Annotated in this window: 92 protein-coding genes and 2 pseudogenes (2 of these 94 cut by a window edge); 43 read left to right on the forward strand and 51 right to left on the reverse strand. The window is 67.1% G+C overall.

The genetic code is table 11. The annotated features are described in order from the left end of the window. On the forward strand, window positions 1-1,160 hold the 3' portion of the coding sequence (locus HWX03_RS27270; protein ID WP_175873379.1) for an ATP-binding protein. The gene continues 163 nt to the left of window position 1, outside the view; 1,160 of the gene's 1,323 nt are visible here — the last part of the coding sequence; the start codon falls outside the window, past its left edge; it ends in the stop codon at window positions 1,158-1,160. 63 nt (window positions 1,161-1,223) lie between these two features. Here HWX03_RS27270 and HWX03_RS27275 read toward each other — a convergent pair whose 3' ends face one another. The 4 genes from HWX03_RS27275 to HWX03_RS27290 all read right to left on the reverse strand — a co-directional run bounded on the left by HWX03_RS27275 (window position 1,224) and on the right by HWX03_RS27290 (window position 3,906). After that, a complete protein-coding gene (locus tag HWX03_RS27275; RefSeq protein ID WP_175824081.1) occupies window positions 1,224-1,835 on the reverse strand; it encodes an alpha/beta fold hydrolase in 612 nt (203 codons plus the stop codon). A 57-nt stretch (window positions 1,836-1,892) separates the two neighbouring features. Next, on the reverse strand, window positions 1,893-2,627 hold the full coding sequence (locus HWX03_RS27280) for a metallophosphoesterase family protein (protein WP_175873380.1): 735 nt from the start codon (window positions 2,625-2,627) through the stop codon (window positions 1,893-1,895). Between the two features lie 97 nt (window positions 2,628-2,724). Beyond that, window positions 2,725-3,261 (reverse strand): GNAT family protein, encoded by a 537-nt coding sequence (locus HWX03_RS27285; RefSeq protein ID WP_175873381.1) that lies wholly within the window; start codon window positions 3,259-3,261, stop codon window positions 2,725-2,727. Window positions 3,262-3,273: 12 nt separating this feature from the next. Continuing rightward, window positions 3,274-3,906, reverse strand: coding sequence for a LysE family translocator (locus HWX03_RS27290; RefSeq protein ID WP_175873382.1), 633 nt, complete (start codon window positions 3,904-3,906; stop codon window positions 3,274-3,276). Window positions 3,907-4,209: 303 nt separating this feature from the next. Between HWX03_RS27290 and HWX03_RS27295 the strand changes: the two genes are divergently transcribed. The 3 genes from HWX03_RS27295 to HWX03_RS27305 all read left to right on the forward strand — a co-directional run bounded on the left by HWX03_RS27295 (window position 4,210) and on the right by HWX03_RS27305 (window position 8,300). Further along, a complete protein-coding gene (locus HWX03_RS27295; protein WP_175873383.1) occupies window positions 4,210-5,403 on the forward strand; it encodes a porin in 1,194 nt (397 codons plus the stop codon). 97 nt (window positions 5,404-5,500) lie between these two features. Next, entirely contained in the window at window positions 5,501-5,932 is a 432-nt protein-coding gene (locus HWX03_RS27300) for a GFA family protein (protein WP_175873384.1), read from the forward strand. A gap of 442 nt (window positions 5,933-6,374) precedes the next feature. Further along, window positions 6,375-8,300 carry an SMP-30/gluconolaconase/LRE-like region family protein gene (locus HWX03_RS27305; RefSeq protein ID WP_175873385.1) on the forward strand — a complete coding sequence of 642 codons (1,926 nt, stop codon included), beginning with the start codon at window positions 6,375-6,377 and terminating at the stop codon, window positions 8,298-8,300. Window positions 8,301-8,435: 135 nt separating this feature from the next. Here the strand turns inward: HWX03_RS27305 and HWX03_RS27310 are convergent, their stop codons facing one another. Next, the gene (locus tag HWX03_RS27310; RefSeq protein WP_175873386.1) at window positions 8,436-10,604 is read right to left on the reverse strand and encodes a TonB-dependent siderophore receptor; all 2,169 of its coding nucleotides are present in this window, start codon (window positions 10,602-10,604) and stop codon (window positions 8,436-8,438) included. A 404-nt stretch (window positions 10,605-11,008) separates the two neighbouring features. On the opposite strand from HWX03_RS27310, the gene HWX03_RS27315 reads away from it, so the two are divergent. Next, complete coding sequence (locus tag HWX03_RS27315) at window positions 11,009-11,455, forward strand: hypothetical protein (protein WP_175824088.1); 447 nt, start codon at window positions 11,009-11,011, stop codon at window positions 11,453-11,455. Window positions 11,456-11,481: 26 nt separating this feature from the next. On the opposite strand, the gene HWX03_RS27320 is transcribed toward HWX03_RS27315, so the two are convergent. The 5 genes from HWX03_RS27320 to HWX03_RS27340 all read right to left on the reverse strand — a co-directional run bounded on the left by HWX03_RS27320 (window position 11,482) and on the right by HWX03_RS27340 (window position 17,349). Beyond that, window positions 11,482-12,579 carry a porin gene (locus HWX03_RS27320; protein WP_175873387.1) on the reverse strand — a complete coding sequence of 366 codons (1,098 nt, stop codon included), beginning with the start codon at window positions 12,577-12,579 and terminating at the stop codon, window positions 11,482-11,484. Between the two features lie 103 nt (window positions 12,580-12,682). Beyond that, window positions 12,683-14,026 (reverse strand): MFS transporter, encoded by a 1,344-nt coding sequence (locus HWX03_RS27325; RefSeq protein ID WP_175873388.1) that lies wholly within the window; start codon window positions 14,024-14,026, stop codon window positions 12,683-12,685. A gap of 163 nt (window positions 14,027-14,189) precedes the next feature. Continuing rightward, window positions 14,190-15,251, reverse strand: a complete 1,062-nt coding sequence (locus HWX03_RS27330) for an aromatic ring-hydroxylating dioxygenase subunit alpha (RefSeq protein ID WP_175873389.1) — start codon at window positions 15,249-15,251, stop codon at window positions 14,190-14,192. A 56-nt stretch (window positions 15,252-15,307) separates the two neighbouring features. Beyond that, a complete protein-coding gene (locus tag HWX03_RS27335; protein WP_175873390.1) occupies window positions 15,308-16,273 on the reverse strand; it encodes a PDR/VanB family oxidoreductase in 966 nt (321 codons plus the stop codon). Beyond that, entirely contained in the window at window positions 16,270-17,349 is a 1,080-nt protein-coding gene (locus HWX03_RS27340) for an aromatic ring-hydroxylating dioxygenase subunit alpha (RefSeq protein ID WP_175873391.1), read from the reverse strand. Before HWX03_RS27340 ends, HWX03_RS27335 begins: the two co-directional genes overlap by 4 nt. 198 nt (window positions 17,350-17,547) lie before the next feature. Between HWX03_RS27340 and HWX03_RS27345 the strand changes: the two genes are divergently transcribed. Next, window positions 17,548-18,036: a MarR family transcriptional regulator gene (locus HWX03_RS27345; protein WP_174387096.1), complete on the forward strand. Its 489-nt coding sequence runs from the start codon at window positions 17,548-17,550 to the stop codon at window positions 18,034-18,036. 54 nt (window positions 18,037-18,090) lie between these two features. On the opposite strand, the gene HWX03_RS27350 is transcribed toward HWX03_RS27345, so the two are convergent. Further along, window positions 18,091-18,837 carry a TetR/AcrR family transcriptional regulator gene (locus tag HWX03_RS27350; protein ID WP_175873392.1) on the reverse strand — a complete coding sequence of 249 codons (747 nt, stop codon included), beginning with the start codon at window positions 18,835-18,837 and terminating at the stop codon, window positions 18,091-18,093. Between the two features lie 170 nt (window positions 18,838-19,007). Between HWX03_RS27350 and HWX03_RS27355 the strand changes: the two genes are divergently transcribed. The 8 genes from HWX03_RS27355 (at window position 19,008) to HWX03_RS27390 (ending at window position 28,680) form a co-directional block, all read left to right on the forward strand. Beyond that, a complete protein-coding gene (locus tag HWX03_RS27355) occupies window positions 19,008-20,189 on the forward strand; it encodes an isovaleryl-CoA dehydrogenase (RefSeq protein WP_175873393.1) in 1,182 nt (393 codons plus the stop codon). A gap of 31 nt (window positions 20,190-20,220) precedes the next feature. Then, window positions 20,221-21,828: a carboxyl transferase domain-containing protein gene (locus HWX03_RS27360; RefSeq protein WP_175873394.1), complete on the forward strand. Its 1,608-nt coding sequence runs from the start codon at window positions 20,221-20,223 to the stop codon at window positions 21,826-21,828. Window positions 21,829-21,847: 19 nt separating this feature from the next. Next, window positions 21,848-22,633 (forward strand): enoyl-CoA hydratase/isomerase family protein, encoded by a 786-nt coding sequence (locus tag HWX03_RS27365; RefSeq protein ID WP_175873395.1) that lies wholly within the window; start codon window positions 21,848-21,850, stop codon window positions 22,631-22,633. A gap of 36 nt (window positions 22,634-22,669) precedes the next feature. Continuing rightward, on the forward strand, window positions 22,670-24,667 hold the full coding sequence (locus tag HWX03_RS27370) for an acetyl/propionyl/methylcrotonyl-CoA carboxylase subunit alpha (protein WP_175873396.1): 1,998 nt from the start codon (window positions 22,670-22,672) through the stop codon (window positions 24,665-24,667). 543 nt (window positions 24,668-25,210) lie between these two features. Continuing rightward, the gene (locus HWX03_RS27375) at window positions 25,211-25,642 is read left to right on the forward strand and encodes an STM2901 family protein (protein ID WP_175873397.1); all 432 of its coding nucleotides are present in this window, start codon (window positions 25,211-25,213) and stop codon (window positions 25,640-25,642) included. Continuing rightward, entirely contained in the window at window positions 25,642-25,980 is a 339-nt protein-coding gene (locus tag HWX03_RS27380; protein ID WP_175824099.1) for a DUF1493 family protein, read from the forward strand. Before HWX03_RS27375 ends, HWX03_RS27380 begins: the two co-directional genes overlap by 1 nt. A gap of 339 nt (window positions 25,981-26,319) precedes the next feature. Further along, window positions 26,320-26,523 carry a hypothetical protein gene (locus HWX03_RS27385; protein ID WP_175873398.1) on the forward strand — a complete coding sequence of 68 codons (204 nt, stop codon included), beginning with the start codon at window positions 26,320-26,322 and terminating at the stop codon, window positions 26,521-26,523. 42 nt (window positions 26,524-26,565) lie between these two features. Further along, window positions 26,566-28,680 (forward strand): phospholipase C, phosphocholine-specific, encoded by a 2,115-nt coding sequence (locus HWX03_RS27390; protein ID WP_175873399.1) that lies wholly within the window; start codon window positions 26,566-26,568, stop codon window positions 28,678-28,680. An 87-nt stretch (window positions 28,681-28,767) separates the two neighbouring features. On the opposite strand, the gene HWX03_RS27395 is transcribed toward HWX03_RS27390, so the two are convergent. Continuing rightward, window positions 28,768-30,087 carry a galactosyl transferase GMA12/MNN10 domain protein gene (locus HWX03_RS27395; protein ID WP_175873400.1) on the reverse strand — a complete coding sequence of 440 codons (1,320 nt, stop codon included), beginning with the start codon at window positions 30,085-30,087 and terminating at the stop codon, window positions 28,768-28,770. A gap of 405 nt (window positions 30,088-30,492) precedes the next feature. Here HWX03_RS27395 and HWX03_RS27400 point away from each other — a divergent pair, with 405 nt between their 5' ends. The 3 genes from HWX03_RS27400 to HWX03_RS27410 all read left to right on the forward strand — a co-directional run bounded on the left by HWX03_RS27400 (window position 30,493) and on the right by HWX03_RS27410 (window position 33,709). Then, window positions 30,493-31,635, forward strand: coding sequence for a DUF2827 domain-containing protein (locus tag HWX03_RS27400; RefSeq protein WP_175873401.1), 1,143 nt, complete (start codon window positions 30,493-30,495; stop codon window positions 31,633-31,635). Between the two features lie 782 nt (window positions 31,636-32,417). Continuing rightward, window positions 32,418-33,221: an EAL domain-containing protein gene (locus HWX03_RS27405; RefSeq protein WP_174433971.1), complete on the forward strand. Its 804-nt coding sequence runs from the start codon at window positions 32,418-32,420 to the stop codon at window positions 33,219-33,221. Between the two features lie 71 nt (window positions 33,222-33,292). Then, window positions 33,293-33,709 carry a hypothetical protein gene (locus HWX03_RS27410; RefSeq protein ID WP_175873480.1) on the forward strand — a complete coding sequence of 139 codons (417 nt, stop codon included), beginning with the start codon at window positions 33,293-33,295 and terminating at the stop codon, window positions 33,707-33,709. A gap of 23 nt (window positions 33,710-33,732) precedes the next feature. Here HWX03_RS27410 and HWX03_RS27415 read toward each other — a convergent pair whose 3' ends face one another. From HWX03_RS27415 to HWX03_RS27455, 9 genes are all read right to left on the reverse strand, one after another. Next, a complete protein-coding gene (locus HWX03_RS27415; protein WP_175873402.1) occupies window positions 33,733-34,869 on the reverse strand; it encodes a DUF2827 family protein in 1,137 nt (378 codons plus the stop codon). Window positions 34,870-34,897: 28 nt separating this feature from the next. Beyond that, window positions 34,898-36,052, reverse strand: a complete 1,155-nt coding sequence (locus HWX03_RS27420; protein ID WP_175824106.1) for a DUF2827 domain-containing protein — start codon at window positions 36,050-36,052, stop codon at window positions 34,898-34,900. Between the two features lie 14 nt (window positions 36,053-36,066). Beyond that, complete coding sequence (locus HWX03_RS27425; RefSeq protein ID WP_175873403.1) at window positions 36,067-37,212, reverse strand: DUF2827 domain-containing protein; 1,146 nt, start codon at window positions 37,210-37,212, stop codon at window positions 36,067-36,069. 388 nt (window positions 37,213-37,600) lie between these two features. Beyond that, window positions 37,601-38,263, reverse strand: a complete 663-nt coding sequence (locus HWX03_RS27430) for an OmpA family protein (RefSeq protein ID WP_175873404.1) — start codon at window positions 38,261-38,263, stop codon at window positions 37,601-37,603. Window positions 38,264-38,383: 120 nt separating this feature from the next. After that, window positions 38,384-47,170, reverse strand: a complete 8,787-nt coding sequence (locus HWX03_RS27435; RefSeq protein WP_175873481.1) for an ESPR-type extended signal peptide-containing protein — start codon at window positions 47,168-47,170, stop codon at window positions 38,384-38,386. Between the two features lie 962 nt (window positions 47,171-48,132). Further along, window positions 48,133-49,035, reverse strand: a complete 903-nt coding sequence (locus HWX03_RS27440; protein ID WP_175873405.1) for a ferritin-like domain-containing protein — start codon at window positions 49,033-49,035, stop codon at window positions 48,133-48,135. Window positions 49,036-49,130: 95 nt separating this feature from the next. After that, on the reverse strand, window positions 49,131-49,349 hold the full coding sequence (locus HWX03_RS27445; protein WP_006480563.1) for a hypothetical protein: 219 nt from the start codon (window positions 49,347-49,349) through the stop codon (window positions 49,131-49,133). A 238-nt stretch (window positions 49,350-49,587) separates the two neighbouring features. Continuing rightward, window positions 49,588-50,238 carry an NAD(P)H-dependent oxidoreductase gene (locus HWX03_RS27450; RefSeq protein ID WP_059502143.1) on the reverse strand — a complete coding sequence of 217 codons (651 nt, stop codon included), beginning with the start codon at window positions 50,236-50,238 and terminating at the stop codon, window positions 49,588-49,590. A gap of 311 nt (window positions 50,239-50,549) precedes the next feature. Continuing rightward, complete coding sequence (locus HWX03_RS27455; RefSeq protein WP_174391183.1) at window positions 50,550-50,855, reverse strand: NIPSNAP family protein; 306 nt, start codon at window positions 50,853-50,855, stop codon at window positions 50,550-50,552. Window positions 50,856-51,135: 280 nt separating this feature from the next. Between HWX03_RS27455 and HWX03_RS27460 the strand changes: the two genes are divergently transcribed. Beyond that, window positions 51,136-51,924, forward strand: a complete 789-nt coding sequence (locus HWX03_RS27460) for a GNAT family N-acetyltransferase (protein ID WP_175873406.1) — start codon at window positions 51,136-51,138, stop codon at window positions 51,922-51,924. A 165-nt stretch (window positions 51,925-52,089) separates the two neighbouring features. Here HWX03_RS27460 and HWX03_RS27465 read toward each other — a convergent pair whose 3' ends face one another. Both HWX03_RS27465 and HWX03_RS27470 read right to left on the reverse strand, forming a co-directional pair. Then, a complete protein-coding gene (locus tag HWX03_RS27465; protein ID WP_175873407.1) occupies window positions 52,090-53,448 on the reverse strand; it encodes a DUF3999 domain-containing protein in 1,359 nt (452 codons plus the stop codon). After that, window positions 53,445-56,828: a DUF2339 domain-containing protein gene (locus HWX03_RS27470; protein WP_175873408.1), complete on the reverse strand. Its 3,384-nt coding sequence runs from the start codon at window positions 56,826-56,828 to the stop codon at window positions 53,445-53,447. Before HWX03_RS27470 ends, HWX03_RS27465 begins: the two co-directional genes overlap by 4 nt. Before the next feature lie 485 nt (window positions 56,829-57,313). Here HWX03_RS27470 and HWX03_RS27475 point away from each other — a divergent pair. The 6 genes and pseudogenes from HWX03_RS27475 to HWX03_RS27495 all read left to right on the forward strand — a co-directional run. Next, window positions 57,314-58,609: pseudogene (locus HWX03_RS27475) on the forward strand (glycine betaine/L-proline ABC transporter ATP-binding protein); the annotation flags it as partial. Then, window positions 58,602-59,498: a choline ABC transporter permease subunit gene (gene choW / locus HWX03_RS27480; protein ID WP_175824113.1), complete on the forward strand. Its 897-nt coding sequence runs from the start codon at window positions 58,602-58,604 to the stop codon at window positions 59,496-59,498. The pseudogene HWX03_RS27475 and the gene choW, both read left to right, overlap by 8 nt. Before the next feature lie 107 nt (window positions 59,499-59,605). After that, on the forward strand, window positions 59,606-60,604 hold the full coding sequence (locus tag HWX03_RS27485) for a GlxA family transcriptional regulator (RefSeq protein ID WP_175824114.1): 999 nt from the start codon (window positions 59,606-59,608) through the stop codon (window positions 60,602-60,604). A 104-nt stretch (window positions 60,605-60,708) separates the two neighbouring features. Further along, window positions 60,709-61,656 (forward strand): choline ABC transporter substrate-binding protein, encoded by a 948-nt coding sequence (locus tag HWX03_RS27490; RefSeq protein WP_175873409.1) that lies wholly within the window; start codon window positions 60,709-60,711, stop codon window positions 61,654-61,656. Between the two features lie 169 nt (window positions 61,657-61,825). Then, complete coding sequence (locus HWX03_RS37275; RefSeq protein ID WP_279612252.1) at window positions 61,826-61,954, forward strand: hypothetical protein; 129 nt, start codon at window positions 61,826-61,828, stop codon at window positions 61,952-61,954. Then, window positions 61,951-62,577, forward strand: a complete 627-nt coding sequence (locus HWX03_RS27495) for a trimeric intracellular cation channel family protein (RefSeq protein WP_175873410.1) — start codon at window positions 61,951-61,953, stop codon at window positions 62,575-62,577. Before HWX03_RS37275 ends, HWX03_RS27495 begins: the two co-directional genes overlap by 4 nt. Before the next feature lie 9 nt (window positions 62,578-62,586). On the opposite strand, the gene HWX03_RS27500 is transcribed toward HWX03_RS27495, so the two are convergent. After that, window positions 62,587-63,012, reverse strand: a complete 426-nt coding sequence (locus tag HWX03_RS27500; protein WP_175873411.1) for a PACE efflux transporter — start codon at window positions 63,010-63,012, stop codon at window positions 62,587-62,589. 147 nt (window positions 63,013-63,159) lie between these two features. Between HWX03_RS27500 and HWX03_RS27505 the strand changes: the two genes are divergently transcribed. Then, window positions 63,160-64,104 (forward strand): LysR substrate-binding domain-containing protein, encoded by a 945-nt coding sequence (locus HWX03_RS27505; RefSeq protein ID WP_175873412.1) that lies wholly within the window; start codon window positions 63,160-63,162, stop codon window positions 64,102-64,104. Here HWX03_RS27505 and HWX03_RS27510 read toward each other — a convergent pair. The 3 genes from HWX03_RS27510 to HWX03_RS27520 all read right to left on the reverse strand — a co-directional run bounded on the left by HWX03_RS27510 (window position 64,091) and on the right by HWX03_RS27520 (window position 66,389). After that, window positions 64,091-65,239, reverse strand: coding sequence for an exo-alpha-sialidase (locus HWX03_RS27510; RefSeq protein ID WP_175873413.1), 1,149 nt, complete (start codon window positions 65,237-65,239; stop codon window positions 64,091-64,093). The genes HWX03_RS27505 and HWX03_RS27510 overlap by 14 nt on opposite strands. Window positions 65,240-65,314: 75 nt before the next feature. Continuing rightward, window positions 65,315-65,584, reverse strand: coding sequence for a MoaD/ThiS family protein (locus HWX03_RS27515; protein WP_089500577.1), 270 nt, complete (start codon window positions 65,582-65,584; stop codon window positions 65,315-65,317). Between the two features lie 115 nt (window positions 65,585-65,699). Continuing rightward, window positions 65,700-66,389, reverse strand: coding sequence for an aspartyl/asparaginyl beta-hydroxylase domain-containing protein (locus tag HWX03_RS27520; RefSeq protein ID WP_175873414.1), 690 nt, complete (start codon window positions 66,387-66,389; stop codon window positions 65,700-65,702). A gap of 210 nt (window positions 66,390-66,599) precedes the next feature. Here HWX03_RS27520 and HWX03_RS27525 point away from each other — a divergent pair, with 210 nt between their 5' ends. Both HWX03_RS27525 and HWX03_RS27530 read left to right on the forward strand, forming a co-directional pair. Further along, window positions 66,600-66,944, forward strand: coding sequence for a DUF4148 domain-containing protein (locus HWX03_RS27525; protein ID WP_175873415.1), 345 nt, complete (start codon window positions 66,600-66,602; stop codon window positions 66,942-66,944). Between the two features lie 71 nt (window positions 66,945-67,015). Continuing rightward, window positions 67,016-67,291 carry a DUF4148 domain-containing protein gene (locus HWX03_RS27530; RefSeq protein WP_175873416.1) on the forward strand — a complete coding sequence of 92 codons (276 nt, stop codon included), beginning with the start codon at window positions 67,016-67,018 and terminating at the stop codon, window positions 67,289-67,291. A gap of 177 nt (window positions 67,292-67,468) precedes the next feature. Here HWX03_RS27530 and HWX03_RS27535 read toward each other — a convergent pair whose 3' ends face one another. The 3 genes from HWX03_RS27535 to HWX03_RS27545 all read right to left on the reverse strand — a co-directional run bounded on the left by HWX03_RS27535 (window position 67,469) and on the right by HWX03_RS27545 (window position 70,189). Beyond that, window positions 67,469-67,996: a cytochrome b gene (locus tag HWX03_RS27535; RefSeq protein WP_175873417.1), complete on the reverse strand. Its 528-nt coding sequence runs from the start codon at window positions 67,994-67,996 to the stop codon at window positions 67,469-67,471. Window positions 67,997-68,066: 70 nt separating this feature from the next. Then, window positions 68,067-69,533 (reverse strand): ATP-binding protein, encoded by a 1,467-nt coding sequence (locus HWX03_RS27540; RefSeq protein ID WP_175873418.1) that lies wholly within the window; start codon window positions 69,531-69,533, stop codon window positions 68,067-68,069. Continuing rightward, window positions 69,530-70,189 (reverse strand): response regulator, encoded by a 660-nt coding sequence (locus HWX03_RS27545; protein ID WP_175824124.1) that lies wholly within the window; start codon window positions 70,187-70,189, stop codon window positions 69,530-69,532. Before HWX03_RS27545 ends, HWX03_RS27540 begins: the two co-directional genes overlap by 4 nt. 291 nt (window positions 70,190-70,480) lie before the next feature. On the opposite strand from HWX03_RS27545, the gene HWX03_RS27550 reads away from it, so the two are divergent. The 3 genes from HWX03_RS27550 to HWX03_RS27560 all read left to right on the forward strand — a co-directional run bounded on the left by HWX03_RS27550 (window position 70,481) and on the right by HWX03_RS27560 (window position 73,148). After that, window positions 70,481-70,831 (forward strand): hypothetical protein, encoded by a 351-nt coding sequence (locus tag HWX03_RS27550; protein WP_175873419.1) that lies wholly within the window; start codon window positions 70,481-70,483, stop codon window positions 70,829-70,831. A gap of 62 nt (window positions 70,832-70,893) precedes the next feature. Then, the gene (hpnI, locus tag HWX03_RS27555; protein WP_175873420.1) at window positions 70,894-72,063 is read left to right on the forward strand and encodes a bacteriohopanetetrol glucosamine biosynthesis glycosyltransferase HpnI; all 1,170 of its coding nucleotides are present in this window, start codon (window positions 70,894-70,896) and stop codon (window positions 72,061-72,063) included. Next, entirely contained in the window at window positions 72,060-73,148 is a 1,089-nt protein-coding gene (locus HWX03_RS27560) for a lysylphosphatidylglycerol synthase domain-containing protein (protein ID WP_175873421.1), read from the forward strand. The genes hpnI and HWX03_RS27560 overlap by 4 nt, the downstream gene beginning before the upstream one ends. 78 nt (window positions 73,149-73,226) lie before the next feature. Here the strand turns inward: HWX03_RS27560 and denD are convergent, their stop codons facing one another. The 8 genes from denD to HWX03_RS27600 form a co-directional block, all read right to left on the reverse strand. Further along, entirely contained in the window at window positions 73,227-74,198 is a 972-nt protein-coding gene (denD, locus tag HWX03_RS27565) for a D-erythronate dehydrogenase (protein WP_175873422.1), read from the reverse strand. 28 nt (window positions 74,199-74,226) lie between these two features. Then, window positions 74,227-75,003, reverse strand: a complete 777-nt coding sequence (gene otnI / locus HWX03_RS27570; protein WP_175873423.1) for a 2-oxo-tetronate isomerase — start codon at window positions 75,001-75,003, stop codon at window positions 74,227-74,229. A 75-nt stretch (window positions 75,004-75,078) separates the two neighbouring features. Beyond that, complete coding sequence (locus tag HWX03_RS27575) at window positions 75,079-76,404, reverse strand: MFS transporter (protein WP_175873424.1); 1,326 nt, start codon at window positions 76,402-76,404, stop codon at window positions 75,079-75,081. A gap of 130 nt (window positions 76,405-76,534) precedes the next feature. Then, window positions 76,535-77,173, reverse strand: a complete 639-nt coding sequence (locus HWX03_RS27580) for an aldolase (protein ID WP_175873425.1) — start codon at window positions 77,171-77,173, stop codon at window positions 76,535-76,537. Beyond that, a complete protein-coding gene (otnK, locus tag HWX03_RS27585; protein WP_175873426.1) occupies window positions 77,170-78,471 on the reverse strand; it encodes a 3-oxo-tetronate kinase in 1,302 nt (433 codons plus the stop codon). The genes HWX03_RS27580 and otnK overlap by 4 nt, the downstream gene beginning before the upstream one ends. 19 nt (window positions 78,472-78,490) lie before the next feature. Beyond that, window positions 78,491-79,381 carry an L-threonate dehydrogenase gene (gene ltnD, locus HWX03_RS27590; protein WP_069231585.1) on the reverse strand — a complete coding sequence of 297 codons (891 nt, stop codon included), beginning with the start codon at window positions 79,379-79,381 and terminating at the stop codon, window positions 78,491-78,493. 58 nt (window positions 79,382-79,439) lie between these two features. Then, on the reverse strand, window positions 79,440-80,144 hold the full coding sequence (locus HWX03_RS27595) for an FCD domain-containing protein (protein WP_048989515.1): 705 nt from the start codon (window positions 80,142-80,144) through the stop codon (window positions 79,440-79,442). A 181-nt stretch (window positions 80,145-80,325) separates the two neighbouring features. Then, on the reverse strand, window positions 80,326-81,399 hold the full coding sequence (locus tag HWX03_RS27600) for a GlxA family transcriptional regulator (RefSeq protein WP_174430928.1): 1,074 nt from the start codon (window positions 81,397-81,399) through the stop codon (window positions 80,326-80,328). A 286-nt stretch (window positions 81,400-81,685) separates the two neighbouring features. Here HWX03_RS27600 and HWX03_RS27605 point away from each other — a divergent pair, with 286 nt between their 5' ends. The 9 genes and pseudogenes from HWX03_RS27605 to HWX03_RS27645 all read left to right on the forward strand — a co-directional run bounded on the left by HWX03_RS27605 (window position 81,686) and on the right by HWX03_RS27645 (window position 90,741). After that, window positions 81,686-83,071 carry an L-serine ammonia-lyase gene (locus HWX03_RS27605; RefSeq protein ID WP_175873482.1) on the forward strand — a complete coding sequence of 462 codons (1,386 nt, stop codon included), beginning with the start codon at window positions 81,686-81,688 and terminating at the stop codon, window positions 83,069-83,071. Between the two features lie 14 nt (window positions 83,072-83,085). Then, entirely contained in the window at window positions 83,086-84,330 is a 1,245-nt protein-coding gene (locus HWX03_RS27610) for a sarcosine oxidase subunit beta family protein (RefSeq protein WP_006480591.1), read from the forward strand. Window positions 84,331-84,351: 21 nt separating this feature from the next. Next, window positions 84,352-84,666 (forward strand): sarcosine oxidase subunit delta, encoded by a 315-nt coding sequence (locus HWX03_RS27615; protein WP_006757386.1) that lies wholly within the window; start codon window positions 84,352-84,354, stop codon window positions 84,664-84,666. Continuing rightward, a complete protein-coding gene (locus tag HWX03_RS27620) occupies window positions 84,663-87,674 on the forward strand; it encodes a sarcosine oxidase subunit alpha family protein (protein ID WP_175873427.1) in 3,012 nt (1,003 codons plus the stop codon). Before HWX03_RS27615 ends, HWX03_RS27620 begins: the two co-directional genes overlap by 4 nt. Then, window positions 87,664-88,296: a sarcosine oxidase subunit gamma gene (locus HWX03_RS27625; protein WP_175873428.1), complete on the forward strand. Its 633-nt coding sequence runs from the start codon at window positions 87,664-87,666 to the stop codon at window positions 88,294-88,296. Before HWX03_RS27620 ends, HWX03_RS27625 begins: the two co-directional genes overlap by 11 nt. Continuing rightward, on the forward strand, window positions 88,293-88,733 hold the full coding sequence (locus HWX03_RS27630) for a dihydroneopterin aldolase (RefSeq protein ID WP_023476367.1): 441 nt from the start codon (window positions 88,293-88,295) through the stop codon (window positions 88,731-88,733). Before HWX03_RS27625 ends, HWX03_RS27630 begins: the two co-directional genes overlap by 4 nt. Before the next feature lie 376 nt (window positions 88,734-89,109). Then, a complete protein-coding gene (locus HWX03_RS27635; protein ID WP_175873429.1) occupies window positions 89,110-89,853 on the forward strand; it encodes a hypothetical protein in 744 nt (247 codons plus the stop codon). Between the two features lie 225 nt (window positions 89,854-90,078). Beyond that, a pseudogene (locus HWX03_RS27640) lies at window positions 90,079-90,279 on the forward strand (dihydroneopterin aldolase); the annotation flags it as partial. A gap of 114 nt (window positions 90,280-90,393) precedes the next feature. Continuing rightward, window positions 90,394-90,741: a helix-turn-helix transcriptional regulator gene (locus HWX03_RS27645; protein ID WP_174430933.1), complete on the forward strand. Its 348-nt coding sequence runs from the start codon at window positions 90,394-90,396 to the stop codon at window positions 90,739-90,741. A gap of 27 nt (window positions 90,742-90,768) precedes the next feature. On the opposite strand, the gene HWX03_RS27650 is transcribed toward HWX03_RS27645, so the two are convergent. The 6 genes from HWX03_RS27650 to HWX03_RS27675 form a co-directional block, all read right to left on the reverse strand. Then, window positions 90,769-91,461, reverse strand: coding sequence for a lytic transglycosylase domain-containing protein (locus HWX03_RS27650; RefSeq protein ID WP_175873430.1), 693 nt, complete (start codon window positions 91,459-91,461; stop codon window positions 90,769-90,771). A 156-nt stretch (window positions 91,462-91,617) separates the two neighbouring features. Beyond that, window positions 91,618-92,013, reverse strand: a complete 396-nt coding sequence (gene arr / locus HWX03_RS27655) for an NAD(+)--rifampin ADP-ribosyltransferase (protein WP_175873431.1) — start codon at window positions 92,011-92,013, stop codon at window positions 91,618-91,620. A 32-nt stretch (window positions 92,014-92,045) separates the two neighbouring features. Beyond that, window positions 92,046-92,813: an ABC transporter permease gene (locus HWX03_RS27660; RefSeq protein WP_175873432.1), complete on the reverse strand. Its 768-nt coding sequence runs from the start codon at window positions 92,811-92,813 to the stop codon at window positions 92,046-92,048. Next, the gene (locus HWX03_RS27665; protein ID WP_175873433.1) at window positions 92,810-93,763 is read right to left on the reverse strand and encodes an ABC transporter ATP-binding protein; all 954 of its coding nucleotides are present in this window, start codon (window positions 93,761-93,763) and stop codon (window positions 92,810-92,812) included. Before HWX03_RS27665 ends, HWX03_RS27660 begins: the two co-directional genes overlap by 4 nt. Then, complete coding sequence (locus tag HWX03_RS27670; RefSeq protein WP_175873434.1) at window positions 93,760-94,938, reverse strand: ABC transporter permease; 1,179 nt, start codon at window positions 94,936-94,938, stop codon at window positions 93,760-93,762. Before HWX03_RS27670 ends, HWX03_RS27665 begins: the two co-directional genes overlap by 4 nt. Beyond that, complete coding sequence (locus HWX03_RS27675; RefSeq protein ID WP_174385388.1) at window positions 94,935-95,858, reverse strand: ABC transporter substrate-binding protein; 924 nt, start codon at window positions 95,856-95,858, stop codon at window positions 94,935-94,937. Before HWX03_RS27675 ends, HWX03_RS27670 begins: the two co-directional genes overlap by 4 nt. A 166-nt stretch (window positions 95,859-96,024) precedes the next feature. On the opposite strand from HWX03_RS27675, the gene HWX03_RS27680 reads away from it, so the two are divergent. Continuing rightward, window positions 96,025-96,954 carry a 2-hydroxyacid dehydrogenase gene (locus tag HWX03_RS27680; RefSeq protein WP_175873435.1) on the forward strand — a complete coding sequence of 310 codons (930 nt, stop codon included), beginning with the start codon at window positions 96,025-96,027 and terminating at the stop codon, window positions 96,952-96,954. Window positions 96,955-96,975: 21 nt separating this feature from the next. Here HWX03_RS27680 and HWX03_RS27685 read toward each other — a convergent pair whose 3' ends face one another. After that, window positions 96,976-97,344, reverse strand: coding sequence for an NUDIX hydrolase (locus tag HWX03_RS27685; RefSeq protein WP_175873436.1), 369 nt, complete (start codon window positions 97,342-97,344; stop codon window positions 96,976-96,978). Between the two features lie 133 nt (window positions 97,345-97,477). Continuing rightward, complete coding sequence (locus HWX03_RS27690; protein ID WP_175873437.1) at window positions 97,478-99,448, reverse strand: Xaa-Pro dipeptidyl-peptidase; 1,971 nt, start codon at window positions 99,446-99,448, stop codon at window positions 97,478-97,480. A 321-nt stretch (window positions 99,449-99,769) separates the two neighbouring features. On the opposite strand from HWX03_RS27690, the gene HWX03_RS27695 reads away from it, so the two are divergent. After that, window positions 99,770-100,054, forward strand: coding sequence for a hypothetical protein (locus HWX03_RS27695; RefSeq protein ID WP_175873349.1), 285 nt, complete (start codon window positions 99,770-99,772; stop codon window positions 100,052-100,054). Between the two features lie 17 nt (window positions 100,055-100,071). On the opposite strand, the gene HWX03_RS27700 is transcribed toward HWX03_RS27695, so the two are convergent. Beyond that, window positions 100,072-101,340 carry a lipoprotein-releasing ABC transporter permease subunit gene (locus HWX03_RS27700; RefSeq protein ID WP_175873438.1) on the reverse strand — a complete coding sequence of 423 codons (1,269 nt, stop codon included), beginning with the start codon at window positions 101,338-101,340 and terminating at the stop codon, window positions 100,072-100,074. A 295-nt stretch (window positions 101,341-101,635) separates the two neighbouring features. Here HWX03_RS27700 and HWX03_RS27705 point away from each other — a divergent pair, with 295 nt between their 5' ends. Together HWX03_RS27705 and pbpC are read left to right on the forward strand one after the other, a co-directional pair. Next, complete coding sequence (locus HWX03_RS27705; RefSeq protein ID WP_175873439.1) at window positions 101,636-107,632, forward strand: alpha-2-macroglobulin; 5,997 nt, start codon at window positions 101,636-101,638, stop codon at window positions 107,630-107,632. A gap of 54 nt (window positions 107,633-107,686) precedes the next feature. Then, the gene (gene pbpC, locus HWX03_RS27710) at window positions 107,687-110,116 is read left to right on the forward strand and encodes a penicillin-binding protein 1C (RefSeq protein ID WP_175873440.1); all 2,430 of its coding nucleotides are present in this window, start codon (window positions 107,687-107,689) and stop codon (window positions 110,114-110,116) included. A 21-nt stretch (window positions 110,117-110,137) separates the two neighbouring features. Here the strand turns inward: pbpC and HWX03_RS27715 are convergent, their stop codons facing one another. The 4 genes from HWX03_RS27715 to HWX03_RS37060 form a co-directional block, all read right to left on the reverse strand. Further along, window positions 110,138-111,544, reverse strand: coding sequence for a methyl-accepting chemotaxis protein (locus HWX03_RS27715; protein ID WP_175873441.1), 1,407 nt, complete (start codon window positions 111,542-111,544; stop codon window positions 110,138-110,140). A 238-nt stretch (window positions 111,545-111,782) separates the two neighbouring features. Further along, window positions 111,783-112,853 carry a porin gene (locus HWX03_RS27720; RefSeq protein WP_175873442.1) on the reverse strand — a complete coding sequence of 357 codons (1,071 nt, stop codon included), beginning with the start codon at window positions 112,851-112,853 and terminating at the stop codon, window positions 111,783-111,785. 218 nt (window positions 112,854-113,071) lie between these two features. Further along, the gene (gene acs / locus HWX03_RS27725) at window positions 113,072-115,054 is read right to left on the reverse strand and encodes an acetate--CoA ligase (RefSeq protein ID WP_175873443.1); all 1,983 of its coding nucleotides are present in this window, start codon (window positions 115,052-115,054) and stop codon (window positions 113,072-113,074) included. A gap of 250 nt (window positions 115,055-115,304) precedes the next feature. Next, on the reverse strand, window positions 115,305-115,343 hold the final stretch of the coding sequence (locus HWX03_RS37060) for a sigma-70 family RNA polymerase sigma factor (RefSeq protein ID WP_244132797.1). It continues 1,116 nt past the right edge of the window; the window shows 39 of its 1,155 coding nt (coding positions 1,117-1,155); its start codon lies off the right edge, out of view; its stop codon occupies window positions 115,305-115,307.

Here is a 115,343-nt window from a genome sequence, read left to right on the forward strand (position 1 = left end):
AGGTCGCCAGCTCGGTCGCGCTGCTCGACCATCTGCCGCCGGCCGAGCGGGCCGCGTGGCTGCCGCGTCTCGCGCGGCGCAGCTATGCGTTCATCCTCGGGCCCGGCCAAACCGGCACGCCGCCGGAAGCGCGGCTGTCGGCGCGCGTCGAGCGCTCGATCTCGGACGGTATCGGCGGCGACTACCCGCTGACCGCGAATTCGATCCCCGGCGACCGCGAACATCTGCAGGTGCATCTGCGGCTGACCGACGGGTCGCCGCTGACGATCGACATTCATCCGATGTCGACGGTGCCGCTGTCAGGCTGGCTGCCGGCCGTGCTCGTGGTGCAGCTCGCGGTGCTGGCCGCGTGCTGTTGGCTCGCGGTGCGACTCGCGACGCGGCCGCTCAAGCAGCTCGCGCAGGCCGCCGACGCGCTCGGCCCCGACCTGAAGGGCGAGCGGCTGAACGAAGGTGGGCCTTCGGAAGTCGCGCGCGCCGCGCGGGCCTTCAACGCGATGCAGGACCGCATCGCGCAGTACATGGCCGAGCGCATGCAGATCCTCGCGTCGATCTCGCACGATCTGCAGACGCCGATCACGCGGATGCGGCTGCGCGTCGACGTGATGGACGACGACACGCAGGGCGCGAAGCTGCGCCAGGACCTGCTCGAGATGGAGCATCTGGTGAAGGAGGGCGTCGCGTACGCGCGGACGCTGCACGGCACCGAGGAAGCCGCGCGCCGCATCGATGTCGATGCGCTGCTCGACAGCATCGTGTGCGACTACACGGATGCGGGGCAGGACGTGGCGCTGCACAGCCGCGCGCCGCTCGCGCTCGTCACGCGGCCGAAGGCGCTGCGCCGCATCGTCGGCAACCTGGTCGACAACGCGCTGAAGTTCGCGGGCGCGGCCGAGATCGACGTGCAGGCGGCGCCGGACGGCGGCGCGGTGATCGCGGTGCTCGACCGCGGGCCCGGCATTCCGGACGATCAGCTCGACGCGGTGTTCGAGCCGTTCCGGCGCGTGGAGACGTCGCGCAATCGCGAGACGGGCGGCACGGGGCTGGGCCTCGCGATCGCACGGCAACTCGCGCTTGCGATGGGCGGCACGCTCACGCTGAACAACCGGCCCGACGGCGGCGGGCTCGAAGCGAGGCTGACGCTGAGGAACGCGGGATGATGCGACGCGGCGCGCGAGCGTCGCGGTGCCAGGCGCGTGCCGAAGCGTGCGGTGTGTGCGACGTCACACGCGTTGCAGATGCGCGTCGACGAGCGGCGCGAGCGTTTCTGCGTGCACGGCCGCGAGATCGTGCCGCCCGCCCGGCACGATATGCAACTGTGCATCGGGCAGCCGTTCGAGCAGGCGCCGGCCGGCCGCGACCGGGCTGATCGGATCGTCGTCGCCCCACAGCAGCAGCGTCGGCTGCGCGATACGGCCGATGTCCGGCGACAGGTCCGCGCGAAACGTCATGAACCAGTCGGGCAAGTGCGGGTTCGCTTCGGCGAAACCGGCCCGCCAGTCCTGCCCGCCGAGTCCTGCCATGTCGAGGCCGCCGGACGTGACCGTCAGCACGAGATGCGTGACGAGATCCGGCTTGTCGAGCGCCGCGCGCATCGCGATCACGCCGCCCATCGATTGCGCGATCACGGCGGTCGGCCGGTCGACGGTGGCCAGCACATGACGTACGAGGCTGTCGAAATCGTCGACGGCGGGATCGCGCGGCATGTCGCCGAAGCCCGGATAGGCGACGATCCGCCGCTCGGCCGGATGCGTCAGCATGCCGGCCAGCGGTTGCCAGAACGCGGTGCTGCCCGAGGCGCCGGGCAGGAAGAGCAATTGCGACGGAAAGGGCATGGCGTGGTGGTGTTCCTGTAATCGAAGCGAAACGGGTGACGGGGCGGGGCGTGTGCGTCAGCAGCGGCCGGTGCGCAGCGCGACGGCCCAGTCGTCGCGGCCGCGCGAGGCCGCGATGGGGGCGGCCGTGTGCCAGTCGTATTCGACCGCATGGAATTCGACGTTCCAGCCGGCCGCCGTGCGCGACACCATCGCGTAGCGCGCATGCGGCGAGCCCGTCTCGATCCGGTGCGGATGCGGCAGGTCGTCCGCGTACGCCTGCAGCCCGACGCTGCCCGGATTGACGATCAGCCGGCCGTCGTCGAGCTTCGCGGTACGCGGTACGTGCGTGTGGCCGCACAGGATCAGCGAGGCCGCCGTGTCGCCCGCGCGCTGCGCGACTTCGTCGGGCGTGGCCGCGCGGCAGCCGTCGGGCGTGACCGTTTCGAGGAAATAGACGAGATCGCTGGCCGGCGTGCCGTGCACCATCAGCACGTCGCCGTCGAGCGTCAGGCGTTCGGGCAGCGCGGCGATCCAGTCGAGCTGGTCGGCGCGCAGCGTGTCGTGCGCCCAGCGATCGGACAGCCGCATCGCATCGCGATCGTAGGTGAGCAACTGCCGTTCGTGATTGCCCTTGACGGTCGGCAGGCCGAGCGCGATCAGGCGGTCGGCCGTCTCGGCCGGGTGGAGCGGGCCCGACACGATGTCGCCGAGATTGACGATCACGTCGGCGCCGCGGCGGCGGACGTCGTCGAGCACCGCGTCGAGCGCGGCGAGGTTGCCGTGGATGTCGGAGAGCGCGGCGATTTTCATGGCGGAGCGTCGATGAGGGGAACGGCGATTGTCGCCAATTCGGCGCGGGCCGTCCAATCGCGTCACGGCATCGGCGCGCGAGGCCGCGAGCGGCGCGTCAGTCGGTCGCGAGCCGCGCGTACATCGCGAAATCGCCCGGCGTGCCGCGCACCATCTTGTAGGCGCGCAGCAGCCCTTCGTAGCGGTAACCGCACTTCTGCAGCACGCGTGCGGAGCCCGCGTTGCTGGTCAGCACGACGGCCTGCATGCGGACGAAGCCGCCGTGCGTGAACGCCCACGCGGTGACGGCTTCGCATACCGCGCTCGCGATGCCGCGCCCCCAGTGCGACGGCGCGAGGTCATACGCGATCTCCGCCGAGCGGTTCACGGTGGACACCGTATGCAGCCCGATCGTCCCGGCGAGCGCGCCCGATGCGGTGTCGACGATCGCGAGGCGCCGGACCGAATCCGGATCGGCCGATTCGATGTTGTCGAACAGCGGCAGCAGATCGTCGGGCGAGCGCAGGTTCCAGCTCGTATGACGGAAAACGTCTGGGTTCGACAGATACGCGTACCACGCGTCGAGATCCGCGCGTTCGAGTTGCCGGAGCGACAGGCCGGGGAATCCGGCGCGGGGCGGTGTGGCGATTTTCATCGGACCCGGCGCCTACGCGGCATGGCGCCGGTACAGCGCCAGCGAACCGGCGAGCGCGAGCAGCATCGCGCCGCACGTGCGTTCGAGCCACAGCGCGCCCGAGCGCTTCAGCAGCCGCACCGCGCGGGCGCCGAGCAGCGCGTAGCCGAACATCACGACGCCGTCGAGCAGTGCGAACGTGACCGCGAGCGCGACGTATTGCGGCGCGAGCGGCGCCAGCGGATCGAGGAACTGCGGCAGGAACGCGGAGAAGAACAGATAGCCCTTCGGGTTCGTCACCGCGGTCAGGAAGCTTTTCGCGAAGATCGACGCGTTGCGTCCGGAGGCCGTGCCGCCCTGCGCGGCCGCGACGTCGAGCGACCCGTTCGACGTCAGCAGCCGGATGCCGACATAGGCGAGGTAGGCGGCGCCGAGCCACTTCACGACCGAGAACCAGAACGCCGACGCCGTCAGCAGCGCGCCGAGGCCGAGCGCGACCGCGACGATCAGCACGAAGTCGGATAGCATCGCGCCCGCGAAACCGTAGGCCGCGCGGCGCACGCCGTAGCGCGAGCCGTTGGTCAGCGCGAGCAGCACGGTCGGGCCGGGTGTCGCGATGCCGACGAACGCGACGGCGGCGAAGATCAGCAGGGTCGTTTCATGCATGAAGCAGCTCCCGGTGGAAGGCGCGCAGCCGATTATCGTCCGCGTCGCCCCGGGCTGTACAGGCGCGCCAGCCGCGCGCCCGGCCGCGCATCCGACTATCTCAATTTTGACAAGAAACTGTTGTCATTATTCCGCTTTGGAACGGAACCGGTTCCAACTACCATACCGGCCGCAGCGGGCATGCCCGCCGCGTCGTCGCGCGTGGACGTCGCCGGCCTCGCACCGCCGGCGGATGTCGTCGCCCGCGCGCGCTACTCGCAACAGTCAGCCAGAACAACGGGTTCACCGCCCGGAGACATCACCATGAACAAGCAACTGATCGCAGCCCCGCTGCTGCTCTCGCTCGCGGGTATCGCCGCCGCGCAAAGCTCCGTCACGCTGTATGGCATCGTCGACGCGGGCGTGACCTATCGCAGCAACGAACGGGTCGGTTCGGCGGGCGCGTACACCGGGCATTCGAGCGTCGGGCTCACGACCGGCAACCTGTCCGGCAGCCGCTGGGGCATCAAGGGTTCCGAGGATCTCGGCGGCGGGATGCGCGCGCTGTTCGTCCTCGAGAACGGCTTCGACATCACCAACGGCACGTCGGGCCAGGGCGGCCGCCAGTTCGGCCGGCAGGCGTTCGTCGGCGTCGGCAGCGACCGCTACGGCACGATCACGCTCGGCCGCCAGTACACGTCGCTCGATGACTTCGTGAGCCCGGTCGGCCCGTCGTCGTTCATCGGCGGCTTCGGTGCGCACCCGGGCGACATCGACGATCTCGACCAGACCGCGCGCGTCGACAGCGCGATCAAGTACACGAGCGCGAACTACTCGGGCTTCACGTTCGGCGCGCTGTACGGCTTCGGCGGCCAGCCGGGCAGCATGAAGCAGCGCAACACGTGGAGCGTCGGCGCCGCGTACGCGGCCGGCCCGCTGCGCGTGGGCGTCGGCTACGAGCGCTCGGACAACAGCAAGACGGGCGCGGCCGATCCGACGGCGGGCAAGTGGCAGAGCACCGACGACGGCCTGTTCAATTCGTCGATCAACGAAGGCTATGCGAGCGCGCAGTCGCAGCAGGTGATCGCGACGGGCGCGACGTACGACTTCGGGCCGGCCGTCGTCGGCGTGAACTACAGCAACGTGCAGTACCGCAGCGGCGGCCAGTCGCTGTTCTCGGGCCACGCGACCTTCAACGTCGCGGGCGTGTTCACGCGCTGGAACGTGCAGCCGCAAACGCAGCTGTTCGCCGGCTACAGCTACACGCGCGGCAGCGATGTCGATGGCATCGACAACCGCGCGCAGTATCACAACGTCACGCTCGGCGCGGTCTACGACCTGTCGAAGCGCACCAGCGTGTACCTGCTCGGCGCGTACCAGCGTGCGTCCGGCACGACGCTCGACGCGCTCGGCCGGCCGGTGGCCGCGACCGCGTCGGTGTCGGACAAGGCGAACGGCCATTCGTCCGATTCGCGGTCGCAGGCGATCGTGAGCCTCGGGCTGCGCCAGAAGTTCTGACGCAGCGGTCGTTGCGCGTGCAACGGGGCCCGCGGCGGCTGCGGGCCCCGTGGTCGGCATGCTCCTATACTGTCGCCTCCCTTTTCGAGGAGACGACATGACCCGAACGCTTTCCGCGCGCTGCCTGTGCGGTGCCGTGACCGTCACGCTGCGCGGCGAGCCGGCGGCGCGCGCGAACTGCCATTGCACGACCTGCCGCGACTTCTACGGCACGCCGATGCTGTCCGCGACCGCATGGCCGCCGGAGCAGGTGACGATCGACGGCGGCCACGCGACGTTCCCGCATCCGTCGAAGTCGATGTCGCGCACTTGGTGCGCGTCGTGCGGCGAGATCGTGTTCGGGACGAACCGGCTCGGCATGCGCGTCGTGCCGAACAGCCTGACCGCGCGTGCGGATGGCGGGCAGTTGCCCGGCGACCTGCAGCCAACGATGCACCTGTTCTACCGGCAACGCGTGCTCGACGTCGTCGATGCGCTGCCGAAATACGTCGACGGCTGGGACGCCCCGACGTTCGACCCGGCGAGCTGAACGATCGCCGCCGCGTGCCGGCACGGCCGGCGCGCGGTTTTCCCGCCGCATCCTCCTTTTCCTCCCGCTTCCCTTCCATACGCGAAATCGCAAAAAAACGTGCGCGCCGGATAATATTTTTTTCTTTCATTTAAATTTCGATTTGTAATAATCGAAACGGTGTCCGGTGAATGAAAAAGCAATGCGGTCATGCAAGAAAAAATGACGCATTCGCATTCAAGACCCGGAAGAAAATGCCGGGGAATGCGCCGAGATCGCGCGGCTGGCGGGCCGTCGTGGCGCGGGTTCGCAGATTTTTCGATCTTTGACGAAAAAGCGCCGGACGGCAAAAGGCGCGGAGTGAATAATTCGGGATAACGGCGAACGCGTATTGCCGGAATCACCAATATTTCATGCGCCGCGATTTACAGTGTCGACCATTGTTCGTCTGGGAGCATTATTCATGTCAATGAAACAAATTCGCGCGGCGTTGCTGGGAATGTGCATGGTGATACTGGCGCCGGCAAGCCACGCGCAGGCCCAATACTCGACCGACTGGCTCGCGAACACGTACGGCACGCTGGCCTCGCACGTCGGCAACGGCGCGCGCTCGATGTGGGTCGCGCCCGAAGGCGTGATCTACACGGCGTCGCGCTGGGACGAGAACGCGGGTGGCGTCGCGATCTACCAGAACGGCCAGCCGCTCGGCACGATCGGCATCCACGACGAATTCCATGGCGGCGCGATCACCGGCAATTCGACGTCGCTGTTCGTCGCGCTCGGCTACAACCGCACGTTCGGCAGCGGTTCGGTGGGCCGCTACAACCGGAGCACGAACCAGCGCGACCTGCGCATTCCGGTCAGCACGTGGACGGGCATCCAGTATGCGGACGTGATCACGGGCCTCGCGACGGGCGGCAACCTGCTGTACGTGAGCGACTTCTACGGCAACCGCGTGCGCGTCTATACGACCGACGGCGTGTGGCAGCGCGACATCGGCGTCACGAGCCCCGGCGCGCTGGCGCTCGACGCGGCCGGCAACCTGTGGGTCGCGCGCAAGAGCGCGGGTGTCGTCGCGCAGTTCAGCGCGACCGGCGCGGCGATGAACACGCTGCAGATGGCGGCCGGCGCGCGGCCGGCGTCGCTGTACTTCGATGCGCCGATGGGCCGGTTGATGGTGGGCGACGAAGGGCCCGACATGAACATCAAGGTATACAGCGGGCTGCCCGGGCTGCCGGTGCAGGTCGGCACGTTCGGCGTGCAGGGTGGCTATCTCGACACGACGACGGGCATCAAGGGGCAGGTGGGCGACAAGCGCTTCACGCGCGTCGCGGCGCTCGGCAAGGATGCGGGCGGCAACCTGTACGTGCTGAACAACGCATGGGGCGGCGGCTGGGATCTCGGCCGCAACGGCAGCACCGATCTGCATTCGTACAGCCCAATCGGCACGCTGCAATGGAAGCTGCAGGCGCTGAACTTCGAGGGAATCGCCGCGCCCGACCCCGTGACCGACGGCACGTTGTTCTTCAGCGGCAACAACGTCTATACGGGCACCGCGGGCGGCACGTTCGTCGCGAATACGGTCGACCCGTTCACCTATCCGAAGGACCCGCGCCTCGACATGAACGACTACCAGCGCGGCCAGCACTTCGGCCAGCTCGTGAACGTCGGCGGCAACCGGATCCTCGTCGCGTCGGGCCAGAACCCGGGCAACTTCAACTTCTATTACTTCAACACCGCGAGCGGCTATATCGCGATTCCGGCCGGCTCGCTGCCCGGCAAGCCGTTCAACACGACGCTGCAGGTGACGGCCGGCTTCGACATCGACGGTAACGGCGACGTGTGGGCCGGACTGAACGGCTCCAACGTGATCACGCGCTACCCGATGACGGGCTTCGACGCGACCGGCAAGCCGTCATGGGGCAAGCCGGTGACGACGCCCGTGCCGAGCAGCGTGGCGCCCGTGACGCGCATCATCTACCAGGCCGACAGCGACACGATGATTCTCGCGCAGGGCCTCGCGGGCAACTGGGACTGGACCGCGATGAACGGGCACATCGAGGTCTATCGCGGCTGGAAGAACGGCAACACGAGCACGCCGAACCCGGTGATCAACCTGACGAGCGCGAACCCGAAATCGATCGCGGCGGCCGGCCACTACCTGTTCGTCGGCTACGTGCACACGGTGCCGAACATCGACATATTCGACCTGAACACCGGCGCGCTCGTCACGACGCTGACGAACTCGAACGCGTCGGCGATGGACGTCGGCAACGATGTCGACTCGATGTACGGCGTGCGCGCGTACCTGCGCTCGACCGGCGAGTACGTGATCACGAAGGACAACTACAACGGGTCGAGCATCGTCGTGTATCGCTGGCGGCCGTGAGCGCGCCGGGGCCGGCTGGCCGGCGTGCCTCTGCCCGGCCGGCCCTGACCGTGACGCGACGTGTTGTCGTTCAACCGGGTTGCGTCGGCAAACCGGGCAGAGCAGTCGAGCGGCAGGAGGCGCCGCTCCGGGGCGTCAGAACGACACCGTCGTCGTCAGCGTGACGAGCCGCGGCTCGCCGACCGCGACGATCAGGTTGTTGTTGCTCGACGGATAGTAGGTCTTGTCGAGCAGGTTCTTCACGTTGAGCTGGAAGCGGGTCGGGAACTTGCCGATCGTCGTTTCGTACGCCGCGAACGCGTCGACGGTCACGTAGCCGGGCAGCGTGAAGCTGTTCGCGGTGTCGCCGGAGCGGGCGCCGACGAGCCGCGCCCCGCCGCCGAAGCGCCAGCGCCCGGGCAGGTTCGCGATGGCCGTGTCGACCACCGCGAACAGGCTGCCGGTGTGGCGCGCGACGTTGACGAGCGGCGTGTTGCTGTCGCGATCGTTCGCGTTCGTATACGCATAGCTGCCGATCACGCTCAGGTGGCGCGTGATCTGCCCGGCGACGTCGAGCTCGATCCCGCGCGAGCGTGCGGTGCCGATCGTCGACGTGATGTCGCCGACCGTGACCGCGACGTTGCGCTTGTCGATCTGGTACACGGCGAGCGTGCCCGTGATCGCGGGCTTCAGGCTGAACTTCAGCCCGGCCTCGAGCACGCGGCCGTATTCCGGCGCGAGCGGCGCCGCGACGTTCGACGCGACGTTCGGCTTGAACGAGCGGCTCACGTTCGCGTACGCGGTCAGCGCCGGCGTCAACGCATACGCGAGCCCGAACTGCGGCAGCCAGACGCTGCCGCGCGAGCGGTCGGCGAACACGAACGGCCGGCCCATCCCCGATTCCTGCTGCCAGTTTTCCCAGCGCAGCCCGCCCACCGCGGTGAGGCGCCCGGTGATCTTCACCGAGTCCTGCACGATCGTCGAATACGCATGCACGACCGAGCGCGAATCGCTTTGCTTCGGATTGGGTAGGCCGCCCGGCGCGAGCAGCCCGTACACGGGATCGTAGAGATTGAAGCCCGTCGCCGCCTTGCCGCGGATCGTGTCGCCGCGGAAGCTGCGCTGCCGCTCGTATTCGCCGCCGAGGTAGATCGCGTGGTGCATCCCCGCGAGCGTCACGTTGCCGAGCAGGCCGAGCGTCGCGATCTGGTCGGAATCGTTGCGTCCGAGGTTCGCATCGGACGAGCGCGTCAGCGCGCCGGTCCTGCTGTTGAACGCGGTGGCGCGCGTGATGGTCTGGTCGTAGCGGTCGCGGCCCCAGCCGTAGGTCGCGCGCACGCGCCAGGCATCGGAGAAGCGGTGCTCGATACGCGTACGCAGCGTTTCCTGGATGCCGCTGCTTTGCGACCACGCCTCCTCGTAGCGGCGATAGCGCAGCGCGTCGTCGAGCTGGCCGTTGACGAGCACGGTGCCGCGGTCGAACGGCATCGTGTAGTCGACGTACTGGTAGCTGACGTCGATCGACGTGTTCGCGTCGTGCCACGACACCGCGGGCGCGATCAGCGCATTGCGTTCGCGGCCGAAGCTGCGCCAGTAGCGGCTCGTATCGTATTCGCCGGTCAGCCGGAACGCGAGCGTGCCGCCCGCGACCTGGCCCGGCTTGCCGAGCGGCCCCGTGAGATCGAACTGCGCGTTGCTGCCGCCATGGTTCGTGCGCGACGCGGAGATCGAGCCGCCGAACGTGTCCTCCGGCTTGCGCGTGACGAGGTTGATCACGCCGCCCGGGTCCTGCATCCCATACAGCAGCGAGGCCGGGCCCTTCAGCACTTCGACGCGGTCGATCGTCGCGAGATAGCTGTGCAGCACCGGCGTGCGCACACCGTCGACCAGCACCGAGCCGTCGTTGTTCGACCCGAAGCCGCGCTTGATGAGCGCGTCGCGCGTGCCGCCGAGCGTATTCGTCTGCGTGACGCCGCTGATGTTGCCGAGCACGTCGTCGAGCGAGCGCGCTTGCTGGTCCTGCATCACGCTGCTGCTGACCACCGCGACCGATTGCGGGATCTCCTTCAGCGCACGGTCGTCGCCGCCCGCGATGCTCGTCGTGCGCGGCTGATAGCCGATCGTCGGATCGACGGCTGCCGACGCGTTGACGCTGATCGCCGGGAGTTCGTGGTCGGCGGCCGGCGCAGCGGCGTGTGCGGGCGCAACGGGTTCGGCACCGGCCGCCTGCGCGCCGCTCGCGGCGCACAGGGTGAGCAGGACAGGCAGGCGGGTGCGCCACGGACGCAAGGTCCGGGCACGGCGGGGCGTTCGACGGAATGGCATGAATCGATGCAGGAAGAGGAATGCTAAGGATCGTGTTGCGGGCCGCGGCGTTGCGTGGCGATCAGGACGCGCATGATATACGTAATGAGAATCGTTTGCAATTGTAATAGGGTGACCGGTCAACGCTCTGCGCTCGGTTGCCGGCCTGCCGGCCGTCTGCTACCGTAGCGGCCAAAATCAGACGCAGTGAAATTCAACGAGAGAGCCGGGGGCCGCACCATGTCATCTTCCTGTCACGATGTCGCGTTCAGCGCGACGCCGCACACCGCGCACGAGCGTGCGGGCGATGAAGTGATCGCAGCCGTGTACCGCCATTCGAACGATTAAGGCAACGGAAGCGAATTCAACCGGCGTAACGCCGGGCTTCGATCATTTCAACCATCACGCTGGACGGGAGACCACCCATGAAGAAGATTTCCGCGCCGTTCGCGGCGGCCGCGCTTGCGGCCTGTGCGCTGCTGGCGGGCGTTCACCAGGCCGCCAGTGCGGCTTCGGCCGCCGAACCCGCGATCGACGTGCATTACGGTGCCGTGATCGAGGCCTATACGCAGGACATGGCCGCCGCGAAGACGAAGTACGACGGCAAGCGCCTCACGTTCGTCGGTGCCGTGATCCGGATGGGCAGCGACCCGGGCGGCACGTATTTCGGCGCGCTGACGGCCGACGGCGAGCAGTTCGACACGCATTTCGACGTGGCCGACCAAGGCGCGCTGAAGCCGAAATTCCCCGGCGGCGAGATCAAGCCGTTCGTCACGTCGGCGGCGTTCCGGTTCAGCTGCGTGAACGAAGGCTATATCGACGCGCCGGTGCTGCCGGGGTTGAAGCTGTCGCATTGCCGGCTCGCCGATTGACCTGATTGATGTGCGGTGTCCGGCGTTCAGAACTTCTGCTGGATGCCGGCCATCGCGCCGAGCTGGTTCATCCCGGTGCCGACCGTCCCGCCGGCCGCGACCGCGTTCGCGGCCAGTTTGCTGTTGAACATGTAGCCCACCGACGTGTAGACGGTCGTCCGCTTCGACAGGAAGTAGTTCGCGCGGCCGACGAGCAGCGTGCCGTTCGCGCCTTCGCTGCGTTCGCGGCGTTGCAGGTAGCGTACGCCTTGCGCGTCGAGCGCGAGATAGGGCGTCACGTAGTACGTGCCGCCCGCGAACACGATGTCGGCCTGCAGGTGTTCGGCCGCCGCGAGGTTGCGGCGGATCCACCCGGCGCCGAGTTTCGCGGGGCCGATCTTCACGTAGCCGGCGACGATGTCGCGCGTGTCGGTGTATGCCGGATTGTTCAGCGGCGCGAGCGCACCGCCGCCGCCGCGCATCACGTCGTGCGACGCGGCGAGCCCGAAAGTGCTCGCGTCGTACGCGAGCATCGCCGTGTATTGGCGGCACGCGACGATGTCGCCGGCCACTTGCCCGGCACAGCCCGTCGCCGACGGTCCCGCCGGCCCGGCCGCGTCGCGGCCGAAACTGTAGGTGGCGCCGAGCGTCACGCCGTGAAACGTGCCCTTGTAGCCGATCGCATTGTCGCTGCGCGCATTCGGCAGATAGGAGTCGAAATCCGCCATCGAATGAATCGACGGGCCGATCACGTCGGCATTGGTCAGCACGATCATCGACATGTTCATCTGGCGGCCGAGCGTCAGCGCACCGAACGGGCTGTTCACGCCCACGTTCGCCTGTCGTCCGAACAGGCGTCCGCCGTAATTCAGCGCACCGGTGCCGGGCTGGAAGCCGTTTTCGAGCACGAAGAACGCCTGGTAGCCGCCGCCGAGATCTTCCGTGCCGCGCAGGCCCCAGCGTGACGGCACCTCGCCGGTCAGCGTCGGCATCCCGCTGAACGACCCGCCGTGCGCGGCGTTGTTGTAGTAGGACACGCCGGTATCGATGATCCCGTACAGCGTGACACTGCTTTGCGCGCAGGCCGGGCCGGCCAGTGCCACCCCCATCGCCATCGCGAGTGCGACGCCCGGTTTCTTTTTCATGGCTGTCTCCAAACAGTATGTAGATATGCTTATCGATTTTTATAGTGCCCCGGACGTGACCGGGATGACGACGCGTATCGGGTGAGGCTGCGAGCGTGGCGCGTTACGACAGCGCCGGATCGCGCCGCCCGTGCGATGCGGTGGCACGCGCGCCGGCCACGGCGACGGCGATCGCCGCGCCGGCCATCGGCAGAAGGAACGCGAGATAGAGGTGGGACACGGACCAGCCGTCGTCCAGCAGCGCGCCGACCGTCATTGGCGACAGGATCGCGCCGAGGCGGCCGATGCCGACCGCGAGGCCGATGCCGGTCGTGCGGATCTCGGCCGGATACGGCGTCGGCGACAGCGCATACATGCCGGCCACGCACGCATTGATCACGGCGCCGAGGAACACGGCGACCGTCATCCCGATGCCGAGCGAGCCGGTGTTCGCGCCGAACACGACCATCAGCACGCCACCGAGCAGCAGCGTCGCGCCCAGCAGGTTGCGCAGGCCGAACCGGGTCGACAGCAGGCTGAAGAGCGACGCGCCCACGATGCCGCCGAGATTGAGCAGCACGCCGCCGGTCACGCCCTGCGACGCCGACAGCCCGGCCTGGACCAGCAGCTTCGGCGTCCAGCTCACGACGAAATAGAAGCTGCCCATCACGAGAAAGAACGCGATCCACAGCGCGATCGTGCGGCGCGTGAGCGGTGCGCGCAGCACGGCCGTCCAGTTCGACGCGGGGCCCGTCGTATCGGCGGATCCTATGGCGACCGGCAGCATGTCGATCGGCGCGCGCTTCATTCGCGCGAGGATGCGGTTGATTTTCTGCAGCGCATGCTCCGGACGCCGCGCCAGCAGGAAATCGAGCGACTCCGGCAACAATGCGAGCACCATCGGGATCGCCAGCAACGTCAGGATGCCGCCGAACGCGAACACGCTGCGCCATCCCCACGTCGACAGCAGGTAACCGGCAACGACACCGCCGGCCGTCGCGCCGATCGCGTAACCGGCCGACTGCATGCCGATCGCGGCGCTGCGCCATTTGTTCGACGCGTATTCGCCGCTGATCACGGTGAGGCTGGCGAGCATGCCGCCGATGCCGAGCCCGGTGTAAGCACGCGCGATCGCGAGCTGCAACGTGCTGTGCGTAGCCGCGCAGGCGAGCATCCCGGTCGAGATGACGGCGAGGCAGAGCAGGATGATGCGGCGGCGGCCGACCCGGTCGGCCAGCGGTGCGATTAGCACCGAGCCGATGCCCATGCCGGCCAGCCCGGCGCTCAGCAGCAGGCCGATTTCCTTGCCGCTCAGTTTCCATTCGGCCGCCAGGTGCGGCGCGGCAAACGCGATGGCCAGCACGTCGAAGCCGTCGAGCATGTTCAGCACGACGCAGGCCGTGACGGCCATCGTCTGGAACGCGCTCATCGGGGACGCGTCGATCGTATTGCGGATATTTGCGCTCACGTCAAAGATCCTTCATAAGAATAGTATGACTAATTGATTGGGACGAAATCGAAGCCTGGTGAAGCGGATGAGACAAAACCCAATGCGATGGCGGGGGCCGACAGGCAACTGCGGCGCGCCCGCCGCGAATGGCCGGCGCCGTTCGCGCGCCGGCATGCGATGGTCAAGCGGGCTCCGGTTGCAGCAGCAGGCGCTCGATCACGCGCCGCGCGCGATTGGGACCTGCATCGACGTGAATGTCGATCTGGCGACCGTCCGGAAACCGCCGCTGATTCCGGTACTGCGCTTCGATCACGGTCTTGTCCTCGTCGAAGGTCGCCGCGGATTGCTCGATGACCGTTTGCGCGACGCGTTCGATGTCGTGTCGCGGATTGGTCGCGACGGTCCAGAAGTAGTGCGTCGTCGCTTCCGTCTCGGGCGTGATGCCGTGGAAGCCGCGCATATGGAAGCCGCCGCGCGCCGGGTCGAGCAGGTCGCCGGTGCCCGCGTCCATCGCGCCGGTCCAGATGCGGATATGCGACACGTGGAACTCGATTTCCTGCCAGCGATCGACGCGGCCCGCGAACGGCCAGGCGGCGGTGTACGTCGGCGGCGGGACGGAATCCGGCATCCGGCGGACCAGCGTCACCGTGTCGCCGTCGCTGCTGACGTGCGTGTCCGCGCCCATGTGCAGCGTCGCGTTGCCGCCGATCGTCTTCAGGTGCACGTAGCCGAGATGGCTCAGGTCCATCAGGTTGTCGTGAATCAGCTGATACGGCGCGTCGTAATGGTAGTGGCCACCGCCGAACCGGTAGTGCGGATCCGAGTGAAACGGGTAGCGCGGCGGCGCGCAGGTGGGTTCGGCGTGCGCGTCCGCGCCGATCCAGATCCAGACGATCGCGTCCTGTTCCTGCACCCGATACGACGCCACGCAGGCCTTCGCCGGAATCCGGTCCTGGCCGGGGATTTCCACGCACGTGCCGCCGCGGTCGAACAGCAGGCCGTGATAGCCGCAGCGCAGGCCGCGCGCTTCCAGCGAGCCGCACGACAGCGGCAGCGACTTGTGGCAGCAGCGATCCTCCAGCGCGCCGACTTCCCCGGACGGCAGCCGGAACAGCACGACCGGCCGGCCGAGCAGCGTGCGGGCGACCGGTTGGTCCGTCAGTTCGGATGACAGCGCCGCGACCCACCATCGGTTGAGCGGGAACTTAGGAGTATTGATTGGCGGTCGGGCATGTTGCTCCATGGGGTGTCTCCAGTATCGTGATTGGCCGCCGCGTGTCGGGCGGTCCGTCTCTCGATCTACAGATCGATTACCAGCAGGTCGGTGCGGGACCTCGAACAGCACGGCATGAACTGGTCGCCGGCCGCCTTTTCGTCGTCGGTCAGATACGCATCGCGATGATCGGGCTCGCCTTCGAGCACGCGGGTCACGCAGGTGCCGCACACGCCTTGCTCGCACGACGTCAGCACGTCGACGCCGTTCGCCGCCAGCGCCGCGATGACCGTGCAATCGGCCGGCACGTCGATCACCTTGCCGCTGCTCGCGATCCGCACCTGGAACGCGCGGTCCGCGCCGGACGTTGCCACCGCGCCGCCGAAGAACTCATAGTGCAGCCGTGCGTCGGTCCAGTTGCGCTCGCGTGCCGCGTTCAGCACTGCATCCATGAAGCCACGCGGGCCGCATACGTACAGGTGCGTGCCTTCAGGCGCGGCGGCGAGCACGGCAGCCAGGTCGAAGCGTTGCGCGGGATCGCCGTCGTCGACGTGGAAGCGGGCGCGATCATGGAAACCGGCTGCATTGATCCGCTCGACGAAGGCCATGCGATCGGCCGAACGCGCGCAATAGTGCATGTCGAACGGCATGCCGGCCGAGAACAGCCGTTCCGCCATGCTGAGAATCGGCGTGACACCGATCCCGCCGGCGAGCAACAGATGATGCGGCGCGTCGGACGCGAGCGGGAACTGATTGCGCGGCATGCCGATCCGCACGGTATCGCCTTGCCGGACTTCGTCGTGAATCGCGCGCGATCCGCCTCGACCTTCGGCATCGCGCAGCACCGCGATCTGATAGCGATCGCGTTGCTCCGGGTGGTTGCACAGCGAGTACTGGCGCACGAGCCCGCCCGGCAGATGCACGTCGATATGGGCGCCGGCGTCGAAGTGCGGCAATGACGAGCCGTCGTCGCTGACCAGTTCGAAGCCGCAGATGTCGCGCGCTTCCTGCCACTTGCGGGCCACCCGCACCGTCAATGTCGCGCCGCTCATGACGCCTCCTTGACCCGCGCGACCGGAATCACGGGCCGCTGCGGGCTCGCCGCGTTTTCGGCGGCGCGCAGCCGGTCGATCACCTTGCGCGACAGCACGCCGCCGGCGTCGATGTTGAGCTTGAGGAGCGTGCGCTCGGGCCACTGCTCGAGATTGCGCTGCTGGCGCTCGAGCATCTCGAGATCCTCCGCGAAGATCTTGCCCTGGCCTTCGCGGATCTCGGCGGTCAGCGCGTCGTCGTCGGGCCGGAAGTTGCGCGCCATCCCCCAGAAGTACCAGATCGACGTGTCGGTCTCGGGCGTGATGAAGTCGACCACGATCGACGACGCTTTCTTGTCCGCCGGCGCGTCGTAGCCGCCGTGGCCCGCATGCGCGACGCCCACTTCGATCATCACGTGGCTCGGCGGTGTGAAGCGGCAGATCTGCCAGCGGTCGACCGGCACGTCGTCGGCGAGCCCGTTGCCGCGCAGCGCCATCCGCCAGAACGACGGCGGCATCACGTTCTCCATGAAGCGGCTCGTGACGACTTCGTCGCCGTGGCTGGTCGTCTTCGGCGGCGCTTCGTCGATTTCCTTCTGGCCGATGCTCGTCGCATGCACGTAGGTCTCGTGCGTGAGGTCCATCAGGTTGTCGATCATCAGCCGGTAGTCGCAGCGGATGTGATACAGGCCGCCGCCGTGCGCCCAGGCCGGATCCTCGGCCCATGCCAGCGCGGGCAGTTTGGCGGGATCGGCTTCGGACGCGTCGCCCGGCCAGACCCACACGAAGCCGTACCGCTCGACCGCCGGGAAGCTGCGAATCGGCGGGAAACCGCCGACCCGCTGGCCCGGCATGCCGGTCGCCTTGCCGTTGCAACCCATTTCGAGCCCGTGATAGCCGCACACGAGCACGCCGTCGCGCACGAACCCCAGCGACAGCGGCGCGCCGCGGTGCGGGCAGAAATCCTCGAGCGCGGCGACCTGGTCGTCCGCCGCGCGGTACAACACCATCGATTCGTTGCAGATCTTGCGGCCCAGCGGCTTGCCGTCGATTTCGTCGGGCGTGCAGGCCACGTACCAAGCGTTCTTGAGAAACATGTTCCTTGTCTCCTTCGGGGCGGTGCCGCCGATACGCGGCATCCCGTCATTCCGTGTACTGAATGAGATTCAGTGTACTCATTGAGATTGGCGGGAGCAAGGCGAGCGGTATACTGGTTTTCCCGGGAAATGGCGCGAGGCAGCGCCATGCCGTCGGCGTGCGCAACGGCGCGCGCCGCCTATGTCATCGACTCATTCATGGAAAAAACGAATCCCGCCGACCTGCCGGCTTTCCCGCTCGACCTGTACGACGAACCCGGGCACCTGATCCGGCGCGCGCACCAGATCGCGGTTGCGATGTTCTACGAGAAGCTGGGCCGGGACGTGACACCCGTGCAGTACGCGGTGCTGCGGATGCTCTACGAGAATCCGGGGCTCGACCAGGTGACGCTCGCGCAGCGGGTGGCGCTCGACACGTCGACCACCGCCGATCTCGCGGTCCGGCTCGAAGCGAAAGGATTGATCGTCCGCGAAGTGCTGCCGCGGCGGCAGCGGCGTCTGTTGTTGACGCCGGCGGGCGTCGAACTGCTCACGCACCTGATTCCGTCGGTGAAGGAACTGCGTGCCGGGCTGTTCGACGGGATGGGCGAGGACGATTCGCAGGAACTGATGCGCCTGCTGCGCAAGTTCGTCCATTTGAACAACGAGCAGAGTCGCGCGCCGCTGCGGGTGAGCGAGGATTCGTAGCGGCTCCGTGCTCTGCTAGACGGCGCAGGCGCGGCGGCGTGCCGCCCGCCCGCGTCACGCGCGTGACGCTTGCCCTTCCAGCCGCCGCACGGCTTCGGCCACTTCGTTCCTGAAGCGCACCAGCGCCGCCTGTTCGGGCGCCGGCGGCTGCACGGCGGCCCACAGCATGTCGATCAACTGCGTGGCCGTCGTTTCCGTATCGAGCTTGCGGTGCCCGAGGATCGCGTCCCACAGCACGTGCTCCATCGGCCCGAACACCATCGAGCGCAGCAGGCTCAGCGGCAGATCCGCGCGCACCTGCCCGGCCGCCTGGCCGCGCGCGAGCACGTCCATCAACGGCGCCGTGTAGCGGCGCTGCAGCGCGGTGAGCTCGTCGCTCAGCGCATGCTGCTTCGCGCGGCCTTCCGACAGCACCAGCGCGCACAGCCCCGTGCCGTTCACGAGCATCAGCCGCAGGTGGGTGCGCACGATGAACGCAAACTGCTGCTGCACCGACGCGTCCCGCGGCATCCCGTGCTCGAACGCGGCGATGATTTCGTCGTACCAGTCGGCGATCACACGCGCGCACAGCTCGCGCTTGCCGCGGAAATAGCTGAACACCGTCGCCTCCGACACGCCCACGCGCTGCGCGATCTCCGCGGCCGTCGCATGCTCGTAACCTTTTTCCGCGAACACTTCACGGCCGGCGCGCAGAATGTCCTGCACGCGCTGCTGGGATTTGCGCCCGGCGGGTGCGCGCGGCGTGTCGGCGCGGTCGGCTTTGGCGGTGGCGGTCATGGTGTCGGCGGGAGCGGCTGTCATGCTCGCATCATATCTGAGTATCACTCAGAAAACTATTGACGCCAAACCCGGCGAGGCGCGAAACTGTGCAAAATTTCCGCTGTATTGGTCAATGAATCGACGTATTCATTCGATTTGAGCGAAACTCAGAAATCGGTGAGTGCGACACACTTTCTGGAGACGGAGGAGACATGATCAACCTGCCCGGCGTGCAATTCATGCTCGGTGAAGACATCGAGATGCTGCGCGACGCCGTCGCGACGTTTGCGGCGAAGGAAATCACGCCGCGCGCGGCGGAGGTCGACCGCACCGACCAGTTCCCGATGGATCTGTGGAAGAAGTTCGGCGATCTCGGCGTGCTCGGCATGACCGTCTCCGAGGAATACGGCGGCGCGAACATGGGCTACACCGCACACATGGTCGCGATGGAAGAGATCTCGCGCGCGTCGGCATCGATCGGCCTGTCGTACGGCGCGCACTCGAACCTGTGCGTGAACCAGATCCACCGCAACGGCACCGAAGCTCAGAAGCAGAAATACCTGCCGAAGCTCGTGTCGGGCGAACACATCGGAGCGCTCGCGATGAGCGAGCCGAACGCCGGCTCCGACGTCGTCAGCATGAAGCTGCGCGCGGACAAGCGCGGCGACCGCTACGTGCTCAACGGCACGAAGATGTGGATCACCAACGGCCCCGACTGCGACACGCTCGTCGTCTACGCGAAGACGGACGTCGAAGCGAATGCGCGCGGCATCACCGCATTCATCGTCGAGAAGGGGATGAAGGGCTTCTCGGTCGCGCAGAAACTCGACAAGCTCGGCATGCGCGGGTCGCACACGGGCGAGCTGGTGTTCCAGGACGTCGAAGTGCCGGAAGAGAACATCCTCGGCCAGTTGAACGGCGGCGTGAAGGTGCTGATGAGCGGCCTCGACTACGAGCGCGCGGTGCTGTCGGGCGGCCCGACGGGCATCATGGCCGCGTGTCTCGACGCGGTGGTGCCGTATATCCACGACCGCAAGCAGTTCGGCCAGTCGATCGGCGAATTCCAGCTGATCCAGGGCAAGGTCGCCGACATGTACACCACGTTCCAGGCATGCCGTGCGTATCTGTACGCGGTCGGCCGCCATCTCGACTCGGCGGGCAGCGACCATATTCGCCAGGTGCGCAAGGACTGCGCGGGCGTGATCCTCTACACGGCCGAGAAGGCGACGTGGATGGCCGGCGAGGCGATCCAGATCCTCGGCGGCAACGGCTACATCAACGAATATCCGGTCGGCCGGCTGTGGCGCGATGCGAAGCTGTACGAGATCGGCGCCGGCACGAGCGAGATCCGCCGGATGCTGATCGGCCGCGAGCTGTTCGCGGAAACGATGTAACGCCCCACGTCACGCGAACGGAGCCCCGTCGATGCCGATCATCGAATCGAAACTGAACCCGCGTTCGGAAGACTTCCGCGCGAACGCCGCGGCGCTGGAGGCGGTCGTCGCCGATCTGCGCGCGAAGATCGAACAGCTCGCGCAGGGCGGCGGCCAGGCCGCGCGCGACAAGCACCTGTCGCGCGGCAAGCTGCTGCCGCGCGATCGCATCGCGCAACTGCTCGATCCGGGCGCGCCGTTCCTCGAGTTCTCGCAGCTCGCGGCGAACGGCATGTACAACGACGACGCGCCGGGCGCGGGCGTCATCACCGGGATCGGCCGCATCGCCGGCCGCGAATGCGTGATCGTGTGCAACGACGCGACGGTCAAGGGCGGCACCTACTACCCGATCACCGTGAAGAAGCATGTGCGCGCACAGGAGATCGCCGCGGAAAACCGGCTGCCGTGCGTGTACCTCGTCGATTCGGGCGGCGCGAACCTGCCGAACCAGGACGACGTGTTTCCCGATCGCGACCACTTCGGCCGCATCTTCTTCAACCAGGCGACGATGTCGGCCGCGGGGATCGCGCAGATCGCCGTCGTGATGGGCTCGTGCACGGCCGGCGGCGCATACGTGCCGGCGATGAGCGACGAGTCGATCATCGTGAAGGAGCAGGGCACGATTTTCCTCGGCGGGCCGCCGCTCGTGAAGGCCGCGACCGGCGAGGAAGTGAGCGCTGAGGATCTCGGCGGCGGCGACGTGCACACGCGCCTGTCGGGCGTGGCCGACCATCTCGCGCAGAACGACGCACATGCGCTGTCGATCGCGCGCAACATCGTCGATCACTTGGCACCGAAAATCGCGCCGCCGGTCGCGCTGCGCGAGCCGAAGCCGCCGCGCTACGACGCGAAGAGCCTGTACGGCGTGATTCCGGTCGATACGCGCAAGCCGTTCGACGTGCGCGAGGTGATCGCGCGCATCGTCGACGATTCGGAGTTCGACGAATTCAAGGCGCGCTTCGGCACGACGCTCGTCACCGGTTTCGCGCACATCTGGGGCCATCCGGTCGGGATCGTCGCGAACAACGGCATCCTGTTCTCCGAATCGGCCGTGAAGGGCGCGCATTTCATCGAGCTGTGCTGCCAGCGCAAGATTCCGCTCGTGTTCCTGCAGAACATCACGGGCTTCATGGTCGGGCGCAAGTACGAGAACGAAGGCATCGCGCGGCATGGCGCGAAGATGGTGACGGCCGTGTCGAATGCGAAGGTGCCGAAGTTCACGGTGATCATCGGCGGCTCGTTCGGCGCCGGCAACTACGGGATGTGCGGCCGCGCGTTCGGCCCGCGTTTCCTGTGGATGTGGCCGAACGCCCGCATCTCCGTGATGGGCGGCGAGCAGGCCGCGTCGGTGCTCGCGACCGTGCGCCGCGACGGCATCGAGGCAAAGGGCGGGTCGTGGTCGGCCGAGGAAGAGGATGCATTCAAGCAGCCGATTCGCGACCAGTACGAGCGCCAGGGTCATCCGTATTACGCGAGCGGGCGGCTGTGGGACGATGGCGTGATCGACCCCGCGCAGACGCGCGACGTGCTCGGGCTCGGCCTTGCCGCGTCGATGAACGCGCCGATCGACGACACGCGCTTCGGCGTGTTCCGCATGTAACGCCCGGGAGGACTGACCGATGCGATACGAAACGATCAAGGTAAGCGAAGCCGGCCGCGTGGCGACCGTCACGCTCGCGCGTCCTGACGTGCGCAATGCGTTCAACGAGACGACGATCGCCGAGCTGACCACCGCGTTCGAATGGCTCGATGCGCACGAAGGTGTGCGCGCGATCGTGCTCGCCGCGGAAGGTGCGGCATTCTGCGCGGGCGCGGACCTGAACTGGATGAAGAAGATGGCCGGTTACTCGGACGACGAGAACCGCGCCGATGCACGCAAGCTCGCGCGGATGCTCGAAGCGATCCATCGCTGCGGCAAGCCGGTGGTCGCCCGCGTGCATGGCGACGCGTATGCGGGCGGCGTGGGCCTCGTCGCGGCGGCCGACATCGCGATCGCCGCCGACGGCGTGAAGTTCTGCCTGTCGGAAGCGCGGCTCGGGCTGATTCCCGCGACGATCGCGCCGTACGTCATCCGTGCGATGGGCGAGCGCGCGGCGCGCCGCTACTTCACGACGGCCGAGGTGTTCGACAGCACGCGCGCCGCGTCGCTCGGCTTCATTCACGATGCGGTGCCGGCCGACGCGCTCGACGAAACGGTCGCGAAGCTGGCGGCGACGCTCGTCGCGAACGGCCCCGACGCGGTGAAGGCGTGCAAGCGGCTCGTCGCCGACGTGGCCGGCCGCGCGCTCGACGCGACGCTGATCGAGCAGACCGCCGACTGGATCGCGAAGACCCGCGCCGGCGCGGAAGCGCGCGAAGGGATCGCGTCCTTCCTCGAAAAGCGCACGCCGTCGTGGCGTGAATGATCGCGTGACCCCAACCTTCCGGACGACATCGAAGCCATGTTCGACAAGATTCTGATCGCCAACCGCGGCGAAATCGCCTGCCGCGTCGCCGCGACGTGCAAACGTCTCGGGATCGCGAGCGTCGCCGTCTATTCCGACGCGGATGCGAACGCGAAACACGTGGCCGCATGCGACGAGGCCGTGCACATCGGCGGCTCGGCCGCGGCGGACAGCTACCTGCGCATCGAGCGCATCATCGAAGCCGCGCGCGCGACCGGCGCGCAGGCGATTCACCCCGGCTACGGCTTTCTGTCGGAGAACGAAGATTTCGCGCACGCATGCGAAACGGCCGGCATCGTGTTCATCGGGCCGCCGGTCGACGCCATCGCGGCGATGGGATCGAAGGCCGCCGCGAAGGCGCTGATGCACGCGGCCGCCGTGCCGCTCGTGCCCGGCTATCACGGCGACGACCAGGACGCGGTCAGCCTGCATCGCGAAGCCGACGAGATCGGCTATCCGGTGCTGCTGAAGGCGAGCGCGGGCGGCGGCGGAAAAGGCATGCGCGTGGTCGAGCGCTCCGACGATTTCCCGGCGGCGCTCGCGTCGTGCCAGCGCGAGGCGGCGAGCAGCTTTGGCAACGATCGCGTGCTGATCGAGAAATACCTGACGCGTCCGCGTCACGTCGAGGTGCAGGTGTTCGGCGACACGCACGGCAATACCGTTTACTTGTTCGACCGCGACTGCTCGGTGCAGCGTCGTCACCAGAAGGTGCTCGAGGAAGCGCCGGCGCCGGGCTTGCATGAGGACGTGCGCCAGGCGATGGGCGAAGCGGCCGTCGCGGCCGCGCGCGCGGTCGGCTATGTCGGCGCGGGCACCGTCGAATTCATCATGACGGGCGAAGCGTTCTACTTCATGGAGATGAACACGCGCCTGCAGGTCGAGCACCCGGTGACCGAGATGGTCACGGGGCTCGATCTCGTCGAATGGCAACTGCGCGTCGCGGCGGGCGAGCCGCTGCCGCTGAAGCAGGAAGAACTGCGCGTACAGGGCCATGCGCTCGAGGCGCGCCTTTACGCGGAGAACCCCGCGCGCGGCTTCCTGCCGTCGACCGGCACGCTGAAGCACCTGCGGCTGCCGGCCGGCGTCGAGTTCGCCATCGGCGCGGCGGTGCGCATCGACAGCGGCGTGCGCGAAGGCGATGCGATCACGCCGTTTTACGACCCGATGATCGCGAAGCTGATCGTCCACGGCGCCGATCGCGCGGAAGCGCTGGGCCTGATGCTGCGTGCGCTGCGCGCGTGCGAAGTGGTCGGCCTGCATACGAACGCCGCGTTCCTGCAGCGGATCGTCGTGTGCGAGCCGTTCGCGACGGCCGATCTCGACACGGGCCTGATCGAGCGCAACCACGATGCGCTGTTCGCGCCGCAACAGCCGCCGCGCGCGATGCTCGCACTCGCCTGCGCGGCGCTGCTTGCACGCGAACGCGGTGCGACCGCGCAGGGCGCATCGCCGTGGGGCGCGCTGCGGGACTGGCGGCTGAACGGCGGCTATCGCCGCACGCTCGAATGGCACGCGGCCGATCGCGAAGCGGACGTGACGGTGACGTACGAGGACGACGGCGCCGGCACGCGCATCGCGATCGGCGACGCGGCCGCGCAACCGTTCGCATGGGCGCGCGGTGCCACGCCGATCGATTTCGACGTGATGCTCGGCGGCGTGCGCAGCAGCGGCCGCGTATATGCGGACGGCGATACGTTCCATGTGTTCACGCAGGGCGCGGCCGAGACGTTCGAATGGCGCAACCTGCTCGCGCATGCGGGCGACGCGGAGCAGGGCGGCGGCCGCTTGACCGCGCCGATGCCCGGCAAGGTGATCGCGGTGCTGGTCGAGCCGGGCCAGAAGGTCGAAGCCGGCACGCCGCTGATCGTGATGGAAGCGATGAAGATGGAACACACGATCGGCGCGCCGAGCGCGGGCGTCGTCGCGGAAGTGCTGTACGGCGTCGGCGACCAGGTTGCGGACGGCGCGCAGTTGCTGATGATGGCGGAAGGCTGAGCGTTGCACGCGCGTGAGGGCCGTTGCCGGCTCTCACGCACGGGTCATCGTGCCCCGTATTATCCGAGCGTCTCCGACACCATCGGGCTGGGAATACCTGATGTGCCTGCATCAGGACGACATCGCATATCAGGACGACATCGCATTCCTGTGTGGTGATCGTCGCTCTTGTCGCGCGTAGACAAAAACGAATAATTTGCGTGTCGCATCTTCAGGGTTTTTGAATAATCCCGGGATACTCGCCGGTGACCGGCCGCTCGACATGCGCTGTCGCGCTGCCTTGCACCGGTTTTCCCGTTGCAACAGTTGTTCAAAGATCGAAACCGGCCCCGTCCGGACTTCTTCGCCAAAACGAACTGACTGCTTCCTCTTGTGGAGAAAGGCCGCGCGCGATCGCGACTGCTTTCCGGGGTGTCCGGAAAATCAGGCCCGATTGGAGAAACAGCTGCACGTTCCTGCCCATGCGCGACATGGTTGCGTTAGCGTAATCGCCGGGATGTGCGGCCCGGTGTCCTGCGCAAGGTAGCCGAGAGAAAGACTGAGATGGCGAACAAATATAAATACGGAATTCACATCGACCTTACTCCGCCAGAACTTTTCTGCCTGATTGTTATCGACGTGGCCTGTGATGAACTGGGTATCGATGATGCTGTCGGAATCGCAATGATTTTGTTGGGTCAAAGGTTCGTGCCGACCAGAGGGAAATTCGGCGGAGCGGTCAAGGGAACCTCGGTCGCATCCAGGGTATCGAGAAAGGTGTTGCCCTATGAACTCAAGTACAAAATTCTGCCAACGGTAACGTCATTCAAGAGTCTCCTGCTGCTCAAGATCAAATTTACCCGCGAACTCGGCGCTTTTGTCGGGCGGGCCGTGCCGGTGGTCGGTTGGATCATTACCGCTATCGATATATCAGTCATCATGTATCGCTCTACAGTCACGTACAATGGCTTGGTCAAGCAGGAGGATCGCTTTTAATGGACGGTCGTCTGATAGAGATGGTGCGGGATGAGGCCGATTCGCCACTATGGGGCGAGCTCGAGATTACCGAGGACACGGATCTCTGCATCGACCTTGAAATTTCCGACAGGGCCATGTTGAGATTGATGCGGAGATTTTCGGAAACGTTTGGTGTCGATATTTCCGATTTCGACGTTGATTATTATTACCCTTCCCGGAAACTGCGATTGGGTCGATTTTTGATGACGATATTCAGGTTGCCATTTAGCGCCGACGCCCGGGACAAAATACTGGAGCGTCCGCTCACCATCAAAATGATGGAGGCGGCGATTGAAACCGGGCGGTGGACGATGTAGCCGCTCGAAAAAGGGCCAGGCATCGCCTGGTTCATTGCTGGCCATCCATGACGGTGCAGCGGTCCGCAGTCCGCTGACATGGCGCGCTTTTTCCCGGTGTGTGCCGCCCCCCGCGCTACATTGGCTCCTTCGAATCTCCCGTCCCGCCGACGATGACCGCTCCTGCCTTTCTGTCGACGGCGCACCTGCCATTTTCGCACCAACGCGGGCATCTGCATGCACGTCGGCCCCTGTCACTCGACACCGTCGTGTAACAAGTCGAACATAGCATCTCGGCGTCGATATGACCGGCGCGGGGTTCGCGTCCGCGTCACGTCATCATCCTCACGGAGAACCGTTATGCGAACGTCGGCCCTACGGCCTTTCGCGGTCGCCGGCCTGATCGCGCTGACCACCCTGCTCGGCGCCTGCAACGACGACCTGACCGCACCCGCCGCGCCCGTCGCGCAGCAGAAGGCCGCGTGCGGCGGCGCCGTGGTCGCCACCGCGCAGATGCGCTGCCCGCCGGGTTTCACCGCGCCTGCTTCGTCGCCCGCTTCCTGATACCGGCCGTTTCCACCAGAAAACCCATCAAGAGCAACCAGCATGGCCATCCATTCGCGACGCGATTTTCTGAAGTTCTCGGCCGGCCTCGCCGGCGCGACCGCCGCCACCGCACTGCTTCCGGAATCGATCCGCAAGGCGCTGGCGATCGAGCCGAACACCGTGACGGGCACGATCCAGGATGTGCAGCACATCGTCGTGTTCATGCAGGAGAACCGCTCGTTCGACCACTACCTCGGTCATCTGAGCGGCGTGCGCGGCTACAACGACCGTTTCCCGGTCACGCTGCCGAACGGCAAGCCGGTGTGGTTCCAGCCGCGCCAGGAGGACAAGTCGAGCGTGATCGCACCGTTCCGCTACGACACGACCAATCCGGGCGTCAACGCGCAATGCGTCGGCGGCCTGCCGCATACGTGGGCGACGACGCACGGCGCGATCGACAACGGCCGCGCGGACCAGTGGGCCGTGCAGAAGTCGAACATGACGATGGGCTATCACGTTCGCGACGACATCCCGTTCCACTACGCGCTCGCGGATGCGTTCACGGTGTGCGACAACTACTTCTGCTCGATCCCGGGCAACACGCACCCGAACCGCATGTACCTGATGACGGGCATGGTCGATCCGCTCGGCACGGGCGGCGGCCCGCTGCTCGACAACACCGACTACATCGACAACCAGTTCGACAAGGTCCAGTTGCCGCCCTTCAGCTGGACGACCTACCCGGAACGGCTCGAGAAAGCCGGCATCTCGTGGCAGATCTATCAGCAGGGCACCGGGTTCGACAACTTCACCGGCAACTACGGCACGAACATGCTGGCGTGCTTCAACAACTTCGTGAATGCGCCGGCCGGTTCGTCGCTGCAGACGCGCGGGATGAGCACGCGTCCGATCACGCAGCTGAAGGCCGACGTGCAAGCGAATGCGCTGCCGCAGGTGTCGTGGCTGCTGCCGCCCGCTGCGTATTCGGAGCATCCGAAGTTCACGCCGCTGTACGGCGCGTACTACCTGTCGACGATCCTCGATGCGCTGACGTCCAATCCGGACGTGTGGAGCAAGACCGTCCTGCTGATCATGTACGACGAGAACGACGGTTTCTTCGACCATGTCGTGCCGCCGTCGGCGCCGACGCTGCCGGGCTCGGGCATGAGCACCGTGGACGTGTCGCTCGAGCGGCACAACGTCGTGACCGCGACGCAAGCCGGCACTTATACGGCTGACAACCTGCCGTACGGCCTCGGCCCGCGCGTGCCGATGTTCGTCGTGTCGCCGTGGTCGAAGGGCGGCTTCGTGTGCTCGCAGGTGTTCGATCACACGTCGGTGCTGCAATTCATCGAGAAGCGCTTCGGCGTGATGGAGACCAACATTTCACCGTGGCGCCGCGCGATCTGCGGCGACCTGACGTCGGCGCTCGACTTCTCGAAATCGGATGCGACGCTGCCGACCCTGCCGAGCACGCAGGCGTATGTCGCGCAGGCCGATCTGCAATGCTCGCGCGCGTCGTCGCAGACCGCGCCGGCCAGCACCGCGCAACAGGTCGTGACCGCGCAGGAACCCGGCACGCGGCCGGCGCGCGCACTGCCGTACGAATTGCATGTCACCGGCCAGTTGCAGGCGCAAGGCTACGCGCTGACGTTCGCGAATACCGGCACGCAGGGCGCGCACTTCTGGGTCTATACGGGAGATCCCACCGCGATGCCGCGCCGCTATGCGGTCGAAGCAGGCAAGCAGCTGACCGATACGTGGGCGCTCGATGCGAACGGCAACTATCTGGTGAGCGTGTGGGGGCCGAACGGCTATTTCCGGCGCTTCGCGGGGGCTGCTGCTGCGGATGCCGCTGCCAAGCCTGAAATCACGCCGTGCTACGACACCGCGAATGGCGATATTTACGTGACGATCGCCAATGCAGGCACCGGCCCGCTCACGGTCACGGCGACCGATGTCGCGTACGGCGGCGCGGCGCGCACGCTGACGGTTCCGGCCGGCCAGCGCATCGAAGCGCACTGGGACCTGTCTTGCAGCAGCCACTGGTACGACCTGCAGTTCGCGGTGGCGGGCAATGCCGGCTGGGCGCGCCGCATCGCGGGGCACGTCGAGACCGGCAAGCCGAGCATCACCGACCCCGCGGCCGTCGCGCCGACGATCGCGGCGATCTGACGACGGCAACCGATGCGACGACGCGCCGGCCGGTTGAATCCGGCCGGCGCGTCCCGTTTGTCAATCGATGACGTTGCGGCGTCGCCGTCAGGGCAGCAGCCCGTCGTCGTGCGCCATCATCAGCGCCCGCATCGTGGACCACATGCCGTAGTAATGCACGATGTAGCTGTCCGTGCGGCGAAACAGCCAGGGCGTGTTGAAGCTGACGAGATCGGCCACGCCTTCGCGTTGCAATTGCCCGTCGCGCTCCATCGCGCGAATGAAATGCAACTGGTCGCCGTCGCTCGCATAGACGCTCGAGCGGTCGTGCAGCGCGGCAATCGTCGTCATCAGGTCGCGCAGCATCGCGTCGTTGCGTTCGGTGCGGCGGAACGCCATCACGCCCGAATTGAACGCCCACTGGCCGAGGTCCTGCGCGAGCAGCCAGTCGCGCCCGTCGAGCAGCGGCTCCAGCGGTTGCTGCTGGTTCGCGATCAGCACGTCGGCATCGAGCCACACGACCCATTCATGGTGCTGCAGGTAGGCGTGCAGCAGCCACGGCTTGAACCAGTTGCCCGTCGCGTTCAGCCCGATCTCGGCGGGAATGTCGCGATGCACGTAGAGCGTGTAGCCGTGCGCGTCGCAGTAGCGCCGGAAATTCCGCTCGGCGACGCGTGCGTAGCTGCCGATGTTCGGCGTGTACAGCATCATCAATGCAATCGGGCGGCCGGGGTTGTACGTGCTGCGCTCGGCGGCTTCGTCAGGCGCCGCGGCGTCGTGATCGAATGCGAACGGCGGCCGGCCGGCGGCGCGGCAGCGATTGACGTACGCGACGAGCGTGTCGCGAAAGCGCGGCGTCGCGCCTTTGCGTTCGGGATCGTGCGGCGTGTCGTCGATGCTGATCGCGAACGTCGGTTCGCGGCTCCACATCGGATCGAGGTCGGGGCCGCACGGCATCACCGCGTACAGCCCGTCGATCGGCGTCATGTAGCGATGCGTAGCGAGATCCGCGAACAGCGCGGCTTCCGACGTCAGCCTCGGCTCGCTGCCGAGCTTGCAGCGCTGCACGAGCCGCATCACGATCGCGCGCACGTCCGGCGTGTTGCGCCAGATCTGCACGTCGACTTGCGGCAGCGGCGACGCGAACGCGTCGACGAACAGCATGTCGCGTCCGGCCATCAGGCGATCGAGCGCGACGGGTTCGACGATCGCCGCGTCTTCGCTGAGCAGCAGCACGAGTTCGTGGGGTTGCGCGCCGCGCAGCACGTGAAGCAGTGATTCGTAGCGATGCAGCGGCCGTAACGGCAGCGCCTGCGGCATCGCGGATGCGTCGACGATTTCGTGACGATAGCCGTGCGCCTGCGCGTACCAGCGGTGGTTATCGAGGCTGGCGGACGCGTGCTGGCTGAAATGACTGAGGACGATCATCGCGCGCTCCGAACGGCGGGAAGCGAGCATACGATCCGCGCAGTGTTCTTCAGTTCGGAATTCCATCCGGATACGCTTTCCTGCGAGCGCCGCCCCGGTTCGTCGTGGACGGTCTGGAGGACTTGCGCGGCATCGTTTTCCATTTTGTGTGCGTTGGTTTCGATCGTGGTGCGGCGAGGTCGCGTGCTGCCTGCTCGAATGCCCCGAGAGAACCGGCCGCCGGGCGGCACGAGTATCGCATAACGGTCGGGCGGATTGGCACGGCCGGGCCGGCCGCTGACTATCCCTGACAGTGTGCGGCCGTCGCTCCGCTAGAATGCCGGGTTGCCGCCGCTTGACGCGGGCGGCGCTTCGCGCGCTACACTGCGCCATGCCATCCCCGTTCAACTTTCCTTCCCGCCGACGATGACGTCTCCTGTCCTGACCGGCCTGCGCATCGGTATCACGATCGGATTGCGTGCCCCCGACGAAAGCCTGTGGATCAACGGCATCAAGCAGAACGCGCTGTTCCTCGCGAAGCTGCTGATGGCGTCGCCGCACGGTTACCGCGTGACGCTGGTCAACACGACCGACGTGCCGCTCACCGACGCGCTGCCGTGGGATCGCAACGTGTACGACACGCGCGCATTCGCCGACATGAAGGATGCGCTCGACGTGGTGATCGAGCTCGGCGGGCAGATCGACGGCGAGCAGACGGCCTACCTGAAAGCGCGCGGCGTGAAGCTGGTCAGCTATTGCTGCGGCGTCGAGTACATCAACGCGATGGAGTCGATGCTGTTCGGCCGCCGGCTGTGGGATTCGCTGTTCATCAACCGCGGCTACGACGAGGTATGGGCGATTCCGCAGATCGCGCCGTCGTCGCTGCCGTTCCTGCAGTCGCTGCGCCGCTGCCCGGGGCGCGTCGTGCCGTTCGTGTGGGATCCGATGTTCCTGACCGAACGCGCGCAGTCGCTGCCCGAGCACGGCGAATATCGGCCGCGCAGCGAGCCCGGCAAGCGGCTCACGGTGATGGAGCCGAACCACGACGTCGTGAAGTTCTGCGTGTATCCGATGCTGATCATCGACGAAGCGTATCGCCGCGATCCCGACGCGATCTGCTTCGCGCACGTGACGAACGCCGATCGCCTCGCGCACGACAGCCCCGAGTTCGTGATGCTGATGAACTACCTGGACATCGTGCGGGCGGGCAAGGCGAGTTTCGTCGGGCGCTTCGATACGCCGCTGTTCCTGGCCGACCTGACCGATATCGTCGTGTCGCACCAATGGTCGAACCCGCTGAACTATTTCTATTTCGACGTGTGCTGGCAGGGTTATCCGCTCGTGCACAACGCGAGTCTCGCGCCCGATCTCGGCTACTACTATCCGGACAACGACGTGCAGCAGGGCGCCGATGCGCTGCTGCGCGCGCTGCATACGCACGATGACGACTGGCAAGCGTATACGCGGCGCCAGCGCGAGATCCTCGGCCGTTACACGTCGGCGAATCCGGCGCTCGTCGCCGAATACGACGCGCTGCTCGCGAACCTGATCGGCGCGACGGCCGCCTGAGGCCGAGTTTGCACGGCGCACGTTCGTTGCGCCACCGTCCGCCGTCGGGTTTGTCCCGCCCTCATGTCTGACGAAATAATGCCGTTAAAAAAAGAAACCGCCGAACCCGATGGGTTCGACGGTTTTCGAAGGCACGAAATTGACGGCTCCGAGGGAAGTCCGTCAAAAACAAGTTTATAGGTTAACAAATCAGAAAGATTGTTAAATATGTTTCAATCGATAATCTTCATATAATTGAAATTGGTATTATTGGTTGAGCGGGGATCGATTCCGTTTCGAATTTTCATAATATCGTTTGAAACGTGAAAATTGAATGCTGCGCTGATCGAATGATGCGCGGCGGCAGGTTTTGCGTGGGAGACAGCACGTGCGGAGGCCGGTGTTTCGACCTGGCATATCGAGCGCGTGCGGCACTTCGCGACACTGTATTTATCTGATCAATTGACGGTGTCCCGATCCGCAGGACGAGCAAATTCGGGAAAAGACGATCCGGATAAAACTGTTTGGATGAAAAAGATAAACGATTCTGATTTTGAGTTCTTGTAATTCGCGTTGTGTAACCTGTCGCACTGTCGGCATCGTGCACGCATGGTGTATTTCAAGTAACTGAATATCGTAAAAATATCGAATTTGACGGCGCCGAAGCGAACAGTACGCTCCCCGGAAAAAATCGACATACAGGATGGGCCGGGTAGGCGGCGGAGCGCGTCGAGGTCGGCTCGTTCCGCCTATGTGTTGAGGTCGAGCCGTGATCGGCGGCTCGCCATTAGCCGGAGCGCCGGATGAATGCGGTCGAAGCTCGCCAGGAGGCGAATCGGAAAGCGAATCGCGATGAAATCGATCTCGTGTTCGGTGCACCCGACGATCATCCCGACCTTGCGTCGGTACGCAGTTTCGTCGAAAGCCGGCTCGGATTCGCGCACGAGCCCGTGTGCCGCGCCGACCTGTCGGGCGGCGTGCTGTACGAGGAACGCCTGGCGCGGCTGCGGTGGGGCGAGCGCGATGCGCTGCCGCCGCTCGCCTTCCTGCCGCGCCTCGAAGCGCTCGGGCTGATGCGCTGGTTCGACCGGCTGGTGGTCGGCCGCACGATCGATGCGCTGCGCGCCGATCCGGGCGCCGTGTACGGTTGCAACGTCGCGGCGGCAAGTGCGGTCGTGGACGACGCGTGGCTGGCGATTTTCAGGCGGCTCGAGCGCGAGCCGTCGGTGGCCGCGCGGCTGGTGGTCGAGATCACGGAGACGGGGCCGCTGAACCCGGTCGCCGGCCGGTCGTTCGTGTACCGCTTCCGGCGGGCCGGGTGCCGGATCGCGATCGACGATTTCGGCGTCGGTTTCAGTGCATTGAACAATCTGGTGGTCGGCAATCCCGACATCGTGAAGCTCGACCGCTCGATCCTGTCGCTGATCAAGCGCAACGCGATCGGGCGCTACCAGTTCCGCCGGCTGATCGCGTTTGCGCATGAAAGTGCGCGGCACGTCGTCGTCGAAGGCGTGGAGAGCGAGACCGACCGGCAGATCATCCTGGATGCCGGCGTCACGTGGGCGCAGGGCATCCGATTTTCATGGCGATCGCCGGCCGCCGCATGACCGCGGGAACGGGCAGGGCCGCGCGCGGGGTGCGCGTCGGGGGCGGGACGAATCGCAAAGGGGACGTGGGCATGGCGGGAACGAAAGCCGGAGGCGGAACGGGCACGCAGGCGGCCGATGCGCGCGAGCTGGTCGCGATCGCCGAACTGGTCGACATGCTGCGGCAACTCGGCACCGAATCGACCGATGCGCCGATCGACGTCGCGTCCTGCCTGGACGGCCTGACGATCGTCGCGCGCCGCATTCAGCGGATGAGCCCGCTCGACGCGGGCGGCCGCGAGCTGGCGGCCCGGCACTATTACGCGGGCGTCATCGCCGGCGCGTGCGGCGACGAGTCGGCGATCGCGCGCGGTGTATCCGACAGCGTCGTCAGGCAATCGGGCGGTGCAGGCCGGTCGGCAGCCCGTTGTTTCGCGGTGCTCGCGCGCATGGGGCGGCGGCATGGCCGCGCGTTCGCCGCGCAAAGCGGCGATCGGGTACTGGCGTAACGTAACCGGCGCTGCGAAGAAAATCAGCCGAGCGGGCGGTCGGCGAACAGGTGCTGGATCTGCGTGGAATAGGCGCGTACGTTGTGCTCGGCGAGCGTGTCGACGTGGTGCAGGCAGCGGCGGGCGGTAGCCGCGTAGTCGTCGAGTCGTGCGTCGTGCGTCTGCGCGGCGGTCGCGATCGCGCGCGCCGCATCGAAGATCTCGAAGTCCGGATAGTAGTAGCCGACGTCGCGCAGGAACGGCGAGTTGTGCACGAGCGGGTAGTTGCCGTACAGCGCGTCGTACAGCAGGTAGTTCAGGCCGTTTTCCCAGTGGTGCGACACGACGATGTCGGTGTGATGCGCGGCCCACGCGACGAACGGCGCGCGCACGTCGGCGGTGGCCTTGCCGTCGCGCACCATCTCGAGCCCGAGCGCGAGATGCTTGAAGGCGACGTTTTCCTTCTTGTCGAACGTGTTGGTCATGTACACGTGCTCGACGAGCTCCGGATGTTCGACGTAGCACGCGTTCGCGGCGAGCATCGGCACGATCGCGCTCTTCACGACGTTCAGGTTCGGCTCGAAGAACGCGATGCGCTTGGCCGGCCCGTGATTGCGATAGCCGAAGCGCGCCTTCAGCTCGGGATCGGCGACGAGGCTGCGTTCGATGAAATACGGCGACCAGATATGCGGCAGCTCGATCACCGGTGCGCGGTACACGGCCTGGAAATACGCGGCGCACGTATGCATGTGCTGCGGATTGGTCCAGATCTCGTCGAACTGCACGCGGTGCGGGTTCGGCCGCCAGTCGTTCTTCTCGAAGTTGATCGTCTCGACCGCGATCACGTAGTCGTTGCCGAAGCGGTACGACACGCACTTGCCGCCGCGCTGGCGCACGACGTCCGTGTGCGACGGGTCGACGAACGCGTTCATCTCGATCAGCAGGTCGGTCTGGTGCACGACGGCCGACAGCGGCCGCAGCGCGTCGCCGAACGCGTCCATCATCAGCGACTGCGGATACTCGGTGATGCCGTCGTCGTGCGCGAGCCAGACCTCGCCGATCAACGGCGATTGCTTCAGCAGCATGTACAGGTACACGCAGTGCTGGTTCGCGCCGTTGTACCAGATCGACTGCGTCGCGTCGCGCTGCACGTTCATCGTTATCGCGACATTGAGTTTCATCGGATCGGCTCCGTGGGGCGGGGATATGTCACGCGTCGCGATAGAGACTGGCGATCGCGTCCGTATAGGCCGCGACGTTCTCGGGGTTGTAGATGCTGACCGAGTCGAGCACGTGCTTCGACTGCTCGCGGTATGCGTCGAGATTCGCGTCGTGTTCGGCGAACGCCTGCAACAGCGCGCGGCCGCCCGCCTGGCAGTCGAAGTCCGGATAGAAATACCCGGCCTTGCCGAGGAACGGCGAGTTGTGGATCAGCGGATAGTCGCCGTACAGCAGCTCGTAGTACAGGTAGTTCTGCGCGTTCTCCCACGTGTGCGACACCACCGCATCGCCGTACGCGGCCATGAACTCGTACACCGCATAGCGGCTTTCGAACGTCGTGATGCCGTGCTCGACGATGTCGAGACTCTTCGCGAAGTGGATGAACGTCGTGTGATCCTTCAGGTGGATCGTGTTGCACACGCGCACGAATTCGAGGAATGCCGGATTCGCGCGGTAGGCTTCCTCCGTGATCAGCATCGGAATGATGCTGGTCTTCACCATGCAGATGTTCGGTTCGAACATCGTCACGCGCCAGCGCGGCTTGCCGGGCTGATAGCCGAACGACAAACCGGCGCCGAGCGTCGCGCGCGCCTTGTCGAACAGCATCGGGTGCCAGATGTGCGGGACGATCGTGACCGGCGCGCGCAGGCCTGTCTGGTAGTAGTGCAGGCACGAGCGCTCGAATTCGGGAATCGTCCACACCGCGTCGTACGGCGCGCCCGAGAACAGGAAACCCGACGGCTTGTCGAACATCGCGCGCTCGATGTCGATCACGTAGTCGTTGCCCACCCGCATCGTGACCACCTTGCCGCCGCGCTCGCGGAACGCGCGCAGGTAGTCCGCGCCGAACTGCGCGCTCATTTCGATCAGCACGTCGCAGCGCTCCAGCGCTTCGTCCATCGACAGCAGCGGCACGTTCCACTCGCCGAGCATCATCTGCGGATCGGCGACCTGTTCGCCGCCGTTCACCATCACGGCATCCGCGACGAGCGGCGACTGGCGCAGCAGCAGGATCAGCAGCAGGCAGTTCTGGAAAATGCCGTTTTCCCACAGCGACTGGCCGGCGCCGCGCACGAACAGCGACACGCCGACGACGAGACGCTTGCCCTCGCCGGGCGCTTGACGGGCATTGGAGTCCGACATGCGTATGCTCCGGTTCAGGCGACCAGACGCGAGACGAACGCGTCGAGGTTCGCGGGGTTGTCGATCGAGACCGACTGCAGCAGCCGGCCCGCCTTCGTGCGGTAGTCGTCGAGGCGTTCGTCGTGATGCAGCCACGCTTCGAGCAGCGCGCGGCCGCCGGCGGCCGAGTCGAAGTCCGGGTAGTAATAGCCGGCGTCGCCGAGCAGCGTCGAGTTGTGGATCAGCGGATAGCCGCCGTACAGCACGTCGTAATACAGATAGTTCTGCCCGTTTTCCCAGTGGTGCGACACGACCGCATCCGCGTGACGCGCCATGAAGCCCGGCAGGTCGATGCGCGGTTCGAACGTCGCCTTGTGCTGGCGCACGAGATCGAGGCTGTTCGCGAAGTGCACGAAGGTCGGATGTTCCTTCATGTGCATCGAGTTGACGACGAACATGTGTTGCACCGCATCAGGCCGCGCGCGGTAGAACTCGTCGCACGCGAGCATCGGGTAATGGCAGGACTTCGCGACCGAGATGTTCGGCTCGAGCATCGCGAGCTTCCACGGCCGCTGGCCGGGCCGGTAGCCGAAGGTCGCGCCTTCGTCGGCGAGCGTGGCCACGCGGCGCTCGAGGAAGTACGGCGACCAGATGTGCGGCATCAGGTGGACGGGCGCGCGCAGGATCGTCTGCAGCATCGGCGCGGCGGTCTTGTCGTATTGCGGCAGCAGCCACACTTCGTCGAACGGTGCGCCGTTGAACACGTGCCCCGACGGCTTCCCGAAGATCGGCGTTTCGCACAGGCCCGCATACACGTGCCCGCAGAAGAACGCGGCGATCTTCTTGCCGAGCGCGTTCATGTGCCTGAGCCATTCGACCGGCAACTGCGCGCCCATTTCGATCACGACGTCGAGTTCGTGCGTGACGTCGGCGGGTTTCACGAGCGGGATGTCGAGGCCGTCGAGTTCGAGGCCGGCCGGCAGCGCGTTGGCGTCGCCGCCGTTCAGGAAATAGACGGGGCCGACGCGATCCGAGCGCTTGAGCATCATCGCGAGGAACGCGATGTTCTGGTGAATGCCGTTTTCCCAGATCGCCTGGCCGTCGCGCGCAAACAGCGAGATGCCGACCGCCGGCCGTTGCTTGCGGGTGCCGCCCGCGGCGGCTTCATTGATGTCCGTCACCGGTTGTTTCCTCTGCGGCGTCGTGCGTCCGGGCATCGCGTCGAGCGTCTGGCCGGCAGCGGTACGCCGTGGATTGTCATGATTGGATTCGCGCCGGTGCGCCGCGGTGCGCGAATCGGGCGACGGGATTCGCGCGGGCGGCAGCCGGATTCCGGCGTGTCGCCGGGCACGCCTGGTGCGGCGCGCGTCGGGCAGGCTGCCCCGGCGACTGTCTGCGGCGATTGTGGCATGGAAATCGCCGGTTTTGGCAGGGCGTGACGAACTTTGACATAGCCGCCGGCCAACGGGAGCGGGCGCCGGCGAAGCGGCGCCCGGTCGTCCGGCGGAATTCCGGCGCGGCGCGGGCGGCCTGCCGGATCGCGCGGCCGCATCGGCGGCCGCAGGCGGCTCAGTGCTGCAGCCGGATTTCGACGCGGCGGTTGCTGGCGCGGCCCTCCGGCGTCGCGTTGGACGCGACCGGATCGGCCTTGCCGCGGCCCGAGACCGTCATCGAGTCGGTCTTCAGCCCATGCGCCTTCAGATAGACCGCGACCGATTCGGCGCGGCGCTTCGACAGCGCGAGGTTGTAGTCGTCGCTGCCCACCGAATCGGTGAAGCCGGTGACCGACACTTGCGAGTACGTGCGGTCCTTGCGCTCGCTCAGCAGCCGGTCCAGCGATTCGCGCGCGGTCGGTGCGAGCGTCGCATGGTCGGTGGCGAACAGCGCGTCGCCCGACAGGTTCACGCGTTCGATCACGGCGGCAGCCGGTTCGGCGGCCGAGGCCGCTTCGGCCGGTGCGGCGCCGCACTGGAAGACCAGCGTGGCCGGATCGGATTTGTCGCGCAGCGCGCGGGCCGAGTCGACGGCGCGCACGGGCTCGTCGCCGCAGATCTTGCGAGCAGCCTTCATGCAGGTCTGCGGGCCCGACAGCAGGCCGTGGCAGTCCACCTGGAACGTGCGCACGCCGTCGCGCGGCTGCAGTTCGGAGGCGCTGAAGGTCGGGCCGGATGCGGTCGAGCACGCGGCGAGGGCCGTTGCGGAAAGCGCGAGCGCAAGAGCGAGTTTGTTCACGGTGACGTCCTTAAAGCTTGGGTTGACCGAGGCCCGCCGCGCGGCGCGCAGCGGGCTCGTCCTGCCGTCGGAGCCGCGGGCCGTCCGGCGGCGAGCCGAACGGCCGGGCGGCGCGACGCGTTACTTCCACTGATACAGCATGCCGGCGCCGATCACCTTCTGACCGCCGCTGAAGCCGCCGTTGACCGACGCCTTCAGGTTCTCCGTGATACGCGCCTGCATGCTGACCGCCATCGCCTTCTGGCCGAGGAAGGTCGACGTGCCCACGCCCATCCCGAAGTTGGCGTCGCGATCGAGCTGCGGGATCGACGCCATCGCGCCGACGGCCGCGATACCCTGCTTCGCCATCTGGTCGGTCTGCTGCAGTTGCGAACCCAGCGAGTTGATCTGCGCCTGCTGGCCCGACAGTGCCGTCGACAGCGTCGTCTGCACCTGCGTCAGCTGGTTCACGTTCACCGCGTCGGTGCCTTGCGTACCCGGCGCGACGTTCGTGATCTGGCGCTGCTGCGTGTCGCTGCCGACCGACACCACGTTCGAGCGACCGCCGTCGTTCGAATTCGCGCCGATCGCCACCGAGTTCGAGCCGGCGGTGACGACCGGGTGATCGTTGCCGGTGCCGTTCATGTCGGCCGCCACGCCGTTGTTGTTCGCCGCACGCGTCGTGTTGTTGTTGAGCGTCGTCGACAGCTGGTTCAACTGGTTGTTGATGTTCGTCACGCCGGTCGACAGCGACGCCACGTTGCTGTTCGTCGTGCTCAGGCCGGTGGACAGCGAACCGATGCCCGTCGAGGTCGACGTCGACAGCGAGTTGACGTTGCTGTTCGTCGTGCTGAGGCCCGTCGACAGCGAGTTGACCGCGGTCGAGGTCGACGTGGACAGCGACGCCACGTTGCTGTTCGTCGTGCTCAGGCCGGTCGACAGCGAGTTGATGCCGGTCGACAGCGACGCGACGTTCGACGCGGTGGACGTCGACAGCGTGTTGATCGCGTTGTTCGTCGCGTTCAGCTGGCTGCCGTTGATCGCGTCCGTGCTGGTGTCCGAGATCCGGCCCGCGGCGACGTTCGTGATCTGGCGTTCCTGGCCCGGTGCGCCGACGCTCACCACGCCGACCGGCGAGCTGCCCGCGAAGGGGTACGTGACGCCGCCGATCGTGGCGCTCGAGGTGCCGACCGCCGCGGCCGTGACCGAGTTCGCGCCGAGTGCGATCGAGTTGGCGACGTTCGCTTGCGCGTTCGTGCCGAAGGCGAGCGCGTCGGCGGCCGTGGCCTTGGCGGCGGAGCCGTAGGCCTGTGCGCCGGTGGCGCTGGCCGTGGCCTGGTTGCCCAGCGCGATCGTGTTGTCCGCGGTGGCCTGGTTCGCGCTGCCGAGGGCGAGCGCGCTGGCGCCGGTTGCCGTGTTCTGGTTACCGAGGGACACCGCGCCGTCGCCGGTCGCCGTGTTGTTCGCACCCATCGCCACTGCGCCGGTACCCGTCGCAACGTTCGGATCGCCGATCGCGACCGCGCCGTCGCCGGACGCGGTGTTGCCGGAGCCGATCGATACCGCCTTGCCGCCCGTTGCCGACGCGTTCTGGCCGATCGCGACCGCGCCTGCCGTCTGCGCGTTCGAACCGTCGCCGACTGCCACGCTGCTGGCGCCCGCCGCGCTGGCGTTCACGCCGGCGGCGAGGGCGTTGGTGCCCGTGGCGCCGTCGTTGGCGTAGTTGGCTTGCTGCACGCCGTTGTCGTTGACGCTGTAGTAGTGCGTCTTCGCGGCGTTGATCGCGGTCGAGGTGGACGTGGACAGCGACGACACCGAGCTGTTCGTGCTGCTCAGGCCAGTGGACAGCGAGCCGATGCCGGTCGACGTCGACGTGGACAGCGACACGATCGTGCTGTTCGTGCTGCTCAGGCCGGTGGACAGCGAGTTGATGCCGGTCGAGGTCGACGTCGACAGGGACGTGATCGAGCTGTTCGCGGACGACAGGCCGGTCGAGGTCGAGGTGGACAGGGAGCTGATCGAGCTGTTCGCGGACGACAGACCCGTCGACGTGGACGTCGACAGCGACGACACCGAGCTGTTGGTCGAGCTCAGGCCGGTGGACAACGAACTGATACCGGTCGAGGTCGACGTCGACAGGGACGTGATCGAGCTGTTAGCCGAGGACAGGCCGGTCGACGTGGACGTCGACAGGGACGTGATCGAACTGTTGGCCGATGACAGACCGGTCGAAGTCGAGGTCGACAGCGACGATACCGAGCTGTTGGTCGAGCTCAGACCGGTGGACAGCGAGCCGATACCCGTCGAAGTCGAGGTCGACAGCGAGGTGATCGAGCTGTTGGCGGATGACAGGCCCGTCGAGGTCGAAGTCGACAGCGAATCGATCGAGCTGTTGGCCGACGACAGACCGGTCGAGGTCGAGGTCGACAACGACGTAATCGAGCTGTTTGCCGAGGACAGGCCGGTCGACGTCGAAGTGGACAGCGAGGTGATCGAGCTGTTGGCCGACGACAGGCCAGTCGAAGTCGAGGTGGACAGCGAGGTGATCGAGCTGTTGGCCGACGACAATCCAGTCGAAGTTGAAGTGGACAGCGAGGTGATCGAGCTGTTAGCCGACGACAATCCAGTCGAAGTCGAGGTGGACAGCGACGTGATGGAGCTGTTGGCCGAGGACAAGCCGGTCGAAGTCGAGGTCGACAGCGAGGTGATCGAGCTGTTCGCCGACGAGAGGCCCGTCGAAGTCGAGGTCGACAGCGAGGTGATCGAGCTGTTCGCCGACGAGAGGCCCGTCGAAGTCGAGGTCGACAGCGAGGTGATCGAGCTATTAGCCGTGGACAGGCCGGTCGAGGTCGAGGTCGACAACGACGTGATGGAGCTGTTGGCCGACGACAAGCCCGTCGAAGTCGAGGTCGACAACGACGTGATCGAACTGTTGGCCGACGACAAGCCCGTCGAAGTCGAAGTCGACAGCGAGGTGATCGAGCTATTAGCCGTGGAGAGGCCGGTCGAGGTCGAGGTCGACAACGACGTGATCGAGCTGTTGGCCGACGACAGGCCAGTCGAAGTCGAGGTCGACAACGACGTGATCGAGCTGTTGGCCGAGGACAAGCCGGTCGAAGTCGAGGTCGACAGCGACGTGATGGAGCTGTTAGCCGACGAGAGGCCGGTCGAAGTCGAGGTCGACAGGGACGTGATCGAGCTGTTTGCCGACGACAGCCCCGTCGACGTGGAGGTCGACAGCGAGGTGATCGAGCTGTTGGCCGAGGACAAGCCGGTCGAAGTCGAGGTCGACAGCGACGTGATGGAGCTGTTAGCCGACGAGAGGCCGGTCGAAGTCGAAGTCGACAGGGACGTGATCGAGCTATTGGCCGACGACAGACCCGTCGAAGTCGAAGTCGACAGCGACGTGATCGAGCTGTTAGCCGACGACAGGCCAGTCGAGGTCGAGGTCGACAGGGACGTGATCGAGCTGTTTGCCGACGACAGACCCGTCGACGTGGAGGTCGACAGCGAGGTGATCGAGCTGTTAGCCGAGGACAGACCCGTCGACGTGGAGGTCGACAGCGAGGTGATCGAGCTGTTGGCCGACGAGAGACCGGTCGAGGTCGAGGTGGACAGCGAGGTGATCGAGCTGTTAGCCGATGAGAGGCCGGTCGAGGTCGAGGTCGACAGCGACGTCACTGAGCTATTGGTCGAGCTGAGGCCCGTCGACAGCGAATTGATACCCGTCGAGGTCGAAGTCGACAGCGACGAGATTGAACTATTAGCCGACGAGAGGCCAGTGGACGTGGAAGTCGACAGTGAGGTCACCGAGCTATCGGTCGAGCTGAGGCCGGTCGACAACGAGTTGATGCCGGTCGAAGTCGAAGTGGACAGCGACGAAATCGAGCTATTCGCGGACGAGAGCCCCGTCGATGCAGACGTGGACAGGCTCGCGAGTCCCGACCCGGTTGCCTCGAGCGCCTGATTGGTCTGGTAAAGCTGCGAGCCGTTGATGGCGTCCGTGCTGCTTGCGCTGATGCGGCCTGCCGCGACGTTGGTGATCGTCCGTTCGGCGCCCGCGTCACCGACGCTGACCGTGCTGGTCGGCGAAGTACCCGCAAAGCTGTAGTTCTTGCCGTTGATGGTCGTCCCGGTCGTGGCTACCACGGTTTGAGTGGCCGAGTTGCTGCCCAGCGCCACGTCACCGCTTTGCGCGCCGGCCTTGGCATTGCTGCCGATGCTGACCGTATCGTTGACCGCGATCTGTGCGCCGGCCTGGTTGCCCATCGCGACGTTGTTGTTGCCGGTGGTGCCTGCACCTGCATAGGAACCGAACGCCGAGTTGCCACTGCCGGTCGTCGAGGTTCCGGCGTAGTAACCCGCTGCGGTGTTGTAGGAACCATTGGTGTAGGTGCCTGCGCCGACGCCCAATCCTGCGTTGTAGTTGCCGGTTACCGAAGTGCCCGCCGTGTTGCCGACGGCCGTGTTGCCGACGCCGGCCGTGTTCTGGCCGGTGGCCGCGCCGATCGCGACGTTGTACGACCCGCTGCTGCCCTGACCGGCTGCCGAACCGATGCTGACGGATGAGTCCGTCGCGGCTTGGGCGCCGTCGCCGATGGCAACGCTCTTGGCGCCCGCTGCGGTCGCATTCGTGCCTGCCGCAAGCGAGTTGAAGCCAGTCGCGCCGTCGTTGTTGTAGTTGCCCTGCGTCGTGCCGTTGTCGTTGACGCTGTAGTAGTGCGTCTTCGCATTGTTGATTGCGGTCGAGGTCGACGTGGACAGCGACGTGACCGAGCTGTTGGTCGAGCTGAGGCCGGTTGACAGCGAACCGATACCCGACGAAGTCGACGTGGACAGCGAGCTGATCGAACTGGTCGCGGACGACAAGCCGGTCGACGTCGAGGTCGACAGCGACGTGATGGAGCTGTTAGCCGAGGAGAGGCCGGTCGAAGTCGAAGTCGAGAGCGAGGTGATCGAGCTGTTAGCCGTGGAGAGGCCGGTCGAGGTCGAGGTCGACAACGACGTGATCGAGCTGTTGGCCGACGAGAGACCCGTCGAAGTCGAAGTCGAGAGCGAGGTGATCGAGCTGTTGGCCGAGGACAAGCCGGTCGAAGTCGAGGTCGACAGCGACGTGATGGAGCTGTTAGCCGACGAGAGGCCGGTCGAAGTCGAAGTCGAGAGCGAGGTGATCGAGCTGTTAGCCGATGACAGGCCGGTCGAGGTCGAGGTCGACAACGAGGTGATCGAGCTGTTGGCCGACGACAGGCCGGTCGAAGTCGAAGTCGAGAGCGAGGTGATCGAGCTGTTGGTCGACGAGAGGCCGGTCGAAGTCGAGGTCGAGAGCGACGTGATCGAGCTGTTGGCCGACGAGAGACCGGTCGAAGTCGAAGTCGAGAGCGAGGTGATCGAGCTGTTGGCCGAGGAGAGGCCGGTCGAAGTCGAGGTCGAGAGCGACGTGATCGAGCTGTTGGCCGACGAGAGACCGGTCGAAGTCGAAGTCGAGAGCGAGGTGATCGAGCTGTTAGCCGACGACAGGCCGGTCGAGGTCGAGGTCGACAACGAGGTGATCGAGCTGTTGGCCGACGACAGACCTGTCGAAGTCGAGGTCGACAGCGAGGTGATCGAGCTGTTAGCCGACGACAGGCCGGTCGAAGTCGAAGTCGACAGCGACGTGATTGAGCTGTTAGCCGACGACAGGCCGGTCGAGGTCGAGGTCGACAACGAGGTGATCGAGCTGTTGGCCGACGACAGACCTGTCGAAGTCGAGGTCGACAGCGAGGTGATCGAGCTGTTAGCCGACGACAGGCCGGTCGAAGTCGAAGTCGACAGCGACGTGATTGAGCTGTTGGCCGACGAAAGACCCGTCGAAGTGGAAGTCGACAGCGACGAAATGGCGCTGGTCGCGGTACCGACTTGTTGGGCGACGGAATAAAGCTGGCTGCCGTTGATTGCGTCGGTACTGGTCTGGGTCACTTGGCCGGCAGCGACGTTGGTGATCTGCCGTTCCTTGTTGAGGTCGCCGACGCTAACGGTGCCGACCGGCGTGGCGCCAGCGAATCCGCCGAACGTCACGCCGTTGACGGTCGCGCTGCTCGTGGGATTGGCCGGGGCGGTCACCGAGTTCGCGCCGAGCGCAACGGAGTTGTTCGTGCCGGCGACAGCGCCGGTACCGATGGCGACGGCGTCGGTGCCCGTCGCGGTGCTGTCGGCGCCGGTCGAGTTCGCGTGGAAGTACTTGATGCCCTGGCTGTTGATGTTGTTGATCGCCGAGCCCACGCTGTTGGCCGTCGATGTCGTGCCGTTCGCGTTGTACGTGGTGTACGCCGGAGCCGAGACCTTGCCCGTCGTCGGGTCGTACGTCGAACCACCGCCAAGTGCCGACGCGGTGCTGCTACCGAGGTTGTCTGTCTTCGTCGAGACCGAGCTGAGGCCGGTGGACAGCGAATTGATGCCGGTCGAAGTCGACGTCGACAGCGAGGTGATCGAGCTATTGGCCGACGAGAGGCCCGTCGACGTGGAAGACGAAAGCGACGTGACCGAGCTGTTTGCCGAGCTGAGGCCGGTGGACAGCGAATTGATGCCGGTCGAAGTCGACGTCGACAGCGAGGTGATCGAGCTGTTAGCCGACGACAGACCCGTCGACGTGGAGGTCGAAAGCGACGTAACCGAGCTGTTAGCCGAGCTGAGGCCGGTCGACAGCGAGTTGATGCCGGTCGACGTCGAGGTCGACAGCGAAGTGATCGAGCTGTTAGCCGACGACAAGCCCGTCGACGTGGAGGACGAAAGCGACGTAACCGAGCTGTTTGCCGAGCTGAGGCCGGTGGACAGCGAATTGATGCCGGTCGAGGTCGAGGTCGACAGCGAGCCGATCGAGCTGTTGGCCGACGACAGACCCGTCGACGTGGAGGACGAAAGCGACGTAACCGAGCTGTTAGCCGAGCTGAGGCCGGTCGACAGCGAGTTGATGCCGGTCGACGTCGAGGTCGACAGCGAAGTGATCGAGCTGTTAGCCGACGAGAGGCCCGTCGACGTGGAGGACGAAAGCGACGTAACCGAGCTGTTTGCCGAGCTGAGGCCGGTGGACAGCGAATTGATGCCGGTCGACGTCGAGGTCGACAGCGAAGTGATCGAGCTGTTAGCCGACGAGAGGCCCGTCGACGTGGAGGACGAAAGCGACGTAACCGAGCTGTTAGCCGAGCTGAGGCCGGTCGACAGCGAGTTGATGCCGGTCGACGTCGAGGTCGACAGCGAAGTGATCGAGCTGTTAGCCGACGAGAGACCCGTCGAAGTCGACGTCGACAGGCTCGCGATGCTCGACGTCGTCGTGCTTGCCACGGCGAAGAGCTGGCTGCCGTTGATCGCGTCGGTGCTGGTCGCGCTGACGAGGCCCGCCGCGACGTTCTGGATGCGGCGTTCCGCGTTCGGCTGACCGACGCTGACGATGCCGCCCGTCGGCGTCCCGGCCTGATAGTTGCCGAACGACTGGCCACCGATCGTGGTGCTATTGACGGCGGTGGTGCCGCCGGACGTCGTCGTCAGTGCACTGTTCGTCACGGAACTGCTGCCGAGTGCGATCGAGTTCGCGACGTTTGCGGTCGACCCGACGCCGATCGCGATGGCGTTCGACACCGAAGCATTGGCATTTTGTGCGAACGCGACCGAACCTGCGCCCGACGCAGTCGCGTTCGAACCGAAGGCCGTTGCATAGGAGTTCGACGCCACGGCTGCCGCACCGACGGCGACCGCGCCGGCGTTGCCGCTGGCCGTCGAGCCGTTACCGAGCGCGAGTGCGTCGGTGCCGGAAGCCAGCGACTTGGCGGAGAAGCTGCCGACGTTGCCGAGTGCGATCGCGCCGGTGCCGTTCGCGGTCGCGGCGTTGCCGATGGCAACCGCGCCGTTGGTGCCCGTCGCCGATGCCGAGCTGCCGATTGCGACGGAGCTGCTGGTCGCCGTGCTGCTGTTGCCGAGCGCCACGGAACCCGTACCGCTCGCCGAGTTGTTGTTGCCGAGCGCGATGGCGCCGGAACCGTTCGACGTGTCGTTCGCGCCGATTGCCAGCGCACCCGTGCCGGTGGCGCTGTTCGGATCGCCGATCGCAACCGCGCCGTCGCCGGTCGCGACCTGGCCTCGGCCGATCGCGACTGCGCCGCCGGCAGCCGTGCCGCCGTTCGCGGTGGTACCCGACGAGCCGATGGCCACGTTCCGGCCCGTTGCGCCCGAGACGACGCCGTCGCCTTGCGCGATGCCGTACGCACCATTGACGGTCGCACCGCGGCCGACTGCGATGCCCGACGTGGCGGTCGATGCGACGGACGACTGGCCGCCGATCGCGATACCGTCCGACGCGGCCGACTGCGCGCCCTTCGTTGCGTTGCTGCCGATTGCGATCGAGCCCGCGCCCGATGCGAGCGTCGAGTTCGCCTGCGACAGCGGCGTCGTGCCGTCGCCGCCCGCGCCGCCGATCGCGACCGAGTTCAGCGCGCTCGCCGTCGAGCCGAAGCCGAGGGCGGTTGCAGCGGCGCCGCTGGCGGTGGTTTCGAGGCCGGCTGCGACACCCCACAGGCCGGCCGACGATTGCATGCCGGTGGCGACGGCGCCGTTGCCGTTCGCCTGCGCGAACGAGCCGTATACCGTGACACCGGTCCAGCCGTTGCCGTTGGAGTTACACCCGGCTACGACCGAATACGTCCCGGAGCCGTCGCCGGCCTGGTTTTGCGTACCGCCCGGGTTGACGCGGCCGACCGCGCCGTTGCTTCCCGTGAAGCAGGTTTGCTGTGTGTTGAGCGTATTGGCTTCGGCCAACCCGGGCAGGCTGATCGCCAGAGCCGCGACTGCTGCCACCACGACGGCCGACTTGTTCGGCTTGCCCCGTGCCGAATCGATTTCCGATGCCGCGACCCAGGCGCCAAGCGCTTCGTTCCAGATCGAGCGGTATGTGCGGTTCATGTCCTGCTACCTCCAAATGTGCACGCCACACACCGGTCTCTTTTGTTAGAGGATTACTCCGTGCGCTCGCGCGAATCTCAAAATTGATGGGCGGAGTTTATTGGAGGTGGATTTTTAAGATTGACAAACAGTGATAAATGAAGTGTTTTTAAAGTTAAAGAATGGTTAATGCAGCGTGTTTTGATGCGCCGTAGAAGAATGAATTTGAAAGATGCAAGAATGTGTCTTGTAGGGTTCGAAATATTCTGGTGATCCCGTGAATTTCATATAAGAATCAATGTATTAGGTGAGATGTGTGCGGTAGGTAACACACCGGATCGGTCAAAAAGTAAGACAAATGAAATAGCAAACGTTTGCGCGACGCCCAATTCTTTCATGTTTGTAATGTTAATGGGTATGCCTGGATATAATGTATTTTGTTTTTTATTAACTTGTTAATTGTTTTGCTTTAATTGAATTTGCATTTGTATCTTGCGATTATCTAATAATTATATTTATCTGATTTTGAACGCATTGGATTGTGCTGATTTGCGCATCTCGCCCAGCGCGGCGGCCCGTGTGACGGGCGTTCCGGGCCGCCCAGCCCGTGGAAGTTGTAAAAAAGTGCTACAGAGCGCCAGATGAAACGATCCGCGTCAATTTATCGGATTTGTCCTATTGACGATGGCGTTGACATCGGCGTTAAGGCGGAATCGGCGCGCATGCCGGAAGTCGAGCGGGGCCGCTCGCGGCGGGTGTTTCGCGTGGTGTCGACAGGACGTCAAAGACCGCGGGCGGCGTCGGGTCGGAGGGGCCCGAAATGTCAGCTCCGGGGTGCGGCAATTTGTCCGCCACGCCGCCAACGGCTCGACGTGTCGAAGAAAAAGAGGGAAGGATTGAATGTGTCGGGCACGCCACATTCGGTCCACGGGCGTGGGCCGAACCCGGGGGCTTGCCGCATGGCCCGCGGCAAGCCCCCGACTTTACTTCTTCAGAAACCGCAGCGCGAACCGCGCCATCCGCGGCACGAACATCGGGCGCAGCAGGCGCTTGTCGTAACCGGCCATCCGCCGGTCGTTCTCCGCGAGACACAGCTCGATCAACTCGCGCGGATTCAGCGCATCGCCGATGTCCGCGGTGCTGGTGGCCGGGAAATTCATGTCACGCGCGGCGCCGTCGGCATCGATGCCGCGCGCGATGCTCATGCGGTCGCGGATCAGTTGCACCCACACGGCCGCGACGCGTGCGAAGAACCACGGCCGGCGCCACCACGGCATCGTGCGCCAGTACCACGCGTACCAGTTCACGAAGAACAGGATGTGGCGGCCTTCTTCCTGGATCACGGGCTCGAAGGTCTCGACGAGTTCGGGCGGGAAATAGCCGGAGCGCTGCGCGGAGCGGAACAGGCCGAACGCGAAAAAGCTGTCGATGCATTCGCTGAAGCCCGTCATCATCCACGACCATTCGGGATCGGTCGGCGCAGGGTAGGCCGGCTCGGGCGCGAGCCGGATGCCGTACGCCTCGACGAGCTTCGACAGCACGACCTTGTGGCGGGCTTCCTCGCCGCCGTCCATCTCGAGCGCGCGGCGCAGCAGCGGATCGTCGACCGTCGCGGCGTAGGTCGCCACGCGAATCGACGCGCGTCCTTCGGTTTGCACCGCGATGTCCCAGATCGGCAGCGACGTGAGCCGCCTGAGTTCGGCCGGCTGGAGCGCCGGCCAGTCGATCACCGCCGGCTTGTACGGATTGTGTGTGTCGAGCAGCATCCGACAGAACATCTGCTTGTGCGCATCGGAACCGATCCGGACCGGACCTTGCCTCTCGAAGGTCCAGTTGCGCATCGCGTGATCTGCGGCTGCATGCTCTTCCTGCAGCGTGTCGGTCATGGCTATTGTTATGCGATTACGGATCGAAAGATTCTTGCACAGCTTCCGTCATCGCGTATTTTCGAGCGGCCATGTGCACGCCGGCCCCGCGGGTGTCACGCGTTCGTGTCGACCCAGAGGCGGCCCCAGCGCGACGCGTAGGCGAGGGCGTGCTCTTCCTCGAAGAAGAAATCGATTGCGTCGAACGACACGGAGCGCGGCGACGGCCCGCCGCTCGCGCGTTCGATCGTCAGGTTGGCGGCGAACAGCCCGTTCGGCAACCGGGCGGCAGCGGGAGCGACTTCGTAGCCCTTGTAGCGGATCGTACGGTTCATGGCGTGCGCGGAAAAAGTTCGGACTTTCAGCGTACGAAAACGCGCCGGCTGCGTGAACCAATCTTTCGGTCAATGCAAATTACGCGGCGGCCTGAATCGTTATCGGAGTGGTGCGCGGGAACGGTGTTTTCGGGAGGCGGAGGACGACGCGCCCGGCACATCGCCACGCGTCGGAAGACGCACCGCGCGCGCCCCGTCGAAGCGTGTCGACCGAGGGCGCGCGGCGGAAATGCGGAGGTTACTGGTTGGCGACCTTCAGCACGGGTGCGAGCGCATCGACCGATGCCGCATGCGAGGCCGCACGATGCGATGCGAACGCGAGCGCGAATTCGGCGGCTTGCGCACCGACCGTCTCGAGTTGCGCGACGACCTTCGGATCCGAGCAGCTGTCGGCGCTTTCGAAGCGCGTTTCCAGCGTGTTGACGGTAGCGCCGAACGGCGTCGGCCAACCGCGCAGCGCATGGACGATCGAGCGCAGCGACGTCAGCACGGTGCCGGCCGCCTGCCAGCCGTACGCGGTGACGATCAGGCCGACCGCGCGGCCGTCGAGATACGGGCGGTCGTCCGCACGCAGTTCCTCGAGCGTGTCGAGTGCGTTCTTCACGAGACCGGATACGCCGCCGTGATAGCCGGGCGTGGCGATGATGATCGCGTCGGCCTGGCGCACGGCGTCGATCAGCTCGCGCTGCGCGTCGGTCAGCGTCTTGTGTTCGGGGGCGTAGTGCGGCAGCGTATGCAGGAACGGGCCGTCGAACAGGCGCGTGCGCGCGCCGGCGGCTTGCGCGCCGCGCAGGGCGAACGACAGCGCGCGTTCGGTGGACGACGCGGCTCGGGTGGTCCCGCCGATGCCGACGACGAACGGGCGGCGGTGTTGATCGAATGCAGTCAAGGGGCGCTCCTCGGGAATGGCTTGCCCGGCTAAGCACAGGCTTAAAACCAGATGGTAACGACCCCATCGCCACTCTGAAAACGACTTTTCGTTCTATCGATATGCCGTGCGGCGCGGGCAATCGTGTGCGCGGCCCCGCAAATCGATAGCAGAAATGCTTGGTTGGGACGGTGCGCCGCGGTCGATAAGATGGGCTCGTCTCCTCCATGATGTCTCTACTGACATGGGTTGGCCCCGCCGCGCGGATGCTGGCGGGGCTTTTTTTCGTCCTCGGCCGGAAAACGGGGCGCGATGTGCGACGACCCTGCCCGTTACTCGAACACCGGCCGGAAGAAGCTGCGTTCGTAGCTGACGATGCACCGCGTTTCCTCCGCGTAGCGGAACGCGGCCTGGCAGGCCGGATCGTCCTTCGAGCGTTCGCGGTAGCGCTCGTATTCGGCGAGGCTCGGGAACGAGAACATCGCGAGCGCGATGTTGTTCGCGCCTTCGGACGGCAGGAAGTAGCCGTGATGCGTGCCGCCGAACTGCTCGACGAGCGGAATCCACATCTTGCCGTAGGTTTCGAATTCGACGAGTTTGTACGGATCGACGACGTAGCGAAGGAAGCAGGTGATCATGGGCGCTCGCGATGCGGTGACGGAGCAGCGAGTCTGGAGCGCGGGGCGGCACGTGTCAACGGCGTGCGCGCCGGGCGTCGATTTCATGGCTTGACGCGTTGCTTGCGCGAGCAACGATCGGTGCGCCGATGCGTTCGCCACGACTGACATGCAGCATTGAACCGCACCGTACTCGCTACCTCCATCCGCCGCGTTACCCCAGGATTTTTACGACATTTTTTCTTGCGACGGTGCGCGGCGCGCTCCTAGACTTCGTGCATCTTCACCACGGAGCATGGCCATGTCGATACCCTGGAACGCGATCGCCGAACGCACCGCTGCCGCGCCGCCTTCCGTGTGCGCCGATCGGGTGATCGTCCGGCGTTTCGATCCGGCAATCGACAGCTATGCACACCTCACGCCGATGCTGCATCGTGCGTTCGCGCGGCTCGGTGCGATGGGGCTCAACTGCACGTGCGTCGATCAGGACGAAGACGTCACGCGCCGCCGCGCGGAAGCAGGCGAGTGTTATGTCGCCGTGTGCGGCGGGCGTGTCGTCGGCACGGCCACGCTGTATGCGACCGATCCGTCGTCCGCCTGCCCGCTGTACCGGTGCGAAGGCGTCGCGAGCGTGCGCCAGGTGGCGGTGGACCCGGCTTGCCAGAGCCGCGGGATCGGCGCGTTGCTGCTGTCGTTCGCCGAGCAGTGGGCCGCGTTGCGCGGCTATGCGCTGCTCGCGCTGGATACGCCGCATCCGGCATCGCACCTGCTGGCGTTTTACGGCGCGCAGGGCTTCGAGGTGGTCGATGTGATGCGCTTCGCCGGCAAGCGCTACGACAGCGCGATCCTCTGCAAGCGGCCCGTTGCACACGCTGCGCGCCGCGTGTCGCCGGCGTCGCGGTTGGTGGCGCGCGTGGCAGCCGTGCGGCGTGTCATGCATGCGTGGGCGCCGCGCATCGTCGCGATGGCCCGGCGCGAGTCGGGCCTGCGTCGCGGCGGACGATTCGCGGCGCGTCGCGCGGCCGGTGCGGCCAGTTACCGGTCGTCGCCGTGGCGGCCGCGTCAGCACGGCCGCTTCGTGGCGCGATAGCGGCGGGCGGGTTTCGGCTCGCGCCGCTGGCGCGTCGTGCGGCCTTCACGCGAAGACGGGACGCGGACCGCTCGATGAATCGGTGCGATCGCGCGTTGCGATGGCACGAAGAACGAACCTGCTCGATGAACGGCGCGTCAAGCGGTACGCGCGTGCGTGTCGACGTCACTCGTCGCGGCTGCGCGTCTCGCCGCCGCCTTTCGCGAGGCGCCATGCGATCGCGCCGAGCACGCCGACCGCAACGATCAGCGCGCCCCACAGCACATAGCGGCGCCCGGCATCCGCATCGGCGGCTGCCGCCGGCGTGACCGCCGATACCGGCAGCGCCGCGCCGACGCGGGCGGGCCGCACTTCGGGCGCCATGCCGACCAGCAGTGCGTCGCGGCTCACGGCCGACGACACGAGCGACGCGTCGCCCACGCCGAGCGTAAACGGCGGCGTGCCGCGCGCGACGAAGGTCAGCGCGGCCGGATGCCAGCCGATCGCGACGGCCGGCTGGCCGCCGCCGAGCCCACCGTTGCGCATGTCGACGACGATTCGCCACGCGCGATCCGTATTCGCGATGAACTCGAGCGGCGGATTGCACTGCTCGCCGCCCTTGCCCTGCAGCCGGAACAGCACGGCGGCCGCGACGTCGCGCCACGGCGCCTGCGCATCGGCGCGGCTTTGCAGCGTCGCGCGCGCGACGGTGTTCGGCTGCGGCAGGTCGATGCGCACGCGGTCGACCGGATACGTGCCGTCGGTGTCGAACAGATACTCGCCCGGTGCAGCGCCGGCGCGTACTCGCGCGGCGTCGCGCCACTGGCGCGGGACGGACGCCGTATCGGTGCCGCGTGCATCGCGCGGATGCGTCTCGACGTCGACCGACGCGATCGCCGGCGCGCCGTCGAGCCAGTCCAGCCGCAGGTAGCGCGGCGCCGCGCCGTCGAGCGCGATGCGTTCCTGCACCAGCATGTCGTTACCGCGGCTGACCTTCAGCAACTGCGTGCTGCCGAGCGGCCGCCAACTGCGCAGGTCGTCGCTGGCTTCGACGGACACGCGCCCCTGGTAGCTGTCGTCATCCACGTGCACGAGCAGCGCATCGATGCCGCCGTCGGTATGCGACAGGTCGACGAGGTCCGCGCCGTGCCGGGTGCGCGAAGGCGTCGCGACGGCCGCGCGCAGCGCCCCGTCCGGGCCGACCGTCACGCCGAGCGGCGCGTTGCCGTTCTCGGCGCGCGCGGGCGGCAGCGGGAACCAGTGCACCGGCGTGCGGGATGGCGGCACGGCGGGCGCGGCCGCGGCCGGCGCGTCGAGCGAATACGGCACCGGCTCGCCCGCGCCGTTGAAGATGCGCACGTCGCCGAGATCGTCGCGCCGGCTCGCCGCATACACCGGTTGCGGCACGGTGAGCTGGTAATACGCGGCGCTGCCGTCGAGGTCGAGCGCGAAGCGCTGCGTGACGCGCCCGGCGTTCGATGCGCCGTCGGCTGCCGCGAACGATGCGAGCAGGCTCAGCCCGAGCAGGGCGGCGAGTCGTTTCATGGCTGGCCGTCCTGTTGCGCGGCGGCCTTCGGCGGCAGCGGCGAGAAATAGCCGATCAACAGCAGCAGCACGCCGATGCCGATGAACGACACGATGCGTTCGATGCCGGTGACGTGCGACAGGTCGAACAGGAACAGCTTGACGACCGTGAGCGCGAGCAGCGCGGCGCCGACGAACCACAGCGGTCGCAGCCCGCGGCGCGTGGCCCAGATCGTGATCGCGAGCGCGCAGACCGTCCAGTACACGGACACCGACGCCTGCACGAGCGTCGATTCGGCCATCGCGCCGAATGCGTATGGCACGCCGGCCCAGTGATGCAGCGTGCGCAGCAGGATCGCGTTCAGCCACAGGAACCCGGTCGCTCCGGCCGCACCCAGCAGCTCGACGCGATACGTGTCGAACGACCAGCCGAGCTTGCGCGCGCGCACGAACCACGACGCGGCGAGCGCATAGACGACCGCGAGCACGAGATCGAGCGGGTTGAACAACGGCACGCGCGCCCAGCTTCCGCCGTCCTGCGTGAAGTTCGCGTAGAAGGTCCACGCCCACATCACGACGATCAGCGGCAACGACGCGAACGCGCAGACGCGGGCGATGCCGTCGCGGCGCGTCAGCCACATCCCGGCGAACGCGAACAGGCTCCAGCCGACCATGAACACCTGCTGGATGCCGAACGACGACAGCACGGTGTCGATGTCGTAGCCCAGGTGGAAGCGGTGATGCAGCGTGCGCAGCATCAGCGCGTTGAACCACAGGAACACGGTCGCGATCGCCACATAGTCGACGATGCGCGGATGCCACGTGACGCCGAGCGTTTTGAGGCGACGCAGCCACGCGGCGAAGGCGACGAAGACGAGACCCTGCGCGATGTCGAGCGGATTGAGCAGCGGCAGCCAGAAGAGCGGCGCTGCGTCGCCGTCGCTCACCGTGCTGGCGATGCTCCACAGCCACAGCAGCGCGGCGAGCGGCGCGGCACCCCACACCTGGTACGCGCGCGGGAACGCCGCGACGGGCCAGCGCAGGCGCGAGCCGGGGCCCGACACGAGCAGGAGCAGCGCGCCGAAGCCATACGCCCATGCGCTCCAGCTCCATGCGCCTTCCGGGACGAACGCGCGCAGGCGCCAGAAACCTTCGAGCGACAGCAGCCCGCACAGGGTCCAGAACGTCAGCGTATGCAGCGGCGCGAGGATGCCTGCTGCAACGGCGGGCGCGGTTCCGTTCGCGGTAGCGGCACCAGTCGTGCCGCGCGACTGGCGCCACAGCAGCGCGAGCCCCGCGCCGACGGCCACGGGCCACGCGAACGCGCCCATGCCCGACAGCGGTGCTTCGTGCGCATCGAACGCGCGCAGCGCGAGTAGCGCCAGCACCGGCGTGAGCGCGAGCGCGGGCCATTCCGCGAGCGGCCACGCGAGCCGGCGGCGCGCGACGTGCGCGAGCCACGCGGTACCGGCCGCGAACAGCGCGGTCGTATCGACGACGAAGCGGTCGGCATGCAGGTCGACGTGACGGCTCGCATAGACGAGGATCTCGTGCAGCCCGCCGCTGACCCACCACAGCAGCCCCCACGCGGCGGCCGCGACACCGATCTCGGGCATCCATGCGTGCCATGCGCGCGCTTCGCCGCGCCCGTGCAGCCACCAGCCGGTGAACAGGCCGGCGAGCGCGATCAGCAGCATCGCGATGTATGGGCTGTTGAGCACCGGCAGCGCGGTCGCGTCGGCCGGCCCGAGCAGGCTCGTGAAGAACGCGCCGGCCGCGGCGACCTGCATCAGCAGCCCGAAGCCGAACGGCAGCAGGCGTCTCTGGCGCACGCCGAGCCACACGACGGCCGCGCCTTCGATGGCCCATGCGGCGCTGGTCGTCGGCCCCGAGAACGCGAGCGGCACCGCGAGCGTCGCGAAGATGACCGCGAGCGCGAGCATCGATTCGAACAGCAGCCCGAGGCGGTCGCGGCGCCGCGCGAGCCATGCGGCCACCGCGACGTAGAACGCCGACAGCGCGACCGCGCTCCATGCGAGCCCGAACGGCATGCCTTTCACGAGCGACGCCTGCAGCGCGGTCGCGACGATCGGCGTGCCGAACACGAGCGTGCCGTCCACATAGTGCCGCAGCGCGAGTTCGCGTTTCACCGCATACAGCAGCGCGATGCCGACATACATCAGGAAGAACAGGACGAGGAACGGCTCGGTGCTCGCGAACAGCGCGGGGCGATAGGCCGTCACGCCCCACGCGGAGCCGATCGTGAACGTGAACACGAAGCCGAGCAGGTTCAGCGGGCGCCAGGCCTTGAACCACGCGATCGCGAAGATCCCCGCGTTCAGCAGTGCGTAGTAGCTGAACAGCGCGACGTGGTTGCCCTGGCCGGTGGACAGCAGGATCGGTGCGAGGAAGCCGCCCGCGCTGCCCATGAACGCGAGCGGCAGCGCGTTCTGCCGCACCGCGAGGAACGCGCTCAGCGCGCAGACCGCGACCATCAGCGGGAACGCGGCGCCGACGGGCAGCAACGCGTAAAGCTTGGTCGCGGCGAAGATCGTCAGGTACAGGATGCCGACGCCGCCGCCTTGCAGCACGAGGCCGTACGTGGCGCGACGCGCCCGCACGCGCCAGCCGATCGCGAGCAGCGCGGCCGCGGCGAGCGCCGTGCCCGCGAGGCGGAATTCGATCGGCAGCATGTCGTTGTCGGCCGCGTACTTGAGCAGGAACGCGACGCCGAAGAACAGCACGATGATCCCGACGCGCACGACCGTGTTGCCGCCGAGCAGCCAGTCGCGCGCGGCGCCGAAGGCGCGTTCGGCGATGCCGGGTTCGCGCGGCGCAGGCGGTTCGGGCGGGGCAGGGCGGATCGGGGTAGTGGGTGCGGCAGTGGTGGTGGTATTGGCGTTCGCGGACGCAGCGGCGGTGCGCGCCGCGGTTGCCGGTGCGGGCGGTGTGGCGGGCGCCGGCGTCGAAGGGGATGCCGGCGTGTCCGCGCGGGCGGCGGCCGGTGGTGGCGCGGGCGGTGTCGGGAAGTGCGCCGGCAGCGGCGCGGAGGCGGCGCTGGCCGAAGCCGTTGGCGCGATGCTGCCGGAGGTCGTCGCACCGGCTTTCGCGCCCGCCAGTTGAGCGCGCAGCGCGTCGAGTTCGCGCGTGAGCGTGTCGACGGTGGCTTCGAGGCGCGCGACGCGATCGGCGAGCGGTAACGGGGTGGGAGGCGGCGGTGCGGAGAGGGCAAATGCGTCGGGCGTGGTGCGCTGGTTCTGCCGCTTGCGTTGCCGCAGCGCGTGCCCGACCCAGAACCCGACGGAGGCCCCGAGCAGCGAGCCGCTCGCGGCCGAGAAATCCCCGATCAAGGCGGCGATGCCGCCCACGACGAAACCGATTACGGCGAATGCCCAGTTCAACGCCTTGCTCCCTCTCACTATCGTTATCGTCCTTCGATCGGGATCGCACCGGATCGAGGCGGTTTCAGCACGGCCGGCAGGCGAACCGGCATGCGCGCGCCGTGCGGCTTGGCCCTCGTGCGAAAGGCCCGCGGCAACGTCGCGATCGGCGTGTTTGCGGGGAATGTATCACAGCGTGCATGCTTCGATTTCCGGGGTTGGCGCGGTATCGCGGCGTGCGCCGTCCGGTGTCGCCGTACGGCGCTTTTTGCACGGTCATGCTTTTTACTGACGAATGCGGCGCGCGCTTTCGTCCGAGTGGATCGGCGCCGGAACGGACGTGAACTTGTCGCAAAACGACGCGTGCCCGATACGGCCTGGCGCAAAACCTCATGTGCCGTTTGCCGCGTTGCTGCGCACAAGGCCGGCGTGCGATGCCCGTCGTTGCTGGCCGTGCGCGTATTGCGCCGCCGCAATCGGCGGCGCGGCCCGCCGGGCGGGGCTGGCGGCCGTGTCGTATTTGCGCAAGCGTTTGTCGTAATTCGTCGGCAGGTCGGGGTTTTTTCTGGCAACTATGTAGGCACGCTATGTATGACAAGCGCGAGTCCCCGCTACACGAGGAGAAGGTTTCGATGGATGCCCCCAAGGTTGTGGTCGAAGGTCTGTGCAAGGTGTTTGGAAGTAATCCGCAGCAGGCGCTCGACATGCTCGCCGCCGGCGCGACGAAGGACGATGTGCTCAAGCGCACCGGCCAGGTCGTCGGCGTGCACAACGTCTCCTTCGATGTGCAGGAAGGCGAAATTTTCGTGCTGATGGGCCTGTCCGGCTCCGGCAAGTCCACGCTGATCCGCCTCGTGAACCGGCTGGTCGATCCGAGCGCCGGCAAGGTGCTGATCGACGGGCTCGACGTCGCGTCGGCGCGCCGCTCGGCGCTGACCGCGCTGCGCCGCAAGGACATGAGCATGGTGTTCCAGTCGTTCGCGCTGATGCCGCATCGCACCGTCGTGTCGAATGCCGCATTCGGGCTCGAAGTCGGGGGCATGGGCAAGAAGGAGCGCGAGCGCCGTGCGATGGAAGTGCTCGAGCAGGTCGGCCTCGCGCCGTTTTCGCACAAGCTGCCGTCCGAGCTGTCGGGCGGCATGCAGCAGCGTGTCGGCCTCGCCCGCGCGCTGGCCGTGAACCCGTCGCTGATGATCATGGACGAGGCGTTCTCCGCGCTCGATCCGCTCAAGCGCCGCGAAATGCAGGACGTGCTGCTGCAACTGCAGAAGGAGCAGCGCCGCACGATCATGTTCGTGTCGCACGATCTCGAGGAAGCGCTGCGCATCGGCAACCGCATCGCGATCATGGAAGGCGGCCGCCTCGTGCAGGTCGGCACGCCGCAGGACATCATCGCGAACCCGGCCGACGATTACGTGCGCGCGTTCTTCGACGGCATCGACACCAGCCGCTACCTCACCGCCGGCGACCTGATGCAGACGGGCGCCGTGCCGCTCGTGTCGAAGTGCGATGCCGCGAACGTCGCGGCCTCGTTGAACGGCAGCGCCGAGTATGCGTTCGTGCTCGATGCCGCACGCAAGATTCGCGGTTTCGTCACGCGCGAGGCGCTCGGTCAGGAGACGCCGTCCGTGCGGCCGATCGAAAGCATCCGGCGCGATGCGTCGCTCGAACACGTCGTCGCGCGCGTGGTCGCGAGCCCGAATGCGCTGCCCGTCGTCGACGATGACGGCTGCTACTGCGGCTCGGTCGATCGTGCGCTCATCCTGAAGGCCATCACGCGTTCGCGAGGCTCCCATGTCTGAAATGATTCCACTCGGTACCTGGGTCGACCAGTCCGTTCACTACCTGCTCGACCACGACGCGAAGACGTTCGACGCGATTGGTCAAGCGATCGAGGGGCTCGCGGCATTCGTCGAGCATGGCCTGCAGGCGATCCCGATGTGGCTGATGATGGCGATCTTCATCGGCGTCGGGCTGTGGCGGGTGGGCTGGCGCTTCGCGCTGTTCACGACGCTGTCGCTGCTGCTGATCTTCGCGACCGGCTTCTGGGACCAGACGGTCATCACGCTCGGCCTCACGCTGTCGTCGACGATCATCAGCCTCGTGCTCGGCATTCCGCTCGGCGTCTGGGCCGCGAAGAGCAAGTGGGTCGCCGCGATCGTGCGCCCGATCCTCGACCTGATGCAGACGATGCCGGCCTTCGTCTACCTGATTCCGGCCGCGATGCTGTTCGGTCTCGGCCGCGTGCCGGGGATCCTGTCGACGGTGATCTTCGCGATGCCGCCCGCGGTGCGTCTCACGAGCCTCGGCATCCGCCACGTGAACCGCGAGATCGTCGAAGCCGGCCAGGCGTTCGGCTGCACGCCGTGGCAACTGCTGTACAAGGTGCAGTTCCCGAACGCGCTGCCGTCGATCATGCAGGGCGTGAACCAGACGATCATGATGGCGCTGTCGATGGTGATCATCGCGTCGATGGTCGGCGCGGGCGGCCTCGGCAACGACGTGCTCGCGAGTATCCAGCGTCTCGACATCGGCCTCGGCTTCGAAAGCGGTCTGTCGGTCGTGCTGCTCGCGATCATTCTGGACCGCATCACCGAGAGCTTCGGCCGCGCGCCGGGCACCGTGAAGGCGCCGCTGTTCTCGGGCCTCAAGCAGCTCTTTCGCGTGAAGGCTTCGCCCGCGCAGGCCTGATCTGTGGCGGCCAGGAACACCCTGGCCGCTCACCCTGAATAGATAACGGCTCCCGCGGCTTCGGCCGCAGGGCTGGCCCCTTGCAACCTCCTCGCCAGGAGACCGATGTGACGTCCGCCGTCGCTGTCGCGCCCGCCGCCTGCGTTTCACCGGTTTCGTCCCTCGCCCATTTCGGCTTCCTGACGCTGCCGAACTTCTCGATGATCGCGTTCTCGAGCGCGGTCGAAGTGCTTCGGATGGCGAACTACGTCGGGCGGGCGGATCACTACAAGTGGTCGATCTACTCGCTCGACGGCGCGCCGGCGCATGCCAGCAACGGCATCGCGGTGCGGCCCACGCAGGCGCTCGACTACGAGAACCTGCCCGACGTGATGATCGTGTGCGGCGGCATCCGCATCCGCGACGTGGTCGACGACGGCGCGCGCGATACGCTCGCGGCGCTCGCCGAACGCGGGCTGCCGCTCGGCGGCATCTGCACGGGCGCCTATGCGCTGATGTCGAGCGGGCTGCTCGACGGCTATCGCTGCACCGTGCACTGGGAGAACCTGTCCGCGCTGCATTCCGAGTTTCCGCAGGTCGGCTTCGCCGACGAGCTGTTCGTCGTCGATCGCGACCGGCTGACCTGCACCGGCGGCACCGCGCCGCTCGACCTGATGCTGAACCTCGTCGGCATGCGGTTCGGCCAGCAACTGGCCGCGCAGGTCTCCGAGCAGTTCATCCTGGAGCGCATCCGCAGTTCGACCGATACGCAGCCGATTCCGGTCGACGCGCGGGTCGGCTTCTCGCGCGCGGAGCTGATCGAGGTCGTGCGGCTGATGGAGGCGAACATCGAGGAGCCGCTGTCGCTCGAGGAGCTCGCGCGGCTCGTGCGACTGTCGCAGCGGCATCTGCAGCGCATGTTCAAGGTGTACCTGAACGTATCGCCGACCCACTATTACCTGACGCTGCGCCTGAAACGCGCACGCGACCTGCTGCGTACGACCGACGCATCGATCGCGCGCGTGACGACGGTCTGCGGCTTTCATTCGCCGTGTCATTTCAGCAAGGCATACCGCGCGCAGTTCGGCCATGCGCCGAGCTACGAGCGTCGGCTGCCGGGGCGCTGAACGGGGCCAATCAATCGGTCCGCGACGTCGCCGGGATCGCGGCGCGCGGCTTCAATAAACGATCCCGCATTCATGCAAACGACATCACTTTGAGGAGAAGAAAGATGAAGCGCCTATTGATCGCAGCGGTGTGCGGGGCCGGGATAACCGCGCCGATGTCGGCCGTCTATGCGGCCGATCCGCCCGTTTGCAAGAACGTGCGCTTCGCGGATGTCGGCTGGTCCGACATCGCGGCGACCACGGGCCTCGCATCGACGATGCTGCAGGGGCTCGGCTACAACCCGACGAAGACGATCGCCTCGGTGCCGATCACGTTCGCGGGGATCAAGAGCAAGCAGATCGACGTGTTCCTCGGCTACTGGTCGCCGACGATGGACCCGATCATCCAGCCGTTCACGAAGGCCGGCACGATCAAGGTGCTCGCGACGCCGAACCTGACCGGCGCGAAATACACGCTCGCGGTGCCCGACTACGTGTACCAGGGCGGCCTGAAGTCGTTCGCGGACATCCAGAAGTTCGCGGACAAGCTGAACGGCAAGATCTACGGGATCGAGCCGGGCAACGACGGCAATGCGCTGATCAAGAAGATGATCGACGGCAACCAGTTCGGCCTCGGCAAGTTCAAGCTGGTCGAATCGAGCGAAGCCGGGATGCTGGTCGAAGTGAACCGCGCGGCCCGCGACAAGCAGTGGATCGTGTTTCTCGGCTGGGAACCGCATCCGATGAACGTGCAGATGAAGATCGACTACCTGACCGGCGGCGACGACGTGTTCGGCCCGAACTACGGCGAAGCGAAGGTGCTGACGGCGACGCCGCCCGACTACGCGCAGCGCTGCCCGAACGTCGCGAAGTTCGTGTCGAACCTGCAGTTCACGACGTCGATCGAGAACCACGTGATGGCGCCGATCATGAACAAGCAGGATCCGAACAAGGCCGCCGCCGACTGGCTGAAGGCGAACCCGCAGGCGCTCGACAAGTGGCTGGCCGGCGTGACGACGCTCGACGGCAAGCCGGGCCTGCCGGCAGTGAAGGCGTACCTCGGCGTGCATTGAGCGTGGCGTGTCGGGCTTTGCGGCTGCGGCCCGAAGGCTGACGTGAATGTTGAGCCGGCGCAAGCGGGGTGACCTGCTTGCGCCGGCTTTTTGCTGCGTGCTTCGCGCGCCGTCCGACGGTCGCTGGACGATGCGCTAGACTGCTCGATCCCCGATCGAGGAGACGGCAATGACCCGCAACCCGCTTGATGCATCCGGACGGCAACACGCAGTCGGCACGCGGCCGAATAACGCGACCGCTTCGGTCGACGCAGGCAGCAACCGGACGATCCGGTACTTCGGCCATTCATTCGCATGAAGCGCATCGAGCAAGTCGTGCTCGCCGCCGATCTCGCGGGCACGGCGGTGTTCGCGATCGAGGGCGCCAATGCGGCGATCGGCGCCGGACTCGACCTGTTTGGAGTGATGGTGCTGTCGCTCGTCGTCGCGCTTGGCGGCGGCGTGATTCGCGACCTGCTGATCGGCGCCCGCCCGCCGAGCGCCGTGAGCGACTGGCGTTACCCGGCGCTCGCGTTCGCCGCTGGGTTGTTCGCATTCGTGTTCCATGCGCGGGTCGCGTCGTTCTCGCCGTCGCTGCTGACGACGCTCGATGCGGCCGGCCTCGCGTTGTTCGCGGTCGCGGGCGCGGTGAAGGCGCTCGAATTCCGCGTCCACCCGTTCATCGCAACGCTGATGGGCGCCGTGACCGGCTGCGGGGGCGGCGTCGTGCGCGATCTGCTGCTCGCGCGGATACCGGTCGTGCTGGTCACGGACATCTATGCGAGTGCGGCGCTGTTCGGCGCGGTCGTCGTCGTGTCGTGCCGGCGACTCGGTTGCCCGCCGGTCGTCGCGGCCGTGCTCGGCGGCGTCGCGTGCTTTGCGCTGCGGATGGCGGCGGTGCGCTTCGGCTGGCAGTTGCCGAAAATTGCCGAGGGGACGTAAGCGCGCGACTCACGACCCCTTCGTCGCCGCCGGCACGTCGAACACGCGATCGAACGCCCACTGGAACACGAACGCGTAGCAGAAGAAGAACGCGAACAGCCCGATATCGACGACGAACGCGTCGAACCACGAGATGTCGAGCCACCACGACACGACCGGCACGAGGATGAAGATCAGCCCGCCCTCGAATCCGGTGGCGTGCAGGATCCGCCGCCCGAGCGTACGCGCCGGTTGCCGGCGCGACGCTTCCCAGCGCTCGAACAGCGCGTTGAAGATCATGTTCCACAGCATCGCGATCGCCGACATCGTCGCCGACAGCGCGCCCGAATAGACGAGGTCCTGCTTGAAGAGCGCCGCGATCACGGGCGAGATGCAGGAAATGGCGATCGCTTCGTAGAGCACCGCCTGCGTGATCCTGCGCGGTAGGCCTTGCACGGGGTTCCTCCGGTTGGACGGCAACCATCGCGGCGCCATGCCGCAACGTTCCGCAAGGCTAGCCGCGTTGCGCACCCGCTTCAATTCACCTAATCTCACCCCGATTGAATCGAATTCAACCCGGCCGCATCCGGCCCGCGAGGCTCCGTGTTCTCGAAAATTCCCCTGACCGCATTGCGTGTATTCGAAGCGTCGGCACGGCTTGGCACGTTCAAGGCCGCCGCGGACGAGCTGTCCGTGACGCCGGCTGCCGTGTCGCACCAGATCAAGTCGCTGGAGAGCCGCGTCGGCGTGCTGCTGTTCGAGCGCGGCGCGGGCGGCGTGCGGCTGACGGAAGACGGCGAGCGGTTGTTTCGCGCGAGTCACGATGCGTTGCTGGCATTGAGCCGCGGGCTCGACGCCGTGCGTCCGGATGCGGCCGGCGAGCGCCCGCTCGTGCTGACCACCACGCCCGCCTTTGCGGCGATGTGGCTGATTCCGCGTCTCGGTGCGTTTCGCCGCGTCGATCCGCATCTGCACATCAAGGTCGAAACGGGAAACGCGCTCGTCGATCTCGAACGCGATGCACGGATCGATCTCGCGATTCGCGCGACGTCGCGCACGTTTCCCGCGCTGCACGAGATTGCGTTGATCGACGAGTATTTCGGCGCGTATGCGGCCGCCGGGTTCGACGCGCATCGCACCGACGAGCCGCTCGACCTGATCGAGACCGTGTGGGATACGCCGCTGCCCGTGTCGATCGACTGGGCGTCGTGGTGTCGTGCGGCGGGCCGGGAAGCGTGGCTCGAACGCGCGGTGTTTCGCCATTACGACGACGAGCATTACGCGTTGCAGGCCGTGCTGCACGGGCAGGGTATCGCGCTGCTCAGTTCCGTGCTGGCCGCCGAGCATGTCGAGCGCGGTGCGTTGACGTCGATCGAACCCGTGGTGCGGCTCGACGGTGCGCGCTTCGTCGCGCTGTGCCGGCCGGGGCGCGAGCGCGAGCCGCAGGTCAGGCGGTTTCTCGACTGGCTCGAAGCGGAAATCGCACGGACGCGCGATGCGGTCGCGCGGATGGCGCCCGATGATGCTCGCGCCGCTACCCGAACCTGACGCAATACACCGGCGGCAAATGCGCCGATACCTGTCGCCAATTGTCGCCGCCATCGGCGGACGTCCATAACCCGCCGGTCGTCGACGCCATCGCGAGGCGCGTGCCGGAATCGTCCACCGCGAGCCCGTGCCGGTACACGAGGTCGTACGCGGGCGCGACCGGCAACCCGTTCGACAAACTCTCGAAACTGCGGCCGCCGTCGCGCGTGCGCGTGACGACGAACCGGCCGTTCACCGGAATCCGGCACGCGTCCTTCACGGCCGGCACGAACCACGCGGTATCCGGTTCGTGCGGATGCACGGCCACCGCGAAACCGAAGCTCGACGGTTGCGCTTCGATCCGCCGCCAGTGTTCGCCGCCGTCGGTCGAGCGGAAGATCGCGCAGTGATGCTGCGTCCACAGCACGTCGGGGTTGGCCGCGCACTGCACGACGCGGTGCGGATCCTGCATGTTCGGCTCGCCGCGTCGCTCGGGCGGCATGTAGTCGGCTTCCATGCCTTCCGCGGTCACGCGCCACGTCGCGCCGCCGTCGACGGTCTGCCAGACGCCGCCGCACGAGATGCCGACGGTGACGTGCCGGCTGTCGCGCGGATCGACCATCACCGAATGGATGCCCGGCGCGTCGTACCCGCCGCCGCCCCATTCGGCGCGTTCGGGGCGATCCCACAGCGGGCGGTTGAGTCCCCACGAATCGCCGTGGTCGTCGGAGCGGAACAGGCCGCCCGGAATCGTGCCGGCCCACAGGACGCCGGGCTCATCCGCGCCGCCGGCTTCGAGCGACCAGATTTGCTGAAGCGTCCACGGCGGCTGCGGCGACCCGGCAGGCTCGTCGTCGGTGTCGCCGCTGCCTGCGTGCGTATCGGCACGGGCGGGCGGCGCGTCGGCGGGCTGCGGCGGATAAACCGGGGCTGCACATTCCTCCCAGTCGGTGGCGCCTGCGGGCAGCCGATGCAACTTCACGCCAAAATGGCCGAGATTGAGCGCCGCATACAGCGTGCCGTCGCGCGGGTCGGCGAGCGCCATGCTGACGGGCTCGCCGATGAAATGCGGTTCGCCGAGCGTCCAGCCGCCATGACCGTCGGGTTGCAGGACGAACAGGCCCTTGCGGGTGGCGACGAGCAGTCGATCGTTCATGTGGATGTCTCCGGATGGTCCGCCTTGGCGCGACGGTGCTTGGTATTGGGGGGATTAGCCTGTGCATCGGCCCCTTTATCCGCCGGTCAGCGCCTGCACGACATACACGCGGCTGGCATCGCCGAGCGCATCGGACAGGCGCTGCCGGTCGCGGATCGGCTGGCCGTCGATGAACACCGACAGGTGTTTTCGCAGCGCGCCCTGGTCGTCGACGATGTAGCCGCGCAGCCGCGGCTGCTCGCTGAAAATGGTGTCGAATGCTTCGCCGACCGTGTGCGCGTCGATGTCGCGCTCGGGCGTTTCGACATGCCGCTGGATCGATGCGGCGAAGAAGAGGTGCGCCATGGCGGTAGCTGGCAGGAGCCGCACGAAGGGATGGCTTGTAGTTTAGGCGATCCGGCGGGTGTCGAAAGGCGGAACGGAGCGGCCGTGCGCGGCGCGTATACGTGACGGGCGGCTGCTAAACCGGAATCGACCGCCCCCTGATCCGGATCCCGAGTCGCACGACGCCGATCACCGCACTCGACAGCCACGTGAGCCAGCGCGGCATTCCGCGCCGGCGGATATCGAGCAGCAGCACGATCCTTACTTCGTCGCTGTCGTTCCACACCTCGTGCGTGAACGTGTCGTCCCACAGCAGGAAGCGGCCTTCGTCGAGCCGGTATTCGTGGCCGTCGACCTTCAGCACGGCGGCCGGCGTGCCGTCCTCGCGTTTCGGCATCGACAACACGAGATAACCGCGCAGGATGCCGCGAAACGGCCCGCGATGCGGCGGGATGTGCTTGCCGGGCGCGAGGAACGACAGCGACGCGGACAGCACGTCCGGCGACGCCGCGACGAGCGACGCGACGCTCGGGCAGCGCGACAGGTTGCGCGCAAACGGCTGGCCGTACGCCTGCATGATGAACATCCGCCAGTCGCGTGCGTCGTTGGCCGAGATGTCGTACTGCTCGCGCATGATTTCGTGAAAGCGCGGGATGCGCGGCATGTCGCGTGCTACCTCCAGCGCCTCCGCGCGGATCGCGGGCCATGCGCGCACGAAACGCTCGGCATCCGGGAATGCGGCCGCGTCGAGCACCGCACCGCTGTCGATATGGCGGTCGTACAGCGTGCGCAGCAGGGCGGCTGCATGGTCGTAGGCGGCGGACATGGTCGATCGATGGGCGGTCCGGATGAAGTGGTGGTCAGTCTGCCCGAAGCACGACGGGCACTGCGTTACGTCAGGTTACGCCGGCTGACGAATGAATGACAGTTCGTTGAAGGTTCGGCAGGCGCGAATGGATAAGCCGGGAATAAACATGGTCCCTCCGTCGTCATACGGGTGTAGCACGTCGTCTCGTTGACTGATGAAGGAGGGAACATGAATATGCACTGGCTGGTGGCCGCCACGGTGGCGGCGATGTCTCTCGCAGGTGTCGCGACGCAAGCGTCGGCACAGGCGCTCACGCGCGAGCAGGTCCGGCAGGAACTGATCGATGCAGAAAACAACGGGCTGCGCTTCGTGACCGATACGTCGTATCCGGACGTGAGCCCGCTGTTCCAGCAGCAGGCCGATCAGATGCCGCAGCGGCAGGCCAGCACGGCGGTCGGCAGCGATCCAGCCATGTCGTCCGAAGCGGGCAAGCCGGCGGCGATGCCGCCGCGTCAACGCGCCGCCGCATGCGTCGGCCCCGCGAGCTTCTGCACGATCTATTTCGGAAGCTGATCCACCCGCCCGCATCCGCAGGTCACGCATGCCCCGTGGTTGATGGTTACGTCACATTGAAGGAGTTCATGATGAAAACATATATCGTAGTACTGACGATGATCGGTGCGATCGCCGGTCAGTCGGCTTTCGCGCAACCGGCCGCGCCGCTGACGCGTGCGCAGGTTCGCGACGAACTGATGCGTCTCGAAGCGGCCGGGTACGACCCGGCGAAGGGCGACGAAGGTGAGTATCCGGCCGACATCCAGGCCGCGGAAGCGAAGCTCGCCGAGCAGGACCAGGCGCGCATGGCGGCGTCGGCTGCGCGGGCGGCCGAACCCGGCATGCCGGCGCAGGTCGGCAACTAGGTGCCGACATGATCGTGTGTGAAGTCTGGCCGTCGTGTTCGCGGGACGGCAAACCGCATGTCCTTCGCGCCATGCGACGTGCCCGAAGGGCGCCGGCCGCGATGCCGCTCGTTGTGCGCCGCCTCGTGCGGCGTCGCAATCAGCTCGTCAACCGGTCACGATGAGCATGCGGGCCGATCACCACGGCATCATGCGCTGCACGACCCGATCGCGCAGCACGAAGCGGTGCATCAGCGCGGCCGCCACGTGCAGGCAGATACCGGCGAAGAGCACCCACGCGAGGATGCCGTGCACGTCGCCCATCGCGTGACCGAATCCGGAGCCGGCCGCCGACAGCGCCGGCAACGGAATGACGCCGACCAGCGTCACGGCCCACGCGCGCGACGACGCGTTGATCCAGCCGAGCAGCGGCACCACGATCAGCAGCGCGTAGAGCGCGCCGTGCGTGATGCCCGACAGCGCGCGCATCGCGGGCGACAGGTCGCTGGCAGGCGGGCGGTGCGTCGCACGCCACAGCACGCGGCACGCCATCGCCGCGAGCAGCGCCGTGCCGACGATCAGGTGTGCGGCGATCAGGCCGATCGGCTGCGTGTCGCGATGCACGTCGGGCATCGTCCAGCCGATCGCGTATTGCGCGACGACCAGCGCCACGATCAACCAGTGGAGGAAGCGGGCAACGGCGTCATAGCGGGCGGGTGTGGGCATGTAGACTCCTGGCGGGCAACGGTGGTGGCGTGGTTCGGGCGGATTGTATGGCCGAATCCTTAACGAAACGTTAAGCAGGCGGCATTGCGTGCGGCGACCGATCGTCGTGCTCGCCGGACGGCTCGGGACGCGGCGTCGATCCGGACGCGTTCGCCGACGGCAGCGCGATGGTCACGCCGAGGCCCTGGCCGCCGATGCCGGATTCGAATTGCACGGTGCCGCCGAAATATTGCGCGATGCGGATCACGATCGACAGCCCGAGCCCGCTGCCGGGCGATTGCGTGCCGCTGCCGCGATAGAAGCGATCGCCGAGCCGTTCGTGCTCGTCGGGTGCGACACCGGGCCCGTCGTCGCGCACGACGATGCGCTGCAGGGTGCCTTCGTCGTGCACGGTGAGCTCGATGCGCCCGTCGCGGCGGCCGTACTTTACGGCGTTGTCGACGAGATTGTCGAGCAGGATGCCGATCAGGATCGGATCGGCGTCGATCGCTCGTGCGGAGAGGCCGCGGGCCACGATATCGATGGCCTTGTCCGCCGCTTTCGCGAGATGGCGCTCGATCGCGGCGTCGACGAGTTCGCGCACGACCACCGCGCGTGCCGGAATGCGTTCGTATTCGTCGAGCCGCGCGAGCAGCAGCAACTGTTCGGCGAGCCGCGCGCTGCGGTCGACGCCTTGCACGACGCGCTGCATCGCCAACGCCTTGCGCGCCGGATCGTCGGTCGCGATCGCCACCTGGGCCTGCACCTTGATCGCGGCGAGCGGCGTCTTGAGTTCGTGCGCGGCGTCGGACGTGAACGCGCGCTCGCGCACGATCGATTGCCGCAGCCTCGCCAGCAGGCGGTCGATCGCGTCGACCAGCGTGCGCACTTCGTCCGGTACGGCCGCGATGCCGAGCGGTTCGAGCGATCGCGCATCGCGCGCGCCGATCAGCGCGGACAGCGTCTTCAACGGCGCGAGACTGCGGCCGATCGTGACCCAGAGCAGCAGCGCGAGCACCGGCAGCGCGACGATCAGCGGCAGGACGATGCCGCGTGCGATGCCGGTCGCCAGATCGCTGCGTGTATTGACGGTCTCCATCACACGCACGCGGCGCCCCGACGTGTTGTCGCGCAGCGTGTACGTGCGCCACTGCGTGTCGCCGATGACGATCGTCTGCGGGGCGCCGCGCGGGTCACGCGCATCGGGCAACCCTGCCGCGGCAGCGGGAAGGCTCGACGCCACGACGTTGCCTTGCGCGTCCCGCACGTCGAACAGCACGTCGCGCGGCAAGCGGTCGCCGTCGTTGTAGGGCCCTGGGTCCGATGCGCCGAACGCGAGTTCGACCCGCGCGTCGGGTGGTACGCGGGCGAGGCGGTCGAGGTCGGCCGGTGCGAGATTGACCAGCAGCGACGCGTATTCGGCGAGACGGGCATCCTCCCATTCGCCGATCTCACGCGTCGCGTAGTGGATGCTGCCGAACACCGCGACGAGCCAGACGGCGGTCACGCAGCCGATCGCCATCAGCGACACGCGGCGTCGTATCGAGCCGGCGATCATCGGAGTTCGATGACGTAGCCGATACCGCGGACGGTACGAATCAGCTCCGCGCCGAGCTTCTTGCGCAGGTTCGAAACATGGACCTCGATCGCATTGCTTTCGATGCCCTCCTGCCAGCCGTACAGGCCGTCCTCGAGACGCGCGCGCGACTGCGGCATGCCCGGGTGGCTGACGAGCTGAACGAGGATCGCCCACTCGCGCGACGTCAGCGCGATGCGCGCCGCATCGCGCGTCACGGTATGCGTGGTCAGGTCGATCGTGATGTCGCGCCATACGATCTCGTCGCCGGCACGGCCCTGCGAGCGCCGCACGAGCGCGCGGCAGCGGGCGAGCACTTCGGACAGCTCGAACGGTTTCGCGAGATAGTCGTCGGCGCCATCGTCGAGGCCGCGGACACGGTCGGCCACGGTGCCGCGTGCGGTCAGCACCAGCACGGGGACCGTATCGCCCGCGTCGCGCAGCGCACGCAGCAGTTCCGTGCCCGATTTGCCGGGCAGGCCGAGATCGAGCACGACGAGCGCGAAGCGCGTCGTCGCGAGCGCTGCGGCGGCCGCATGACCGTCGCGCAACCAGTCGACGTGATAGCCGGCCTGACCAAGGCTGATCTCGAGGCCGCTGCCGATCAGGTCGTCGTCTTCAACAAGGAGGAGTCGCATGGTCGATTCGTGTGCAAGCGTCTGCGATTGTACGAGTGACTGTGCGCGCCGTGAAACGGATTGTAATTGCGCTGCCTCAAATGCCGGCCGATTCTGAAGAACGCTTAAGGTTCGGCGCCGGCAATCCCGCTACCATCGGCCTCAACATGTCTCGGGTGGTTCTCCGCTTCCCCCGATCCCGAACCGGTCGGGCGCGTCCGGCGCGAGCCGCGCGCACCTGTCCGCCAATCCGCGACCCTTTCGATCGACATACGGTCGACGCGTGTCGCCCGTACGAGAGGTTCATTCCTGATGGCACCCTCGACGATCGAGCGATGGCGCGCCTACCTGCTGATCGCCGCACTGGCCGGCATGTTCATCCAGTGTTTCATGCTGGTTTCGCTGCTTGCGTGGCGCGTACCCGAAGCATTTTTCACGACGATGACGTTTCGCATCTGGATCGTCGTGGCGGTTGCCGCCGCGATCCTTTCGGCCCGCAAGCTTGCCGCCGCCGCGTTCAAGGGCGCATTGGACTGCGGCGACGTGCGCGTGACCGGAATCGATCGCCGCACGGTAGTTGTGTCATCTGATTGCGCGTATCGTCAGTTGGTCGTCCTTCATATCCGGCTCAACGGGAACCGATACGGCGGCGTGCACGGGTGAGCTCGCGTGCGCGCCGCCGTTCCCGGGCGTCGCGGTCGTGCGGGTCACCACTGGGGAGAAGCATGGTTTTGCTGCATGTGCTGCGCGCGCTGGCCGAGGCAATGTCGATCGTCTGCGGGCTGGGCGTGGTGCTGGGCATTGCGTACACGATCACGGCCAGCGTGCTGGTCGGTCGGTTCTTTTCGCGGGCGGCGGCGGAGCCGCGCGCGTTTCCGGGTGTCACCATCGCGAAGCCGCTGCACGGCGACGAATGGGATCTCGTACAGCATCTCGAAAGCTTCTTCGCGCAGAATTATCCGGGGCCGGTCCAGCACCTGTTCGGCGTGCACGATGCGGGCGACGCCGCACTGGCGGCCGTCGAGACGTTGCGCGCACGCTACCCGGACGCGAACATCAAGGTCGTGGCCGATGCGCGGCTGTACGGGCCGAACCGCAAGATCGCCAATCTCGTGAACATGCTCGAATACGCGGAGCATTCGGTGCTCTGTCTCGCCGACAGCGACGTGGTGGTCGAGCGCGATTATCTGCGCGCCGTCGTCGGCGCACTACAGCAGCCGGATGTCGGCATCGTGACGAGCGTGTATCGCGGCGTCGCATCGCCGGGCTTCTGGCCCGGGGTTGCCGCAGCGATGACGAACTACCATTTCCTGCCGGGCGTCATTACCGGGCTCTTCATCGGGCGCGCGCGGCCATGCTTCGGGCAGACGATTGCGATCACGCGCGCGACGCTGGAACGCATCGGCGGGCTGGCGCGCTTCGCGCATCACCTGGCGGAAGATCACGCGCTCGGCGAAGCGGTGCGGCGGGCGGGCGCGCAGGTCGTCATTCCGCCGTTCGTCGTCGGGCATGCCAGCGGCGAAGAGACGTTCGCCCGGTTGTACGCCCATGAATTGCGCTGGAGCCGCACGATCCGCGCGGCGGACCGGCTCGGTCATGCGGGGTCGGTGCTGATGCACCCGGTACCGCTCGCGCTGCTGGCGCTGCTGCTCTCCGGTGGCACGGCCGCTGCGTTCGGGTTGACGGTCGCGGCGTTCGCCGCGCGCGCACTGCTGATGCTGACAACGAGCCGCGCGACCGGTGCCGGGCTGCGCGGCGCGCTTTGGCTGCCGTTCGTCGATCTCCTGCAATTCGTGATCTTCGTATCGAGTTTCTTCTCGTCGCATATCGTGTGGCGCGGCACGCGCTTTCGCGTCGACCGGGAAGGCCTGCTGTCGCCGGCGGGGGACTCATGACGACGGAGACGAACACCGGCGCCGCCCGTGCAGACCCGGGCGCTTCGCGAGGCGATGCACGGCTTCGTCACGTGGGGCGCGCGGCCGCGCTCGGCGGGCTGGCGCTCGCGGTGTGGTTGCTCTGGCGCGAGCATCCGCTCGACATCCTGCATCGCCTGCAGATCGCCGGCGCCGGGCTGCTGGTCGCCGCGCTCGCGCACATCCTGCCGATGCTCGCGAATGCGTGGGACTGGCGGATGCTGATTCGCGGCCCGCGCCGGCCGTCGTTCGCGACGATGCTGAAGCTCGTGTGGATCCGCGAATCGATCAACGGCTTGCTGCCGGTCGCGCGCATCGGCGGCGAGATCGTGTCGTTCGGGTTGCTGCGGCAGGCGGGCGTGCGCCCGGCGACGGCCGTGGCCAGCCTCGTCGCCGACATGCAGCTGACGCTGATCAGCCAGTTGATTTTCGCGCTGGCTGCGATCGGCTATGTGCTCGCACACGTGTCGTCCGATGCCGCGCGGGTGGCCGCGAACCTCGCGATCGGCATGGCCGCGCTGGTGCCGGTGCTGCTGCTGTTCGCGCTGGTGCAGCATGCGCGGCCGTTCGAACGCGCGATGCGCGTGCTCAACCGCGTCACGAGCGGCAAGGTGGTGGCACTGGTCGGCGAATCGGCGCGCACCGATCAGTCGCTCCGGATGATCTGGAGAAAGACGGGCGTCGTCGTGCGCTATCTGGGGATCTGGCAGGTGCTGCAGTTCGTGGGCTACGCGCTGGAAATCTGGCTGGCGCTGCACTTTCTCGGCGCGGATCCGACTTTCGCGCAGGCGCTGGCGATCGAGGCGCTGATCCAGCTCGTGAGCAGCATCGCATTCATGATGCCGGGCGGCTTGGGTGTGCAGGAGGGCGGGTTCGTGCTGATCGGCGGGCTGCTCGGGTTCGATCCGCCGACCTGTCTCGCGCTGGCCGGCGCGCGCCGCGTGCGCGACCTGCTGTTCTATCTGCCGGGCTTGCTGGCGTGGCAGCAAGCGGCCGGCGCGGCGCGGCCGCCGTCCGGTGCGAAGCGCGCATCGTCGCCCGTCGGGGAGTCCGTCGGGCCGCGCTGACGCGCCCGACGTCGCCGGCCTGCCGGGCGGGCAGTGGCGCCGCCGATGCGGCTGCTTGCCCGTCGGGCGGCGCGATCATCAGCGCCGTTCGTCCGCGATATGGCTGCGGATCACGTCCGCGAACGACGTGTCGCCCTTCAGCCCGAGCGCTTCCGCACGCGACGTATCCCAGCGGCCCGGCCAGCTGCCGACGATCTTCTCGACGCGTTCGTCGGGCGCATGACGGATCAGCTTCACGACCTCGTCGCCCGCGACTTCGCGCAGCGCCGCGATCATCTCGTCGACCGACACCGACAGCCCCGGCAGGTTGATCACGCGCTTGTTGCCGAGCTTCGCGCTGTCGATCTCGCAACCGGCGACGAGCGCGTCGATCGCGCCGCGCGGCGACAGCAGCCACAGCCGCGTCGAGCCGGGCACCGGGCACACGCTTTCCTCGCCGTTCAGCGGCTCGCGGATGATGCCGCTCGCGAACGACGACGCGGCCGCGTTCGGGCGGCCGGGCCGCACGCTGATGGTCGGCAGCCGCAGCACGCGGCCGTCGACGAAGCCGCGCCGCGCGTAGTCGCACAGCAGCAGTTCGGCGATCGCCTTCTCGGCGCCATACGACGATTGCGGGTTCAGCGCGGTGTCGTCCTGCACGACGTCGGGCAGCGCGCCGCCGTACACCGCGACGGAGCTCGTGAACACGACGCGCGGCTGGTGGCCGCGTGCGCGGCACACTTCGAGCAGCGTGCGCGATGCGTCGAGGTTGATCCGCATGCCGAGATCGAAATCGGCTTCGGCCTGCCCGCTGACGATCGCCGCGAGGTGGAAGATCGCGCCCGTCTGCGTGTCGATCGCGCTGTCGAGCACCGCGCGATCGGCGATGTCGCCGACGATCGACGTCACGCGCGCATCGCCGAAATCGCTACCCTTGACGACGTCGAGCAGCACCAGTTCGTCGATCTTCTCGACACGGCCGTCGGGGCCGGTCAGCTCGCCGCGCTCGAGCAGCTTGCGCGCGAGACGCTGGCCGAGAAAGCCGGCGCCGCCGGTGATCAGTACTTTCATGTTCTTCATCCTCTTGGGAATACGGGAATCACAGGTACGGCTTGATCCAGCCGAGGCCTTCCGACGTGCCGGCCTTCGGTCGATATTCGCAGCCGATCCAGCCGTCGTAGCCAAGCGCGTCGATCAGCGCGAACAGGTACGGGTAGTTGAGTTCGCCGACATCCGGCTCGTGGCGCTCCGGCACGCCCGCGATCTGGATATGGCCGATGCCCGCGAAATCGCGCTTGAGTTTCATCGCGAGATCGCCTTCGACGATCTGGCAGTGGTAGCAGTCGAACTGCACCTTCAGGTTCGGTGCGCCGACTTCCGCGCAGATCGCCTGCGCATCGTCCTGGCGGCTCAGAAAATAGCCGGGCATGTCACGCTGGTTGATCGGCTCGATCAGGATCGTGATGCCGTGCGCGGCGCCCGCCTGCGCCGCATGCCGCAGATTCGACAGATAGGTGTCGCGATGACGCGCGCGATCGGCGCCCGGCGGCACCATGCCGGCCATCACGTGCAGTTTCTGGTTGCCGATCACGCGCACATAGTCGAGCGCCTGGTCGATGCCGCGGCGGAATTCATCCTCGCGGCCCGGCAGCGATGCAATGCCGCGTTCGCCCGCGGCCCAGTCGCCCGGCGGCGCGTTGAACAGCGCCTGTTCGAGGCCGTGCGCGTCGAGGCGCGCGCGGATGTCCTCGGCGGCGAAGTCGTACGGGAACAGGTACTCGACGGCCTTGAAGCCGTCGTGGGCGGCAGCGGCGAAGCGTTCGAGAAACGCATGCTCGGTGTACATCATCGAGAGGTTGGCGGCGAAGCGTGGCATGGCAGCGGGTCCTGTGAATGAATGGGGCGGGGCGCCGTGCGCCCCGCGTCGAATGATGAATCGGCCTGCGGCGGATCAGCGGTTCACGAGTTTCGCGGGCGTGAGCCACACGGCGATCGCGCCGATCACGAGCATCGCGGCCAGCACGTACATGCCGGACGACGTGCTGTGCGTGACGTCCTTCAGGTAGCCGATCACGTACGGGCTCGCAAAACCGGCAAGGTTGCCGACCGAGTTGATGATCGCGATCCCGGCCGCGGCCGCGGAGCCCGCGAGGAACGCGGTCGGCAGCGACCAGAACAGCGGCGCGCAGGTCAGCACGCCACCTGCCGCGAGCGACAGGAACACGATCGACACCGCCGTATTGTGCGAGTACGACGCGGCGACCGCAAACCCGAGCGCGCCCATCAGCGCCGGCACGATCAGGTGCCAGCGGCGTTCGCGGCGCTTGTCCGCACTGTGGCCGAACAGGTTCATCACGACGATCGCGACGACGAACGGAATCGCCGACAGCAGGCCGATCTGCAGCGTATCGGTGATGCCGGTCGATTTCACGAGCGTGGGCATCCAGAACGTGAGCCCGTACTGGCCGGTGACGAACGCGAAGTAGATCAGCGACATCCACCACATGCGCGGGTCCGAGAACACGGCCTTCAGCGAATGGCCGTGCTGCTGCTGTTCCTGCGGCTGCGCGGCGATTTCATCTTCGAGCAGCTGCTTCTCGCGCTCGTCGAGCCACTTCGCGCCGCGGATGCTGTTGTCGAGATACAGGATCGTCGCGATGCCGACGAGCACGGCCGGCACGGCTTCGATCATGAACATCCATTGCCAGCCGTGGAAGCCCGAGCCGCCGTGGAAACGCTCCATGATCCAGCCCGACAGCGGGTTGCCGAAGATGCCGGACACCGGAATCGCGGACATGAACACCGCGATGATCTTCGCGCGGCGGTGCGACGGGAACCAGTACGTGAGGTACAGGATCACGCCCGGATAGAAGCCGGCTTCCGCGAGGCCGAGCAGGAAGCGCAGCACGTAGAACTGCGTCGGCGTCTGCACGAACGCGAACAGCGCCGACAACAAGCCCCACGTGATCATGATCCGCGCGATCCAGATGCGCGCGCCGAGGCGGTGCATCAGCAGGTTGCTCGGCAGTTCGAACAGGAAGTAGCCGAGGAAGAAAATTCCCGCGCCGAGCCCGAACACGGTTTCGCTGAACGCGAGATCCTGCGACATCTGCAGCTTGGCAAAGCCGACGTTCACGCGGTCGAGATATGCGACCACGTAGCAGAGCATCAGGAACGGCACGATGCGCCAGAACACTTTCTTGTAGGTGCGGTCGAGTTCGCCCGATTGGGCGGCCGCGGCGGGCGAGCGGCTTGCGGCCGCATCGAGAGCAGTCATCGTCGTCTCCTGGACTATCGTGTGCCGGCGGCGCGTACGCCGCCGGATCGTGTTGTGTGTGCTGAAAGGCCCGTGCACACGGCGGGCATGGAAATCGGTACGTACTACTGCGTGATCAGGCCGCGACGCGTTACCAGCGCGCGCCGAAGGCATGGCGCAGTTCGTCGAGCGCCGCGTCGGACAGCGGTTCGGGCTTCGGCTGCGTGATCAGCCACAGCCGCGCGGTTTCCTCGAGCTCCTCGAGCGCATACGACGCGTGCGATACCGACGGCCCCCACATCACGGGGCCGAGGCGATCGAGCAGCACGCCGCGCACCTGGTCGGCCAGCGCCGCGACTTCGGCCGCGACGGCCGGGTCGCCGGGGCGGCGGTAACGGATCAGCGGAATGTGGCCGACCTTCATCACGTAGTACGGCGTGATCGGCGGCAGCACGTCGGTGTCGCGCCACACGCCGGCGAGCGTCAATGCGACGAGATGCGTCGAATGCGTGTGGACGACGCCGTTCACCTCCGCGTTGCGCGCATAGATGCCGCGATGCAGCGCGAGCGTCTTCGACGGCTTGCCGCCCGATACGGGCTGGCCGTCGGTGCCGACCTTCGCGATGTCGTTCGGGTCGAGCCGGCCGAGGCACGCGTCGGTCGGCGTGATCAGCCAGCCGTCATTCAGGCGCGCGCTGATGTTGCCGGCGCTGCCGACCGCATGGCCGCGCGCATACAGGCTCGCGCCGACCACGCAGATCTCTTCGCGCAGTTTTGCTTCGTCGCTCATCGTGCGGCTCCGTCCAGCGCGCGCAGCGCCTTGTCGAAAAAGTCCGTGGTGCCGAAGTTGCCGGATTTCAGCGCGAGGCCGAGCGGCTGCGCGTCGATGGTGGCCGTGGCCGGCACGCCCGGATCGATCTGCGCGCCGATCTGCAGCGATTTCACGTCGAGCGCCTGCACGACCGCGCCGGACGTCTCGCCGCCCGCGACGGCGAATTTGCGCACGCCGAGTTCGCGCAGCCCGCGGGCGATCGCCGCGAGCGTGCTTTCGACGAGATGGCCGGCCGCGTCGACGCCGAGCGCCTGCTGCACGGCCTTCACTTCGTCGGGCGTGGCCGTTGCATAGATCAGCACGGGCTGCGGCAGGTGCGTGCGCGCAAAGGTGAGCGCCTGCTCGACGACGGGCTTGCCGCGCGATGCCGCGAGCGGGTCGATGCGGAAGCTCGGCCGCGTCGCGCGCCACGCGGCGACCTGCGCGTTGGTCGCCTTCGATGCACTGCCGGCGAGCACGGCCGACAGGCCTTCGATGCGCGGCAGCGACGCCGCGTTGTCGCGCTCGGGCAACTGCTCCGCGCGGCGGAAATTCGCCGGCAGGCCGAGCGCGATGCCCGAGCCGCCGGTGACGAGCGGCAGGCCCGCGCACGCTTCGCCGAGGACGTAGAGGTCACGGTCCGACAGCGCGTCGGCGATCGCGAAGCGCGTGCCTTCCGCGCGCAGCTGGTCGATCCGCGCACGCACGGCGGCCGCGCCGAGCGCGATCGTGTCGTAGCGGATCAGGCCGACCGGCGACTTCGTCTGCTGCTGCAGCACGCGTATGAGGTTCGCGTCCTTCATCGGCGTGAGCGGATGATTTTCCATCCCGGATTCGTTCAGCAGCACGTCGCCGACGAACAGGTGGCCGCGATAGATCGTGCGGCCGTTCTCGGGGAATGCCGGGCATGCAATCGTGAAGTCGCCGCCGGCCGCATCGAGCAGCGCGTCGGCCACCGGCCCGATGTTGCCGGCGTCGGTCGAGTCGAACGTCGAGCAATACTTGAAGAAGAACTGGCGGCACCCTTGCGCGCGCAACCATTCATACGCGGCCAGCGATTGCGCGACGGCGTCGGCGGCGGGAATCGTGCGCGACTTCAGCGCGACGACGATCGCGTCGGCGTCGACGGTCGTGTCGGCAGCGGCGCCGTCGGCGGGCACGCCGATCGTCTGCACGGTGCGCATGCCGCTCTTGACGAGCATGTTCGCGAGATCGGTCGCGCCGGTGAAATCGTCGGCGATGCAGCCGAGCAGGGGACGGGAAGCGGAGGCGGTCATGGCGGAAGCGTCGTTCGAATCAGCGGGCGGGCGGCAGCGTGATGCCGGGGAAAGTCTTGATCACGGCGGAATCGTCCTCGCCGCCGTGGCCAGCGCTCGACGCGCTCATGAACATCTGGTGCGCGGTGGCCGACAGCGGCAGCGGGAATTTGCTGCGGCGCGCGGTATCGAGCACGAGGCCGAGATCCTTCACGAAGATGTCGACGGCCGACAGCGGCGTGTAGTCGCCGTTCAGGATGTGCGGCACGCGGTTCTCGAACATCCACGAATTGCCCGCGCTGTGCGTGATCACGTCGTACAGCGCGTCGGCATCGACGCCTTCGCGCAGGCCCAGCGCCATCGCTTCGGCGGCCGCCGCGATATGCACGCCGGCCAGCAACTGGTTGATGATCTTCACTTTCGAGCCGATGCCGTGCGCGTCGCCGAGGCGATAGACCTTGCCGGCGATCGCGGCGAGCACGTCCTCGCAGCCCGCATAGGCGGCGGCCGGGCCCGACGTCATCATCGTCATCTCGCCGGAGGCCGCGCGCGCGGCGCCGCCCGACACGGGCGCGTCGAGCATCTGCAGACCGGCCGCTTCGATGCGTGCGCCGAGCGCGACCGCGAATTCGGGCGCGACGGTCGCGCTCGCGATCACGACGCCGCCCGGCTGCATCGCCGCGACCGCACCGTGTTCGCCGAACAGCACGGTTTCCGTTTGCGCGGCATTGACGACGAGCGTGACGACGACGTCGCACTGTGCACCGAGTTCGGCCGGCGTCGCGCACGCGATGCCGCCTTCGGCGGCGAACGCCTGCAGCACGGTGTCGCGCACGTCGCATGCGTGGACGCGCAGGCCGGCGCGCAGCAGCGAGCGTGCGACGCCGAGGCCCATCGCGCCGAGGCCGATGACTCCAACATTTCGTGACATGGTCAACCTTGATCGATTCAGGAGAGGTTCTGGACAACGGCGGCGGGTGCCGCCGGCTTCAGCAGATGCCGGCTTCCGCGAGACGGCGGGCGGCGTTGTACATGTGCGTGCGCGCCGCGTTGCGGGCGGCCATCGGGTCGCGTGCGCGGATCGCGTCGGCGATCGCCGCGTGCTCCTCGCGCACCTGCCGCGAGAAATCCTCGCGCGTCGCTTCGTTGCTGCGCGTGACCTTCACGCCGGCTTCGAGGTACTGGTTCAGGAACTGCAGCGTCTTCAGGAAATACGGGTTCCCGGTGACGGCCGCGATCGTGCGGTGGAACGCGACGTCTTCCGCGACGCCGTCGCGCCCTTCGGCCACCGCTTCGTCGATCTTGCGCAGCGCGTCGTCGATGTCGGCCATGTCGTCGGCGGTGTGGTGCAGCGCGGCTTCGGCCGCGACTTCCGCCTCGATCGCGCGGCGCACCGCGAGCAGGTGCGGCAGCGAGCTCGCCTCGACGGCTTCCGCGTAGTCGATCCGCAGCGGCCGGATCGCGCCGTGCTGGTTCACGAACACGCCGCTGCCCTGGCGCGGCTCGACCACGCCTTCGTTCTTCAGCCGCGAGATCGCCTCGCGGATCACGGTGCGGCTCACGCCGAATTCCTGCGCGAGCACGGCTTCGGTCGGCAGCTTGCCGGTGGCCGAGAAACTGCCCACTTCGATCTGCTTGAGCAGTTGCTGCGCGACATGGTCGCTCATCGCGCGGGCTGGAATTTTCTCGAACATGATGCTCAGGTTTGTAAGGTGATGTGGTCATCATACAAATTTGAGCGTGCATCAGCATCCGGGATAACCCTCGTTTTACGGCGGGCAACGTCGGCTAATTTGATTGGAACCGGTTCCAAAAGCGCCTAAATCGACGCGAACGTGTGTTGTTCTGCAATCGGTCAGAAGGGGCCGCGGGCCGTCAGTCGGCGATGTCTTCGACGGCGTCGGCCGACGCATCGGGCGTCGCCTCGACTTCGGCCACGTCGCCGCCGCGCTCGCGATAGGTCGCCGGCGGCACGCCGAACTGCTTGCGGAATTCGCGCCCGAGGTGCGACGCATCGGCGAATCCGCAGCTCGACGCGATGTCGGCGACCGTGCGGTCCGAGCTCGTCAGCAGCCAGGCGGCGGTGCGCAGCCGCACCTGTTTCGCGAATGCCTGCGGGCTCTTGCCGGTCTCGGCCTTGAACAGCCGTTCGAGCTGCCGCGTCGACAGGTCGAGCTTGCACGCCAGTTCTTCGAGCGGCAGCGCACGCCCTACGTGCTGTTCCATCAGAAGAATCGCGCGCTTGACCTTCGGATGCGTCGCCGGCTCGAGCCCCGGCGGATGCGGCTGCGGCGCGTTGCCTTTCTGCATCTCGCCGACGAGCAGGATGCGCAGCGCCTTCTGCACGGTCGCGTGATCGAAGTGACGCAGCAGGATCGCGGCGGCGACGTCGATCGACGCGCGGCCGCCCGAACACGTGATCCGGCGCCGGTCGATCACGAACAGGCGGTCGGCGATCAGCAGGTCGGGATCGGCGGACGGAAAGCGCTCGATGAAATCCCAGTAATGGAACCAGCTCACGCAGGTGCGGTAGCCGTCGAGCACGCCGGCGCGCATCAGCGTGAACACGCCGGTGCAGATGCCGACGACCGTCGCGCCGCCCGCCGCCGCGCGGCGGATGACCTCGAGCGTTTCAGGGCCGGCTTGCGGCCCCGAATGCAGCAGCCCGCCGACCACCACCACATAGTCGAACGGCTCGGCCGCGTCGAACGTTTCCCATGGCGTGATCTGGATCCCGCAACTCGCGCGCACCGGCGCGAGCGTCTCGCCGATCACGCTCCACGCGCAGCGCACGGGCTTGCTGTAGTCGCCGTCGTCGGCCGACAGCCGCAGCATGTCGACGAAGCCCGAGAAGGCCGTCAGCGTGAAGTTCGGCAGCAGCACGATGCCGAAGCGGATGCGCCGCGGCGCGGGTTCTGCGAGGGGGGAAGCGGGTACGTCGGGGGTCATCGCGGCCAATCTCGTCACGCCGGGCAGGCGGTCTCACTCGTTTCACTCGGTTTGCGGGTTACGGCTGCCGGAGGCGGCGCGGATGCAGCCAGCGTCGCCGATCGGCCGCGGCCGGACTTGTGGTTTTTCGTCGCGAACCATCGCCAAAACGCACTTTCGGGCCCGCCGGCGCCGCGCTTGGCGGCGCTATCCCACGCCGATGCCGTTTTTGTTCTATCGGCCGATTTTACGCTTTGATGTACTGGTGCCCAACGACATTTCACGCATGCAACCCAAAGGAAGCCAGATGAACGTCAGCGCGTTCGACCTGTTCAAGATCGGTATCGGCCCGTCCAGTTCGCATACGGTCGGCCCGATGATCGCCGCGTGCCGCTTCGCGTCGCACGTGGAGGACGCGAACCTGCTCGGCTTCGTGCGCCGCGTGCGGGTCGAGCTGTACGGCTCGCTCGGCGCGACCGGCAAGGGCCACGGCACCGACAAGGCCGTGCTGCTCGGCCTCGAGGGCCACCTGCCCGACACGATCGATCCGGACCTGATCGAGCCGCGGCTTGCCGCGATCCGCGCGGAGAAGTCGCTGACGCTGCTCGGCAAGCAGACGGTCCGCTTCGACGAGAAGGAACACATCGGCTTCTATCGCAAGCTGATGAGCGGCACGGGCATCGTGCATCCGAACGGGATGCGCTTCCAGGCATTCGACGAACACGGCCAGTTGCTCGTCGAGAAAGAGTATTACTCGGTCGGCGGCGGTTTCGTCGTGAACCGCGACGGCGATCGCGTGAACGGCGTGCGTGCGGCGGTCGACGTGCCCTATCCGTTCCGCACCGGCGACGACCTGATGCGCCAGTGCCGCGAACACGGTTTGTCGATCGCCGAGCTGATGCTGCGCAACGAATCCGCGCTGCGTCCCGCCGACGAAGTGCGCGCCGGGCTGATGGCGATCTGGCGCACGATGGCCGCGTGCGTCGAGCGCGGCTGCAAGGTCGAGGGCGACCTGCCGGGCCCGATGCGCGTGAAGCGCCGCGCGGCCGAGATGAACAGCAGCCTGCGCGCGCGTTCGGAAGAGTCGCTGCGCGACCCGCTGTCGATGCTCGACTGGGTCAACCTGTATGCGATGGCCGTGAACGAAGAGAACGCGGCCGGCGGCCGGGTGGTCACCGCGCCGACCAACGGCGCGGCCGGCGTGATCCCCGCGGTGCTGCACTACTACGTGAAGTTCGTGCCGGGCTCGAACGAAGCCGGCATCGTCGAATTCCTGCTGACGGCCGCGGCGATCGGGATCATCTACAAGGAAACCGCGTCGATCTCCGGCGCGGAAGTCGGCTGCCAGGGCGAAGTGGGCGTCGCGTGCTCGATGGCCGCCGCCGCGCTCGCCGCGGTGATGGGCGGGACGCCCGACCAGGTCGAGAATGCGGCCGAGATCGGCATGGAGCACAACCTCGGGATGACCTGCGATCCCGTCGGCGGGCTCGTGCAGATCCCGTGCATCGAGCGCAACGCGATGGGCGCGATCAAGGCGCTGAACGCGTCGCGCATGGCGCTCAAGGGCAATGGCCAGCACTACGTATCGCTCGATTCCGTGATCAAGACGATGCGCGAAACCGGCGCCGACATGAAGACGAAATACAAGGAAACGTCGCGCGGCGGTCTCGCCGTGAACGTCATCGAATGCTAACGAAGGATCCAAAAATGAGCCGCTACTCGATATTCAGCCTGTTCCGCAACGGCCTCTCGTATCACGAGAACTGGGAAAAGCAGTGGAAGAGCCCGGAGCCGAAGAAGGAATACGACGTCGTGATCGTCGGCGGCGGCGGCCACGGCCTCGCGACCGCGTACTACCTCGCGAAGGAGCACGGCATCACGAACGTCGCGATCCTCGAGAAGGGCTGGATCGGCGGCGGCAACACCGCGCGCAACACGACGATCGTCCGCTCGAACTACCTGTGGGACGAATCGGCCGCGCTGTACGAGAAGGCGATGAAGCTGTGGGAAGGGTTGTCGCAGGACCTGAACTACAACGTGATGTTCAGCCAGCGCGGCGTGATGAACCTCGCGCACACGCTGCAGGACGTGCGCGACACCGAACGCCGCGTGAACGCGAACCGGCTGAACGGCGTCGACGCCGAATTCCTGACGCCCGCGCAGATCAAGGAAATCGAGCCGACGATCAACCTGAACAGCCGCTATCCGGTGCTCGGCGCATCGATCCAGCGCCGTGCGGGCGTCGCACGCCACGACGCGGTGGCCTGGGGCTTCGCGCGCGGCGCCGATCGCGCCGGCGTCGACATCATCCAGAACTGCCAGGTGACCGGCATTCGCCGTGAAGGCGGCGCGGTGGTCGGCGTCGACACGGTGAAGGGTTTCATCAAGGCGAAGAAGGTCGCGGTGGTCGCGGCCGGCAACACGACGACGCTCGCCGACATGGCCGGCGTGCGTCTGCCGATCGAAAGCCACCCGCTGCAGGCGCTGGTGTCCGAGCCGATCAAGCCGGTGGTGAACTCGGTGATCATGTCGAACGCGGTGCACGCGTACATCAGCCAGTCCGACAAGGGCGATCTCGTGATCGGCGCCGGTATCGACCAGTACACGGGCTTCGGCCAGCGCGGCAGCTTCCACATCATCGAAAGCACGCTGCAGGCGATCGTCGAGATGTTCCCGGTGTTCTCGCGCGTGCGGATGAACCGCCAGTGGGGCGGCATCGTCGACGTGTCGCCGGACGCGTGCCCGATCATCACCAAGACCGACGTGAAGGGCCTCTATTTCAACTGCGGCTGGGGCACCGGCGGCTTCAAGGCGACGCCCGGCTCGGGCTGGGTGTTCGCGCACACGATCGCCCGCGACGAACCGCATCCGCTGAACGCGCCGTTCGCACTCGACCGCTTCTACACGGGCCACCTGATCGACGAGCACGGCGCAGCCGCCGTCGCGCACTAACCGCACTGAGGAGAAAGAAACATGTTGCTGATCGAATGTCCGTGGTGCGGGCCGCGCGCCGAATCCGAGTTCACGTGCGGCGGTGAAGCCGACATCGTGCGCCCGGTGGCGAACGAGACCATGACCGACCGTGAATGGGGCGAATACGTGTTCATGCGCGAGAACAAGCGCGGGCTGCACAAGGAGCAATGGCTGCACACGCAGGGTTGCCGCCGCTGGTTCAAGGTCACGCGTGACACGGTGACCTACGATATCAAGGGCTACGAAAAGTTCGGCGGGGCTGCCATCAATGGCGCGGCTGCCGGCAACGCACACGAAGAGGGCACGAGCAAATGAGCCAGAAAGACCGCCTCGGCACCGGTGGCCGCATCAATCGCGCGATTCCGTTGACGTTCACGTTCAACGGCCGCACGTACCAGGGCTTCCAGGGCGACACGCTCGCGTCCGCGCTGCTCGCGAACGGCGTGCATTTCGTCGCGCGCAGTTTCAAGTACCACCGTCCACGCGGGATCGTGACGGCGGATGTGGCGGAACCGAATGCCGTCGTGCAGCTCGAGTCCGGCCCGTACACGGTGCCGAACGCACGCGCGACCGAGATCGAGCTGTACCAGGGGCTCGTCGCGACGAGCGTGAACGCGGAGCCGACGCTCGAGAACGACAAGTACGCGATCAACCAGAAGTTCTCGCGCTTCATGCCGGCCGGGTTCTACTACAAGACCTTCATGTGGCCGCGCAACATGTGGCCGAAGTACGAAGAGAAGATCCGTGAAGCGGCCGGCCTCGGCAAGGCACCCGAGGTGCTCGACGCCGATCGCTACGACAAATGCTACGCGCACTGCGACGTGCTCGTGGTCGGCGGTGGCCCGTCGGGCCTCGCCGCCGCGCATGCGGCCGCCACGGCCGGTGCGCGCGTGATCCTCGTCGACGACCAGCGCGAACTCGGCGGCAGCCTGCTGTCGTGCCGCGCGGAGATCGACGCGAAACCCGCGCTGCAATGGGTCGAGAAGATCGAGGCCGAGCTGCGCAAGCTGCCCGACGTGACGATCCTGTCGCGCAGCACCGCGTTCGGCTATCAGGACCACAACCTCGTGACGGTCACGCAGCGCCTGACCGATCACCTGCCGGTGTCGATGCGCAAGGGCACGCGCGAGCTGCTGTGGAAGGTCCGCGCGAAGCGCGTGATCCTCGCGACCGGCGCGCACGAGCGTCCGATCGTGTTCGGCAACAACGACCTGCCCGGCGTGATGCTGGCGGGCGCGGTGTCCACCTACGTGCATCGCTTCGGCGTGCTGCCGGGCCGCAACGTGGTCGTGTTCACGAACAACGACCGCGCATACCAGACCGCGCTCGACCTGAAGGCGTGTGGCGCGAAGGTGACGGTCGTCGACTCGCGTGCGTCGTCGAACGGCGCGTTGCCGGCGGCGGCCAAGCGGCAGGGCGTGACGGTGATGAGCGGTGCGGTCGTCACGGCCGCTTCGGGCAAGTGGCGCGTATCGTCGGTCGACGTCGCGTCCTACTCGAACGGCCAGACCGGCGGCAAGCTGCAGACGCTGCCGTGCGACCTCGTCGCGATGTCGGGCGGCTTCAGCCCGGTGCTGCACCTGTTCGCGCAATCGGGCGGCAAGGCGTGCTGGAACGACGACAAGGCGTGTTTCCTGCCGGGCAAGCCCGTGCAGGCGGAAGCGAGCATCGGTGCGGCGGCCGGCGAATTCGGGCTGGCCCGTGCGCTGCGGCTCGCGGTCGACGCGGGCGCGGAAGCGGCGAAGGCGGCGGGCTTCACGGCCGCGCAGCGTCCGGCCGCACCGCAGGTCGCCGAAACCGTCGAAGGCGCACTGCAGCCGTTGTGGCTCGTCGGCAGCCGTGAGGCCGCGGCACGCGGGCCGAAGCAGTTCGTCGACTTCCAGAACGACGTCGCGGCGGCCGACATCCTGCTTGCCGCGCGCGAAGGCTTCGAGTCGGTCGAGCACGTGAAGCGCTACACGGCGATGGGCTTCGGCACCGATCAAGGCAAGCTCGGCAACATCAACGGGATGGCGATCCTCGCGGGCGCGCTCGGCAAGACGATTCCCGAAACGGGCACGACGACGTTCCGTCCGAACTACACGCCCGTGTCGTTCGGCACGTTCGCGGGCCGCGAGACGGGCGATTTCCTCGACCCGATCCGCAAGACGGCCGTGCATGAATGGCACGTCGAGCACGGCGCGATGTTCGAGGACGTCGGCAACTGGAAGCGGCCGTGGTATTTCCCGAAGAACGGCGAGGATCTCCATGCGGCCGTGAAGCGCGAATGCCTCGCGGTGCGCAACAGTGTCGGCATTCTCGACGCGTCGACGCTCGGCAAGATCGACATCCAGGGCCCGGACGCGGTGAAGCTGCTGAACTGGATGTACACGAACCCGTGGAACAAGCTCGAAATCGGCAAGTGCCGCTACGGGCTGATGCTCGACGAAAACGGCATGGTGTTCGACGACGGCGTGACCGTGCGCCTCGCCGACCAGCATTTCATGATGACCACCACCACCGGCGGCGCGGCGCGCGTGCTGACGTGGCTCGAGCGCTGGCTGCAGACCGAATGGCCCGACATGAAGGTGCGGCTCGCGTCCGTCACCGATCACTGGGCGACGTTCGCGGTGGTCGGCCCGAAGAGCCGCAAGGTCGTGCAGAAGGTGTGCCAGGACATCGACTTCGGCAATGAAGCGTTCCCGTTCATGAGCTATCGCAACGGCACCGTCGCCGGCGCGAAGGCGCGCGTGATGCGGATCAGTTTCTCGGGCGAACTCGCGTATGAAGTGAACGTGCCGGCCAATGCGGGCCGCGCGGTGTGGGAAGCGCTGATGGCGGCCGGCGCCGAGTTCGACATCACGCCGTACGGCACCGAGACGATGCACGTGCTGCGCGCGGAGAAGGGCTACATCATCGTCGGCCAGGATACCGACGGCTCGATCACGCCGTACGACCTCGGGATGGGCGGGGTCGTCGCGAAGTCGAAGGACTTCCTCGGCAAGCGCTCGCTGACGCGCTCGGATACCGCGAAGGAAGGCCGCAAGCAGTTCGTCGGCCTGCTGACCGAAGACGAACAGTTCGTGCTGCCGGAAGGCGCGCAGATCATCGCGAAGGACACGCAGGTGTCGGCGGTCGATCCGACGCCGATGATCGGCCACGTGACGTCGAGCTACTACAGCCCGATCCTGAAGCGCTCGATCGCGCTCGCGGTGGTGAAGGGCGGCCTGAACAAGATGGGCGAGAGCGTCGTGATTCCGCTGGCCAACGGCAAGCGCATCACCGCGAAGATCTCGAGCCCGGTTTTCTACGATACCGAAGGGGTGCGTCAGCATGTGGAATGAAACGAGAAACCAGACGCAGGTGGCGGGTGCGGGCGGCGTGACGCTTGAATCGCCGTTCGTCGGCGCGGCCGACGTGCTGAAGTCGCACCAGGCGCGCGCATCGAAGAAGTTCACGCTGCGCGAGCGGCCGTTCCTCGATCTCGTCAACGTGCGCGGCGAGTTGAGCGATCCGGCCTTCGTCGCCGCGTTCGAGCGCGTGGTCGGCTGCCGGCCGCCCGCGGAGCCGAACACGGTTGCGCGCGGCGCCGAGTACGACGTGCTGTGGCTCGGCCCCGACGAATGGCTCGTGCGCTCGAACGGGCCGGTTCAGGCCGGCGTGCTCGAAGCGAAGCTGGCGGAGGCCGTGCAGGGCTTGTACGCGGCGGCCGTCGACGTCGGCAGCGGCTACACGGTGGTCGAGATCAGCGGCGAACGCGTGCGCGACGTGATCGCGCGCGGCTGCCCGCTCGATCTGCATCCGCGCGTGTTCAAGCCGGGCCAGTGCGCGCAGTCGCACTATTTCAAGTCGCCGATCACGCTGATCCCGACCGGCGACGAGTCGTTCGAGATCGTCCTGCGTCGCAGCTTCGCCGACTATTTCGTGCGCATCATGCTCGACGCCGCGGCGCCGCTCGCATCATGAAGCCGTTCGACGAACCGTTCGTGGCGATCGACGCGCCGCGCCTGCGCGGGCGCGGCTGGAGCGTGTTCGTCGACGAACTGAAGGTGCCCGCGCGAATCGGCATTCATGCGCACGAACATGAAGCGCCGCAGCCGGTCGTGATCGATGCGCGGCTCGGGTATCGCTGCGAGCCGAGCGAGCAGGGCGAGTGGATCGACTACGACGGTTATTGCGCGCGTGTCGCGTCGTTCCTGTCGCACAAGCCGCATACGCGGCTGCTGGAGACGCTCGTCGCCGATCTCGCGGTGCTGTCGTTCCGCGAATGGCCGGCGCTGGAATCGCTGACGCTGTCGATGTACAAGCCGAAGATCCGGCCGGGGACGAAACGCGTCGGCGTGTCGCTCGACTGGACGCGTGGGGATTACCTGCGGTGGACGGGGGCGGCGGGGCAGTTGTAAGTCGAGGGGGGAGGCGATCCGCTCACGCGATTGCTCATTGTTCCTGGAATATCGGAACAATGGCCCGTTGGTGGTTGCCGCTCGTCTTTATTCCTGAAATATCGGAACAATGCGGCGTTCACCCCCCGTCACTTGTAACGCGAGCGCGCTTGGGCAACGCACTGCGGACCCGCTCCAGCAGCTTGCGCTGGCCTTCCCGGTCTATGCATCGCGATGCCGCCCGCTACGAGCCATGCCCGCAGCAGTCTTTTCAGGATCGTTCTGCGTAATCCTGACACCGCCTGTTTCAATTCCCGTCGAGCTTCTTCTGTCCAGTTTTCGATGTTTCCCACGTACTATTCGCTATCGGGAAAATTCACGAAGACGATCGAAGGCGATGATAAAACGCGCTGTGACTTGCGTGGTTGCCGCTTTGGCGCCGCTCATCGCCCATGCGGGGTGCAGTGAGAAGCTCCAGAACTGGTTCGCACAACTTCACCCAGGCCAAGCGCTGGATGCTGCTCACGCGGTTTGCAAGGTCTGGCCCGCGAATGAGGCGCTGACGATCGGGGTGTTACCTCTGGAGCGGAAAAGCAGCAGCGACGGGCAGAACGTGGTCGACATCGAGGTACTGGTTGCCGATACGGCTACGGGCGCGATCATCGCGCATCGGTTTCAGCGATCGGCGATTCACTACGGAGAGGATCACTATTTCGACGGCGTCGAGCTCGACACGGCGCGCTATCAGCTGACCTCCACTCAACGTGCCTTCGGCGTACGCCTGAAGTCGTCGGGCGGCCCGCCCGCGGATATGTCAGGCATCGCGACGCTGAGTCTCTATCTGATCGATGGGCAGCATTTGCGTCCGGTGCTGGATCGCCTGGTTGTGAGCGATTGGACGGGCGACCGTGATGGTCCTTGTACAAGCACGTCTGAAACATCACGCACACTCGCACTCGGCCCGATAGATGCGCAAGGCTATGCCGTTTTGCGGGTCGGCGAAAAGTACGTCGAGCGCGAGAGCCGGCTCGAAGTCGATACATGCTCGGATCACACGTCACCCGCACAACGCCGTAACGTTACGCTCGACTATCGCGATGGCACCTACCGTATTCCGGACGCCATGCGAAATGCCGATTGATCGGCTGCTTCCGCTCCGTTCAACGTGACGGGTGGCGAGCAATGAGACGTTCGGTCTTTGACGGATATCGCGCGGTTCACCGGCGATAGCTGTGAAACAGTTCAGGCGTGTCGCAGCTATCGCCCCGTGCGATCGCGTCAAGCCGCAGCCGCCCCATCCAGTGCCGGATAGTCGACATACCCGCGCGCATCGCCGCCGAAGAACGTGTCGCGCTGCGCGCCGTTGCACAAACCGCATACGCGGTTGCTCGAAACGCTCGTTGCGGATGTCGCTGTGATGTCGTTCCGCGAATGGCCGGCGCTGGAGTCGCTGACGCTGTCGGTGTACAAGCCGAAGATCCGGCCGGGGACGAAGCGCGTGGGTGTGTCGCTCGACTGGACGCGCGGGGATTACTTGCGGTGGACGGGGGCGGCGGGGCAGTTGTAAGTCGAGGGGGCGTCGGCGTGAGAGCCTCGCCGAGACGCGCTTATAATTCCTGCAATATGCGAACAATCGGTGATCCTTGGTCGCCGTTCGCTTTGTTCCTGAAATATCGGAATTATGGCCCGCACGCTACCACGACCTGTTGCAACACCCGACCCGCTCGCCCTCGATCTTGCGACACTGGGGGCGCTCGTGCGCAATCGCCGAGCGCAGAACCATATGCGGATCGACGACGCAGCCGACATGCTTGGTGTTTCCAAAGATGTATTGTCTCGGCTCGAGAACGGCCGTGCGGTGGGTCTCGACAAACTGTTCAAGATACTGGACGGCTTCGGCCTCAATCTGCTCGTCGTACCGAAACGCGAAGTACCGGTCGCGCGTAACGCATTGCGCGATCACGCCACGGCGCGCGCCGCTGCCCTGGAGCCGCATGGGGCGCGTGATGTCGCCCGAGATCAACGTTGAACTTTGCCGGTATCGGCCTGCATGCACTTACTTCGCGTTGCGGTTCGCGGCCGGCGCCGCTGACGGATCGCTAACCGGCACCATGTGCGCCTTCGCGTTGTTCGCATCGTTCCCGGTATTCGCGCTTTTCGCATCGTCCTCAGGTTCGAGCACGAACCGGAACGAATCGACGCGCTGCATCACTTTCGCCGCATACGCACTGGATCCGCCGCTGTAGCTCCTCAGCCCGGCCTGCACGTTGCCGCCGGCTGCTTTCACGTAGCCCGACAGAATGCGCGAGCCGACTTCGACGTTTGCGTTCGGCTCGGTGAGGTCCTTCACGTTGCGCAGCATGCCGCGGTGCGCCGCCGGCACGACCTGCATCAACCCCGTTGCGCCATGCTGACCGCGCGCCTTTTCCTGGAAGCGCGATTCGATCGAAATAATTGCGTAAACGAGTGCCGGCGGCAGCGAATATTTCGTCGCAGTTACGCTCACGATATCCGCGAGCTTCGCGGCCCTTTCTCTTGCAACGCCGAATTTCTTCGTCAGGTAGGACGTGATGCGGCGGTTTGCTTCGTTAGGCTGATCGTTGGCGTTCGCGAGCGGCTCGGAGGCGACAGTCGGCGCCGATGCCAGCACGTCGGGCGCAGAGGCAGGCAATGCGGACGCCTGCTGCGCCGATGCCTGTTGCGCGATGCCGAGCGAGAGCACGATCAGCCAGAAAAACCGTCGTCGCATGGTCGAGTGCGGGGAAATGGGAGGCGCATAGTATATCGACCAATCGCGGCAGGCGGTCGAGTGCTGGCTCGAATGAAAGCGATGTGTAGGCTTGTCACATTCGCGATGACCGAGGACAGATCGTTGCACGGACACGCATCGGAGTCCGGATGAACGCTAGTTGATGATCTCGCCGATGCCGGTTTCGATGCGGCTTCTGAGTTGCTCGATGAACTCCGGATCGTAGGGTTCCCAGCTATCGAGTTCGCCAACGATCTTCAAAGGCAGCGTGCTTCGATACGATCGCGTCGGATTGCCCGGGAATTTCTTGTCCGTGACGTTTGGGTCGTTTTCGAATTCGCCGGTGGGCTCGACGATATAGACTCGCGGCCGGCCGTCGCCTTTGACCATTTCCGCAGCCAGGCCGGCGCCTTTGGGCAGGGCCGTGAAGTAAATGTGATTCATTACGACGTCGTTCCGATAATTCGATCTGAAGCCCGCTGTCAGCAAGTCGCCGATCCGCAAATTCGCTTTCGTGCCATGAAAGAACGGGCCGGCATCCAGGACAGACATGGTTGCTCCTTCGAAAAATTCCGTGACGGATTCTAGGCGCGCCGCGCGCTCGCCACCCGAGCAATCGCGCCGATCGCATCGCTGACGAGCACCGCGAGCAAGCCGACGATCACGCCGCCTTGCAGCACGAACGCGGTGTTCGACGTCTGCAGGCCCGCGATGATCACGTCGCCGAGCCCGCGCGCGGCGACCGTCGAGCCGATCGTCGCGGTGCCGAGATTGATCACGACCGCGAGGCGGATGCCGTTGACGATCACCGGGAACGCGAGCGGCAACTCGACGGACACCAACTGCTGCCAGCCGCTCATCCCTATCCCGCGCGCGGCGTCGACGACGTCGCGCGGTACGTCCTCGAGCCCCGCGATCGTGCTTTCGAAAATCGGCAGGAGCCCGTACAGCACGAGCGCGATCAGCACGGGTTTCAAGCCGAAGCCGACTGCCGGCACGGCAAGCGCGAGCACGGCGACCGGCGGAAAGGTCTGGCCGATATCGACGACGCTGCGCGCGACCGGCAGGAAATCCGCGCCGAACGGCCGCGTGACCGCGATGCCGGCCGCGACCGCGACGATCGTGCCGATCAGGCTCGACAGCGCGACCGTGCCGAGATGCGCGAGCGTGAGATCGAGCAGGCTCGCGCGATCGTAGATCACCGGCGCGCCGTTGTCCGCGAACGGCGCGAACAGACCCTGCAGCCACGCGGGGCGCAACAGCAGCACGAGCAGCAGCGCGAGCGCGGCCGCGCGGGCGACGTACGCGGGAAGCGAAGACCGCTTGGGCCGCACGCTGCCGAGCGTCGTCATGCGGGCTTCCTCGCGTGCGAGCGGATCGCGTCGAGCGTGATCCGACGAGGGCGGTGTGCGTTGCGGTTGCCGTCGACCGTATCGTGCACGGGCAGCGCATCGACACCGCGCCACAACAATTCGGACACCGCATCGCGCAGCGTGCGCGTCGCCGCGATCGGTTCGCCGTCGGCGTGGCCGGCTTCGGCCACGGCGTCGATCGGTGTGAGCGCGAGCAGGCGCAGCGGCCGGTCGACGCCCGCGACGAGCTGTTCGACCACACCGGCTGCCGGTCTGCCAAGAATTTCGGCAGGCGACGCGACCTGCAGCAATCGGCCGCCGTCCATCACCGCGATCGTGTCGCCGAGCTTCAGCGCTTCCTCGATATCGTGCGTGACGATCACGACCGTGATGCCGAGGCGGCGCTGCAGCGCGAACAGGTCGTCTTGCGCCTTGTTGCGGATGATCGGATCGAGCGCGCCGAACGGTTCGTCCATCAGCAGCATCGCGGGCTCGGCCGCCAGGGCGCGCGCCACGCCGACGCGCTGCTGCTGGCCGCCCGACAGTTCGTGCGGCAGCTTGCCTGCGAATTCGGCCGGCGCGAGATGGAACAGGTCGAGCAGTTCGTTCACGCGCGCGTCGATGCGGGCGGCCGGCCAGCCGAGCAGGCGCGGCACGGTCGCGATGTTGCGCGCGACGCTCCAGTGCGGAAACAGCCCGTGCCCCTGGATCGCGTAGCCGATGCCGCGCCGCAGCTGTTCGGGCGCGACGGTCGCCGTATCGACGCCGTCGATGCGGATCGTGCCGCTGGTCGGCGCGATCAGCCGGTTGATCATGCGCAAGAGCGTCGACTTGCCGCTGCCCGATGCGCCGACGAGCGCGGTGATCGTGCCGCGCTGCATCGTCAGCGATACGTCGTCGACGGCGACCACGTCGCCGAAGCGTTTGCCGACTCGTTCGATCTCGATCATCCTGCACGCCCTTTCGCGAGCGACGTCGCGGCTTCGAACACGACGGCGGCCGCCAGTGCGAGCGCGATCGTCGGGATCGCGCCGAGCAGCACGAGATCGGCGGCCGATTGCCCGATCCCCTGGAAGATGAAGGTGCCGAACCCGCCGCCGCCGATCAGCGCGGCCACCGCGGTCAGGCCGATGTTCTGCACGAGCACGATGCGCACGCCGCTCAGGATCACCGGCAGCGCGAGCACGAGATCGACGCGCAGCAGCCGCTGCGCGCGTGTCATGCCCATCGCGCGCGCCGCTTCGGTCACGTGCGGCGGCACCTGGCCGAGCCCGACCACGACGCTCGATGCGATCGGCAGCAGTGAATACAGGAACAGCGCGAGCACGGCCGGCGCGACGCCGATGCCGCGGATGCCGAGCGCGGCCGCGAGCGGCACGTGCGCGGCGAGCAGGCCGAGCGGCGCCATCATCAGCCCGTACATCGCGATGCTGGGGATCGTCTGCACGATATTGAGCACGGGCATCGCGACGGTGCGCACCGTCGCGATGCGTGCGCAGGCGATGCCGAGCGGCACGCCCGCGACGAGCGCGGCGGCGACCGAGCCGCCCGCGAGCGACACGTGACGGATCGCTTCGCGCCAGAAATCGTCGCTGCGCACCGCGTATTCGCGCATCACGGAGAGGCCGTCCCACCAGCCGCTTGCGAGCGGCACGGAAACCGCTGCAATCGCGACGGCGAGCGCGGCGAGGCGCCGCCACGGGCCGAACGCGAGGCGCGCGAGCGCGTCGGCGATGAGCACGGCCCACGCGAACAGCAGCAGCCAGACGCCGGCGTCGGGCGACACGCGGGCCAGCATGTCGTCGGGCGCGACGACGTGCGCCGCGGCCGCGCCGACCGCATACGCGAGCGTTGCGAGCCCCGCGCAGCCGGCCGCGAGCCGCCACGCGGGACGGCTCGCCGTCATCGCCCACAGCGCGCCGACGGTCCATAGCGCGGCGAGCGCGGCGCCCTGCATCGCCGGCAGCGCGGCGAACACCGACAGCCCGGTGCCGGCCGCGATCCGGTTCGGCCGCAGCACCGCGAACGACAGGCCGAACACGGCGACGATCGTCAGTCCGCCGATCAGGATGCCGACCTTGTCGAGCGTGACGCGCCGCGCGGACGCTGCCGCGCGCTCCGTCATTTCACGAAACCCTTCGCTTTCAGGTAGCTTTTCGCGACGCCGGTAGCCGGCTCGCCGTTGAGCTGGATGCGGGCGTTCAGCGATTGCAGCGTCTTCAGGTCGAGGCTCGCGAACACGGGCTTCAGCAAGTCGGCGATTTGCGGATGCGCTTTCAGCACCGCTTCGCGGATCACCGGCGCCGGCGCGTAGACGGGCTGCACGTGCTTGTCGTCGTCGAGCACCGCGAGGCCGCTCGATGCGATGCCGCCGTCGGTGCCGTAGACCATCGCGGCGTTCACGCCGTCGGTCTGGTTCGCGGCGGCCTTGATCGTCGCGGCCGTGTCGCCGCCGGACAGCACGACGAGCTGCTCGGGCTTCAGCTTGAAGCCGTACGCTTTCTCGAACGACGGCAGCGCGGACGCGCTGTTCACGAATTCGGCCGAGGCCGCGAGCTTCACCTTGCCGCCGCCGGCGACCCACTTGCCGAAGTCGGAGAAGGTCTTCAGGTGCTGCGACTGCGCGACGGGCGCGAGCAGCGCGACGCCCCACGTGTTGTTCGCGGGCGCCGGAGCAAGCCATACGAGATGGTTCGCCGCGTAGTCGAGTTTCTTCGCGGTGTCGTAGCCTTGGCTCGCGTTCTTCCACACCGGGTCGTCGGCCTTGTTGAAGAAGAACGCGGCGTTGCCCGTGTATTCGGGGTAGATGTCGATCTCGCCGCTCGTGAGCGCCTTGCGCACGATCGGCGTCGTGCCGAGCGCGATCTTCTCGGTGACGGGAATGCCGTGGGCTTTCAGCACCTGTGAAATGAGGTTGCCGAGCAGGTTGCCTTCGGTGTCGATCTTCGACGACACCACGACGGGCGTGTCGGCGTGCGCGCCGGGCGCCGCGATGGCGGCGGCGAACGCGAGGCCCAGGATCCGGGCGGGCAGGGCGAGCTTCATCGGGGCCAATCTCCAGGACGGGGGCGTACGCCGAAAGTTACTTGACTGAGCCGGCTTTGGCAAACCGCGTGCGGCGGCGTTTCCACAGCCGGTGTGGGGATAACCCGCATCCGTCATGCGGGCTTGTTACACTGAAATTCGTTCCCGCCTGCGGACATTTGCTGACATGAAGCCCGAGCTGCTGGTCCTCATCGCACTGCGCGGCGACGCGCATCGCGAAATCGCCGCGTCGTTCGACGTGCGTTATGCCCCGACGCCCGACGCGCGCGAACGCGCGATCGCCGAACACGGCGGCACGATTCGCGCGGTGCTGACCAACGGCAGCACGGGGCTGACCGCCGCCGAGATCGACCGGCTGCCGCAGCTCACGTTCGTCAGCGCGCTCGGTGCAGGCTACGAGCACATCGATGTCGCGCACGCGAAGGCGCGCGGCATCACCGTGGTCACGGGCGCCGGCACCAACGACGATTGCGTCGCCGATCACGCGTTCGCGCTGCTGCTCGCGGCGGTGCGCAACGTCGTGCAGCTCGATGCGAAAACCCGCGCGGGCGTGTGGCGCGAAGGGCTGCCGATGCCGCCGAACGTGTCGGGCAGGAAGCTCGGCATCGTCGGGCTCGGCAAGATCGGCGAGAAGTGCGCGCGCCGCGCGGCCGGCTTCGACATCGGGATCGGTTACCACAACCGATCGGAGAAGCCGGTGCCGTACCGCTATTTCGACCGGGTCGATGCGCTCGCGCAGTGGGCCGATTTCCTGATCGTCGCGACGCCGGGCGGCGCGGGCACGCGGCACCTGATCGATCGCACCGTGCTCGACGCACTTGGCCCCGGCGGCTTTCTCGTCAACGTGTCGCGCGGCAGCGTTGTCGATACCGCTGCTTTGACAGACGCGCTGCGCGAACGGCGCATCGCGGGCGCGGGGCTCGACGTGTACGAAGGCGAACCGGAGCCGCCGCGTGCGCTGACGGATCTCGACAGCGTCGTGCTGACACCGCACATGGGCGGCTGGTCGCCCGAGGCGCTCGATCGTTCGGTGCGCCAGTTTCTCGACAACGCGGCGCGGCATTTCGCGGGGCAGCCGGTGTTGACGCCGGTGTGAGCGCCGGGCGGCGGCGTCGAATCAGTCCGCCTGCTTGCAGAATGTCCAGTAGAAATCCGGCAGGTTCGCCGGCTTGCCGGCATCGAGATCGATCCAGCCGAACTGGTCGTGCTCGTCGCTCAGCACGATTTCGCGACGATCGACCTCGCACTGGAAGCACACGATGAGTACGCGCTTGCCCGGCACGACCTCGCACGAACGGCTGCCCACGTAGCGAATCGCGGATGCGACGATTCCGCATTCTTCCTGCACTTCGCGTGTGACGGTGGCTTCGAGCGATTCGCCGGCTTCGGGCCAGCCGCCCGGTAGCTCCCACTCGTCGCGGGGATTGCGCAGGAACAGGACCGAGCGTCCGTCACGGACGATGGCTTTGGCGCTGATGGGAATCATGTGGGCTTCACCGCAGGCAGTCGATTTCCGCAGCCTATCGCAGGTGTTCCCTTCGTGCAGCGATTCCCCCGCCCGCATCGACGCGCATGCAGGCGGGGGAGGCGGCGCCGTTACGCCGGCAGCCGGCGCACGGCTACGCGCCCGTCGACGGCGAAGCCAGCGGCACCGTCACCGACGTGCCGGCCGGATCGAGCGTCAGCCCGGCGCCGGGCGTCGGCCGCAACGTCGCTTCGTAGTCGCTGGAGAGGACGACGAGCCCCAGCCGGTGGCCGGCTTCCAGTTTGTAGTCGCGCGGCATGAACGTCAGCTTCAGGTCGTACGGCATGCCGGGCAGCACGGGCTGCGACACCCACTCGGACAGCCGGTTGCGCGGGTCGGTCCACGCGCGCGTGACGATCGTCGCCGTGCCGTCCGGCGCGCGGTCGACCAGCAGCGCCGTCACGTTCGCGACGCCCGTGAAGGTCAGCCTGACGCGTGCGGTTGCGGCGCCGGAGAGGCGCGCGGCGGCCGTCAGCGGGGCCGTCTCGAAGCGGCTGCGGTTTTCGCCGGTCGGCGTGTTCGCCAGCGTGAGCGCGGGAATGCGCGCATCGTCGGTGAAGCGCGCGAGCGGGCCGCCGTTCGGCAGCCGCAGCAGCGTGCCGGTGCTCGCGCCGTCGCCGCCTGCGAAGTACGTGACCGGCGTGGCGTGCCGCGCAGCCCAGTCGGCTTCCTTCAGCAGCGTGCCGTCCGCCTGCGCGATCACCGCGCGCGGATCGTGCTCGACGCCGTTGTCATAGCCGATCAGGAAGCGCGTGAACCACCGGTTCACCTCCGCGGTCCATGCGTCGGCCATCGCCGGCACACGGGTCGGATCGGTGTGCTTCAGGCGATGCAGCCACAGCTGGGTCGGCACGCCCTGGCGTCGCATCGCCAGATACCACGACGTCGACTGGTCGACGCGCACGTTGTCGTCGGTGAGCCCCTGCGCGACGAGCGCCGGCGCGACCGCGAACCCGGTCGGAATGTCGCGCGCGGCCCAGAACGGCGAATAGTCGCCGGTCTTGCGGTCTTCCTGCTGCAGCGCTTCGTCGATCAGGTGCGTGCAGCGTTCCGGATGCGCGTTGGTCAGCAGCGCCTTGATGTACACGTCGACATCCTCGCCCTGATAGCCTTCCGGCGCGCGCACGAGGCCGCCCGAGCGGTAGTAGCCGTACATGTTCGACAGCCCGGCGATCGGCACGATCGCGTCGAGCCCGCGCGTGCGCAGGCTCGCGACCATCTTCGGCAGCGTGCCGTCGTACGACACGCCGTACATGCCGACGTGGCCGGTCGACCAGTTCGCGACGACCGTCTTGCCGTTCGCGTCCTTCGCGGTCGCATCGCGGCCGAGCCAGCGGATCACCGACGCCATCGCGACCGATTCGTCGCGCGTCAGGATCGTCGGGCAGCCGTCCGAGCCGGCGGTGCCGAGCGAATCCGCATAGACGATCGTGAAGCCGCGCGGCACGAAGTAGCCTTCGATCCACGAGCGGCCGGCGGCGGCGGCCTCGACCTGCTGCAGCATCCGCGACTGCGGTGCGGCGGCCAGGATGCGGGTGGACGCCGATGCCGCGGCGCCGGCCGTCGCGGACGGATGCGGCGTGCCGTCGAGTTCGACGTCGACGTCGTGGTCGGGGCTGTCGGCGAGCCCCGCGTAATACGGGCTCGCGAGCACGATGACGGGCGTGCGCGCGCCGTTCGCGGTTTCGGACGGCCGCACGATGCGCACGTGGATGCGGTCGCGCGTGCCGTCGCCGTCGGAATCGACCGGCGTGTCGACCCACGCGTTCTCCTCGATCGTGCCGCCCGACAGTGACGGCTGCACCTGGCCGTTGCTGATCACCGGCTTGTAGCGTCCGCTGCTCGCCGGATTCGCGTACGGGACGCCGGACGGCGAAAAGTGCGACCCGAGCGATTGCGTATTGGAGGTATCGGCCGCGGCGGCGGCTCCCTCCTGTTGGCCCTGTGCGAGCGCTGACACGCCCGCCACGCTGCCGCCGTCGTCGCCGCCGCACGCGGCGAGCGTCGCGGCCGCCACGAGCGCGGGCAGCCATGCGCGCCGCACTCCGGTTCGATGAATGTTCATTGAGTCGACCTCGTCTCTTGTGTTTGTCTGGAACCGGCCGGCTCGCGATACGCCCCCTGCGGCCTGGCCGGGTGCTGCGTCGGATGAAGCGGAACTGCACCATCAAAAAACGGCGGGCGAGACGGATGAGAATCTCGCCCGGTGCCGGCGCGCGTCAGGCGGCGCGCATCCGGTCGGCGTCGAGGCGAGCGCATCGCCCCGAACGGAAATCGTCAGTGCGGCGGTTTGCTGCGAATGCAGGAGTGCGAATCAAATGCGGGCATGCCCGGGCTTCCTTCAGGTTTCGGATGAAACGGAACGGCGCGATGCGATGAGGCGGGAATGTTGCGAACGGCGGTGCTGCAACGACAGGAAAGCGCGACGCGAGTCGGCACGCTGGCCGGATTGCTTTCCGGAAGCTTGCGCAAAAGTTATCTCAGTGAAATGTCCGTGTCAAACTTTTTTAGTTTGGGTCAAACAAAGTTTCGGTATGCGGGCGGCGGGCGGTCTCAACTTCCCGGGAAGTCCTACGGCATGCGCATGGAACTCGTCAACGTCGGCTTCGACGTGCTCGCCGGCTATGCCCAGGATGGCGGCACCAGCATCGGCTTTCACGAGACCGCGTAACGCCGCGCCGATCGCGCCTACTCGTCGCGCAGCGCTTCGGCCGGCCGCACCCGCGCGGCGCGCCAGCTCGGGTACAGCGTCGCGACGCACGACATCAGGAACGCGGCCGACGCGATCTCGATCACGTCGAGCGCCGAGAGCTTCGACGGCAGCGCGCTGAGGAAATACACGGACGGCGTCAGGAAGCGGATGCCGAGCACCTGCTCGATCGCCGGCAGCACCACCGGGATGCTCACCGCGATCGCGCAGCCGAGCGCGACGCCCGCCAGCGTGCCGGCGAGGCCGATCGTCATCCCCTGGATCGCGAAGATCTTCATGATCGAGCGGGGCGGCGCGCCGAGCGTGCGCAGGATCGCGATGTCGCCCTGCTTCTGCGTGACCGTCATCACGAGCGACGACACGAGGTTGAACGCGGCGACCGCGACGATCAGCATCAGGATCAGCGACAGCATCCGTTTCTGCAGCCGCTCGGCTTCGAACCACGTGCGGTTCTGCCGCGTCCAGTCGCGGATGTACAGGTTGCCCGACAGCGTGCGCGACAGCGCGAGCGCGATCTCCGGCGCGCGCTGCAGATCGTCGAGGCGCAGCCGGATACCGGTCGGCGCGGGCACGTTGGACAGTTGCTGCGCGTCGCGGATGTGGATGTACGCGAGCGCGCTGTCGTACTGGTAGTGGCCCGATTCGAACGTGCCGACCACGTTGAACTGACGGAACCGCGGCAGCGCGTCGCCGACGCGTGTGGTGTTGCCGGGCGCGAAGAACGTGACGCGGTCGCCGATCTTCACGTGCAGCGCGTCGGCGAGCGCCGCGCCGAGCACGATGCCCATCTCGCCCGGCACGAGCGCGTCGAGGCGGCCGGTCTTCAGCTTGCGCGCGATTTCGGACACGCGCGGCTCGAGCACCGGATCGATGCCGCGCAGCGCGACGCCCGTCACGTTGCCCGCGTTCGTCAGCAGCGCCTGCGCGTCGACATAGGGCGCGACGGCACGCACCGCAGCATTCTGTAACGATTCGTGCGCGGTCAGCCGCCAGTCGGGCATCGCGCCGGACGGCGAGAAGATTTCCACGTGCGCGAGCACCGACAGCATCCGGTCGCGCACCTCGGTGCGAAAGCCGTTCATCACCGACAGCACGACGATCAGCGCGGCCACGCCGAGCGCGATGCCGGCCATCGCGGCGCCGGCGATGAACGACACGAAGCCGTCGCCAGCCGAGCGCCGGCCGCCGCGCGCGTAGCGCAGCCCGATCTGCCATTCGAACGGGAGTTTCAAGCGGGTTCCTTTCATTTCGATTCAATCCTGCCGAGCCGCGCATTCTAGCGAACGCGGCGCGGCCGTGTGCAGAGGTCGCGCCGCAGCCCCGAAACTCGCGGAAATCCGCCCGACCGGCCGGTCGTCGGCCGGCGTTGCGCGCCGGCACGCCGATATTTCCATCGTTTCGGGTCTGGTCGATAATGGCGCCCAGCATCCGGTCGAACATACCAAGTATTCACGGCGCAACCGGGCCGCGCCGTCACAGACCCATAACGATTCGGGGAAGGTTGCCGCTTGGGCAGCATGTCCTTGACAAGGAAATAACAAAATGGATTTGCTGCGTTTCCTGCTGCTCCTGCCGATTCGCGTGGCGGGCTTCGTCTGGTGGCTGCTCGGCTGCGCGCTGCGGCCGCTGGTCGGCAACCTGTCGTGGACGGCGCCCGCGTGGATGGGCGTCACCGCTGCGGCCGTGCGCCGCCGCCCGTGGCACGCCGGCGGCATCGTGCTGCTCGCGGCCGCGCTCGGTTACGGCGGCTACTGGTTCAAGCATCGCCCGAAGCCGCCGGAGCCCGAAACCGTCGGCTTCACCGTGAAGGCGCCGGCGATCACGACCTACGAGGTCGACGACACCGACAAGCCGAAGATCACCGTGCATCCGCTGGAAGTGGCGTTCTCGCAATCGGCCGCGCCGATCGAACGGGTCGGCAAGCCGGCCGGTGACGGCATCGAGATGACGCCCGCGCTGAAGGGCGCGTGGGAGTGGGCCGACGACAAGACGTTGCGCTTCACGCCGGCGGCCGACTGGCCGGTCGGCGCGCACGTCGAGGTGCGCTTCGCCGTGCATCGGGTATTCGCGCCGCAGGTGACGATGCACGACGACCGTTTCGCGTTCGACGTGCCGGCATTCGCCGCGACGTTCGGCGACAACCAGTTCTACCAGAACCCCGACAATCCGGCGGAGAAGCAGGCGCTGCTGCAGTTGCGCTTCAATTACCCGGTCGATCCGGCCGAGTTCGAGAAGCGCATCGGCCTCGTGCTGGTCGGCCGCGACGGCAAGACAGTGTCGCCGCTGCGTTACACGGTCAACTACGACAAGACGAAGACGAGCGCGTGGGTCTACTCGCCGCCGCTCGAGATTCCGCGCGATCCGCTCGCGGTGCGGCTCGACGTCGACAAGGGCGTGAAGAGCGCGCGCGGCGGCAACGGCACGCCGGATGTGCTGCATGCGTCGGTCGGCGTGCCGGGGCTGTACAGCCTGTCGATCGGCAATATCGCGCCGACCCTCGTCGACAACGAGCGCTACGAGCCCGAACAGGTGCTCGTCGCCGAAACCTCCGACGGCGTGCGCGGCGCCGAGCTGGCCGCGCGCGCGAAGGCGTGGGTGCTGCCGAAGCGCAAGCCGGGCGTCGAGCAGGCGGACGACGATCCGCCGTACGAATGGAACGTGGCCGACATCAGCGACGCGGTGCTGAAGCAGTCGAAGCCGCTGCCGCTCGAAGTCGTGCCGACCGAGAACGACTTCGCGACGCTGCAGAGCTTCAAGTACCACGCGACGCCGGGCGAGCGCGTCGTCGTGCGATTCGAGGGCGACCTGAAATCGGCGGGCGGCTACCGGCTCGGCGAGCCGGTGACGAACGCCTTCACGGTGCCCGATTATCCGAAGCTGCTGCGTTTCATGGCCGACGGCTCGCTGCTGTCGATGAGCGGCAGCAAGCGGCTGTCGGTCGTGTCGCGCAACCTGCCGGGCATGAAGGTCGAGATCGGCCGCGTGCTGCCCGACCAGATCCAGCATCTCGTGAGCTTCAACAACGGCACGTACGCGCGGCCCGAGCTGTCGTATTCGTTCAGCGAGGATCACATCGTCGAGCGCTTCGTGCAGACCCGCGCGTTCCCGGCCGGCGACCCCGGCAAGGCGCATTACGAAGGCATCGACCTCGGCCAGTACCTGAAGGACGGCAAGCGCGGCGTGTTCCTGCTGCATCTGTCGAAGTACGATCCGGCAGCCGAAAAGAAGAAAGCCGACGATGCGAAGGACAGCGATGCGGCGTCCGGCGACGGCAGCCAGGATCAGTCCGACAGCGCCGATTCGGGCGACAGCAGCGGCAACGGCGACGACGGCGACAACGCGCTCGGCGACACGCGCCTGATCGTCGTGACCGATCTCGGGATGCTGGTCAAGCGTGCGCTGGACGGCAGCCAGGACGTGTTCATCCAGTCGATCCGGTCGGGCAAGCCGGTTGCGGGCGCAACCGTGTCGGTGCTCGCGGTGAACGGGCAGGCGCTGTTCACGCAGACGACCGGCGCCGACGGCGTCGTGCATTTCCCCGCGTTCAAGGGGCTCGACCGCGAGAAGCGTCCGCAACTGTACGTCGTGAAGAAGGACACCGACCTGTCGTTCCTGCCGGTGGCCGGCCGCGATCGCCAGCTGGACTTCTCGCGCTTCGACGTCGACGGCGAACGCAACGCGACGGGCCAGGGGCAACTGTCCGCGCACCTGTTCTCGGATCGCGGCCTGTACCGGCCCGGCGATCCGTTCCACATCGGCCTGATCGTGCGCGCGGCCAGCTGGGCGCGCAGCCCGGCCGGCGTGCCGCTGCAGGCGGAGATCGTCGACCCGCGCGGGATGACCGTCGAGCGCAAGCCGGTGACCGTCGACGCGACGGGTTTCACCGAGCTCGGCTACACGACCGCCGAAACGGCGCCGACCGGTACGTGGACCGTCAACCTGTATATCGTCAAGGACGGCCAGCCGGGCGCCGAGCCGATCGGCAGCACGACGGTGCAGGTGAAGGAGTTCCTGCCCGACCGGATGAAGGTCGACGCGAAGCTGTCGCAGCAGGTCGTCGAAGGGTGGGTGAAGCCGAAGGGGCTGAAGGGCATCGTCGATGCGCAGAACCTGTTCGGCACGCCGGCCGAGAAACGCCGCGTCGCGGCGACGCTGACGCTGCGCCCCGTGTGGCCGTCGTTCCGCAGTTGGCAGGGGTATCACTTCTTCGACGCACGCCGCGCGAAGGAGGGCTATACGACCACGCTGCAGGACGGCACGACCGACGACAAGGGCCATGCCGAATTCGATCTCGATCTCGACAAGTACGCGGACGCGACCTACCAGCTCTACTTCCAGGCGAAGGCGTACGAAGCGGAAGGCGGGCGTAACGTCGCCGCGAACGCGCAGACGCTCGTGTCGAACAACGACTGGCTCGTCGGCTACAAGTCGGTCGACGATCTCGGCTACGTGAAGCGCGGCAGCCCGCGCACGGTGCGGCTCGTCGCGATCGACCCCGGCGCGAAGGCGATCGACGTGAAGGACCTGCGCGCGCAGCTCGTCGAGCAGCGTTACGTGTCGGTGCTGACCAAGCAGGATTCCGGCGCGTACAAATACGATTCGCGGCTGAAGGAGGTACCGGTCGACGAGAAGCCGTTGTCGATTCCGGCGGCCGGGCTCGACTACGCGCTGCGCACCGACAAGCCGGGCAGCTATGCGCTCGTGATCCGCCGCGCCGATGGCGCCGCGGTGAACCGGATCGAGTATTCGGTCACGGGCGCCGCGAACGTCACGCGTTCGCTCGACCGCAACGCGGAGCTGCAGGTAAGCCTCGCGAAGCACGACTTCAAGCCGGGCGAGCAGGTGGAAATTGCGATCCGCGCGCCTTACGCGGGCAGCGGCCTGATCACGATCGAGCGCGACAAGGTGTATGCGCACGCGTGGTTCCATGCGGACACGACGAGCTCGATCCAGCACATCACGGTGCCGGCCGGTTTCGAAGGCAACGGCTACATCAACGTGCAATACATTCGCGATCCGTCGTCGGACGAGATCTTCATGAGCCCGCTGAGCTACGGCGTCGTGCCGTTCTCGGTGAACCTCGATGCACGCCGCAACGCGGTGAGCGTCGATGCGCCGGCGCTGGTGAAGCCGGGCGACACGGTCAACTTCACCGTGCATTCGGGAAAGCCGGCGAAGGTCGTCGTGTTCGCGGTCGACGAGGGCATCCTGCAGGTCGCGCGCTACAAGCTCGGCGATCCGCTGAAGTTCTTCTTCCGCAAGCGGATGCTCGAAGTCGGCACGTCGCAGATCCTCGACCTGATCCTGCCGGACTTCGAGAAGCTGATGGCGATGGCCGCGCCCGGCGGCGACGCCGACGACGCGATCGGCCGCCAGCTGAACCCGTTCAAGCGCAAGCGCGACAAGCCGGTCGTCTACTGGTCGGGGATCGTCGACGTGAACGGCGACACGCGCCTGAGCTACACGGTGCCCGACTACTTCAACGGGAAGCTGCGCGTGATGGCCGTGTCGGTGTCGCCGGACCTGGTCGGCACGTTCGAGAGCGCGACGACGGTGCGCGGCGATTTCGTGCTGTCGCCGAACGTGCCGACGACGCTTGCGCCGGGCGACGAGGCCGACGTCAGCGTCGGCGTCGCGAACAACCTGACGGGCGTCGGCAACCAGCCGGTGCCGGTCGCGGTCACGCTGAAGACGGGCCCGCAGTTGCAGGTGATCGGGCCGGCGACGCAGAACGTCGCGCTCGCGCCGCAGCACGAAGGCGTCGCGCTGTTCCGCGTGAAGGCGACCGATACGCTCGGCTCGGGCGCGCTGTCGTTCGGCGCGCGCTACGGCGCGAAGGGCGCGCAGCAGCGCGTCGACGTGTCCGTGCGGCCGGCCGCCGCGTTCCGCACGCAGCTCGACATCGCGCGGCTCGATCCGGGCAAGAAGGCCGGCGTGCCGAGCCTGCGCTCGATGTACGACGCGTACGCGTCGCGCGACGCGAGCATCTCGACCGCGCCGCTGGTGCTGTCCGAAGGGCTGTCGTCGTATCTCGTCAACTTCGAGCACGCTTGCAGCGAGCAGATGGTGAGCGCGGCCGTGCCGCGTATGTTCGCGGCGAAGTGGCTGTCGGTGCGCGCGCTGACGAGCGCGATGCATGCGCCCGAAGCCGGCGCCGATGCGGCGAACGCGAGCACGATCGCGCAGTTCCTCGGCGTGCTGCGCAGCCGCCAGAACGCGCAGGGCGGCTTCGGCCTGTGGAGCGCGACGCCCGATGCCGATCCGTTCGTGTCCGCGTATGCGATGCACGTGCTGCTCGATGCGCGCGACCGTGGCGTCGCGGTGCCGAAGGACATGCTCGACGCGGGCAACGCGTACCTGCAGCGGCTCGCCGCGAACGATTCGCTCGGCTCGCTCGACCTGCTGCGGCAGCGCGCGTACGCGGTGTACCTGCTGACGCGCCAGGGCAACGTGACGACCAACAGCCTCGCGGCCGTGCAGAAGCGGCTGCAGGATGCGTACCCGAAGGACTGGAACAGCGATCTCGCGGCCGCGTGGCTCGCCGCGTCGTACCAGTTGCTGAAGCAGGACAAGGAGGCTGCCGCGCTGATCGCCGGCCCGCAGGCGTTGCTCGAACGCAAGCGCGCGTCCGACGGCGATTACGTGACGGGCTACTACATCGACCCGCTGACGCGCGACGCGAGCGTGCTGTACCTGCTCGCGAAGCACTTCCCGGAGCGCGTGCGCAAGCTGTCGCCGCGCGCGATGGACAACCTCGCCGCGCCGCTCGTCGACAACCGTTACAACACGCTGTCGTCGGCGATGACGATTCTCGCGCTCGACGCGTATGCGGCATCGAACGCGGGCCAGCTCGACCAGCTCGCGATCAATGAAGTGCGGGCGGGCGCCGCGCCGAAGGACGTGTCGTCGATCCAGGCGAACCTCGTGCGCTCGGGCACGTGGGCGGCCGGCGCGTCGCGCGTCGACTTCGTGAACGGCAGCGCGTTGCCGGCGTGGTGGGTCGCGAGCCAGTCGGGCTACGACCGCGGCGCGTCGACGAAGGCGATCAGGAACGGGCTGGAGATCGTGCGCGACTACACCGATACGGACGGCAAGCCGCTCGCCAGGATCACGCTCGGCCAGGAGATCGACGTGCACCTGAAGATTCGCGCGACCGGTTCGGCGAACGTCGGCAACGTCGCGATCGTCGACCTGCTGCCGGGCGGCTTCGATCCGGTCATCGCGCCGCCGCCCGTGGCCGATCCGCAGGAGGGGGACGGCGACGGCAGTGCGTCGGCGCCTGCGGCCGATGCGCCGTGGCATTCGCCGATCGGCGTGAAGGGCTCGACGTGGCAGCCGCAGTTCGCGGATATCCGCGAGGATCGCGTGGTGATCTATGGCACCGCGACGACCGACGTGCGCGAGTTCGTCTACCGGATCAAGGCGAGCAACGCGGGCCGCTTCATTGCGCCGCCGGCCTACGGCGAATCGATGTACGACCGCCGCGTGCAGGCGCAGGCGCCGGGCGGCACGGCGCTGACGGTGGAGCGCGTTCGATGACGAGGCGGCTGCACCAGCGTTGCAGGCCGCGTCGAAAGCAAGGAGCGACCGGGCGTGGCTGACGCATCCATGCGCCGACGCGTGCTGCACGGCGCCGGCCGCTGGCTGCATCGCTGGCAGAACTGGCTCGCGGGCGCGTTGCTCGTGTTCGGCGCGCTGGCTGCGTGCCGGCTGTGGTCGCATCCGCCGCTGCGCGACTGGAAACCGTCGTCGGTCGCGGTGACGGACGCGCAGGGCCGGTTGCTGCGCCTGACGCTCGCGAAGGACGACCGCTACCGGCTGTGGGTGCCGCTCGACCGGATGTCGCCGCAGCTCGTCGAAGCCGTGATGCTGCACGAGGACCGCTGGTTCCGGTGGCATCCGGGTTTCAATCCGTACGGGCTCGCGCGCGGCGCGTGGATCACGTATGTGCGCGGCGGCAATCCGCAGGGCGGCTCGACGCTGACGATGCAGCTCGCGCGCTCGCTGTGGAAGCTGAACACGCGCACGCCGGCCGGCAAGCTCGAGCAGGTCGCGCGCGCGGTGCAGCTCGAACTGTTCTATTCGAAGCGGCAGATTCTCGAAGCGTATCTGAACGACGCGCCGTACGGCCGCAACGTCGAAGGCGCGGGCACCGCGAGCGTCGTCTATTTCGACCGGATGCCCGACGCGCTGACGCTGCCCGAAGCGCTTGCGCTCGCGGTGATTCCGCAGGACCCGGCGCGGCGCGTGCGCGGCGGGCAGGACGAGATCAACCGGGCGCTGGCCGCGTCGCGCAACCGGCTGTATGCGCGCTGGCTGACGAAGCATCCGGGCGATGCGTCGCTCAAGCCGTTGTTCGCATTGCCGCTGGCGATGCGGCCGCTGTCCGCGCTGCCGTTTGATGCGCCGCATGCGGTCGACCAGGCGCTTGCTGCGCACAGCGCGTGGCGTACGACGCAGGGCGGCTCGGTGGCCGATGGCAACCGCGACAGCGACAGCGATGGCGGCGCGCGGCTCGCGACGACCGTCGATCTCAACCTGCAACGCACGCTCGAACGGCAGATTTCACGCTATGTCGCGCGCAACGATACGCGGGGCGTGCGCAACGCGGCGGCCATCCTCGTCGATACGCGCGACATGGGCGTGAAGGCGCTGGTCGGCTCCGCGAATTTCTTCGATCGCACGATCGACGGGCAGGTGAACGGCACGCTTGCGCGGCGCTCACCGGGCTCGACGCTCAAGCCGTTCATCTATGCGCTCGGCTTCGACCAGGGCGTGCTGCATCCGCAGACCGTGCTGCGCGATGTGCCGACGTCGTTCGGCCCGTATGCGCCGGAAAATTTCGACGGCCATTTCCTCGGGCCGATCACGGCGACCGACGCGCTGAACCGCAGCCGCAACGTGCCGGCCGTGTGGGTCGCGTCGCAGCTCAAGTCGCCGGAGCTGTACCGGTTCCTGCAGGACGCGGGCGTGCGCCGGCTCGCGAGCGCGCAGCACTACGGGCTCGCGCTCGTGCTCGGCGGCGGCGAAGTGACGATGCAGGATCTCGCGGCGCTGTATGCGATGCTCGCGAACCGCGGCGAGTTCCGGCCGCTGCGGCTGCGCGCGGACGAGCCGGCGCTGCCCGGCCGGCGCCTGCTGAGCGCCGAAGCGAGCTACATGACGATGGACATGCTGCGCCAGCACCTGCGCCCCGACGAGACGAGCGGCGCGCAGCCGTCGAGCGTGCCCGTGTACTGGAAGACCGGCACGTCATGGTCGTTCCGCGATGCGTGGACGGCCGGCGTGTTCGGCCCGTACGTGCTGGTCGTGTGGGTCGGCAATTTCGACAATTCGACCAATACCGCGTTCGTCGGTGTCGATGCGGCCGCGCCGCTGTTCTTTCAGGTCGTCGATGCGATGAACGCCGAGCGCACGCTCGTCGAGCCGCCGCGCGCGGTGCCGCCGCGCCTGAAGCGCGTGCGGGTCTGCCTCGCGAGCGGCGACCTGCCGAACGAGTGGTGTCCGCAGCAGGGCTGGACGTGGTTCATTCCGGGCACGTCGCCGATCCGCGTGAGCACCGTGCACCGGCCCGTCGTGATCGACGACGCGACGGGGAAGGCCGCGTGCCCGCCGTACGACGGCAAGCGCACGCATACGGAGGTCTTCGAGTTCTGGCCGTCGGACTTGCAGCAGGTATTCGCGCAGGCCGGCATTCCGCGCCGGCGGCCGCCGCAGAATGCGGATTGTCGCGATGCGGGGCAGCTCGAAGGCGATCCGCCGCGCATCACGTCGCCGCTGCGCGGCAGTACGTATGCGATGCGCGTGAAAAGCACCGACGAAACCCGCATCGCGTTCAACGCGACCGCCGATGCGAGCGCGCATGCGCTTTACTGGTTCGTCAACGACGCGTATGTCGGCCGCAGCGCGCCGGGCGACGCGCTGTTCTGGCAGCCGCGCACGGCCGGCAGCTATACCGTGCGGGTGGTCGACGATCACGGGCGCAGCGACCAGCGGCCGCTGGGAGTGGGGCTGGAGCAGTAGGCGCGGCCCGCCCGCGCCGGTTCAGACGCTGTAGCCGATCCGCAGCACACCCCATGGCCGTCCGCCGACGACGATCGGCGCGGACACGTCCTTCATCAGCACGAACTGGCCGTTGCCCATGTCGCGCCGATAGGTCTGCAACAGGAACGGTTTGTTATGCGATACCGACATGCGCGCGGTCCGGTCCGTGTAGATGCGGCGGTTCCGGCAATTCGCCGCGTTCCAGGCGGCGTCCGCGCGCTGCGGCAGCGAAAACTTCCGGTTGTGGGTCGGCAGGTAGCACTGCCGGTCGAAGCTTGCGCAATAGACGACGCGGTCGTCGAGGTCGAGCACCAGCTCCTGGACGGCGGGCAGCACGCGATCGGTGAACGCCGTGAAGCGCGTCATGAACTGCTGCGGGTCGGTGCCGGGAATCGGTTCGTAGTGCGCGTCAAAGAGCGCGTCGAGCGCGATATCGCCGCGGCCGACCGCCTCCTCGAAGAGTTTGCTGATCGCGGCGGCCGTGCTCCGCGCGGTGTCGATCAGGCGCGTGTCGGGCGAGTCGACGCCGGTCGCGGCGGTGAGCTCGATCAGCGTCTCGGAAACGGAGAGCAGATTGCCGAGCCGGTCCTTGGCCTGCGAGAAGTTGTCGGCCGAGTTCTCGACGCCGGACGCCATCTCGCCCACCTGCTCGTCGAGACGGTGGCACTGCGCCTCGATCTCGTCCGTCAGCGATGCGATCTGTTCGGCCTCGCCGGCCAGCTCGGTGATCGCGTGGCCGGTCGCGTGCACGACCTCGCCGATCGTGCGCGTGCCCTCGCGTACGCGATGCGCGCGGGCGGCGTTGTCGGTGCCTTCCGCGAGCAGGTGTTCGGTCTGCTCGGCGAGCCGCGCGAGGGTCGTCTCGATCTGGGCCGTCGCCTGCCCGGTCTTCGCGGACAGGTTCTTGACCTCGGCCGCGACCACCGCGAAGCTGCGGCCCGACTCGCCGGCGCGCGCGGCCTCGATCGCGGCGTTCAGCGCGAGCAGGTGGGTCTGTCGCGCGATGACGGAGATTTCCTCGGACACGGCCCGCACGTGATCGAGCGCGTCGCGCAGCGCACCCATCTGGTCGCTGATCGTGGTGACGCCCTCGACGAGGCCGTGAATGTCGGCGAGCGACGCCTCGATCGTCTGCTGCGACTGCCGGACCGCATTCGACGCATTGGCGCTGACGTCGCGTACCTGCTGCGCGGCCTCGGCGATCCGGTGGTTGCCGCGCAGCGTGAGCGCGGCCGATTCGCGCAGCGTATGGCAGACCTCCGCCTGCCGGGCGACGCGGGCCGCGACTTCCTCGACGTGGCCCGACACGTCGCAGATCTCGATGCCGAGCCTGCCGGCCTGTTCGGCGATGTCGCCGACGAGCGCGCGCGACGAACGGCGGCCGCGGCCGATTCCGAAGAAGTTCACGTTGGTGGGTCTCCTTGAGGGCATGCGCGCCGGGTTCCCGGCGGATGTTGGGCGTGCGTTCCTGACTTGACGGCCGCACGGCCGCGGACTTGAGGTCGGGTAAACATCGAGATCGGCATGCCGGATGGCCGGACCGGCGCCGGGCGGGGCGCGTTCGCGCCACGTTTCCGTGGCGGCGGCGCCGCGGTGTGGAGTGGGACGGGCGGCGCGCAGCGGCCGCCCGTGCGCAGGCGCTGCGTCAGAACACGTGGTGGATGCCGGCGTTGACACCGACCGTCGTGCCCGGCAACCCGTACAACGCGCCGCCCGTGATGCCGAGGCCGGTATTCATCGCGCCGTGGTTGTTGACCACGCCGACCTGCGCATACAGGCCCGTTCGCTTCGACAGGCTGTAGTCGGCGCCGATCGCGGCAAGCAGCGAATGATTGTGCGAATCGTTGCGGTCGGTCGTGTACCACGCGCCGGTGTTCAGGTCGAGGGCCGGCGTGACGCGATAGTCGAGGCCGGCGCTATACACGTTGTTGCTGAACGAGCCGGCGACCTTGTAGCTCGTGAACGACGCCTTGCCGGTCACCGGCCCGAACGTATAGGCGGTGCCGATCGTGCGGCCGACGAACGCGACCGTGCTCGGCACCGGCGTCGGCGACGTGCCGCCGTTGCCGTCGTAGAGCGCCGCGTTGAGCATGAAGCCGCCGTTCGCGTAGGTGAGGCTGCCGGAATACTGGCGTCCCGCCTGGAAGTCGCCGGCCTTTCCGCCGAAGCCGAACATCGCGCTGGCCGTCAGCCCGGCGATCGTCGGGCTCGTGTACGAAATCGCATTCGGGTTGAAGAGGCCCGTGACGAGCACGTTGTCGACGTACGGAACCAGCGCGGCACCGAAGTGCGAGACGTTGCGCGGATCCGATCCGAGTATCGCGAGCACGAATGGCGAGAACTGCAGGCCGACCTTCGTTTCGCCGAAGCCGCCGTCGATCCCGACCCACGCCTGGCGGCCGAAGAAGTTGCCGTTCGAATGGCCGAACGCGCCGTCCGTGATGTTGAAGCCGCTCTCCAGCTTGAATCGCGCGTGCAGCCCGCCGCCGAGATCCTCGGTGCCCGTGATGCCGAAGTTGGTCGGCGTCATGCCCGTGTCGGTCAGCGCGAACTGGCGTCCGGCGTTGCCGCCGGTTGCCGAATCGAGCGATCGGCTCGTATAGAGCAATGCGGCATCGAGATCGCCGTACAGCGTGACGCTGCTCTGCGCGAAACTGCTCGTGCTTGCCGCCGCGCCGAGCAGCGCCGCGCAAATCGTCCATGTCCTGCTCTTCATCGTCTGTCTCCGTTTTTTGAGTGTTATAATACGTACGACTAATTAAAACTTCGATGGCGGATGCGAGGCGAGCCGCCTGCATGCCGTGCCGTCGGGGAACGCACGGCGATGCTTCTCGCCGGCGCCGCAACACGGCCCGCGAGCCCGGTGTCAGAGCCGGGCCGGCGGCCGTGCTGCGGTGCCGCGGTGAAGCGATGCGCCCGCCGTGGCGGGCAATGTCACATCGAGCGGTTCAACTGCTCGAGGATGGCCGGATTCTCGAGCGTGGACGTGTCCTGCGTGATCGCCTCGCCCTTCGCGAGCGAGCGCAGCAGGCGCCGCATGATCTTGCCCGAGCGCGTCTTCGGCAGGTTGTCGCCGAAGCGGATGTCCTTCGGCTTCGCGATCGGCCCGATCTGCTTGCCGACCCAGTCGCGCAGCGTCTTCGCGAGCGCCGCCGCTTCGTCGCCTTCCGGGCGCGAACGCTTCAGCACCACGAACGCCACGACCGCCTCGCCCGTCGTGTCGTCCGGACGGCCGACCACCGCCGCCTCCGCCACGAGTTCGTGCGACACCAGCGCCGATTCGATCTCCATCGTGCCGAGCCGGTGGCCCGACACGTTCAGCACGTCGTCGATTCGGCCCATGATCGTGAAGTAGCCGGTGTCCTTGTCACGTACGGTGCCGTCACCGGCCAGATAGAGCGTGCCGCCGAGTTCCTCTGGGTAATAGCTCTTCTTGAAACGCTCCGGGTCGCCCCAGATCGTGCGGATCATCGCCGGCCACGGACGCTTGACGACGAGGATGCCGCCTTGCCCGTTCGGCACGTCCTGGCCGGTCTCGTCGACCACCGCGGCCATGATGCCCGGCAGCGGCAGCGTGCATGAACCCGGCACGGTCGGTGTCGCGCCCGGCAGCGGCGTGATCATGTGGCCGCCGGTTTCGGTCTGCCACCACGTGTCGACGATCGGGCAGCGTTCGCCGCCGACATGCTTGTGGTACCACATCCACGCTTCCGGATTGATCGGCTCGCCGACGGTGCCGATGATGCGCAGGCTCGACAGGTCATAGCTCTTCGGATGCACCTTGTCGTCGGCTTCGGCCGCCTTGATCAGCGAACGGATCGCGGTCGGCGCGGTGTAGAACACCGTCACCTTGTGATCGTCGATCATCTTCCAGAAGCGGCCGGCGTCCGGATAAGTCGGCACGCCCTCGAACACGACCTGCGTGCCGCCGCACGCGAGCGGCCCGTAGGTGATGTACGTGTGGCCCGTGACCCAGCCGATGTCGGCCGTGCACCAGAACACGTCGTCGGGTTTCCAGTCGAAGGTCCACTTCATCGTCTGCGCGGCCCACAGCAGGTAGCCGCCCGTGCTGTGCTGCACGCCCTTCGGCTTGCCGGTCGAGCCCGACGTATACAGGATGAACAGCGGATGCTCGGCGCCGACCCAGGTCGGCTCGCAGCGGTCGGATTCGCCGTCGGCGAGTTCGTGCATCCACAGGTCGCGGCCTGCATGCCAGTCGATATTGCCGCCGGTGCGGCGATAGACGATCACGCTCTTGACCGCCTGGCAGCCGCCCATCGCGATCGCCTCGTCGGCGATGCTCTTGAGCGGCAGCGTCTTGCCGCCGCGGGCCTGCTCGTCGGCCGTGATGAGGGCCACCGCGCCGACGTCGACCAGCCGCTCGTTCAGCGATTTCGCGGAGAAGCCGCCGAACACGACCGAGTGCGTCGCGCCGATGCGCGCGCAGGCCTGCATCGCGACGATGCCTTCGATCGACATCGGGATATAGATCACGACGCGATCGCCCTTGCCGATACCGCGTTTCTTCAGCGCATTCGCGAAGCGCGACACGCGTGCGAGGAGGTCCGCATAGGTGACGCGGGTGACGGTGCCGTCGTCGGCCTCGAAGATCACCGCGACGCGCCCGCCGTTGCCGGCTTCGACGTGACGGTCGAGACAGTTGTACGACGCGTTCAGCTCGCCGTCGTCGAACCACTTGTAGAACGGCGCGTTGCGCTCGTCGAGCACCGTCGTGAACGGCTTGTGCCACGCGAGGCCCTCGCGCGCGAGACGCGCCCAGAAGCCTTCGTAATCCTGCTCGGCCTCGGCGACGAGCGCGCGATAGGCCGGCATGCCGGAAATGGTCGCCGTCTTCTCGAGCGCCGCGGGCGGCGCGAACTGACGGGTTTCGTGAAGAACCGATTCGATCTTGGACAAGCGTGTCTCCCTGCGTTCGTGTGATTCCTGACGGTGCTCGGGAAAACGCAACATGCATGCCAGTTGCGCGACCGGTGCGCGGCTGCCGCAAAACCCGCGACAGCCGGGCGCGTGATGCCCGATCCAGCCAGGCCGTCGGGTTTGCGGACGGTATCGCGATGCGGCGAGGCGTTCACAAATGCAGCAGGCGTGTTGCAGTCCTGAGCAGTTCGGTGTGCGATCCGGCTGGCGCTCGCCCGGCACGGCCGCGTCACGCGAGCAGCGAGCGCAGCGCCGGTGCGTGCCTGAA

It is taken from the genome of Burkholderia sp. BCC0397, from assembly GCF_902832865.1.
Taxonomy (GTDB): domain Bacteria; phylum Pseudomonadota; class Gammaproteobacteria; order Burkholderiales; family Burkholderiaceae; genus Burkholderia.

What these genes read in the sequence shown, in the direction of transcription:
- HWX03_RS27635 (WP_175873429.1), top strand. Translation starts at nt 89,110, where the DNA reads ATGATAAAACGCGCTGTGACTTGCGTGGTTGCCGCTTTGGCGCCGCTC.
- HWX03_RS27400 (WP_175873401.1), top strand. Translation starts at nt 30,493, where the DNA reads ATGACGTCTCCTGTCCTGACCGGCCTGCGCATCGGTATCACGATCGGA.
- HWX03_RS27290 (WP_175873382.1), bottom strand. Translation starts at nt 3,906, where the DNA reads ATGCATGAAACGACCCTGCTGATCTTCGCCGCCGTCGCGTTCGTCGGC.
- HWX03_RS27575 (WP_175873424.1), bottom strand. Translation starts at nt 76,404, where the DNA reads ATGACTGCTCTCGATGCGGCCGCAAGCCGCTCGCCCGCCGCGGCCGCC.
- HWX03_RS27615 (WP_006757386.1), top strand. Translation starts at nt 84,352, where the DNA reads ATGTTGCTGATCGAATGTCCGTGGTGCGGGCCGCGCGCCGAATCCGAG.
- denD (WP_175873422.1), bottom strand. Translation starts at nt 74,198, where the DNA reads ATGAAAGTACTGATCACCGGCGGCGCCGGCTTTCTCGGCCAGCGTCTC.
- HWX03_RS27580 (WP_175873425.1), bottom strand. Translation starts at nt 77,173, where the DNA reads ATGAGCGACGAAGCAAAACTGCGCGAAGAGATCTGCGTGGTCGGCGCG.
- HWX03_RS27315 (WP_175824088.1), top strand. Translation starts at nt 11,009, where the DNA reads ATGAAGAAGATTTCCGCGCCGTTCGCGGCGGCCGCGCTTGCGGCCTGT.
- HWX03_RS27375 (WP_175873397.1), top strand. Translation starts at nt 25,211, where the DNA reads ATGGCGAACAAATATAAATACGGAATTCACATCGACCTTACTCCGCCA.
- HWX03_RS27600 (WP_174430928.1), bottom strand. Translation starts at nt 81,399, where the DNA reads ATGACCCCCGACGTACCCGCTTCCCCCCTCGCAGAACCCGCGCCGCGG.
- HWX03_RS27630 (WP_023476367.1), top strand. Translation starts at nt 88,293, where the DNA reads ATGAAGCCGTTCGACGAACCGTTCGTGGCGATCGACGCGCCGCGCCTG.
- HWX03_RS27380 (WP_175824099.1), top strand. Translation starts at nt 25,642, where the DNA reads ATGGACGGTCGTCTGATAGAGATGGTGCGGGATGAGGCCGATTCGCCA.
- HWX03_RS27435 (WP_175873481.1), bottom strand. Translation starts at nt 47,170, where the DNA reads ATGAACCGCACATACCGCTCGATCTGGAACGAAGCGCTTGGCGCCTGG.
- HWX03_RS27550 (WP_175873419.1), top strand. Translation starts at nt 70,481, where the DNA reads ATGGCACCCTCGACGATCGAGCGATGGCGCGCCTACCTGCTGATCGCC.
- HWX03_RS27420 (WP_175824106.1), bottom strand. Translation starts at nt 36,052, where the DNA reads ATGTCGGACTCCAATGCCCGTCAAGCGCCCGGCGAGGGCAAGCGTCTC.
- HWX03_RS27665 (WP_175873433.1), bottom strand. Translation starts at nt 93,763, where the DNA reads ATGATCGAGATCGAACGAGTCGGCAAACGCTTCGGCGACGTGGTCGCC.
- HWX03_RS27545 (WP_175824124.1), bottom strand. Translation starts at nt 70,189, where the DNA reads ATGCGACTCCTCCTTGTTGAAGACGACGACCTGATCGGCAGCGGCCTC.
- HWX03_RS27355 (WP_175873393.1), top strand. Translation starts at nt 19,008, where the DNA reads ATGATCAACCTGCCCGGCGTGCAATTCATGCTCGGTGAAGACATCGAG.
- HWX03_RS27605 (WP_175873482.1), top strand. Translation starts at nt 81,686, where the DNA reads ATGAACGTCAGCGCGTTCGACCTGTTCAAGATCGGTATCGGCCCGTCC.
- HWX03_RS27285 (WP_175873381.1), bottom strand. Translation starts at nt 3,261, where the DNA reads ATGAAAATCGCCACACCGCCCCGCGCCGGATTCCCCGGCCTGTCGCTC.
- HWX03_RS27490 (WP_175873409.1), top strand. Translation starts at nt 60,709, where the DNA reads ATGAAGCGCCTATTGATCGCAGCGGTGTGCGGGGCCGGGATAACCGCG.
- HWX03_RS27395 (WP_175873400.1), bottom strand. Translation starts at nt 30,087, where the DNA reads ATGATCGTCCTCAGTCATTTCAGCCAGCACGCGTCCGCCAGCCTCGAT.
- HWX03_RS27295 (WP_175873383.1), top strand. Translation starts at nt 4,210, where the DNA reads ATGAACAAGCAACTGATCGCAGCCCCGCTGCTGCTCTCGCTCGCGGGT.
- HWX03_RS27310 (WP_175873386.1), bottom strand. Translation starts at nt 10,604, where the DNA reads ATGCCATTCCGTCGAACGCCCCGCCGTGCCCGGACCTTGCGTCCGTGG.
- HWX03_RS27340 (WP_175873391.1), bottom strand. Translation starts at nt 17,349, where the DNA reads ATGTTTCTCAAGAACGCTTGGTACGTGGCCTGCACGCCCGACGAAATC.
- HWX03_RS27330 (WP_175873389.1), bottom strand. Translation starts at nt 15,251, where the DNA reads ATGGAGCAACATGCCCGACCGCCAATCAATACTCCTAAGTTCCCGCTC.
- HWX03_RS27275 (WP_175824081.1), bottom strand. Translation starts at nt 1,835, where the DNA reads ATGCCCTTTCCGTCGCAATTGCTCTTCCTGCCCGGCGCCTCGGGCAGC.
- HWX03_RS27365 (WP_175873395.1), top strand. Translation starts at nt 21,848, where the DNA reads ATGCGATACGAAACGATCAAGGTAAGCGAAGCCGGCCGCGTGGCGACC.
- HWX03_RS27415 (WP_175873402.1), bottom strand. Translation starts at nt 34,869, where the DNA reads ATGAAACTCAATGTCGCGATAACGATGAACGTGCAGCGCGACGCGACG.
- HWX03_RS27700 (WP_175873438.1), bottom strand. Translation starts at nt 101,340, where the DNA reads ATGAAAGGAACCCGCTTGAAACTCCCGTTCGAATGGCAGATCGGGCTG.
- HWX03_RS27410 (WP_175873480.1), top strand. Translation starts at nt 33,293, where the DNA reads ATGGCGGGAACGAAAGCCGGAGGCGGAACGGGCACGCAGGCGGCCGAT.
- HWX03_RS27685 (WP_175873436.1), bottom strand. Translation starts at nt 97,344, where the DNA reads ATGATTCCCATCAGCGCCAAAGCCATCGTCCGTGACGGACGCTCGGTC.
- hpnI (WP_175873420.1), top strand. Translation starts at nt 70,894, where the DNA reads ATGGTTTTGCTGCATGTGCTGCGCGCGCTGGCCGAGGCAATGTCGATC.
- HWX03_RS27650 (WP_175873430.1), bottom strand. Translation starts at nt 91,461, where the DNA reads ATGCGACGACGGTTTTTCTGGCTGATCGTGCTCTCGCTCGGCATCGCG.
- HWX03_RS27360 (WP_175873394.1), top strand. Translation starts at nt 20,221, where the DNA reads ATGCCGATCATCGAATCGAAACTGAACCCGCGTTCGGAAGACTTCCGC.
- HWX03_RS27300 (WP_175873384.1), top strand. Translation starts at nt 5,501, where the DNA reads ATGACCCGAACGCTTTCCGCGCGCTGCCTGTGCGGTGCCGTGACCGTC.
- HWX03_RS27625 (WP_175873428.1), top strand. Translation starts at nt 87,664, where the DNA reads ATGTGGAATGAAACGAGAAACCAGACGCAGGTGGCGGGTGCGGGCGGC.
- HWX03_RS27520 (WP_175873414.1), bottom strand. Translation starts at nt 66,389, where the DNA reads ATGTCCGCCGCCTACGACCATGCAGCCGCCCTGCTGCGCACGCTGTAC.
- HWX03_RS27525 (WP_175873415.1), top strand. Translation starts at nt 66,600, where the DNA reads ATGAATATGCACTGGCTGGTGGCCGCCACGGTGGCGGCGATGTCTCTC.
- otnK (WP_175873426.1), bottom strand. Translation starts at nt 78,471, where the DNA reads ATGACCGCCTCCGCTTCCCGTCCCCTGCTCGGCTGCATCGCCGACGAT.
- HWX03_RS27530 (WP_175873416.1), top strand. Translation starts at nt 67,016, where the DNA reads ATGAAAACATATATCGTAGTACTGACGATGATCGGTGCGATCGCCGGT.
- HWX03_RS27320 (WP_175873387.1), bottom strand. Translation starts at nt 12,579, where the DNA reads ATGAAAAAGAAACCGGGCGTCGCACTCGCGATGGCGATGGGGGTGGCA.
- HWX03_RS27335 (WP_175873390.1), bottom strand. Translation starts at nt 16,273, where the DNA reads ATGAGCGGCGCGACATTGACGGTGCGGGTGGCCCGCAAGTGGCAGGAA.
- HWX03_RS27350 (WP_175873392.1), bottom strand. Translation starts at nt 18,837, where the DNA reads ATGACAGCCGCTCCCGCCGACACCATGACCGCCACCGCCAAAGCCGAC.
- HWX03_RS27560 (WP_175873421.1), top strand. Translation starts at nt 72,060, where the DNA reads ATGACGACGGAGACGAACACCGGCGCCGCCCGTGCAGACCCGGGCGCT.
- HWX03_RS27610 (WP_006480591.1), top strand. Translation starts at nt 83,086, where the DNA reads ATGAGCCGCTACTCGATATTCAGCCTGTTCCGCAACGGCCTCTCGTAT.
- HWX03_RS27595 (WP_048989515.1), bottom strand. Translation starts at nt 80,144, where the DNA reads ATGTTCGAGAAAATTCCAGCCCGCGCGATGAGCGACCATGTCGCGCAG.
- HWX03_RS27460 (WP_175873406.1), top strand. Translation starts at nt 51,136, where the DNA reads ATGTCGATACCCTGGAACGCGATCGCCGAACGCACCGCTGCCGCGCCG.
- HWX03_RS27385 (WP_175873398.1), top strand. Translation starts at nt 26,320, where the DNA reads ATGCGAACGTCGGCCCTACGGCCTTTCGCGGTCGCCGGCCTGATCGCG.
- HWX03_RS27405 (WP_174433971.1), top strand. Translation starts at nt 32,418, where the DNA reads ATGAATGCGGTCGAAGCTCGCCAGGAGGCGAATCGGAAAGCGAATCGC.
- HWX03_RS27670 (WP_175873434.1), bottom strand. Translation starts at nt 94,938, where the DNA reads ATGACGGAGCGCGCGGCAGCGTCCGCGCGGCGCGTCACGCTCGACAAG.
- HWX03_RS27445 (WP_006480563.1), bottom strand. Translation starts at nt 49,349, where the DNA reads ATGAACCGTACGATCCGCTACAAGGGCTACGAAGTCGCTCCCGCTGCC.
- choW (WP_175824113.1), top strand. Translation starts at nt 58,602, where the DNA reads ATGTCTGAAATGATTCCACTCGGTACCTGGGTCGACCAGTCCGTTCAC.
- HWX03_RS27680 (WP_175873435.1), top strand. Translation starts at nt 96,025, where the DNA reads ATGAAGCCCGAGCTGCTGGTCCTCATCGCACTGCGCGGCGACGCGCAT.
- HWX03_RS37275 (WP_279612252.1), top strand. Translation starts at nt 61,826, where the DNA reads ATGACCCGCAACCCGCTTGATGCATCCGGACGGCAACACGCAGTCGGC.
- arr (WP_175873431.1), bottom strand. Translation starts at nt 92,013, where the DNA reads ATGTCTGTCCTGGATGCCGGCCCGTTCTTTCATGGCACGAAAGCGAAT.
- HWX03_RS27535 (WP_175873417.1), bottom strand. Translation starts at nt 67,996, where the DNA reads ATGCCCACACCCGCCCGCTATGACGCCGTTGCCCGCTTCCTCCACTGG.
- HWX03_RS27705 (WP_175873439.1), top strand. Translation starts at nt 101,636, where the DNA reads ATGGATTTGCTGCGTTTCCTGCTGCTCCTGCCGATTCGCGTGGCGGGC.
- HWX03_RS27370 (WP_175873396.1), top strand. Translation starts at nt 22,670, where the DNA reads ATGTTCGACAAGATTCTGATCGCCAACCGCGGCGAAATCGCCTGCCGC.
- HWX03_RS27620 (WP_175873427.1), top strand. Translation starts at nt 84,663, where the DNA reads ATGAGCCAGAAAGACCGCCTCGGCACCGGTGGCCGCATCAATCGCGCG.
- HWX03_RS27540 (WP_175873418.1), bottom strand. Translation starts at nt 69,533, where the DNA reads ATGATCGCCGGCTCGATACGACGCCGCGTGTCGCTGATGGCGATCGGC.
- HWX03_RS27690 (WP_175873437.1), bottom strand. Translation starts at nt 99,448, where the DNA reads ATGAACATTCATCGAACCGGAGTGCGGCGCGCATGGCTGCCCGCGCTC.
- HWX03_RS27280 (WP_175873380.1), bottom strand. Translation starts at nt 2,627, where the DNA reads ATGAAAATCGCCGCGCTCTCCGACATCCACGGCAACCTCGCCGCGCTC.
- HWX03_RS27345 (WP_174387096.1), top strand. Translation starts at nt 17,548, where the DNA reads ATGGAAAAAACGAATCCCGCCGACCTGCCGGCTTTCCCGCTCGACCTG.
- ltnD (WP_069231585.1), bottom strand. Translation starts at nt 79,381, where the DNA reads ATGTCACGAAATGTTGGAGTCATCGGCCTCGGCGCGATGGGCCTCGGC.
- HWX03_RS27455 (WP_174391183.1), bottom strand. Translation starts at nt 50,855, where the DNA reads ATGATCACCTGCTTCCTTCGCTACGTCGTCGATCCGTACAAACTCGTC.
- HWX03_RS27645 (WP_174430933.1), top strand. Translation starts at nt 90,394, where the DNA reads ATGGCCCGCACGCTACCACGACCTGTTGCAACACCCGACCCGCTCGCC.
- HWX03_RS27660 (WP_175873432.1), bottom strand. Translation starts at nt 92,813, where the DNA reads ATGACGACGCTCGGCAGCGTGCGGCCCAAGCGGTCTTCGCTTCCCGCG.
- HWX03_RS27720 (WP_175873442.1), bottom strand. Translation starts at nt 112,853, where the DNA reads ATGAAGAGCAGGACATGGACGATTTGCGCGGCGCTGCTCGGCGCGGCG.
- HWX03_RS27515 (WP_089500577.1), bottom strand. Translation starts at nt 65,584, where the DNA reads ATGGCGCACCTCTTCTTCGCCGCATCGATCCAGCGGCATGTCGAAACG.
- HWX03_RS27305 (WP_175873385.1), top strand. Translation starts at nt 6,375, where the DNA reads ATGTCAATGAAACAAATTCGCGCGGCGTTGCTGGGAATGTGCATGGTG.
- HWX03_RS27440 (WP_175873405.1), bottom strand. Translation starts at nt 49,035, where the DNA reads ATGACCGACACGCTGCAGGAAGAGCATGCAGCCGCAGATCACGCGATG.
- HWX03_RS27465 (WP_175873407.1), bottom strand. Translation starts at nt 53,448, where the DNA reads ATGAAACGACTCGCCGCCCTGCTCGGGCTGAGCCTGCTCGCATCGTTC.
- HWX03_RS27510 (WP_175873413.1), bottom strand. Translation starts at nt 65,239, where the DNA reads ATGAACGATCGACTGCTCGTCGCCACCCGCAAGGGCCTGTTCGTCCTG.
- HWX03_RS27390 (WP_175873399.1), top strand. Translation starts at nt 26,566, where the DNA reads ATGGCCATCCATTCGCGACGCGATTTTCTGAAGTTCTCGGCCGGCCTC.
- otnI (WP_175873423.1), bottom strand. Translation starts at nt 75,003, where the DNA reads ATGCCACGCTTCGCCGCCAACCTCTCGATGATGTACACCGAGCATGCG.
- HWX03_RS27675 (WP_174385388.1), bottom strand. Translation starts at nt 95,858, where the DNA reads ATGAAGCTCGCCCTGCCCGCCCGGATCCTGGGCCTCGCGTTCGCCGCC.
- HWX03_RS27695 (WP_175873349.1), top strand. Translation starts at nt 99,770, where the DNA reads ATGTTGCGAACGGCGGTGCTGCAACGACAGGAAAGCGCGACGCGAGTC.
- HWX03_RS27495 (WP_175873410.1), top strand. Translation starts at nt 61,951, where the DNA reads ATGAAGCGCATCGAGCAAGTCGTGCTCGCCGCCGATCTCGCGGGCACG.